Origin of the sequence: Citrobacter sp. wls710 (genome assembly GCF_005281115.1) — a bacterium.
Lineage (GTDB): Bacteria > Pseudomonadota > Gammaproteobacteria > Enterobacterales > Enterobacteriaceae > Citrobacter > Citrobacter werkmanii.
On sequence record NZ_SZXD01000035.1, the window covers coordinates 115,344 to 230,686 of the forward strand.

At 50.5% G+C, this 115,343-nt stretch carries 117 protein-coding genes, 2 tRNA genes, 2 pseudogenes, 1 riboswitch and 1 other annotated feature (2 of these 123 cut by a window edge); of the genes and pseudogenes, 78 read left to right on the plus strand and 43 right to left on the minus strand.

Annotated elements, in window-relative coordinates; genetic code table 11:
* On the minus strand, positions 1–5 hold the start of the coding sequence (locus tag FDX14_RS17140; protein WP_137349929.1) for a diguanylate cyclase. It extends 3,325 nt beyond the left edge of the window; the window shows 5 of its 3,330 coding nt (coding positions 1–5); its start codon is at positions 3–5; the stop codon falls past the left edge of the window.
* A gap of 316 nt (positions 6–321) precedes the next feature.
* Here FDX14_RS17140 and udk point away from each other — a divergent pair, with 316 nt between their 5' ends.
* The 3 genes from udk to asmA all read left to right on the plus strand — a co-directional run bounded on the left by udk (position 322) and on the right by asmA (position 3,515).
* Positions 322–963, plus strand: coding sequence for a uridine kinase (gene udk, locus FDX14_RS17145; RefSeq protein WP_003036776.1), 642 nt, complete (start codon positions 322–324; stop codon positions 961–963).
* A 91-nt stretch (positions 964–1,054) separates the two neighbouring features.
* Positions 1,055–1,636: a dCTP deaminase gene (dcd, locus tag FDX14_RS17150; RefSeq protein WP_003834269.1), complete on the plus strand. Its 582-nt coding sequence runs from the start codon at positions 1,055–1,057 to the stop codon at positions 1,634–1,636.
* Between the two features lie 25 nt (positions 1,637–1,661).
* On the plus strand, positions 1,662–3,515 hold the full coding sequence (gene asmA / locus FDX14_RS17155; protein ID WP_137349930.1) for an outer membrane assembly protein AsmA: 1,854 nt from the start codon (positions 1,662–1,664) through the stop codon (positions 3,513–3,515).
* Between the two features lie 44 nt (positions 3,516–3,559).
* Here asmA and FDX14_RS17160 read toward each other — a convergent pair whose 3' ends face one another.
* Positions 3,560–5,143: a TerC family protein gene (locus FDX14_RS17160; RefSeq protein WP_137349931.1), complete on the minus strand. Its 1,584-nt coding sequence runs from the start codon at positions 5,141–5,143 to the stop codon at positions 3,560–3,562.
* A gap of 655 nt (positions 5,144–5,798) precedes the next feature.
* On the opposite strand from FDX14_RS17160, the gene FDX14_RS17165 reads away from it, so the two are divergent.
* From FDX14_RS17165 to ugd, 32 genes are all read left to right on the plus strand, one after another.
* Positions 5,799–6,938 (plus strand): polysaccharide export protein, encoded by a 1,140-nt coding sequence (locus FDX14_RS17165; protein ID WP_042307444.1) that lies wholly within the window; start codon positions 5,799–5,801, stop codon positions 6,936–6,938.
* 5 nt (positions 6,939–6,943) lie between these two features.
* A complete protein-coding gene (wzb, locus tag FDX14_RS17170) occupies positions 6,944–7,393 on the plus strand; it encodes a low molecular weight protein-tyrosine-phosphatase Wzb (RefSeq protein ID WP_038641798.1) in 450 nt (149 codons plus the stop codon).
* Positions 7,390–9,552 carry a tyrosine-protein kinase Wzc gene (gene wzc, locus FDX14_RS17175; protein ID WP_137349932.1) on the plus strand — a complete coding sequence of 721 codons (2,163 nt, stop codon included), beginning with the start codon at positions 7,390–7,392 and terminating at the stop codon, positions 9,550–9,552. The genes wzb and wzc overlap by 4 nt, the downstream gene beginning before the upstream one ends.
* Before the next feature lie 77 nt (positions 9,553–9,629).
* Positions 9,630–10,472, plus strand: a complete 843-nt coding sequence (gene wcaA / locus FDX14_RS17180; RefSeq protein WP_042307450.1) for a colanic acid biosynthesis glycosyltransferase WcaA — start codon at positions 9,630–9,632, stop codon at positions 10,470–10,472.
* Positions 10,473–10,474: 2 nt separating this feature from the next.
* Positions 10,475–10,963, plus strand: coding sequence for a colanic acid biosynthesis acetyltransferase WcaB (gene wcaB / locus FDX14_RS17185; RefSeq protein WP_137349933.1), 489 nt, complete (start codon positions 10,475–10,477; stop codon positions 10,961–10,963).
* Complete coding sequence (gene wcaC / locus FDX14_RS17190) at positions 10,960–12,177, plus strand: colanic acid biosynthesis glycosyltransferase WcaC (protein WP_042307454.1); 1,218 nt, start codon at positions 10,960–10,962, stop codon at positions 12,175–12,177. The genes wcaB and wcaC overlap by 4 nt, the downstream gene beginning before the upstream one ends.
* Complete coding sequence (gene wcaD / locus FDX14_RS17195; protein WP_042307457.1) at positions 12,152–13,369, plus strand: colanic acid polymerase WcaD; 1,218 nt, start codon at positions 12,152–12,154, stop codon at positions 13,367–13,369. The genes wcaC and wcaD overlap by 26 nt, the downstream gene beginning before the upstream one ends.
* 5 nt (positions 13,370–13,374) lie before the next feature.
* The gene (wcaE, locus tag FDX14_RS17200; protein WP_137349934.1) at positions 13,375–14,121 is read left to right on the plus strand and encodes a colanic acid biosynthesis glycosyltransferase WcaE; all 747 of its coding nucleotides are present in this window, start codon (positions 13,375–13,377) and stop codon (positions 14,119–14,121) included.
* Between the two features lie 9 nt (positions 14,122–14,130).
* Positions 14,131–14,685, plus strand: coding sequence for a colanic acid biosynthesis acetyltransferase WcaF (gene wcaF, locus FDX14_RS17205; RefSeq protein ID WP_042307461.1), 555 nt, complete (start codon positions 14,131–14,133; stop codon positions 14,683–14,685).
* A gap of 24 nt (positions 14,686–14,709) precedes the next feature.
* Positions 14,710–15,831: a GDP-mannose 4,6-dehydratase gene (gene gmd, locus FDX14_RS17210; RefSeq protein WP_038641779.1), complete on the plus strand. Its 1,122-nt coding sequence runs from the start codon at positions 14,710–14,712 to the stop codon at positions 15,829–15,831.
* Between the two features lie 2 nt (positions 15,832–15,833).
* Positions 15,834–16,799, plus strand: a complete 966-nt coding sequence (gene fcl / locus FDX14_RS17215) for a GDP-L-fucose synthase (RefSeq protein ID WP_137349935.1) — start codon at positions 15,834–15,836, stop codon at positions 16,797–16,799.
* A 2-nt stretch (positions 16,800–16,801) separates the two neighbouring features.
* Positions 16,802–17,281, plus strand: a complete 480-nt coding sequence (locus tag FDX14_RS17220; RefSeq protein WP_137349936.1) for a GDP-mannose mannosyl hydrolase — start codon at positions 16,802–16,804, stop codon at positions 17,279–17,281.
* Positions 17,278–18,504 carry a colanic acid biosynthesis fucosyltransferase WcaI gene (gene wcaI / locus FDX14_RS17225; RefSeq protein WP_137349937.1) on the plus strand — a complete coding sequence of 409 codons (1,227 nt, stop codon included), beginning with the start codon at positions 17,278–17,280 and terminating at the stop codon, positions 18,502–18,504. Before FDX14_RS17220 ends, wcaI begins: the two co-directional genes overlap by 4 nt.
* A complete protein-coding gene (cpsB, locus tag FDX14_RS17230) occupies positions 18,504–19,940 on the plus strand; it encodes a mannose-1-phosphate guanyltransferase (RefSeq protein ID WP_137349938.1) in 1,437 nt (478 codons plus the stop codon). Before wcaI ends, cpsB begins: the two co-directional genes overlap by 1 nt.
* A 98-nt stretch (positions 19,941–20,038) precedes the next feature.
* Positions 20,039–21,409: a colanic acid biosynthesis phosphomannomutase CpsG gene (gene cpsG / locus FDX14_RS17235; RefSeq protein ID WP_137349939.1), complete on the plus strand. Its 1,371-nt coding sequence runs from the start codon at positions 20,039–20,041 to the stop codon at positions 21,407–21,409.
* A gap of 54 nt (positions 21,410–21,463) precedes the next feature.
* On the plus strand, positions 21,464–22,858 hold the full coding sequence (gene wcaJ, locus FDX14_RS17240; RefSeq protein WP_137349940.1) for an undecaprenyl-phosphate glucose phosphotransferase: 1,395 nt from the start codon (positions 21,464–21,466) through the stop codon (positions 22,856–22,858).
* Between the two features lies 1 nt (position 22,859).
* Positions 22,860–24,338 carry an MOP flippase family protein gene (locus tag FDX14_RS17245; RefSeq protein ID WP_137349941.1) on the plus strand — a complete coding sequence of 493 codons (1,479 nt, stop codon included), beginning with the start codon at positions 22,860–22,862 and terminating at the stop codon, positions 24,336–24,338.
* Between the two features lie 23 nt (positions 24,339–24,361).
* Positions 24,362–25,642 carry a colanic acid biosynthesis pyruvyl transferase WcaK gene (gene wcaK, locus FDX14_RS17250; RefSeq protein ID WP_137349942.1) on the plus strand — a complete coding sequence of 427 codons (1,281 nt, stop codon included), beginning with the start codon at positions 24,362–24,364 and terminating at the stop codon, positions 25,640–25,642.
* Positions 25,639–26,859 (plus strand): colanic acid biosynthesis glycosyltransferase WcaL, encoded by a 1,221-nt coding sequence (gene wcaL, locus FDX14_RS17255; protein WP_137349943.1) that lies wholly within the window; start codon positions 25,639–25,641, stop codon positions 26,857–26,859. The genes wcaK and wcaL overlap by 4 nt, the downstream gene beginning before the upstream one ends.
* An 11-nt stretch (positions 26,860–26,870) precedes the next feature.
* Positions 26,871–28,265, plus strand: coding sequence for a colanic acid biosynthesis protein WcaM (gene wcaM / locus FDX14_RS17260; protein ID WP_137349944.1), 1,395 nt, complete (start codon positions 26,871–26,873; stop codon positions 28,263–28,265).
* Between the two features lie 148 nt (positions 28,266–28,413).
* Entirely contained in the window at positions 28,414–29,409 is a 996-nt protein-coding gene (locus tag FDX14_RS17265; RefSeq protein ID WP_137349945.1) for an SDR family oxidoreductase, read from the plus strand.
* Between the two features lie 238 nt (positions 29,410–29,647).
* Positions 29,648–30,541, plus strand: a complete 894-nt coding sequence (gene galF, locus FDX14_RS17270; protein WP_137349946.1) for a GalU regulator GalF — start codon at positions 29,648–29,650, stop codon at positions 30,539–30,541.
* Between the two features lie 489 nt (positions 30,542–31,030).
* Positions 31,031–31,426, plus strand: coding sequence for an FAD synthase family protein (locus tag FDX14_RS17275; protein ID WP_137349947.1), 396 nt, complete (start codon positions 31,031–31,033; stop codon positions 31,424–31,426).
* Positions 31,427–31,506: 80 nt separating this feature from the next.
* On the plus strand, positions 31,507–32,820 hold the full coding sequence (locus FDX14_RS17280; protein ID WP_137349948.1) for an MATE family efflux transporter: 1,314 nt from the start codon (positions 31,507–31,509) through the stop codon (positions 32,818–32,820).
* Positions 32,792–33,970 (plus strand): CDP-glycerol glycerophosphotransferase family protein, encoded by a 1,179-nt coding sequence (locus FDX14_RS17285; protein WP_137349949.1) that lies wholly within the window; start codon positions 32,792–32,794, stop codon positions 33,968–33,970. The genes FDX14_RS17280 and FDX14_RS17285 overlap by 29 nt, the downstream gene beginning before the upstream one ends.
* Positions 33,957–34,763: a glycosyltransferase gene (locus tag FDX14_RS17290; RefSeq protein WP_137349950.1), complete on the plus strand. Its 807-nt coding sequence runs from the start codon at positions 33,957–33,959 to the stop codon at positions 34,761–34,763. The genes FDX14_RS17285 and FDX14_RS17290 overlap by 14 nt, the downstream gene beginning before the upstream one ends.
* Positions 34,753–35,976, plus strand: coding sequence for an EpsG family protein (locus FDX14_RS25670; protein WP_137349951.1), 1,224 nt, complete (start codon positions 34,753–34,755; stop codon positions 35,974–35,976). Before FDX14_RS17290 ends, FDX14_RS25670 begins: the two co-directional genes overlap by 11 nt.
* Before the next feature lie 374 nt (positions 35,977–36,350).
* Positions 36,351–37,058, plus strand: coding sequence for a glycosyltransferase (locus FDX14_RS17300; RefSeq protein ID WP_137349952.1), 708 nt, complete (start codon positions 36,351–36,353; stop codon positions 37,056–37,058).
* Positions 37,059–37,362: 304 nt separating this feature from the next.
* On the plus strand, positions 37,363–38,403 hold the full coding sequence (locus tag FDX14_RS17305) for a glycosyltransferase family 4 protein (protein WP_137349953.1): 1,041 nt from the start codon (positions 37,363–37,365) through the stop codon (positions 38,401–38,403).
* 20 nt (positions 38,404–38,423) lie between these two features.
* The gene (locus tag FDX14_RS17310) at positions 38,424–39,140 is read left to right on the plus strand and encodes a glycosyltransferase family 2 protein (RefSeq protein ID WP_137350001.1); all 717 of its coding nucleotides are present in this window, start codon (positions 38,424–38,426) and stop codon (positions 39,138–39,140) included.
* A 482-nt stretch (positions 39,141–39,622) separates the two neighbouring features.
* Entirely contained in the window at positions 39,623–41,029 is a 1,407-nt protein-coding gene (gene gnd, locus FDX14_RS17315) for an NADP-dependent phosphogluconate dehydrogenase (RefSeq protein WP_137349954.1), read from the plus strand.
* Positions 41,030–41,226: 197 nt separating this feature from the next.
* Positions 41,227–42,393: a UDP-glucose 6-dehydrogenase gene (gene ugd, locus FDX14_RS17320; protein WP_137349955.1), complete on the plus strand. Its 1,167-nt coding sequence runs from the start codon at positions 41,227–41,229 to the stop codon at positions 42,391–42,393.
* A 59-nt stretch (positions 42,394–42,452) separates the two neighbouring features.
* Here the strand turns inward: ugd and FDX14_RS17325 are convergent, their stop codons facing one another.
* Entirely contained in the window at positions 42,453–43,457 is a 1,005-nt protein-coding gene (locus FDX14_RS17325; protein ID WP_137349956.1) for an NAD-dependent epimerase, read from the minus strand.
* A 395-nt stretch (positions 43,458–43,852) separates the two neighbouring features.
* On the opposite strand from FDX14_RS17325, the gene wzzB reads away from it, so the two are divergent.
* Positions 43,853–44,836 carry an LPS O-antigen chain length determinant protein WzzB gene (gene wzzB / locus FDX14_RS17330; RefSeq protein ID WP_137349957.1) on the plus strand — a complete coding sequence of 328 codons (984 nt, stop codon included), beginning with the start codon at positions 43,853–43,855 and terminating at the stop codon, positions 44,834–44,836.
* A gap of 54 nt (positions 44,837–44,890) precedes the next feature.
* Here wzzB and hisIE read toward each other — a convergent pair whose 3' ends face one another.
* The 9 genes from hisIE to hisL form a co-directional block, all read right to left on the minus strand.
* A complete protein-coding gene (hisIE, locus tag FDX14_RS17335; protein WP_137349958.1) occupies positions 44,891–45,502 on the minus strand; it encodes a bifunctional phosphoribosyl-AMP cyclohydrolase/phosphoribosyl-ATP diphosphatase HisIE in 612 nt (203 codons plus the stop codon).
* Positions 45,496–46,272, minus strand: a complete 777-nt coding sequence (gene hisF / locus FDX14_RS17340; RefSeq protein WP_079223590.1) for an imidazole glycerol phosphate synthase subunit HisF — start codon at positions 46,270–46,272, stop codon at positions 45,496–45,498. The genes hisIE and hisF overlap by 7 nt, the downstream gene beginning before the upstream one ends.
* Complete coding sequence (gene hisA / locus FDX14_RS17345; RefSeq protein ID WP_137349959.1) at positions 46,254–46,991, minus strand: 1-(5-phosphoribosyl)-5-[(5-phosphoribosylamino)methylideneamino]imidazole-4-carboxamide isomerase; 738 nt, start codon at positions 46,989–46,991, stop codon at positions 46,254–46,256. The genes hisF and hisA overlap by 19 nt, the downstream gene beginning before the upstream one ends.
* Entirely contained in the window at positions 46,991–47,581 is a 591-nt protein-coding gene (gene hisH / locus FDX14_RS17350) for an imidazole glycerol phosphate synthase subunit HisH (protein WP_137349960.1), read from the minus strand. The genes hisA and hisH overlap by 1 nt, the downstream gene beginning before the upstream one ends.
* A complete protein-coding gene (gene hisB / locus FDX14_RS17355) occupies positions 47,581–48,648 on the minus strand; it encodes a bifunctional histidinol-phosphatase/imidazoleglycerol-phosphate dehydratase HisB (protein ID WP_042307531.1) in 1,068 nt (355 codons plus the stop codon). The genes hisH and hisB overlap by 1 nt, the downstream gene beginning before the upstream one ends.
* The gene (gene hisC / locus FDX14_RS17360; protein ID WP_137349961.1) at positions 48,645–49,724 is read right to left on the minus strand and encodes a histidinol-phosphate transaminase; all 1,080 of its coding nucleotides are present in this window, start codon (positions 49,722–49,724) and stop codon (positions 48,645–48,647) included. The genes hisB and hisC overlap by 4 nt, the downstream gene beginning before the upstream one ends.
* Positions 49,721–51,025 carry a histidinol dehydrogenase gene (gene hisD / locus FDX14_RS17365; RefSeq protein ID WP_137349962.1) on the minus strand — a complete coding sequence of 435 codons (1,305 nt, stop codon included), beginning with the start codon at positions 51,023–51,025 and terminating at the stop codon, positions 49,721–49,723. Before hisD ends, hisC begins: the two co-directional genes overlap by 4 nt.
* 5 nt (positions 51,026–51,030) lie before the next feature.
* Complete coding sequence (hisG, locus tag FDX14_RS17370) at positions 51,031–51,930, minus strand: ATP phosphoribosyltransferase (RefSeq protein WP_042307534.1); 900 nt, start codon at positions 51,928–51,930, stop codon at positions 51,031–51,033.
* Between the two features lie 44 nt (positions 51,931–51,974).
* Positions 51,975–52,097: a sequence feature (His leader region), on the minus strand.
* Positions 52,073–52,120, minus strand: a complete 48-nt coding sequence (hisL, locus tag FDX14_RS17375) for a his operon leader peptide (protein WP_100250077.1) — start codon at positions 52,118–52,120, stop codon at positions 52,073–52,075. (Overlaps the previous feature by 25 nt.)
* A 173-nt stretch (positions 52,121–52,293) precedes the next feature.
* Here hisL and FDX14_RS17380 point away from each other — a divergent pair, with 173 nt between their 5' ends.
* The 4 genes and pseudogenes from FDX14_RS17380 (at position 52,294) to plaP (ending at position 55,726) form a co-directional block, all read left to right on the plus strand.
* A complete protein-coding gene (locus FDX14_RS17380; RefSeq protein WP_137349963.1) occupies positions 52,294–53,124 on the plus strand; it encodes an SDR family oxidoreductase in 831 nt (276 codons plus the stop codon).
* A gap of 41 nt (positions 53,125–53,165) precedes the next feature.
* Positions 53,166–54,150, plus strand: a pseudogene (locus FDX14_RS17385) (LysR substrate-binding domain-containing protein).
* Positions 54,151–54,312: 162 nt separating this feature from the next.
* Positions 54,313–54,375: a membrane protein YoeI gene (gene yoeI / locus FDX14_RS25675; protein WP_099045591.1), complete on the plus strand. Its 63-nt coding sequence runs from the start codon at positions 54,313–54,315 to the stop codon at positions 54,373–54,375.
* A complete protein-coding gene (plaP, locus tag FDX14_RS17395) occupies positions 54,365–55,726 on the plus strand; it encodes a putrescine/proton symporter PlaP (protein ID WP_003030167.1) in 1,362 nt (453 codons plus the stop codon). The genes yoeI and plaP overlap by 11 nt, the downstream gene beginning before the upstream one ends.
* A 59-nt stretch (positions 55,727–55,785) precedes the next feature.
* On the opposite strand, the gene sbcB is transcribed toward plaP, so the two are convergent.
* Entirely contained in the window at positions 55,786–57,210 is a 1,425-nt protein-coding gene (sbcB, locus tag FDX14_RS17400; protein WP_042307540.1) for an exodeoxyribonuclease I, read from the minus strand.
* 398 nt (positions 57,211–57,608) lie between these two features.
* On the opposite strand from sbcB, the gene phsA reads away from it, so the two are divergent.
* From phsA to FDX14_RS17435, 7 genes are all read left to right on the plus strand, one after another.
* Positions 57,609–59,882 (plus strand): thiosulfate reductase PhsA, encoded by a 2,274-nt coding sequence (phsA, locus tag FDX14_RS17405; protein ID WP_061381989.1) that lies wholly within the window; start codon positions 57,609–57,611, stop codon positions 59,880–59,882.
* A 14-nt stretch (positions 59,883–59,896) separates the two neighbouring features.
* A complete protein-coding gene (phsB, locus tag FDX14_RS17410) occupies positions 59,897–60,475 on the plus strand; it encodes a thiosulfate reductase electron transport protein PhsB (protein ID WP_042307544.1) in 579 nt (192 codons plus the stop codon).
* Positions 60,472–61,239, plus strand: a complete 768-nt coding sequence (gene phsC / locus FDX14_RS17415; RefSeq protein ID WP_042307546.1) for a thiosulfate reductase cytochrome B subunit — start codon at positions 60,472–60,474, stop codon at positions 61,237–61,239. The genes phsB and phsC overlap by 4 nt, the downstream gene beginning before the upstream one ends.
* A gap of 139 nt (positions 61,240–61,378) precedes the next feature.
* A complete protein-coding gene (gene dacD, locus FDX14_RS17420) occupies positions 61,379–62,551 on the plus strand; it encodes a serine-type D-Ala-D-Ala carboxypeptidase DacD (protein WP_137349965.1) in 1,173 nt (390 codons plus the stop codon).
* A gap of 124 nt (positions 62,552–62,675) precedes the next feature.
* The gene (gene sbmC / locus FDX14_RS17425) at positions 62,676–63,143 is read left to right on the plus strand and encodes a DNA gyrase inhibitor SbmC (RefSeq protein ID WP_042307550.1); all 468 of its coding nucleotides are present in this window, start codon (positions 62,676–62,678) and stop codon (positions 63,141–63,143) included.
* Between the two features lie 86 nt (positions 63,144–63,229).
* Entirely contained in the window at positions 63,230–64,288 is a 1,059-nt protein-coding gene (locus tag FDX14_RS17430; RefSeq protein ID WP_061381986.1) for an FUSC family protein, read from the plus strand.
* Between the two features lie 238 nt (positions 64,289–64,526).
* On the plus strand, positions 64,527–64,862 hold the full coding sequence (locus FDX14_RS17435; protein ID WP_032939582.1) for a DUF496 family protein: 336 nt from the start codon (positions 64,527–64,529) through the stop codon (positions 64,860–64,862).
* Positions 64,863–64,901: 39 nt separating this feature from the next.
* On the opposite strand, the gene FDX14_RS17440 is transcribed toward FDX14_RS17435, so the two are convergent.
* From FDX14_RS17440 to pduA, 21 genes are all read right to left on the minus strand, one after another.
* Positions 64,902–65,768 carry a GHMP family kinase ATP-binding protein gene (locus tag FDX14_RS17440; RefSeq protein WP_061381985.1) on the minus strand — a complete coding sequence of 289 codons (867 nt, stop codon included), beginning with the start codon at positions 65,766–65,768 and terminating at the stop codon, positions 64,902–64,904.
* 92 nt (positions 65,769–65,860) lie between these two features.
* Entirely contained in the window at positions 65,861–67,075 is a 1,215-nt protein-coding gene (locus FDX14_RS17445; protein ID WP_079223603.1) for an acetate/propionate family kinase, read from the minus strand.
* Complete coding sequence (gene pduV / locus FDX14_RS17450) at positions 67,060–67,512, minus strand: EutP/PduV family microcompartment system protein (RefSeq protein ID WP_042307555.1); 453 nt, start codon at positions 67,510–67,512, stop codon at positions 67,060–67,062. Before pduV ends, FDX14_RS17445 begins: the two co-directional genes overlap by 16 nt.
* A gap of 4 nt (positions 67,513–67,516) precedes the next feature.
* Positions 67,517–67,867 carry a propanediol utilization microcompartment protein PduU gene (gene pduU / locus FDX14_RS17455; protein WP_032939586.1) on the minus strand — a complete coding sequence of 117 codons (351 nt, stop codon included), beginning with the start codon at positions 67,865–67,867 and terminating at the stop codon, positions 67,517–67,519.
* A complete protein-coding gene (pduT, locus tag FDX14_RS17460) occupies positions 67,867–68,421 on the minus strand; it encodes a propanediol utilization microcompartment protein PduT (RefSeq protein WP_137349966.1) in 555 nt (184 codons plus the stop codon). Before pduT ends, pduU begins: the two co-directional genes overlap by 1 nt.
* Before the next feature lie 2 nt (positions 68,422–68,423).
* Positions 68,424–69,779 (minus strand): cobalamin reductase PduS, encoded by a 1,356-nt coding sequence (gene pduS, locus FDX14_RS17465; RefSeq protein ID WP_137349967.1) that lies wholly within the window; start codon positions 69,777–69,779, stop codon positions 68,424–68,426.
* Positions 69,776–70,888 carry a 1-propanol dehydrogenase PduQ gene (locus FDX14_RS17470; RefSeq protein ID WP_137349968.1) on the minus strand — a complete coding sequence of 371 codons (1,113 nt, stop codon included), beginning with the start codon at positions 70,886–70,888 and terminating at the stop codon, positions 69,776–69,778. Before FDX14_RS17470 ends, pduS begins: the two co-directional genes overlap by 4 nt.
* 10 nt (positions 70,889–70,898) lie before the next feature.
* Positions 70,899–72,284 carry a CoA-acylating propionaldehyde dehydrogenase PduP gene (gene pduP, locus FDX14_RS17475; RefSeq protein ID WP_137349969.1) on the minus strand — a complete coding sequence of 462 codons (1,386 nt, stop codon included), beginning with the start codon at positions 72,282–72,284 and terminating at the stop codon, positions 70,899–70,901.
* Entirely contained in the window at positions 72,281–73,288 is a 1,008-nt protein-coding gene (gene pduO / locus FDX14_RS17480) for a two-domain cob(I)yrinic acid a,c-diamide adenosyltransferase PduO (RefSeq protein WP_137349970.1), read from the minus strand. Before pduO ends, pduP begins: the two co-directional genes overlap by 4 nt.
* An 8-nt stretch (positions 73,289–73,296) precedes the next feature.
* Entirely contained in the window at positions 73,297–73,572 is a 276-nt protein-coding gene (locus FDX14_RS17485; protein ID WP_042307565.1) for a EutN/CcmL family microcompartment protein, read from the minus strand.
* Between the two features lie 3 nt (positions 73,573–73,575).
* A complete protein-coding gene (gene pduM / locus FDX14_RS17490) occupies positions 73,576–74,067 on the minus strand; it encodes a microcompartment protein PduM (protein WP_137349971.1) in 492 nt (163 codons plus the stop codon).
* Positions 74,064–74,696, minus strand: a complete 633-nt coding sequence (locus tag FDX14_RS17495; RefSeq protein ID WP_042307570.1) for a phosphate propanoyltransferase — start codon at positions 74,694–74,696, stop codon at positions 74,064–74,066. Before FDX14_RS17495 ends, pduM begins: the two co-directional genes overlap by 4 nt.
* Positions 74,696–75,160 (minus strand): BMC domain-containing protein, encoded by a 465-nt coding sequence (locus FDX14_RS17500; protein ID WP_137349972.1) that lies wholly within the window; start codon positions 75,158–75,160, stop codon positions 74,696–74,698. The genes FDX14_RS17495 and FDX14_RS17500 overlap by 1 nt, the downstream gene beginning before the upstream one ends.
* Before the next feature lie 24 nt (positions 75,161–75,184).
* Positions 75,185–75,460: a propanediol utilization microcompartment protein PduJ gene (gene pduJ, locus FDX14_RS17505; RefSeq protein ID WP_001057752.1), complete on the minus strand. Its 276-nt coding sequence runs from the start codon at positions 75,458–75,460 to the stop codon at positions 75,185–75,187.
* Positions 75,461–75,479: 19 nt separating this feature from the next.
* Positions 75,480–75,830 (minus strand): glycerol dehydratase reactivase beta/small subunit family protein, encoded by a 351-nt coding sequence (locus FDX14_RS17510; RefSeq protein WP_137349973.1) that lies wholly within the window; start codon positions 75,828–75,830, stop codon positions 75,480–75,482.
* Positions 75,820–77,652, minus strand: coding sequence for a diol dehydratase reactivase subunit alpha (locus FDX14_RS17515; RefSeq protein WP_137349974.1), 1,833 nt, complete (start codon positions 77,650–77,652; stop codon positions 75,820–75,822). Before FDX14_RS17515 ends, FDX14_RS17510 begins: the two co-directional genes overlap by 11 nt.
* 15 nt (positions 77,653–77,667) lie before the next feature.
* Complete coding sequence (gene pduE, locus FDX14_RS17520) at positions 77,668–78,186, minus strand: propanediol dehydratase small subunit PduE (protein WP_042307577.1); 519 nt, start codon at positions 78,184–78,186, stop codon at positions 77,668–77,670.
* Between the two features lie 14 nt (positions 78,187–78,200).
* A complete protein-coding gene (pduD, locus tag FDX14_RS17525; protein ID WP_042307579.1) occupies positions 78,201–78,875 on the minus strand; it encodes a propanediol dehydratase medium subunit PduD in 675 nt (224 codons plus the stop codon).
* 10 nt (positions 78,876–78,885) lie between these two features.
* Positions 78,886–80,550, minus strand: coding sequence for a propanediol dehydratase large subunit PduC (gene pduC, locus FDX14_RS17530; RefSeq protein ID WP_042307581.1), 1,665 nt, complete (start codon positions 80,548–80,550; stop codon positions 78,886–78,888).
* 18 nt (positions 80,551–80,568) lie between these two features.
* Complete coding sequence (pduB, locus tag FDX14_RS17535) at positions 80,569–81,381, minus strand: propanediol utilization microcompartment protein PduB (RefSeq protein WP_042307583.1); 813 nt, start codon at positions 81,379–81,381, stop codon at positions 80,569–80,571.
* Positions 81,381–81,662: a propanediol utilization microcompartment protein PduA gene (gene pduA / locus FDX14_RS17540; RefSeq protein ID WP_003030255.1), complete on the minus strand. Its 282-nt coding sequence runs from the start codon at positions 81,660–81,662 to the stop codon at positions 81,381–81,383. The genes pduB and pduA overlap by 1 nt, the downstream gene beginning before the upstream one ends.
* A 524-nt stretch (positions 81,663–82,186) precedes the next feature.
* Between pduA and pduF the strand changes: the two genes are divergently transcribed.
* From pduF to ldtA, 23 genes are all read left to right on the plus strand, one after another.
* A complete protein-coding gene (gene pduF / locus FDX14_RS17545) occupies positions 82,187–82,996 on the plus strand; it encodes a propanediol diffusion facilitator PduF (RefSeq protein WP_061381975.1) in 810 nt (269 codons plus the stop codon).
* Between the two features lie 203 nt (positions 82,997–83,199).
* Positions 83,200–84,111, plus strand: a complete 912-nt coding sequence (pocR, locus tag FDX14_RS17550) for a transcriptional regulator PocR (RefSeq protein WP_006683984.1) — start codon at positions 83,200–83,202, stop codon at positions 84,109–84,111.
* A gap of 330 nt (positions 84,112–84,441) precedes the next feature.
* Positions 84,442–84,616: riboswitch (cobalamin riboswitch) on the plus strand.
* A gap of 88 nt (positions 84,617–84,704) precedes the next feature.
* Positions 84,705–86,084: a cobyrinic acid a,c-diamide synthase CobB gene (locus tag FDX14_RS17555; RefSeq protein ID WP_079223619.1), complete on the plus strand. Its 1,380-nt coding sequence runs from the start codon at positions 84,705–84,707 to the stop codon at positions 86,082–86,084.
* Positions 86,081–87,040 carry an adenosylcobinamide-phosphate synthase CbiB gene (cbiB, locus tag FDX14_RS17560; protein WP_137349975.1) on the plus strand — a complete coding sequence of 320 codons (960 nt, stop codon included), beginning with the start codon at positions 86,081–86,083 and terminating at the stop codon, positions 87,038–87,040. Before FDX14_RS17555 ends, cbiB begins: the two co-directional genes overlap by 4 nt.
* A gap of 10 nt (positions 87,041–87,050) precedes the next feature.
* Complete coding sequence (locus FDX14_RS17565; protein ID WP_137349976.1) at positions 87,051–87,683, plus strand: cobalt-precorrin-8 methylmutase; 633 nt, start codon at positions 87,051–87,053, stop codon at positions 87,681–87,683.
* Entirely contained in the window at positions 87,680–88,816 is a 1,137-nt protein-coding gene (gene cbiD, locus FDX14_RS17570; protein WP_038641657.1) for a cobalt-precorrin-5B (C(1))-methyltransferase CbiD, read from the plus strand. The genes FDX14_RS17565 and cbiD overlap by 4 nt, the downstream gene beginning before the upstream one ends.
* On the plus strand, positions 88,810–89,415 hold the full coding sequence (locus FDX14_RS17575) for a cobalt-precorrin-7 (C(5))-methyltransferase (RefSeq protein ID WP_042307592.1): 606 nt from the start codon (positions 88,810–88,812) through the stop codon (positions 89,413–89,415). Before cbiD ends, FDX14_RS17575 begins: the two co-directional genes overlap by 7 nt.
* A complete protein-coding gene (locus FDX14_RS17580) occupies positions 89,405–89,974 on the plus strand; it encodes a decarboxylating cobalt-precorrin-6B (C(15))-methyltransferase (protein WP_042307594.1) in 570 nt (189 codons plus the stop codon). Before FDX14_RS17575 ends, FDX14_RS17580 begins: the two co-directional genes overlap by 11 nt.
* Entirely contained in the window at positions 89,967–90,740 is a 774-nt protein-coding gene (locus FDX14_RS17585) for a cobalt-precorrin-4 methyltransferase (protein WP_042307599.1), read from the plus strand. Before FDX14_RS17580 ends, FDX14_RS17585 begins: the two co-directional genes overlap by 8 nt.
* Positions 90,721–91,776: a cobalt-precorrin 5A hydrolase gene (gene cbiG, locus FDX14_RS17590; RefSeq protein WP_042307600.1), complete on the plus strand. Its 1,056-nt coding sequence runs from the start codon at positions 90,721–90,723 to the stop codon at positions 91,774–91,776. The genes FDX14_RS17585 and cbiG overlap by 20 nt, the downstream gene beginning before the upstream one ends.
* Positions 91,776–92,501 (plus strand): precorrin-3B C(17)-methyltransferase, encoded by a 726-nt coding sequence (locus FDX14_RS17595; protein ID WP_003030278.1) that lies wholly within the window; start codon positions 91,776–91,778, stop codon positions 92,499–92,501. Before cbiG ends, FDX14_RS17595 begins: the two co-directional genes overlap by 1 nt.
* Positions 92,498–93,283: a cobalt-precorrin-6A reductase gene (locus FDX14_RS17600; RefSeq protein WP_042307605.1), complete on the plus strand. Its 786-nt coding sequence runs from the start codon at positions 92,498–92,500 to the stop codon at positions 93,281–93,283. Before FDX14_RS17595 ends, FDX14_RS17600 begins: the two co-directional genes overlap by 4 nt.
* A 10-nt stretch (positions 93,284–93,293) precedes the next feature.
* Complete coding sequence (gene cbiK, locus FDX14_RS17605; protein ID WP_042307607.1) at positions 93,294–94,088, plus strand: sirohydrochlorin cobaltochelatase; 795 nt, start codon at positions 93,294–93,296, stop codon at positions 94,086–94,088.
* The gene (locus FDX14_RS17610; protein WP_137349977.1) at positions 94,085–94,798 is read left to right on the plus strand and encodes a cobalt-factor II C(20)-methyltransferase; all 714 of its coding nucleotides are present in this window, start codon (positions 94,085–94,087) and stop codon (positions 94,796–94,798) included. The genes cbiK and FDX14_RS17610 overlap by 4 nt, the downstream gene beginning before the upstream one ends.
* The gene (gene cbiM / locus FDX14_RS17615; RefSeq protein ID WP_061381969.1) at positions 94,795–95,532 is read left to right on the plus strand and encodes a cobalt ECF transporter S component CbiM; all 738 of its coding nucleotides are present in this window, start codon (positions 94,795–94,797) and stop codon (positions 95,530–95,532) included. The genes FDX14_RS17610 and cbiM overlap by 4 nt, the downstream gene beginning before the upstream one ends.
* A 2-nt stretch (positions 95,533–95,534) precedes the next feature.
* On the plus strand, positions 95,535–95,816 hold the full coding sequence (locus tag FDX14_RS17620; RefSeq protein WP_006683999.1) for an energy-coupling factor ABC transporter substrate-binding protein: 282 nt from the start codon (positions 95,535–95,537) through the stop codon (positions 95,814–95,816).
* Positions 95,803–96,480, plus strand: coding sequence for an energy-coupling factor ABC transporter transmembrane protein (locus tag FDX14_RS17625; RefSeq protein ID WP_061381967.1), 678 nt, complete (start codon positions 95,803–95,805; stop codon positions 96,478–96,480). Before FDX14_RS17620 ends, FDX14_RS17625 begins: the two co-directional genes overlap by 14 nt.
* A gap of 8 nt (positions 96,481–96,488) precedes the next feature.
* A complete protein-coding gene (locus tag FDX14_RS17630) occupies positions 96,489–97,304 on the plus strand; it encodes an energy-coupling factor ABC transporter ATP-binding protein (protein WP_137349978.1) in 816 nt (271 codons plus the stop codon).
* A complete protein-coding gene (locus tag FDX14_RS17635) occupies positions 97,301–98,821 on the plus strand; it encodes a cobyric acid synthase (RefSeq protein ID WP_137349979.1) in 1,521 nt (506 codons plus the stop codon). Before FDX14_RS17630 ends, FDX14_RS17635 begins: the two co-directional genes overlap by 4 nt.
* Positions 98,818–99,363: a bifunctional adenosylcobinamide kinase/adenosylcobinamide-phosphate guanylyltransferase gene (gene cobU / locus FDX14_RS17640; RefSeq protein ID WP_042307622.1), complete on the plus strand. Its 546-nt coding sequence runs from the start codon at positions 98,818–98,820 to the stop codon at positions 99,361–99,363. Before FDX14_RS17635 ends, cobU begins: the two co-directional genes overlap by 4 nt.
* On the plus strand, positions 99,360–100,103 hold the full coding sequence (gene cobS, locus FDX14_RS17645) for an adenosylcobinamide-GDP ribazoletransferase (RefSeq protein WP_137349980.1): 744 nt from the start codon (positions 99,360–99,362) through the stop codon (positions 100,101–100,103). The genes cobU and cobS overlap by 4 nt, the downstream gene beginning before the upstream one ends.
* Positions 100,104–100,127: 24 nt before the next feature.
* Positions 100,128–101,192, plus strand: coding sequence for a nicotinate-nucleotide--dimethylbenzimidazole phosphoribosyltransferase (gene cobT, locus FDX14_RS17650; RefSeq protein WP_137349981.1), 1,065 nt, complete (start codon positions 100,128–100,130; stop codon positions 101,190–101,192).
* A gap of 125 nt (positions 101,193–101,317) precedes the next feature.
* Positions 101,318–102,247 (plus strand): L,D-transpeptidase, encoded by a 930-nt coding sequence (gene ldtA, locus FDX14_RS17655; RefSeq protein ID WP_042307628.1) that lies wholly within the window; start codon positions 101,318–101,320, stop codon positions 102,245–102,247.
* A 24-nt stretch (positions 102,248–102,271) separates the two neighbouring features.
* Here the strand turns inward: ldtA and FDX14_RS17660 are convergent, their stop codons facing one another.
* The 5 genes from FDX14_RS17660 to mtfA all read right to left on the minus strand — a co-directional run bounded on the left by FDX14_RS17660 (position 102,272) and on the right by mtfA (position 106,910).
* The gene (locus FDX14_RS17660) at positions 102,272–102,955 is read right to left on the minus strand and encodes an ABC transporter ATP-binding protein (RefSeq protein ID WP_137349982.1); all 684 of its coding nucleotides are present in this window, start codon (positions 102,953–102,955) and stop codon (positions 102,272–102,274) included.
* A gap of 10 nt (positions 102,956–102,965) precedes the next feature.
* Complete coding sequence (locus FDX14_RS17665) at positions 102,966–104,654, minus strand: ABC transporter permease (RefSeq protein WP_042307632.1); 1,689 nt, start codon at positions 104,652–104,654, stop codon at positions 102,966–102,968.
* Positions 104,638–105,675 carry an extracellular solute-binding protein gene (locus FDX14_RS17670; protein WP_137349983.1) on the minus strand — a complete coding sequence of 346 codons (1,038 nt, stop codon included), beginning with the start codon at positions 105,673–105,675 and terminating at the stop codon, positions 104,638–104,640. Before FDX14_RS17670 ends, FDX14_RS17665 begins: the two co-directional genes overlap by 17 nt.
* Before the next feature lie 262 nt (positions 105,676–105,937).
* Positions 105,938–106,013 (minus strand) — tRNA-Asn (locus FDX14_RS17675).
* Positions 106,014–106,112: 99 nt separating this feature from the next.
* Positions 106,113–106,910 carry a DgsA anti-repressor MtfA gene (gene mtfA / locus FDX14_RS17680; RefSeq protein WP_137349984.1) on the minus strand — a complete coding sequence of 266 codons (798 nt, stop codon included), beginning with the start codon at positions 106,908–106,910 and terminating at the stop codon, positions 106,113–106,115.
* A gap of 93 nt (positions 106,911–107,003) precedes the next feature.
* On the opposite strand from mtfA, the gene FDX14_RS17685 reads away from it, so the two are divergent.
* Positions 107,004–107,093, plus strand: a tRNA-Ser gene (locus FDX14_RS17685).
* 27 nt (positions 107,094–107,120) lie between these two features.
* Here FDX14_RS17685 and FDX14_RS17690 read toward each other — a convergent pair.
* Both FDX14_RS17690 and FDX14_RS17695 read right to left on the minus strand, forming a co-directional pair.
* Positions 107,121–107,353: pseudogene (locus FDX14_RS17690) on the minus strand (hypothetical protein); the annotation flags it as partial.
* A gap of 18 nt (positions 107,354–107,371) precedes the next feature.
* Positions 107,372–107,758 carry a VOC family protein gene (locus FDX14_RS17695; RefSeq protein ID WP_137349985.1) on the minus strand — a complete coding sequence of 129 codons (387 nt, stop codon included), beginning with the start codon at positions 107,756–107,758 and terminating at the stop codon, positions 107,372–107,374.
* Between the two features lie 282 nt (positions 107,759–108,040).
* On the opposite strand from FDX14_RS17695, the gene FDX14_RS17700 reads away from it, so the two are divergent.
* Positions 108,041–108,400 (plus strand): hypothetical protein, encoded by a 360-nt coding sequence (locus FDX14_RS17700; protein ID WP_042307650.1) that lies wholly within the window; start codon positions 108,041–108,043, stop codon positions 108,398–108,400.
* A 79-nt stretch (positions 108,401–108,479) separates the two neighbouring features.
* Positions 108,480–108,812, plus strand: a complete 333-nt coding sequence (locus FDX14_RS17705) for an EmrE family multidrug efflux SMR transporter (protein WP_064507035.1) — start codon at positions 108,480–108,482, stop codon at positions 108,810–108,812.
* Positions 108,813–108,918: 106 nt separating this feature from the next.
* Here the strand turns inward: FDX14_RS17705 and ompC are convergent, their stop codons facing one another.
* Positions 108,919–110,100 (minus strand): porin OmpC, encoded by a 1,182-nt coding sequence (gene ompC, locus FDX14_RS17710; protein WP_137349986.1) that lies wholly within the window; start codon positions 110,098–110,100, stop codon positions 108,919–108,921.
* 440 nt (positions 110,101–110,540) lie between these two features.
* Between ompC and FDX14_RS17715 the strand changes: the two genes are divergently transcribed.
* The 3 genes from FDX14_RS17715 (at position 110,541) to FDX14_RS17725 (ending at position 113,188) form a co-directional block, all read left to right on the plus strand.
* Positions 110,541–111,233 (plus strand): phosphohydrolase, encoded by a 693-nt coding sequence (locus FDX14_RS17715; protein WP_137349987.1) that lies wholly within the window; start codon positions 110,541–110,543, stop codon positions 111,231–111,233.
* 76 nt (positions 111,234–111,309) lie between these two features.
* Positions 111,310–112,740, plus strand: a complete 1,431-nt coding sequence (locus FDX14_RS17720) for a DNA cytosine methyltransferase (protein ID WP_137349988.1) — start codon at positions 111,310–111,312, stop codon at positions 112,738–112,740.
* On the plus strand, positions 112,721–113,188 hold the full coding sequence (locus FDX14_RS17725) for a very short patch repair endonuclease (protein WP_061382611.1): 468 nt from the start codon (positions 112,721–112,723) through the stop codon (positions 113,186–113,188). Before FDX14_RS17720 ends, FDX14_RS17725 begins: the two co-directional genes overlap by 20 nt.
* Here the strand turns inward: FDX14_RS17725 and yedA are convergent.
* Positions 113,180–114,100: a drug/metabolite exporter YedA gene (yedA, locus tag FDX14_RS17730; RefSeq protein ID WP_137349989.1), complete on the minus strand. Its 921-nt coding sequence runs from the start codon at positions 114,098–114,100 to the stop codon at positions 113,180–113,182. The genes FDX14_RS17725 and yedA overlap by 9 nt on opposite strands.
* A gap of 175 nt (positions 114,101–114,275) precedes the next feature.
* On the opposite strand from yedA, the gene FDX14_RS17735 reads away from it, so the two are divergent.
* Together FDX14_RS17735 and FDX14_RS17740 are read left to right on the plus strand one after the other, a co-directional pair.
* The gene (locus FDX14_RS17735; protein ID WP_170972928.1) at positions 114,276–115,190 is read left to right on the plus strand and encodes a DUF808 domain-containing protein; all 915 of its coding nucleotides are present in this window, start codon (positions 114,276–114,278) and stop codon (positions 115,188–115,190) included.
* Positions 115,191–115,267: 77 nt separating this feature from the next.
* Positions 115,268–115,343, plus strand: the start of a protein-coding gene (locus FDX14_RS17740) for a YodC family protein (protein WP_042307663.1). It continues 107 nt past the right edge of the window; only the first 76 of its 183 coding nucleotides appear in the window; the start codon lies at positions 115,268–115,270; its stop codon lies beyond the right edge, outside the window.

Genomic DNA, 115,343 nt, shown 5'->3' on the forward strand with positions numbered 1-115,343 from the left:
CTCATTACCACTCTACCCAAATAGCCGATGTCGTCCGGGAGATATGCCGGATACATCATGTTTAATCTGCGATTATGCTAGTACAAACAATTTACAATTTATACGCCAGCTGCTCATAAATTAACACTCTCAAGCTATTAATTCCTAAGGCTGATAGATAAATTTAGCACCTGCTTTAAAACTGATCATTTTAATTTGCGACAAGGAAAGCATTGGTGCAGGCTGGACTGGCATCGCGCCGCTGAAATCCCTATAATTGGCCGCGTTTGGCGTTTCGACGCCGCCCTTCCTTACATCCAGGTTAATCAGGTCGCTAAATTTATGACTGATCAGTCCCATCAGTGCGTCATTATCGGCATCGCCGGCGCATCGGCTTCCGGCAAGAGTCTTATTGCCAGCACGCTTTATCGCGAATTACGTGAACAAGTCGGTGACGAACATATTGGCGTTATTCCCGAAGACAGCTATTACAAAGATCAAAGCCATCTGTCGATGGAAGAACGTGTAAAAACCAACTACGACCATCCGAACGCGATGGATCACAGTCTGCTGTTTCAACATCTACAAACGCTTAAACGCGGTAGCGCCATTGAACTCCCCGTTTACAGCTATGTTGAGCATACGCGCACGCAAGACACTATTCATATCGAACCCAAGAAAGTGATCATCCTGGAAGGCATTCTGCTGCTGACAGACGCGCGTTTGCGTGACGAGATGAACTTCTCAATTTTTGTTGATACGCCGCTGGATATTTGCCTGATGCGCCGTATTAAACGGGATGTGAACGAGCGTGGTCGTTCTATGGATTCGGTGATGGCGCAATACCAAAAAACCGTACGTCCAATGTTCCTGCAATTTATTGAGCCTTCAAAACAATACGCCGACATCATCGTGCCGCGCGGGGGTAAAAACCGCATCGCCATCGATATTCTGAAGGCTAAAATCAGCCAGTTCTTTGAATAAGTTCAGCGAATTGTGTACCGTTCAGTGATAACCTGGTTCACCCTTAACGCACCTGGCATTAAGGGGTTGAAGCACGAAAGGAGAAAGTGCCATGCGTTTATGTGACCGAGATATTGAAGCCTGGTTGGATGAAGGTCGCCTGTCGATCACTCCACGCCCTCCTGTCGAGCGAATCAATGGCGCCACGGTAGATGTGCGTCTTGGTAACAAATTCCGTACGTTCCGCGGTCATACGGCGGCGTATATCGATTTGAGTGGACCGAAAGATGAAGTCAGCGCCGCGCTGGATCGCGTAATGAGCGATGAAATCGTCCTCAAGGACGGCGAGGCATTTTTCCTGCATCCGGGGGAACTTGCGCTGGCGGTGACGTTCGAATCCGTGACGTTGCCTTCCGATCTCGTTGGTTGGTTAGATGGACGTTCTTCATTAGCGCGTCTGGGACTGATGGTACACGTTACCGCACACCGTATCGATCCGGGCTGGTCAGGGTGCATCGTACTGGAATTTTACAACTCCGGAAAATTACCGCTGGCCCTGCGCCCGGGCATGCCGATTGGCGCGTTGAGTTTCGAACCGCTTTCCGGTCCGGCTGCGCGACCTTACAACCGTCGTCAGGATGCAAAGTATCGCGATCAGCAGGGCGCTGTTGCCAGCCGGATCGATAAAGACTGAATGTTTTCAGTCCATTGGGGATAGCATGAGACGATTTCTGACAACGCTGATGATCCTTCTGGTCGTGCTGGTGGCCGGTTTTTCTGCGTTAGTACTGTTGGTGAATCCGAATGATTTCCGTGCGTATATGGTCAAGCAGGTTGCTGTGCGTAGCGGATATCAGCTGCAGTTGGATGGTCCTCTGCGTTGGCACGTATGGCCTCAGCTGAGCATCCTCTCGGGACGCATGGTGTTAACCGCTGAAGGTGCCAGTGAACCCCTGATTCGTGCCGACAATATGCGTCTCGACGTCGCGTTGTGGCCGTTGTTGAGCCACCAGCTCAGTGTGAAGCAGGTGATGCTCAAGGGGGCTGTGATTCAACTGACCCCACAAACTGAGGCGGTGCGTGGACAAGATGCGCCCGTTGCTCCCAAAGACAATACGTTGCCCGATCTGGCGGAAGACAAAGGATGGTCGTTTGATATCGCCAGTCTGCGCGTGGCCGACAGCGTTCTGGTATTCCAGCATGAAGACGACGAGCAGGTTACGGTTCGCGATATTCGTCTGGAGATGGAACAGGATAGCCAACACCGTGGTACGTTTGATTTCTCCGGGCGCGTGAACCGCGATCAGCGTGACCTTGCGTTATCCTTAAACGGCACCGTCGATGCCTCCGACTACCCGCATAATTTGTCCGCTAATATTGAGCAGTTAAGCTGGCAACTGCAGGGAGCCGATTTGCCGTCGCAGGGAATTAAAGGTGAGGGACAGCTTCAGGCGCAGTGGCTGGAAGAGAAAAAACAGCTCGCGTTTAGCCAGATTCATTTGACCGCTAATGACAGCTCTCTCGCCGGGCAAGCCCAGGTGTCGTTGTTAGATAAACCCGAATGGCTCGTCGACCTGAAATTTGGTCAGCTCAATCTGGACAATCTGATTGTGCAACGCGATGCCGTGGCAGCGACAAACGGTGAGGTGCAGCAAGGCCAGGGTCAGGCGACGCTGGCGCGTCCCGTCATTGCTTCGCAGGTTGATGCTGTCTCTTACCAGGGACTCAAGGGATTCTCGGCAGACATCACGTTACAGGCTGACAAGGTATTGTGGCGTAAAATGGCGTTTGAGAATGTCTCGGCAAAAATAGATAACCAGTTCGGCTTACTGAAGGTCGTGCAACTGGAAGGGAAAAATGACGGTGGACATGTTTCGCTTCCCGGTACGTTGGACGCCAGAAAAGATGAGCCGCGAGCAGTCTTTCATCCGCGACTGGAAGGTGTAGAAATTGGCACAATCCTGAAAGCCTTCAACTACCCCATCGCGCTGACCGGCAAGCTGTCACTGGCGGGAGATTTTTCCGGTTCAGATATTGACGCCCAGGCGTTTCGTCATAGCTGGCAAGGCCAGGCCCATGTCGAAATGAGCGATACGCGAATGGAAGGGATGAACTTCCAGCAGATGATACAACAAGCCGTAGAACGCAGCGGCGGTGATGTTAAATCACAGCAAAACCTGGATAACGTCACCCGACTGGATCGCTTTGTAACCGATCTGACGCTGGATAACGGCGAGGTTACGCTGGATAATATGGCCGGTGAGTCTGCGATGCTTGCGCTGACGGGCAAGGGGACGTTGGATCTGGTGAAGCAGAATTGCGACACGCAGTTTAACATTCGCGTGCTGGGCGGCTGGGATGGCGAAAGCAAGCTGATTAAGTTCCTGAAAGCCACGCCGGTTCCTCTCAGGGTTTATGGCCAGTGGCAGGCGCTGAACTATAACTTGCAGGTTGATCAGCTGTTGCGTAAGCATCTGCAGGATGAAGCGAAACGTCGTCTGAACGATTGGGCCGATCGCAATAAAGACTCCCGCAACGGTAAAGATGTTAAGAAGTTGCTGGATAAACTCTGATTCAAATTGCCGGATGGCGACTGATGCGCCATCCGGCGGGTGATTTACACCTCGTAATCCATCTCTTCTTCAGCGTGTAGCGGTATCAACTGGACTTTTTGCACGCGATGGTTTTCCACCTGCAAGGTTTTTAGTCGGTAGTCGCCAACCTGAACTTCCTCTCCGGTTTTCGGAATACGCTGTAAATATTCCATCAAAAGCCCGGCAATGGTGTGATATTCACGTTTTTCATCTAACGGAATAGGGACGTACTGCACCAGATCTTCCAGCGGCATGTGACCGTTAGCCGTCCACGAACCATCGGCATTTTTCTGGATATCATGGCGGGCATCAATCTCTTCTACTTCATTTGGCAGATTACCGGCGATGGTTTCCATCACGTCACTGAGCGTCACGATCCCTTCTACAGAACCAAATTCATCAGCAATAAAAGCGAAGTGCGTGCGGGCATTACGGAACTGCTCCAGCGCCGGAAGCAGCGGCAGCGTTTCCGGGAACACCAGCGGCTGACGAATCAGAACGCGTAAGTCGAGCGGCTCACCGCGCAGAGACTGCTGCAGCAGATCGATGACATGCACTACGCCCAGCAGTTCTTCCTGCTCGTCTTCCCCGGTAACGACCAGACGCGTATGCTGGATTTTTTCCAGTAAAGCGCGAATTTCTGCTTCGGGTGCGTTGAGATCGACGTGTTCAATGTCGTGGCGTGAGGTCATTATGCTGCTGACGGTACGCTGATTAAGATTCAGTACGCGCTCAATCATCCGCCGTTCCTGAGGCGCAAAAATCTGCCCTTCCTGATGATCCGCCAGCATAGCAGCGGTTTCGGCATCCAGTTCGGCATCTTCTTTTTGACCGCTCAGCAACCTCATCACCGCCTCGGCGGTGCGCTGGCGCAAGGTATGATTAGCTGACAGGAAGCGACGACGGTTAAAGATTGCCAGCTGGTTCAAGGCTTCGATCATCACCGAGAAGCCGATAGCGGCGTACAGATAACCTTTCGGGATGTGGAAACCGAACCCTTCGGCGACCAGGCTGAAACCAATCATCAGCAGGAAGCTCAGGCACAGAATAACGATGGTTGGGTGGCTGTTGACAAAGCGAGTCAACGACTTGCTGGCGAGCACCATCAGGCTGATGGCAATAATCACCGCCGCCATCATCACCGCCAGGTGATCGACCATCCCGACGGCTGTAATGACTGAATCCAGAGAGAATATGGCGTCCAGCACCACTATTTGCGCGACCACCCCCCAGAACTTAGCGCCTTTACGCTGGGTGGGATTGTCGCTGTCTTTTCCTTCCAGCCGTTCGTTTAGCTCCATTGTGGCTTTAAACAACAGGAAGAAACCGCCGAACAGCATGATCAGATCACGCGCGCTGAAACTGAGGCCGCGAATGCTGAACAGTGGCGTAGTCAGCGTCACCAGCCAGGATATTGATGCCAGCAGCAGCAGTCGCATGACCATTGCCAGCAGGAGCCCGGTAATACGCGCCTTATCCCGCTGGGCAGGAGGGAGTTTCTCCGCGAGGATGGCAATAAAAACAAGATTATCAATGCCAAGAACAAGTTCGATCACGATTAGCGTGACGAGTCCGGCCCAGATTGACGGATCGGCAATCCATTCCATAGTAAGTGCTATACCCATAGTTGTATGACAATTGTCACAATTCGATCATGGGTAAAACTGGCGGAAAATGCAATGCCGGAAAGGGATTTCTCTGGTGGTTATATCAGGATGCCAGCGGGAAATAGCCGTAATGTAACTACAGGAAATAATTTTCTTTAGCTAATTATATTTAGGAAATATCGCAGGTGGTGTATTTATTTAGCAATGCTGTCAATATCGATAAAATCCTAAAAATATATAAATTATAGCCTTAATATTATTCTTAAAAGCAAGTGAGCGGAGGCTTGTTATCTTGCCTGCTATTCACTTAGCTGCAACAATTCTTCCGGTAATAATCAAAAGATAAATATTTCCTCATCAACCAGTGACGTTATTCCCGATGCGTTGCTGTTCTGAATGTGATGAAAATAAAGGAGAAGATAAAAATTTAAATTAATCAGTGCATTGGTAGCTAATGAAGCCAGGGGCGGTAGCGTGTCTGGCCACCTGAAAACAAGCCTGAATTATTCTGTCAAGAGACCGCAGATGAATCCATTATTTTTAGGATTGATGCCAGTTAAATTCCTTTTCAATTAACGGCAAGGTAAATGTGTACAGGCGAAGCCGCTATTTAGAACGCACGTGATAATTACTCTGCCAAAGTGATAAATAATCAATGATGAACTCCAAACTTAAATTGATACCAGTCCTGGTATCGGTAATCTTGATAAACGGTTGTACCGTGCTTCCGGGCAGCAATATGTCTACGATGGGCAAAGATGTGATTAAACAGCAGGACGCTGATTTTGATATCAACCGGATGGTGAATGTTTATCCACTGACCCCGCGACTGGTCGAGCAATTACGTCCTCGTCCTAATGTTGCGCAGCCTAACATGTCGCTGGAGCAGGAGATTGCAGGATATCAGTATCGGGTCGGTCCGGGCGATGTCCTGAATGTGACCGTCTGGGATCATCCTGAACTTACAACCCCGGCCGGGCAGTATCGTAGCTCAAGCGATACCGGCAACTGGGTGCAGCCGGATGGCACCATGTTTTACCCCTATATTGGCAAAGTCAGCGTGGTGGGAAAAACGTTAGCCGAAATTCGTAGTGATATTACCGGGCGCTTAGCGAAGTACATCGCTGACCCGCAGGTGGACGTTAATATCGCCGCTTTCCGCTCGCAGAAGGCTTATGTCTCCGGGCAGGTGAACAAATCTGGCCAGCAGGCCATCACCAACGTACCGCTTACCATTCTTGATGCCATTAACGCCGCAGGCGGTCTCACCGAGGCGGCTGACTGGCGCAATGTTGTACTGACTCACAAAGGGCAGGAGCAACGTATTTCACTGCAAGCGCTGATGCAAAATGGCGATCTGAGCCAGAACCGTCTGCTCTATCCTGGCGACATTCTGTTTGTTCCGCGTAATGACGATTTGAAAGTCTTCGTGATGGGGGAAGTGAAAAAGCAGAGCACCCTCAAAATGGACTTCAGCGGTATGACGCTCACTGAAGCGCTTGGCAATGCGGAAGGTATCGATCTGACTACCTCCAACGCCAGCGGCATTTTCGTTATTCGTCCGTTGAAAGGCGAAAGCGGGAACAACGGCAAGATCGCGAATATCTATCAGCTTGATATGTCCGATGCGACTTCGCTGGTGATGGCGACGTCATTCCGACTCCAGCCTTACGATGTGGTGTATGTCACGACCGCACCGGTTGCCCGCTGGAACCGTTTGATCAATCAGTTGCTGCCGACCATTAGCGGTGTTCGCTATATGACGGACACGGCCAGCGACCTTCACAACTGGTAATCGTCATGTTTAACAAAATATTAGTTGTCTGTGTGGGGAACATTTGCCGTTCCCCAACGGCGGAACGCTTGTTAAGGAAGTTTCATCCGGCATTGACGGTCTCTTCTGCGGGTCTCGGGGCGCTGGTGGGTAAAGGTGCGGATCCCTGTGCTATCAGCGTCGCGCAGGCGCACAACCTGTCACTGGAAAATCATTGTGCCCGGCAGATCTCGGGACGCATGTGCCGGGAGTATGACCTGATCCTGACCATGGAAAAACGCCATATCTCAGCCCTGTGTGAAATGGTGCCGGAGATGCGCGGCAAAGTGATGCTCTTTGGTCACTGGGACAGCGAACGCGAAATTCCCGACCCGTACCGTAAAAGTCGAGATGCGTTTGACGCGGTGTACGCATTACTTGAACGGTCTGCCCGCCAATGGGCTCAGGCATTGAACGCGGAGCAGGGAAAACAATGACAGAAAAAGTAAAACAGTCTGCCGCGCCGGTTACGGGCAATGATGAAATCGATATTGGTCGTCTGGTAGGGACAGTGGTGGAAGCTCGCTGGTGGGTACTTGGGATTACCGCAGCTTTTGCCGTGTGTGCGGCGGTTTACACGCTGTTTGCCACGCCGATCTACAGTGCGGATGCGCTGGTGCAAATTGAGCAAAATACCGGGAATTCCCTGGTGCAGGATATTGGCTCGGCGTTGTCGAATAAACCGCCGGCCTCGGAAGCGGAAATTCAGCTCATTCAGTCACGGCTGGTACTGGGAAAAACGGTAGACGATCTCAATCTGGATATCGCGGTGACGAAAGATACGTTTCCGATTTTTGGCGCCGGCTGGGATCGGTTGATGGGTCGTCAGAATGAAACCGTTAATGTCACCACCTTCACGTTGCCAAAGGCGATGAAGGAACAGACCTTTACTCTAAGCGTGCTGAACGACAAAAGTTATCAATTAGTCAGTGATGGGGGATTTAGCGCCCGCGGTCAGGTTGGGCAATTATTGAATCGCGATGGCGTGACGATGCTGGTTGAGGCGATTCATGCCAGCCCTGAGAGCCAATTTACCGTCAGCAAATTTTCCACATTGGGCATGATTAACACCCTGCAAAATAACCTGATGGTGACAGAAACCGGCAAAGATACTGGCGTATTGAGCCTGACTTTTACCGGCGAAGACCGCGAACAAATCCGCCAGATCCTCGACGGTATTACCCGCAACTATCTGCAACAAAACGTAGAGCGTAAGTCAGAAGAGGCCGCTAAAAGTCTGGCGTTTCTGGCAAAACAGTTGCCTGAGGTGCGTAACCGTCTGGACGTTGCTGAAAACAAGCTGAATGCCTTCCGTCAGGATAAAGACTCCGTGGATTTGCCGCTGGAAGCTAAAGCGGTGCTGGATTCCATGGTAAATATCGATGCGCAGCTCAACGAACTGACCTTTAAAGAAGCGGAAATCTCCAAGTTATTCACCAAAGCGCACCCGGCGTACCGCACATTGCTGGAAAAACGCCAGGCGCTGGAAGATGAAAAAAGTAAGCTGAACGGGCGTGTTACGGCAATGCCGAAAACGCAGCAGGAAATTGTCCGGCTGACCCGCGATGTGGAGTCCGGTCAGCAGGTCTATATGCAGCTGTTAAATAAGCAACAGGAACTGAAGATCACCGAGGCGAGTACGGTCGGAGATGTACGCATCGTCGATCCCGCGATTGCCCAGCCAGGCGTGCTGAAGCCGAAAAAGGCGTTGATTATTCTCGGTAGTATTATTCTTGGTTTGATGCTGTCGGTAGTGGGCGTATTGCTACGTTCCCTGTTTAATCGCGGCATTGAAAGCCCGCAGGCGCTGGAAGAGCATGGCATCAGCGTGTATGCCAGCATCCCGCTTTCAGAATGGCAAAAAGCGCGTGATAACGTTCAGACCATTAAAGGTGTGAAGCGCTACAAACAAAGCCAGTTACTGGCGGTGGGGAATCCAACGGATCTCGCCATAGAAGCGGTCCGCAGCCTGCGTACCAGTTTGCACTTCGCCATGATGCAGGCGCGCAACAACGTGTTGATGCTGACCGGCGTCAGCCCGTCGATAGGTAAAACATTTGTCTGCGCTAACCTGGCGGCGGTCATTAGCCAGACTCATAAACGCGTGCTGTTGATCGACTGCGACATGCGCAAAGGCTATACCCACGAACTGCTGGGGACCAATAACGTCAACGGTCTGTCCGAGCTCCTCGTCGGTAAGGGAGATATTACCTCCTGCGCGAAACCGACCTCCATTGCGAATTTTGATCTGATCCCTCGCGGACAAATCCCTCCTAACCCTTCAGAGCTTCTGATGAGTGAACGCTTTGGCGAACTGATTACGTGGGCCAGCGAGCACTATGACCTGGTGCTGATAGATACCCCGCCAATACTGGCGGTGACCGATGCGGCGATTGTTGGCCGCCATGTCGGCACCACGCTGATGGTGGCGCGTTATGCGGTCAATACGCTGAAAGAGGTGGAAACCAGCCTGAGTCGGTTTGAGCAAAATGGCATTCAGGTGAAGGGGGTGATCCTGAACTCTATCTTCCGCCGTGCCAGTGGGTATCAGGATTACGGTTACTACGAATACGAGTACACGTCGGATTCGAAATAGATAACGAACAGCAACGCATATCGAATGTAGGCCTGATAAGCGTAGCGCCATCAGGCAACTTTATTTGGGAAACGAAAATGACGACAGAAAACCCACTAATTTCAATTTACATGCCAACCTGGAATCGCCAACAGCTGGCCATTCGGGCGATTAAATCGGTGTTGCGTCAGGACTATCCTCACTGGGAGATGATCATTGTTGATGACTGTTCTTCCTCGTATGAGCAATTGCAGCAGTTCGTTGAGGAACTCAACGACCCACGCGTGTGCTATACGCATAACGCGACGAACTCCGGGGCCTGTGCGGTGCGCAATCAGGCCATCATGCAGGCCAGTGGGCAATATATTACGGGTATTGATGATGATGATGAATGGACGCCGAATCGCCTGAGCGTGTTTCTGCAACATCGTCATCAACTGGTCACGCACGCGTTTCTGTACGCCAATGATTATGTTTGCGAAGGCGAAGTGTATTCGCAACCAACCAGTCTGCCGCTCTATCCGAAGTCAGTTTACTCCAGACGCAAGTTTTATAAGCGCAATATTATTGGTAATCAGGTGTTTACATGGGCATGGCGTTTTAAAGCATGCCTGTTCGATACCACACTGAAAGCCGCGCAGGATTACGACATTTTCCTCAGGATGGTGGTGGCGTACGGTAAACCGTGGAAGGTCAAAGAGGCGACGCAGATCCTGCATGTGAACCACGGTGAGATGCGCATTACCTCATCACCGCATAAATTCTCCGGCTACTTTCAGTTCTATCGCAAGCACAAAGGTAAATTTGACCGGGCGAGTAAGAAATATCAGCTGTTTACGCTCTACCAGATCCGCAATAAACGAATGAACTGGCGCACGCTGCTGACGTTGCTTTCGATTCGCAACAGTAAGCGTCTGGCCGACGGACTGCGAGGACGCTAAGTATGCTGGAAGATTTACGCGCGAACGGCTGGAGTCTGCGCCCCTGCTGCATGGTAGTGGCCTATCGGATTGCCCATTTTTGCTCCGTCTGGCGTAAAAAAAATATCGTGAACAACCTGTGGGCTGCGCCGGTGCTGGTGCTGTATCGCCTGATCACTGAATGCCTGTTTGGTTATGAAATTCAGGCCGCTGCATCTATCGGTCGTCGTTTGACCATCCATCATGGTTATGGCGTGGTGATCAATAAACACGTGGTGGCAGGGGACGATTTAACCCTGCGCCACGGTGTCACCATTGGCAATCCTGGCGGCAAAGATCTGTCCTGTCCGGTCATCGGTAACGGTGTCGAACTGGGGGCCAACGTCACTGTGCTCGGCGATATCGCTATTGGCGATAACGTGACCATTGGCGCCGGGAGCGTGGTGGTGGATAGCATCCCTGATAACACGCTGGTGGTAGGCGAGAAAGCACGAGTGAAGGTAACAAAATGAATATCTTGCAATTTAATGTGCGACTCGCAGAGGGTGGAGCGGCAGGCGTAGCCTTAGATCTGCATCTTCGTGCGCTGGAGAAAGGACTGTCGTCGCGCTTTGTGTACGGCTATGGCAAAGGTGGCAAGAAAAGCGCCAGCCACAGGGATTATCCGCATGTTATCAAACATACGCCGCGTCTGACATCGGTGGCGAATATTGCGCTATTTCGTTTCGCTAACCGCGATCTGTTCGGCAATCTCAACAATTTATACCGTACGGTGACCCGCACTTCCGGCCCGCTGGTGCTGCATTTTCATGTGCTGCACAGCTACTGGTTGAATCTGGAAGAGGTGGTGGCCTTTTGCCAAAAGGTGAAGGCGCATAAACCGGACATCACCTTTGTCTGGACGTTGCATGATCACTGGAGCGTGACCGGACGCTGTGCTTTCACCGATGGTTGTGAAAGCTGGAAAACGGGCTGTCAGAAATGCCCGACGCTGAGTAACTATCCGCCGGTAAAAATTGACAAAGCCCATCAGCAATTGCCCGGAAAACGGCAGATGTTTCGCGACATGTTAGCGCTTGGCTGCCAGTTTATCTCTCCCAGCCAGCATGTGGCCGACGCGTTCAACAGCCTGTATGGCGTGGGGCGCTGCCGCATTATTAACAACGGTATTGATGTGGCAACCGAAGCCATTCTTGCCGACCTGCCCGCCAAATATGAGCCACACGGCAGACCGAAAATCGCTGTAGTGGCTCATGACCTGCGCTATGACGGTAAAACCAATCAGCAGCTGGTGCAGGAGTTGATGGCGTTGGGAGAAAAAATTGAGCTGCATACCTTCGGCAAATTTTCGCCCTTTGTTGGCGATAACGTTATCAATCATGGCTTCGAAAGCGATAAGCGAACGTTGATGAATGCGCTTAACGAGATGGATGGACTGGTGTTCAGCTCCCGCGTTGATAATTACCCGCTGATTCTGTGCGAAGCGCTTTCCATCGGCGTACCGGTGATTGCTACGCACAGCGAGGCTGCACGGGAGGTGCTGGCGAAAGCGGGCGGTAAAACGTTCAGTGAAGCGGATGTACTGCGGCTGGTACAACTGAAAAAATCAGACATCGCGCAGGCGGTATTCGACACGTCGCTTGCCGAGTTCAGCCAGCGCAGCCGGGTGGCATACAGTGGGCAACAGATGCTGGAGGAATATGTCTCGTTCTATCAGAATCTGTAGCTATCTGCTGCTACCGCTGCTTTATCTGCTGGTTAACGTCAAACTTGCCCAGCTTGGCGAGAGCTTCCCGATAACGATTGTCACATTCTTGCCCGTTCTGCTGTTGCTGTTTGTCGAGCGCATCAATATTAAAAAATTAATGATAGCGCTGGGCGTGGGGGGAGGATTGACGGCGTTTAACTACCTGTTCGGTCAATCGCTGGATGCCAGTAAGTACGTCACGTCCGCGATGCTGTTTGTCTATACCGTGGTGATTATTGGCATGGTGTGGAGCATTCGCTTCAAAACCATTTCGCCGCATAACTACATTAAGATCCTGCGCTTTTTCTGGCTGGTCGTTGGGCTGGTAGTGGGGTTAGCGGCAGTTGAAATGGCACAGATCATTCTCAGCGGCGGTAGCAGTTTAATGGAAGTTATTTCGAAATATCTTATTTACAGTAACAGCTATGTTCTGAACTTTATTAAGTTTGGCGGAAAACGCACCACCGCACTTTATTTCGAACCGGCATTCTTCGCTCTGGCGTTAATCTCAATTTGGCTCAGTATCAAACAGTTTGGTATCAAAACACCTAAGTCCGATGCTATGATTCTGGCAGGGATAATATTATCAGGATCGTTTTCAGGGGTAATGACGTTTATTTTGTTTTATCTCCTGGAGTGGGCGTTCCAGTACCTGAATAAGGATGCGATAAAAAAGAAGTTGCCGCTGGCGATAATCTCATTAAGCGTGTTTTTAGTCGGTGTGATATTCGCGTTTCCGTACATCGCAACGCGCCTTGGAGATTTAGGAACCGAGGGTTCATCATCGTATTATCGAATCGTAGGTCCGTTAGTAATGGTCGGTTATTCGCTAATGCATGTTGATGGTGTAGTAAGATTCGGTTCGCTTTATGAATATGTCGCGTCATTCGGAATTTTTAACGGTGCGGATGTGGGTAAAACGATAGACAATGGTTTGTATCTGCTGATTATTTATTTTTCATGGTTCGCCGTGATATTAACCCTGTGGTACATGGGGAAAGTTATCAAGATGATGATCACTGCTTTTGGTGATAATCAGAATTTTCGGGTGCAGCTTTATCTTTTTACGCCGCTGTCGCTGTTTTTTACAGGGTCAGTATTTAGTCCGGAATACGCTTTTTTAATTGTATGTCCGTTTATTTTGCGCAAGGCGCTGAATATCGCGAGGTAAATCACATGCTGCTCAGTATTATTACCGTCGCCTTTCGCAATCTGGAAGGGATCGTCAAAACTCACGCCTCGCTGGCACAGCTGGCGCAGGCAGGCGATATCAGTTTTGAGTGGATTGTTGTTGATGGCGGCTCCTCTGACGGTACGTCGGCGTTTCTTGAAGGACTCGGTGGAGAGCACCGGTTACGGTTTGTCAGTGAGCCGGATAACGGCATTTATGATGCGATGAACAAAGGCATTGCGATGGCGCGCGGGCGGTTTGCACTGTTCCTCAATTCCGGCGATATTCTACATGCCGACGCGGCCCAGTTTATCCGCCAGCTAAAAACGCAGAGCGATAAAGCCATGGTGATCGGCGACGCGTTGCTGGATTTTGGCAATGGCAACAAAATTAAGCGCCGGGCAAAGCCGGGTTGGTATATTTATCACAGCCTGCCCGCCAGTCATCAGGCCATCTTTTTTCCGCTCTCTGGGCTGAATGTCTGGCGCTATGATTTGCAATATAAAATATCGTCCGATTACGCGCTGGCCGCCCAATTATACAAGTCTGGTTACGCTTTCAAAAAACTGGACGGGCTGGTGTCCGAGTTTTCGATGGGTGGGGTGTCAACGACGAATAATCTGGAATTATGCCGCGATGCAAAAAAAGTGCAGCGGCAGATATTACATATGCCAGGTTTTTTTACTGGGGTTTCTGAATATTTACGGTTGCGTACAACCGGTAAAACCAAAACCTTATATGGCAAAACGTAAGGGCACATTATGCAAGACTTAAGCGGCTTTAACGTGCCGAAAGGTTTTCGCGGTGGCGGCGTCATTAAAGTGCAATTATGGTGGGCGGTACAGGCAACACTATTTCGCTGGTCACCCCAGGTAATGTATCGCTGGCGTGCGTTTTTATTACGAATGTTCGGCGCGAAAATAGGAAAAAACGTAGTTATTCGACCTTCAGTAAAAATTACTTATCCGTGGAAATTAACCCTGGGAGATTATGCCTGGGTGGGCGATGACGCGGTCTTATACACGTTAGGTAATATTACGATTGGCGCCCATGCGGTTATTTCGCAGAAAAGTTATTTATGCACCGGAAGTCATGATTACGCCAGCCAATATTTTGATATTAACGCCACACCGATTGTGGTTGGCGATAAATGCTGGCTGGCGACAGATGTCTTTGTCGCGCCAGGCGTGACGATTGGCGATGGCACCGTCGTTGGAGCACGAAGCAGCGTATTTAAATCGCTGCCAGCAAATGTCGTTTGTCGGGGAAACCCCGCAGTAGTCACGCGCGAACGCGTTGAGAAAGTTACTCCCTGAGGGGATCATTGAAGAGGTAATAACATGTCAAAAGTCGCTCTCATCACTGGCGTAACCGGGCAGGATGGTTCTTACCTGGCAGAATTCCTGCTGGAAAAAGGGTATGAAGTACACGGCATTAAGCGTCGCGCTTCATCATTCAACACCGAACGTGTGGACCATATCTACCAGGATCCACATTCAAGCAACCCCAAATTCCATCTGCACTATGGTGATTTGACGGATTCATCCAACCTGACCCGTATTTTAAAAGAGGTCCAACCGGACGAGGTCTATAACCTGGGCGCCATGAGTCACGTCGCGGTGTCGTTTGACTCACCGGAATACACCGCGGACGTCGATGCAATTGGTACGTTGCGTTTGCTGGAGGCTATCCGCTTCCTCGGTCTGGAAAAGAAGACCCGTTTCTATCAGGCCTCCACCTCAGAACTGTACGGCCTGGTGCAGGAAATTCCGCAGAAAGAGACCACGCCGTTTTACCCGCGTTCGCCCTATGCGGTGGCTAAGCTCTACGCCTACTGGATTACCGTTAACTACCGCGAATCCTACGGTATGTATGCCTGTAACGGCATCCTGTTTAACCACGAATCTCCACGCCGTGGTGAAACTTTCGTCACCCGTAAAATCACCCGCGCCATTGCCAACATCGCTCAGGGCCTGGAGTCGTGCCTGTACCTGGGCAACATGGATTCGCTGCGTGACTGGGGGCATGCCAAAGATTACGTCAGGATGCAGTGGATGATGCTGCAGCAGGATCAGCCGGAAGATTTCGTCATTGCCACCGGCGTGCAGTATTCCGTGCGTCAGTTTGTAGAAATGGCGGCGGCGCAACTGGGTATCAAACTGCGTTTTGAAGGTGAGGGCGTGAATGAAAAAGGCATTGTGGTTTCCGTGACCGGACACGATGCGCCAGGCGTGAAACCTGGGGACGTGATAATCGCCGTCGATCCGCGCTATTTCCGTCCGGCAGAAGTAGAAACGCTGCTGGGCGACCCGGCCAGAGCGCATGAAAAACTCGGCTGGAAACCGGAGATTACGCTGCGCCAGATGATCTCTGAAATGGTCGCTAACGACCTTGAAGCAGCGAAGAAACATTCCCTGCTGAAGTCGCACGGTTACGAGGTTGCCATCGCGCTGGAGTACTGAGGATGAAGAAACAACGTATTTTTGTGGCGGGCCATCGCGGGATGGTGGGGTCCGCCATCGTAAGACAGCTGGCCCAACGAGATAATGTTGAACTGGTGCTGCGTACCCGCGATGAGCTTAACCTACTGGACGGCGAAGCAGTGCGTCAGTTCTTCGCCGCTGAACGTATTGACCAGGTGTACCTGGCGGCGGCAAAAGTGGGGGGAATTGTAGCCAATAACACTTATCCCGCTGATTTTATTTACGAAAATATGATGATTGAGAGCAACATTATTCATGCGGCGCATCTGCATAACGTGAATAAACTGCTGTTTCTCGGATCATCGTGTATTTATCCCAAACATGCTACCCAGCCAATAGCCGAAAGCGAACTCTTGCAGGGGCAACTGGAGCCGACCAATGAACCGTATGCGATTGCCAAAATAGCCGGCATCAAGCTGTGTGAATCGTATAACCGTCAGTATGGCCGTGATTATCGCTCGGTGATGCCGACGAATTTGTACGGGCCGCATGACAACTTTCATCCAAGCAATTCGCATGTGATCCCGGCGCTGCTGCGCCGCTTTCACGAAGCCTGCGAGCAAAATGCGCCGGATGTGGTGGTGTGGGGAAGCGGTACGCCGATGCGCGAGTTTCTGCATGTGGATGATATGGCGGCGGCCAGTATCCACGTAATGGAGCTGGCTCATGAAGTCTGGCAGGAATATACCCAGCCGATGCTGTCGCACATCAATGTGGGTACCGGCGTGGACTGCACCATCCGTGAGCTGGCCCAGACCATCGCCAAGGTCGTCGGTTATAAGGGACGCGTGGTGTTTGACGCCAGTAAACCGGACGGGACGCCGCGTAAATTGCTCGACGTTACGCGTTTGCATCAGTTGGGCTGGTATCACGAGATATCACTTGAGGCAGGGCTTGCCAGCACCTGGCAGTGGTTCCTTGAAAACCAGCAGCGTTATCGGGGGTAAGCATGTTTTTACGTCATGAGGATTTTGCCACCGTTGTACGTTCAACCCCGCTGATTTCTATCGATTTGATCGTGGAAAATGCCGAGGGAGAGTTTCTGCTCGGTAAGCGTCTCAATCGTCCGGCGCAGGGCTACTGGTTCGTTCCCGGCGGTCGTGTGCAAAAAGATGAATCGCTCCACGCGGCTTTTGAACGGCTGACTGAAGCTGAGTTGGGGGTGCGTCTACCGCTGTCCGCCGCTGAGTTTTATGGTGTCTGGCAGCACTTCTATGACGACAACTTTTCCGGGGATGATTTCTCAACGCATTACATCGTGCTGGGATTTCGTCTGCGTGTATCAGCAAACGACCTGCAACTGCCTGATGCCCAACATGATGCCTACCGCTGGCTGGCGGCGACAGAGATTCAGGCCAGTGACAGCGTACACGCCAACAGCCGGGCTTACTTCTGCCAGGCAAGCCAGAGCGGAGTACCTGGGCTATGAGGATCCTGGTGTATGGCATTAACTACTCGCCGGAGCTGACCGGTATCGGCAAATACACCGGTGAAATGGTGGAGTGGATGGCGCAACAAGGTCATGACGTTCGGGTGATCACCGCGCCGCCTTATTATCCGCAATGGAAAGTTAATGGTCGCTATTCATCCTGGCGCTATCGTCGCGAGGAGGGGGATGCCAATGTCTGGCGTTGTCCGCTGTATGTGCCTGAGCAACCCTCAACGCTCAAGCGCCTGCTGCATTTGGGCAGTTTCGCCCTGAGCAGTTTCTTCCCGCTGCTGGCGCAACGTCGCTGGAAGCCGGATCGCATCATCGGCGTGGTGCCGACGCTGTTTTGTACGCCGGGTATGCGCTTGCTGGCAAAACTCAGCGGCGCACGCACGCTGCTCCACATTCAGGATTATGAAGTCGATGCCATGTTGGGACTTGGTATGGCGGGCAAAGGTAAGCGCGGTATGGTGGCGAAACTGGCCAGCGCCTTTGAACGCAGTGGTTTACACAACATGGACAATATTTCGACGATTTCCCGTTCCATGATGCACAAAGCCATGGAAAAAGGCGTTGCGCCACACAAGGTTATTTTCTTTCCGAACTGGTCGGAAGTGGCGCGCTTTCGTGACGTGACCGATCCCGATGCTTTGGCGTTGCGCCAGAAACTGGGATTGCCCGCAGATCAAAAAATCATTCTCTACTCGGGCAATATCGGTGAAAAGCAGGGGCTGGAGAGCGTTATCGAGGCGGCGACCCAGTTGAGTGAGCAACCCTGGCTGTTTGCGATTGTCGGGCAGGGCGGGGGCAAAGCGCGGCTGGAGACCATGGTCAGCGAACGCGACCTGCGTAACGTGATGTTCTTCCCGCTGCAATCTTATGAAGCGCTGCCTGCGCTGCTCAAGCTCGCGGACTGTCATCTGGTCGTACAAAAGCGCGGCGCGGCGGATGCGGTACTGCCGTCCAAACTGACTAATATTCTCGCCGTTGGCGGTAACGCGGTGATTACCGCCGAACCTGAGACCGAGTTGGGTCAGTTGTGTGACGCTCACCCAGGCATCGCGGTGTGTGTCGAGCCTGAATCAGTGAATGCGCTGGTTGGCGGGATACAACAGGTGCTAACCATGCCAAAAGTTAACACGGTGGCACGTGAGTATGCCGAACGCACGTTGGATAAAGAAAACGTGCTGAGTCAATTTATTGCTGATATTCGGGGTACATGATGAGTCAAAACAAACTCTTTCCGGTAGTGATGGCCGGTGGCTCGGGGAGCCGTTTATGGCCGCTGTCTCGCGTACTGTATCCAAAGCAGTTCCTGTGTCTGAAAGGCGATCTCACCATGTTGCAGACGACGATTTGCCGTCTGAACGGTGTGGAGTGCGAAAGCCCGGTGGTTATCTGCAATGAACAACACCGTTTTATCGTTGCGGAACAGTTACGGCAACTGCACAAACTGACCGAGAACATTATTCTCGAACCTGCCGGACGCAACACGGCGCCGGCGATAGCGCTGGCTGCGCTGGCGGCAAAACGTCAGTGTCCGGGGGACGATCCGCTGCTGCTGGTACTGGCGGCCGATCACATGATTGCCGACGAAGAGGCATTTCGCGAAGCGGTTCGCAATGCGATGCCGTATGCCAGCGCGGGTAAGCTGGTGACGTTTGGTATCGTTCCTGACCAGCCGGAGACCGGTTACGGCTATATCCGTCGAGGCGAGGTTTCTCCAGCGAATACTGACGCCGTGGCTTTTGAGGTGGCGCAGTTTGTTGAAAAACCGAATCTGGAAACCGCACAGGCGTATGTGGCAAGCGGCGACTATTACTGGAACAGCGGTATGTTCCTGTTCCGGGCCGGTCGTTACCTGGAGGAACTGAAAAAGTATCGTCCCGACATCCTTGAGTCCTGCGAGAATGCCATGAGTACCGTCGATCCCGATCTCGATTTTATTCGCGTTGATGAACAGGCGTTTCTCGCCTGCCCGGAAGAGTCTGTGGACTATGCGGTAATGGAACGTACGGCCGATGCGGTGGTGATGCCCATGAACGCAGGCTGGAGCGATGTCGGCTCCTGGTCATCGCTGTGGGAAATCAGCGCCCATACTGCTGAAGGTAATGTGCATCACGGCGATGTCATTAGCCACAAAACGGAAAACAGCTACGTCTATGCCGAATCCGGGCTGGTGACGACCGTTGGGGTGAAAGATCTGGTGGTGGTGCAGACCAAAGATGCGGTACTGATTGCCGATCGCAACGCAGTACAGGATGTCAAAAAAGTGGTGGAGCAAATTAAAGCTGATGGACGCCATGAGCACCACATTCACCGCGAAGTTTATCATCCATGGGGTAAATATGACTCCATTGATGCCGGAGACCGTTACCAGGTCAAGCGAATTACCGTCAAGCCTGGCGAGGGATTGTCCGTGCAGATGCATCATCATCGGGCTGAGCACTGGGTTGTCGTTGCTGGCACCGCGAAAGTGACAATTAATGATGATATCAAACTGCTCGCTGAAAACGAGTCTGTCTATATTCCGCTGGGAGCGACCCACTGTCTGGAGAACCCCGGGAAAATTCCGCTCGATCTGATTGAAGTACGCTCCGGATCTTACCTCGATGAGGATGATGTGGTGCGGTTTGCGGACAGATACGGGCGCGCCTGATTCCTGATGCGCCGATGCGCACCGGGCAATGCATTTAACACTCATTAAAAAGGCTCATTAAGAGTCAGGGCCTCCTGTTGCCTGAAAAAGGGTAAATCATGACAAAACTGACCTGTTTTAAAGCGTATGACATCCGCGGCCGACTGGGCGAAGAGTTAAATGAAGAGATTGCGTGGCGCATTGGCCGCGCTTACGGCGAGTTCCTGAAGCCGAAAACCATCGTCCTCGGCGGCGATGTCCGCCTGACCAGCGAGACGCTAAAGCTGGCGCTGGCGAAAGGACTGCAGGATGCAGGGGTGGATGTGCTGGATATTGGCATGTCGGGCACCGAAGAGATTTATTTCGCCACTTTCCATCTTGGCGTTGATGGCGGTATCGAAGTGACCGCCAGCCATAATCCGCTGGATTACAACGGCATGAAGCTGGTGCGGGAAGGGGCGCGGCCCATCAGTGGTGATACCGGTCTGCGCGACGTACAGCGTCTGGCGGAAGCGAATGACTTTCCGGCGGTTGATGAGAGCAAACGTGGCCGCTACCAGCGGATTAATCCTCGCGATGCTTACATCGATCATCTGCTGGGTTACATCAATCCTGGCAACCTGAAACCGATGAGGCTGGTGCTCAATTCCGGCAACGGTGCGGCAGGTCCGGTGGTGGATGCCATTGAAGCCCGTTTTAAGGCGCTGGGCGTGCCGGTCGAGTTCATCAAAATTCACAACACGCCGGACGGCAATTTCCCCAACGGTATTCCCAACCCTCTGCTGCCAGAATGCCGGGCTGACACGCGCAATGCGGTGATTGAACACGGCGCGGATATGGGAATTGCTTTCGACGGGGATTTTGACCGCTGCTTCCTGTTCGATGAAAAAGGCCATTTCATTGAGGGGTACTACATTGTCGGCCTGCTGGCGGAAGCATTTCTGGAGAAGAATCCGGGGGCGAAAATCATCCATGACCCGCGCCTGTCCTGGAATACTGTGGATGTGGTGACGGCGGCCGGCGGTAAACCGGTGATGTCAAAAACCGGACACGCGTTTATCAAAGAGCGTATGCGCCATGAAGATGCCATTTACGGCGGTGAGATGAGCGCGCATCACTATTTTCGCGACTTTGCTTACTGCGACAGCGGGATGATCCCGTGGCTGCTGGTGGCGGAACTGCTGTGCCTGAAAGGACAGTCACTGGGCGAACTGGTCCGTGACCGGATGGCGGCGTACCCGGCGAGTGGAGAAATAAACAGCACGCTGGCGGAGCCGACGGCAGCGATAGCGCGGGTGGAGCAGCACTTTTGCCGTGAGGCGCTGACGGTGGACAGAACGGATGGCATCAGCATGTCGTTTGTCGACTGGCGCTTCAATTTACGCTCTTCCAATACCGAACCGGTGGTGCGCCTGAACGTGGAATCGCGCGGAGATATTCCGTTGATGGAAGCGCGAACGCGCACTCTTCTGGCGTTGCTGAATCAGTAATGCCGGTGCTTCCTTTGCCCGATGATGGGCCAAAGGCGACTAACAGGAACCACGATGACACATCTAAAGAAGCGCGAACGCGCCAAAACCAATGCGTCGTTAATTTCGATGGTGCAACGCTTTTCGGATATCACCATCATGTTTGGCGGGCTATGGGTAATCTGCGAATTAAGCGGTTTGCCTTTCCTGTACATGCACCTGCTGGTGGCGTTGATCACGCTGGTGGTTTTTCAGATGCTCGGCGGGATAACGGATTTTTATCGCTCCTGGCGCGGCGTCAAAATATCCACTGAGCTGGTGCTGTTGCTGCAAAACTGGACGCTGAGCCTGATTTTTAGCGCAGGCTTAATTGCCTTTAATAATGATTTCGATAACCGTCTTGCGGTCTGGCTGGCATGGTATCTGCTGTCAAGCGTAGGGTTGGTGTTGAGTCGTTCGTTTATTCGCTACGGCGCTGGATGGCTGCGTAATCGCGGTTACAACACCCGCCGGGTCGCGGTGGCTGGTGACCTGCCTGCCGGACAAATGCTGCTGGACAGCTTTCGCCATGAACCGTGGCTGGGGTTTGAAGTGGCCGGCGTCTATCACGATCCTATCCCCGGCAAAAACTCCCACGACTGGGCCGGGAACCTGCAACAGCTGGTGGATGACGCTAAAGCCTCACGCATTCATAACGTCTATATCGCCATGTCGATGAGCGATGGCGCCAGCGTAAAAAAACTGGTACGTGATCTGGCAGATACGACCTGCTCAGTGATCCTCATCCCCGATGTCTTTACCTTCAACATCCTCCATTCACGGATTGAAGAGATGAACGGTGTTCCGGTGGTGCCGCTGTATGACACGCCGCTCTCGGGAATTAATCGTCTGTTGAAGCGTGCGGAAGATATCGTGCTGGCCTCGCTGATCCTGCTGCTGATTTCCCCGGTGCTGTGCGGTATTGCGCTACTGGTGAAACTGACCTCAAAAGGACCGGTAATTTTTCGCCAGACCCGTTACGGCATGGATGGGAAGCCGATCAAAGTCTGGAAGTTTCGCTCAATGAAAGTGATGGAAAACGACGCGGTGGTGACGCAGGCGACGCAAAACGATCCACGCGTGACGCCGGTGGGGAATTTTCTGCGTCGGACGTCACTGGATGAGTTACCACAGTTTATTAACGTGCTGACGGGAGGGATGTCTATCGTCGGCCCGCGTCCGCATGCGGTGGCGCATAACGAACAGTACCGCCAACTGATTGAAGGGTACATGTTACGTCATAAAGTGAAGCCGGGCATTACCGGTTGGGCGCAAATCAACGGCTGGCGGGGGGAAACCGATACGCTGGAAAAAATGGAAAAACGTGTGGAATTTGACCTCGAATATATTCGCGAGTGGAGCTTATGGTTCGATATCAAAATTGTTTTTCTGACGATATTTAAAGGCTTTGTGAACAAAGCGGCGTATTAACATGAGCTTACGAGAAAAAACACTGAATGGCGCGAAGTGGTCGGCGATTGCCACGGTGATCATTATAGGTCTGGGGCTTATCCAGATGACCGTCCTGGCGCGGATTATTGATAATCATCAGTTCGGGTTGTTAACCGTGGCGCTGGTGATCATTGCGCTGGCCGACACGTTGTCTGACTTTGGCATTGCCAATTCCATTATTCAGCGTAAAGAGATTGGCTACCTTGAGCTGACCACCCTGTACTGGCTCAATGTTGGACTCGGTATTGTGGTATGCGTGACGATGTTTCTGCTTAGCGAGACGATTGCCAGCGTACTCAATAATCCTGAACTGGCGCCGCTCATCAAAGCGTTATCACTGGCGTTTGTGGTAATACCGCACGGACAGCAGTTTCGCGCGCTGATGCAAAAAGAACTGGCCTTTAACAAAATCGGCATGATTGAGACCAGTTCGGTGCTGGCCGGTTTTACCTTTACCGTGGTCAGTGCCCATTTCTGGCCGCTCGCGCTGACGGCCATTCTGGGGTATCTGGTGAACAGTACGCTACGTACGCTGCTGTTCGGCTATTTTGGTCGCCAGATTTACCGTCCGGGGCTGCATTTCTCGCTGGCTTCCGTTTCGTCAAACCTGCGTTTCGGCGCATGGCTGACGGCGGATAGCATCATTAATTACATCAATACCAACCTTTCTACGCTGCTTTTAGCCAGAACGTTGGGGGCAGGCGTCGCGGGGGGATTCAATCTTGCCTGGAACGTGGCGGTTGTACCGCCAATCAAACTGAACCCGATCATTACCCGCGTTCTGTTTCCGGCGTTTGCCAAAATTCAGGACGACAGCGAAAAACTGCGGGTGAATTTTTACAAACTACTGTCGGTGGTCGGGATCATCAATTTTCCGGCGCTGCTGGGATTAATGGTGGTATCGAACAATCTGGTGCCGCTGGTATTTGGCGAGAAGTGGAACGGTATTGTCCCCGTCCTGCAATTGTTGTGCATTGTCGGGCTACTGCGCTCTGTCGGGAATCCGATCGGTTCACTGCTGATGGCGAAGGCGCGGGTTGATATCAGCTTCAAATTCAATGTGTTCAAAACCTTTCTGTTTATTCCGGCCATTTTCATCGGTGGACATCTGGCGGGGGCGACAGGCGTGACGTTGGGCTTTTTGCTGGTTCAGGTGATTAACACCATCCTCAGCTATTTCGTGATGATCAAACCTGTCCTGGGCTCCAGCTACCGTCAGTACATGCTCAGTCTGTGGCTACCGCTGTATCTCTCCTTGCCAACCGTTGTTGTGAGTTATGCGCTGGGTTTTACCCTGCACAATCAACTGCCGTTAAGCGTGGTGCTGGGGTTGCAAATCGCGGCGGGAGCGCTGGCGTTTGCGGTGATGATTGCGCTGTCGCGCCATCCGCTGGTGGTGGAAATAAAAAGCCAGCTCTGTCGCAGTGAAAAAATGAAAACCTTGCTCCGTGCAGGATAAGAACAACGCTTTAAGAGGTCATAATGAAACTATTAATTTTGGGCAACCATACCTGCGGGAACCGAGGGGATAGCGCTATTCTGCGCGGTTTGCTGGATGCCATTAACGCGCAGCGTCCCGAGACTGAAGTCGATGTTATGAGCCGCTACCCGGTAAGCTCCTCATGGTTACTCAACCGTCCGGTGATGGGCGATCCGTTATATTCGCAGATGAAGCAACACAACAACGCCGCGGGCGTCATGGGACGGGTGAAAAAGGTCTTGCGCCGTCGCTATCAGCACCAGGTGTTGCTTTCGCGCGTTACTGACTCCGGCAATCTGCGCAACATCGCTATCGCCCAGGGATTTACCGATTTTGTCCGTTTACTGTCGCGTTACGACGCCATTATCCAGGTCGGCGGATCGTTTTTTGTCGATTTGTATGGTGTGCCGCAGTTCGAACATGCCCTGTGTTCATTTATGGCAAAAAAACCGCTGTACATGATTGGGCACAGCGTGGGGCCATTCCAGGATGAGCAGTTTAATCAACTGGCTAACTACGTTTTTGGTCACTGTAACGCGCTGATTTTGCGCGAATCCGTCAGTCTGGATCTAATGAAACGCAGCGCAATAACCACGGAAAAAGTGGAAGCAGGCGTGGATACCGCCTGGCTGGTCGACAATCATCATCAGGATTTTGAGCCGGGCTACGCCGTACAGCACTGGTTGCAAATGGTGGCAAAGCAGAAGACTGTGGCCATTACTTTGCGTGAACTGGCGCCCTTTGATAAGCGTCTGGGAACCACGCAACAGGCCTATGAACAAGGCTTTGCCGGGGTAGTGAACCGCATTCTCGCTGAAGGTTACCAGGTAATAGCGCTGTCAACCTGTACCGGTATTGATAGTTACAACAAAGATGACCGTATGGTGGCGTTGAACCTGCGTCAGTATGTTAACGATCCGGCCCGTTATCACGTGGTCATGGATGAACTCAACGACCTTGAGATGGGTAAAATTCTCGGGGCATGCGACCTGACGGTGGGCACTCGCCTGCACTCTGCCATCATTTCGATGAATTTTATGACGCCCGCCATCGCCATTAACTACGAGCACAAGTCGGCAGGGATCATGCAGCAACTGGGATTACCGGAAATGGCCGTCGATATTCGCCATCTTTTAGATGGCAGTCTGGAGGGTAAGGTCGCCGATATTCTCGGACAGCTTCCCGAACTGAACATACGGGTAGGGGATGCGGTTATGCGTGAACGCGAACGTGGGGTGCGCATGGTGGAGTCGGTATTAACGCGCATTGAGGGGGAAAAATGAAGATTGGTTTTTTCCTGCTTAAATTTCCACTCTCCTCAGAGACCTTTGTGTTAAATCAGATCACTGCGTTTATCGATATGGGCTATGAGGTGGAGATTGTCGCTATGTATAAGGGCGATCTTGAAAATACGCATGCCTCATTTAATGCCTACCAATTGGGCGACAAAACGCGCTGGCTGCTGAATGAACCGGACGGCAAACTGGCAAAGCTGAAATGCAGGGCGGCGGCTGCATTTCAGGGCATCACCCGCGCGGCCACCTGGAAAGCGCTGAATGTCTCTCGCTATGGCGACGAGGCGCGCAATCTGATTTTGGCGGCTATCTGCGGCGGGAATCCGCAGGCGTTTCAGGCAGATGTCTTTATTGCGCACTTTGGCCCGGCAGGCGTGACGGCTGCCAAACTGCGTGAGCTTGGGATGATCCGCGGGAAAATCGCCACGGTATTTCATGGAGTTGATGTTTCGCATCGGGACGTTTTGGCCCGCTATACCCCCGAATATCAGCAGTTGTTTCAGCGCGGTGACTTGATGCTGCCCATCAGCAATCTCTGGGCCGGACGGTTAAAAAACATGGGATGTCCGCCGCAGAAAATTGCCGTCTCGCGTATGGGAATCGATATGACGCGCTTTACCCCCCGCCAACTGAAATCGCCAGCCGCGCCGTTGGAGATTATCTCTGTCGCGCGCTTAACCGAGAAAAAAGGGCTGCACGTCGCCATCGAAGCCTGTCGGCAGTTGAAAGAGCAGGGAGTCTTATTTCGCTATCGCATTCTTGGCATTGGCCCCTGGGAGCGTCGTCTGCGGACGCTGATTGAACAATATCAACTCGATGATGTGATTGAGATGCCCGGCTTTAAACCCAGCCATCAGGTGAAGGAGCAGCTTGAGCAGGCAGATGTATTTCTGCTGCCTTCCATCACCGGCAGGGATGGTGATATGGAAGGGATCCCGGTAGCGCTGATGGAGGCGATGGCGGTGGGGATCCCAGTTATTTCGACGGTTCACAGCGGGATCCCTGAGCTGGTGGAATCGGGTAAATCTGGCTGGCTGGCGCCGGAAAACGATGCTCAGGCGCTGGCTGAACGGTTGGCGGCATTCAGCCAGCTCGACAGTGAGCAGGTGCAGCCGATTGTGCAATGCGCGCGAGAAAAAATTGAAAATGAATTTAATCAGTTAGCGATTAATAAACAGTTAGCCAGCCTGCTGCAAACGATGTAAATCGAGGTTGTATGTCAGAGAAAAAACTCTCACGTCGTGCTTTTCTGACGGCAGGCTCTGCGCTTGTCGTGTTGCACTCTCCCGTAGGTCGGGCGCTTGAATCATCTGGCAGCGTCAATATTCAGGATTACAACCCAAAGGATTGGGTCGCATCTTTCAGGCAGGCATTCACGGAAGGGCAAACGGTAGTCGTACCCGAAGGGCTGGAATGTAAGAATATCAATACCTCGATTGTTATTCCGCCAGGCAAAACGCTATCCGTTCAAGGCCGCATAAGCGGCAGTGGGCGTGGGCGCTTTGTTCTGCAGGATGGATGCAAGGTGATGGGCGGGCAGGGCGGGAGCCTGAGGAATGTTACCCTCGATGTGCGGGGTTCGGACTGCGTAATAAAAGGGATTGCCATGAGTGGTTTTGCTCCGGTAACGCAAATCTATATTGGCGGCAAAAACTCAAGGCTGATGCGTAATCTGACGATCGATGATATTACCGTTACGCGTGCTAACTATGGGATCCTGCGTCAGGGCTTTCATAACCGCATGGACGGCGTAAAGATCACTAACAGCCGTTTTAGCGATTTACAAGGGGACGCTATCGAGTGGAATGTAGCGATAAACGACAGCAATATCCTCATTTCTGACCATGTCATCGAACGTATCAACTGTACCAATGGCAATGTGAACTGGGGCATCGGTATCGGGCTGGCGGGGAGTACTTATGATAATAGTTATCCCGAGGAACTGGCGGTAAAAAACTTTGTGGTGGCGAACATCACCGGTTCCGACTGTCGACAGTTAGTCCATGTGGAGAACGGCAAACACTTTATCATTCGTAATATTACCGCGCGAAATATCACTCCGGATTATAGTAAGAAAGCGGGCATTGATAATGCGACGGTCGCGATTTATGGATGTGATAATTTCGTTATTGATAATATCAATATGGAGAATAGCGCAGGTATGCTCATTGGCTATGGCGTCATCAAAGGGCGATATTTATCCATTCCGCAAAATTTTAAGTTAAATAATATTCATCTGGATAACTCGAAACGGGAATACAAATTACGTGGCATCCAGATCTCCTCCGGTAATGCCACGTCTTTTGTGGCTATCACGAATGTAGAGATGAAGCGCGCCACGCTGGAGTTGCACAACCAACCGCAGCACCTTTTCTTACGCAACATCAAGGTCATGCAACAATCCACGACGGGACCCGCGCTCAAGATGCACTTCGATCTGCGCCAGGATGTACGCGGTAAATTTATGGCCAAACAGGATACCTTGCTATCACTGGCGAATATCCATGCGGTAAACGAAACCGGGCAAAGTTCAGTTGACATTGACCGTGTAAACCATCAGGTAGTGAATGTAGAAGCGGTGAATTTCCGACTGCCGGGGCAGGGGAGGTAACCCCACCATAATCTTACTGGATATCATTGGCTAAAAGATTATAATCACTCAATTACTGTTAAAGCTGGGGCTGGGCAGCGTTGACTACTCAGGGAAGATGCTCATCTTTATCATATGATTCTTGTATTTTGAACAGACAAAGTGATTTATGAACGATAAAGTTTTGCTCATCGGTGCCTCGGGATTCGTGGGGACCAGACTCCTGGAAACGGCTATTGGAGATTTTGATATCCACAATCTGGATAAACAGCAAAGTCACTTCTATCCGCAAATCACGCAAATTGGCGATGTTCGCGATCAACAAGCTCTGGTTCAGGCGCTTTCAGGCTATGATACAGTTGTTTTGTTAGCGGCTGAACATCGTGATGATGTCAGTCCTACGTCACTCTACTATGATGTGAATGTTCAAGGGACGCGCAATGTATTGGCTGCTATGGAGAAAAATGATGTTAAGAACATCATTTTTACCAGTTCAGTCGCCGTTTATGGTCTGAACAAAACCAATCCTGATGAAAATCATCCACACGATCCTTTCAACCACTACGGTAAAAGCAAGTGGCAAGCGGAAGAGGTTCTCCGTGAATGGCATGCTAAAGCGCCTGACGATCGTTCGCTGACTATCATTCGTCCAACCGTTATCTTTGGTGAGCGCAACCGTGGTAACGTTTATAACCTGCTTAAGCAGATTGCTGGCGGTAAGTTTATGATGGTTGGGGCTGGTACGAATTATAAATCAATGGCTTATGTGGGTAATATTGTAGAGTTCATCAAGTATAAACTGAAGAATGTGACAGCTGGTTACGAGGTTTATAATTACGTTGATAAACCCGATCTCAATATGAATCAACTAGTTACCGAAGTTGAACAGAGCTTAAGTAAAAAAATCCCCTCAGCACACTTACCTTACGCCTTAGGCATGTTAGGCGGTTATTGCTTTGATATTTTGGGCAAACTGACCGGTAAAAAATATGCAGTCAGCTCTGTGCGCGTGAAGAAGTTCTGTGCCACCACACAGTTTGATGCAACGAAAGTCCACTCATCAGGTTTTGTGGCACCGTACACATTGTCGCAGGGATTGGATCGCACTTTAAAATACGAATTTTTGCATGATAAGAAAGATGACATTACGTTCGTCTCTGAGTGATCATTGTTGCAATTAACATCCGGGACGTAGTTAGCAACGATTTTCGGAAACGGTATAATAAATGCTGATTTCAGCACGTTTCCGAAGAATCTGAGTTCACCTCTGTGCTGGTGAAGTGTAGTGTTTGCGTTCGGTTTACCTTAACCAGTCTGTTTGGTGTTAAGGATGGAGCCAGCGGTACTGGCTAACATACGGCTAAAGTCTATACTTTATCAGCCGTTAAGAGGTAGGAGATAGAATGACTAACTTGAAAGCAGTTATCCCGGTAGCGGGCCTGGGGATGCACATGTTGCCGGCTACGAAGGCAATTCCAAAAGAGATGCTGCCAATCGTAGACAAGCCGATGATTCAATACATTGTCGACGAAATTGTAGCTGCTGGCATTAAAGAAATCGTTCTGGTGACTCATGCATCAAAGAATGCGGTAGAAAACCACTTCGATACGTCTTATGAACTCGAGTCTTTGCTTGAGCAGCGCGTCAAGCGCCAGTTGCTGGCCGAAGTGCAGTCTATCTGTCCTCCAGGCGTAACTATCATGAACGTTCGTCAGGCTCAGTTGCTGGGGCTGGGTCATTCAATTCTCTGTGCTCGCCCAATTGTTGGGGACAACCCGTTTGTTGTGGTGCTCCCTGATGTCGTTCTTGATACCGCGAGTGCGGACCCTCTGCGCTACAACCTGGCCGCCATGGTTGCTCGTTTTAATGAAACGGGGCGCAGTCAGGTTCTGGCTAAACGCATGGAAGGCGATCTGTCCGAGTACTCGGTTATTCAGACTAAAGAGCCTTTGGACAACGAAGGTAAAGTCAGCCGCATCATTGAATTCATTGAGAAACCCGATCAGCCGCAAACGCTGGATTCCGATCTAATGGCCGTAGGGCGCTATGTGCTGTCTGCTGACATTTGGGCGGAATTAGAGCATACACAACCTGGTGCCTGGGGCCGTATCCAATTAACGGATGCTATTGCAGAATTGGCGAAAAAACAATCTGTCGATGCGATGTTGATGACGGGCGACAGCTACGACTGCGGTAAAAAAATGGGCTATATGCAGGCGTTCGTGAAGTATGGGCTGCGGAATTTGAAGGAAGGGGCGAAGTTTCGTAAGAATGTTGAGAAATTACTTGGCGAGTAATGAGTTCTGATCGCTTTACAGGGTTGCTCTAAAATTTGGCAGTGGTTTTTTTTTCGACGAAAATAAAGTTTATGTCACTGCCACTTCAAGCTTTTTCATAAATAATAATTGATTAAGGCAGCAAATAGTTATCATACTTTAATTAGGCGTAATTTGTTAAGAGGGAATGTTTAGTCGTTGTTACCCTCGATGTCTTTAATGTTGAATCTAATATGGGATGCTTAGTGCACTGGTAGCTTTTGAGCCTGGGGCGGTAGCGTGTGTGATCAGTTTAATGGCATTTTTTGAATGTAATTTCAGCTGGTATCATAATGACTGATTAATATATCAATGTAGAATATCGGCTGTGTAAATGATTTTTATATAATTCCTTTTCTTGCGTGACCATATCACTTCTCCATTTAAGTTTATAGCAAATTATGCTAATAACATTTTTATAATTACCTCAATCGATTGTATTTCTAATAACTATTTCAGAGTGAATGTTAAATGAAACGAGTAATAACTTTTGGCACTTTTGATGTTTTCCATATTGGTCATGTTAATATACTCAAAAGAGCTCGTAGTCTTGGTACAGAGTTAATTGTAGGTGTATCATCTGATGCTTTGAATTATTCTAAAAAAGAAAGATATCCGATCTATTGTCAAGAGGATCGTGTCGAAATAATATCATCTCTTAAGTTTGTAGATCATGTTTTCATCGAAGAATCATTAGAACTGAAACTGGATTATATTAAAAAATACAATGCTGATTTACTCGTGATGGGAAATGATTGGGAAGGACGGTTTGATTGGGTTAAAAATGAGTGTGAGGTTTTGTATTTACCTAGAACGCCTTCTATATCAACAACTGAAATTATAGAAATTGTACGTAGAGCAAAATAAAATATTTTTTCCAGTTTTATTAATTTAAATAATGCAATTTTATTGAGCAGAAGAAAGCGAAATCTGTATGGTAACCGAATATGGCAACAAGTGAAAAGGAAAAGAAATATAAAACAATATCATTATTGTCTATATGCTTCTCTTCTATTCGTGTATTTGTCGGCCCTGTAACTTTATTGGTGTTGGCTAAAAAACTATCCAGTGAAGAACTGGGTTTTTATTATGCTTTTTTTTCACTCACTGCTATGACACAATTATTAGAAGTGGGCATGACGGGAGTGCTTAAACAGTACTATAGTCATTCATATAATTCCACAGATAATAAAGGCAATAGTGATAAAATATCAAATTATTTCATGTTTTCCCTATATTGGTATTTTTCTTTAGCTATAGTTTTTTTCATTATGGGGGGGATCGTATCATACGTGATGTTTAAGGATTATCATGGTATTATTCAATGGGGAAAACCATGGTATTTCTTACTATTAATATCGTGTATAAGTTTGATGCTATTACCTCTAAATGCTATGTTAGATGGTACACAAAAACAAAATATGTTAATCAGGGCTAACATTGTTAGCCAGTTAATGGTTGCTGGCTCATTGTGGATAGCAATCTATTCTGATTTTGGCTTATATTCTATGGGGATATCTCAATTATCAGGAGCAATATCATTTTTAATATCAATTTATTGTTTTAATAAATATAGTTGGTTTTTCATAGATTTTAAAAAAAAAGGATTTGTATTTAAAAATGTTTTTTTTGAATTGTGGCCTTTATTAAAAAAAACAAGCGTGGTTTGGTTTTTAGGTTATTTCTACTGGAATGGATTTAATATAATATCATTTAAATATTTAGGTCCGGAAATTGCCGGTTATATTGGTATTTCCATATCAATAATGCGTGCAGGTCAGAACATAGCTATGTCAATATTAAATTCACAAATGACTCTATATGCTAATAATATAGCAAATGGTTTCATCAAAGAAGCTAAGAAAATATTTGATAAGTATTTTTTCCTTTCACTGACATTACTTTTGATAGGGTATGCGTTTTTTTATATTCTATATTTTATTAAGCCAAATTTTTTCTTATTTGAAAAAGTATTACCAATGAATCAGATGGTATATATTTCGGTCTTTTTTATTTTTACATTCATAATATCAGGTATTGAGGTTTTTACTCGTTGTTTCAAAGTTGAAAAATTTATCATAACTCAAGTTATTAATTCAATTCTCACACCATCTCTTTTTTTATTGGGTATTCAATTACAGATAAAATATTTTATATTACCAATAGCCTCGGTTTTAATAGTTTCAATATTAACTATATTAATTAGTAAGCGATTTTATTCAGGTTTCACATATGAGAAAAATAATCAAGTACATAAGTAAAGTATTATTATGGGTTATCTATCCTATGGGTTTCTTATTTAAACGTGATGAGAACACTTGGGTTTTTGGTGGATATGGTGGTTTTACTGATAATACTCGTTATCTGTTTGAAACAACCAATAAATATGAGGGTATCAGATGTATATGGATTTCTGATAAAAGACAAATAGTCGATTTTATTAGAGGGAAAGGATATGAGGCATATACTAAAAATAGTATAAAAGGGCTATATTATTGCTTTAAGGCTAAAGTATATGTTTATTCAAATTATGTTTCTACTATAAATTTTTATACGTCAGCGGGTGCTGTATTGGTAAATTTATGGCATGGGACCCCACTAAAAAAAATAGAGTATGATATTAAAAAATTACCATTGTATTCTTATTTTAAGGGTGCTAACTGGTTTATAAAAATATTGATGCCAGAAAAACATATTAAGTGCACTCTAATCCTTTCACCAAGTGATTTTGTGTATAATTATTCATTCAAATCGGCATTTAGAGTATTTGATCCTAAATGCGTTATTATAGCAGATCCGCCCCGTATCTCTAATTTAATAGAAAGATCAAATAATAAAACATCTGCTAATGATAGTTCAGTGGAAAAAAAACCAAAGATATTTCTGTATGCTCCTACGTGGCGGGACGATCGTTCAGACTTCATTAAATTATCCGGGATGGATTTTAATGAGTTAAATACATTTCTATCAAGTAATAATGCCCTTCTATATTTAAGATTGCATCCGAATACTGAGCTAGATATTAATATAACGGAGTTTAAGAATATAGCAGTTATTGATAGTAACCAGCCAGTTGAGGACAATATGCTGGATTCCGATTATTTAATAACAGACTATTCATCAATTTATTTTGACTATTTATACCTTGATAGACCTATTATATTTTATCCATTTGATTTGCACGAGTATACGACAGCACGAGATCTGTATTTAAAGTATGAGGATGTTACTCCAGGAGCTAAAGTATTTACTCAAAAAGAACTTATGTCGGAAATGAAGAAGTTGTTAGACGGCGAAGATGATTGGGTTGAATTTCGTTCTTGTATTTCGGAGAAATTTTGTTCCTTGGAACGAAATGGTGATATGTACATCATAAAGAGGATTCAAAGTTTTATATATGATAATCAGTAAATTATTCAATAATATTGAGTCTAAAATTGTTAATATAAGACTTAACTTCAATGAGTTGTCAGGTTTTTTAACTCGCGATAGCAGAGATAGCTTAACTGTCAAATATTTATCGAAAGCTGTATCCGATAGGAATAAACATCCATCAATTACAGCTGTCTATCGAGTGAAGAATGGTGCAACTTTTATTGAGTTATCAATATTATCTGTCGCAGCACTTTGCCGGGAAATAATAATTGTAGATAATGGCTCAACGGACTCAACTTTATTAATAGTCGAAAAGCTTAAAAGTGAGCTTAAAGATATATGCGAAATTAAGATATTTCACTATACAGAGCAAGTGGCATTGGCTGGCAATAAATATTATGATGAGATCACGAAGTATCCAGAGCGCTCATTAGCAACATATTATAATTACGCTTTTTCTTTAGCTACATCAGATTTTGTAATGAAATGTGATGCACACTATATATATACTCCAGCAGGAATAAATAAAATACAGTCTAAGTTAATTTCATTATATAATTATACCGATGTTATTTCTTTTCGTGGGGTTGAGGTTTTTGGTGCAATATTAGCTTGTGAGCCATACTTAATTAGGAAGGATAGTTTTGAATACTATGACTCTACATTTTTTGAGGTGTTGAAGTTAAAAAATAAGAGGAAATTTTTACAGAAAATAATGAGCAGAATTAGTATGCCATGTTTTATCCATGTTAAAAGATTATCTTATATCAAAACAATTCATATATCTAAGTTAAGTCCTGTCGAGTATCTATACAAAAATGATTCTTAAAAATCACGATGTGGAAGCTGATGCTTTCTTTAACAAAAAAAATAAGACGATACATACTTTTTTAGTATATAATATAACAATATTTTTTGTTATTATATTATATTTTATTTACCCTCTAATCACGTTACCCCTTATTGGTTTGCTCAGTCCATTTGTTAACAATAGACTCAGAGCTTTTTTCTCACTACTTTCAATTGTATTTTTTATCTTATTCTATTCATCAATAACTCCATTTTCTGATATTGCTGAATATGTTTTGATTTATAGAAATATAATGGAAACCAATATATTTAGTTTCGGGAGATTTGGTGGGGGGATTGAAATATTTATATTGCTCATTATGCGGGGCGTCTATTTCGTTTTTAATGGAAATGAATATGCTTTTTTACTTTCAAGCTTCACTATAATTCAGTTCTTTTTATTTTTATTTTGTCTTCGAATTAATCCTCGACTTTCTTGCCTATATTTCCTGGTTTTCAACCTGTCTTATGCTTTTTATGCTTTTAATGCATATTTTCTGCGTAGTATGCTATCAGCAGTTTTTTTACTAAATGCTTTTTTATTGTTTAATAGGAAAAAATACTTTTATTATTTGTTAGCTATAACATCTCATTTGTCATCAGTGTTATATATAGGCATGTGGGAGTTTATAAAAGCAAGAAATAGAAAAATAAAATTTATTGTCTTAATTGTCGCGATTTTTCTTATGGTTGTGTGCTTTATATCATTACGCGAACGTATTGAATATTATTTGTTTCATAGTCATGGCAATTCGATGGGGTACGTTCAGGCTTTGACTATAGTTATTAATTATCTACTTTGCTTTTTAATATTATTTTATTCGAATGCCAGAGCAGAGTTAATTACTAGAAGAATGTTTTTATTTCTAATTTTCTTCTTACTGTTGGGGATAATGAGTTATAATATACCGCAAAATTTTGGTATTCGGATTGCTTTGTTTATCTATGCTCTTTCGCCATTTTTTATATATCCAATGCTAATATCATCGAAAGTTTATACAGCAAGTAAAATTATTGCTTTGTATTTTCTTCTTTTGATAAATTGTTCTTTCCTGTTTATTGTTTTATATAAAGGTGATGATGTGTCTTTTTATATGTTTGAACACCCATTTGATGTTAGTTTTTGGGAAGTTTTAAGTAAGAATATCAATTCTTATTTATTAGAGTACTATTCAGTCATTTATACAAGATAGTAAATATTACTTGAAGCATTTAGCTCAGCTATTAAACCCTTGTTTTTTTATCTAATATTCGTTGAAAGACAAAAATGGGAGTAAGTAGAGCAAAAAATTGCAACAGCATAATATATGCAATTATAGCTTTATAGGCAATAAGGATAGTATTATTATTTTTTGGCATTTTATTATTTTATGGTCGGCATAACATTGTTAAAGCTATTTTATAAAATATCAATAAGAACTATATCTCGGTAGTTACCGCTAATTTAACGCTAAGGTTTGAATAATTAATAGTGTCCCTATCGCTACCCACATATTATTGTAGCTAATATAGACCCATGTATGCTTCTATAGTGAAATCAACCATATCTAGAAAACAGGAAACTCAATTGGATATTGAAATTGGTTTATCGGCTTTAAATTCAGGAATTTATAAAATAAGATTTCGCAGTGATTGTCGGTATCTTTTGATCCATCAAGTTACTAATGGTCAAGATTATTCTGATTTTGTAAGAACCTTACCATCTAATGTTAGATATATAGAATCTAATGAAGTTGGGTTGTCAAAAAGCAGAAATCTGGCAATTGAAAATGCAAAATCAGATTATCTTTGGATCATGGATGATGATGTGGATATATACGATGAAGCATTGCCTTACATATATCATTTTACCACTAAATATAATGAAAGTCCTTTATTGATTGTTTCTCATACATTAAATAAAGATGCAATAGAAACAAATGAAAAAATAAAAAGAGTTAACATTGTTTCTGCTGCTAGAATTTGCTCTATTGATATGATTATTAAAATATCTGCACTAAAAAACGTCCGGTTTAACACTGGATTTGGCCTTGGTACTAAATACCCTTCGGGTGAAGAGTACATCTTTGCATGTGAGTTGATTCGCTCTGGTGGTAGGATTTATAAATCAAATAAGGTCTGTTCGTTTCATCCGGAAATAGCACCAAGTACTAAGTTATACCCTAATAAAGACAAGTTAAAGACAAAAATGAAAATGTTTATAGCTGCAAATGGTTTTACTGTTGGCTTCATATTATATATGGCTTTTTGCATCAAAAAATTATTATCCAGATAATAATAAATTCCTTGTGTTAATTACCTCTTTTACATACATAAGGATTATTGTTTTTATCTTGGTTTTATGATTAATATTATATGTAAAAGCAGAGGGGACATGAGGTGCCCTTTATTTTATAAGGGTTTTAAGTTAATTTAATAATAATCACTTCTTTTAAAGAAAGAGTACTATTTCCCTCATGTTTGTCTGTTGATGCGAGATTTTGTTTATCTAGTGAAAGTGATTTTGTTATTCGATATAGGACGTTAGCTTAGTGTCTGGCCTGCATAGTATCTTTTTGTTCTCTCTATTCTAGGTGAAAATGAAAAAAATATTTATTTTGATTGATGATATCTCTCGCTCTGGCGGTACGGAGCGTGTCGCATCATTTTTGGCTAATCAGATGTCTCTGACAGGTCATTCAGTATTCCTGGTTTCGTTATCTGCGGAAAATGGAATACCTTATTATCCTTTGGATAAACGGGTTGAATTAAGAGTGCTTAAAAAGCAAACACTCTATGAGTTAGCCATGTTTTTGAGGAAAAACTTTTGCGATGTAATGATCACCATTTCTATGGGACGTCTGTCATTCAAGGTTGCATGCATACATAAATTACTGAACTTGGATTGTCGATTAATACTTAGTGAACATGTCGCTTTTGAGACGTCATCAAGGTTAGTCCGCATGTTCAAATGGCTCAGTTATCAATTTGCTGATGATCTTGTATTATTGACACAGCATGATTATAAATTACTTAATAATATAGTTCGCTCACGTGTTAGCATTATTCCTAACGCAAGTAATTTTGAGTTACTGCATGAATCTACTTTAGTGCATAAGAATAAGGTAGTACTAGCTGTAGGTCGTCTTACTTATCAAAAAGCATTTGATAGGTTATTACGGATTTGGGCTTCTTTAGATGATCACGATGGATGGGTGTTGCACATTGTAGGCGATGGTGAGAAGCGTAATGAATTGCAAAATCTTATATTTGAGTTAGGTATAACAGAAAGTGTCTCATTGATTTCAGCTACACCCTTTATCGCTGATGAATATAAAAATGCAAGTATACTTGCTATGACATCTCGTTACGAAGGATTGCCATTAGTGCTGATTGAGGCTAAATCATATGGATTGCCAGCAATAGCATTTGATTGTAAAACTGGACCACGTGAAATTATCAATGATAATGAAGATGGAATACTTGTAGCTGATGGTGATGAAACTGCATTTTCATTGCTATTAGCAACATTAATTAGAGATAATTCTTTAAGAAAACGTATGCAGTATGAAGCGCTTAAAAATGCAGAACACTACACAGTCGAAAAAGTTAGTCAGCAATGGCAGGAGTTAATATCGTGAGGGAATCTGTATCAATTATTATGCCTGCTTTTAATGCTGCAGCTTATATTTATGAAAGTATTAGTTCCGTACTACTGCAAAGTTATCAAGATTGGCATTTGTATGTAATCGATGATGCTTCAACTGATAATACTGCTCAAGTTGTTTCTAGCTTCAATGACTCTCGCATCACGCTAATTAGTTTAAAAGTTAACAGCGGAGTGGCTAGAGCTCGGAATATTGGTATTGAAAGTTGTAAAGGCCAGTATATTGCTTTTTTAGATAGTGATGATCTCTGGGAGTCAAATAAATTATCTTTGCAAGTTCCGTTGCTTAAAAAAGGATATGATGTGGTTTGCTCTAACTATGTAATTTTCACTGATGATCCAAAAAATATTGTCGGAACCCGATACTGCCCATCAGAATTTGGTTACTCGCGAATGCTTCGTGGTAACTGTATTGGCAATCTTACTGGTATATATAATCAGAAAAACCTAGGGAAATGTCTACAGCAAGAGTGTGGTCATGAAGATTATTTAATGTGGTTAGAGTTATTGAGTCGTTCTAGTAGTGCTGCATGTGTACAACAAGTCTTGGCCCGATATCGCGTTGCTGATAATTCATTATCTGGTAACAAAATAAAAGCTGCTTGTTGGCAGTGGAATATATATAGGAAGAAACTTAAAATGTCTTTTTTGAAAAGTTCCTATTATTGGTGTTATTATGCTGTCAGCGCGTTGTTGCGATCTTTAAAATAAATCCGTGCGTTTTCAATATTCTATGCAGTTGGATAGATAAATAACCTTAGGTAATTGAAATTCAATTGGCAAATTTTTATGTTGGTAAATTATGCGATAGCTAGTGGCGGATTTCTACTTTTTTTAGTAAGTTATAGATATCTTGTAACTGTAAGCATTAGTTCTAAATAAGTAATGCGTTTCACGTCTAATGGTTACTTTATTTAGAGATATGAAAGCTAAGAATAATTTATAGTGAATTTGATAATTATTATTCACTTAAAGAAAAATGGTTTAAATATCAAAAACACTATGAGTGTTGACAATATTATATGTTTAAGAATCTGATGTTTTTGCTCCAAAGCGATAACGATTCATCATATTAAATCAATACAACTTATATCAGCAAATGCTATTCATATCACCTATATCTGAGTTAACATCTAAACCACATTCAAGCCGCGCATAAGTAGCGCGGTGACCACACCTGACAGGAGTATGTAATGTCTAAGCAACAGATCGGCGTAGTCGGTATGGCAGTGATGGGGCGCAACCTGGCGCTCAACATCGAAAGCCGTGGTTATACCGTCTCCATCTTCAACCGTTCCCGCGAAAAAACTGAAGAAGTTGTTGCCGAGAACCCGGGTAAGAAACTGGTTCCTTATTACACGGTGAAAGAGTTCGTCGAGTCTCTTGAAACCCCGCGTCGTATCCTGTTAATGGTGAAAGCGGGCGCTGGCACCGATGCTGCCATCGATTCCCTGAAGCCGTACCTGGATAAAGGCGATATCATCATTGATGGTGGTAACACCTTCTTCCAGGACACTATTCGTCGTAATCGTGAACTCTCCGCAGAAGGCTTTAACTTCATCGGTACCGGCGTATCCGGCGGTGAAGAGGGGGCGCTGAAAGGCCCGTCCATCATGCCTGGTGGCCAGAAAGAAGCTTACGAACTGGTTGCTCCGATTCTGACTAAAATTGCCGCAGTGGCGGAAGATGGCGAACCGTGCGTGACCTATATTGGCGCTGACGGTGCGGGCCATTACGTGAAGATGGTCCACAACGGTATCGAATACGGCGATATGCAGCTGATTGCTGAAGCCTATTCTCTGCTGAAAGGCGGTCTGAACCTGTCTAACGAAGAGCTGGCCACCACCTTCACCGAGTGGAACGAAGGCGAGCTGAGCAGCTACCTGATTGACATCACCAAAGACATCTTCACCAAAAAAGATGAAGACGGTAGATACCTGGTTGACGTGATTTTGGATGAAGCTGCGAACAAAGGCACCGGTAAATGGACCAGCCAGAGCTCTCTGGATCTGGGCGAACCACTGTCGCTGATCACCGAGTCTGTATTCGCGCGCTACATCTCTTCTCTGAAAGACCAGCGCGTTGCGGCATCTAAAGTGCTGTCCGGCCCGCAGGCTAAACTGGCTGGCGATAAAGCGGAGTTTGTTGAGAAAGTACGTCGCGCGCTGTATCTGGGCAAAATCGTCTCCTACGCGCAGGGCTTCTCTCAACTGCGTGCTGCGTCTGATGAGTACAACTGGGATCTGAACTACGGCGAAATCGCGAAGATCTTCCGCGCAGGATGCATCATTCGCGCACAGTTCCTGCAGAAAATCACTGACGCGTATGCTGAAAACAAAGGCATCGCCAACCTGCTGCTGGCTCCGTACTTTAAAAACATCGCCGACGAGTACCAGCAGGCGTTGCGTGATGTCGTGGCTTACGCGGTGCAGAACGGTATTCCGGTACCGACATTCTCCGCTGCTGTAGCCTACTACGACAGCTACCGTTCTGCGGTACTGCCGGCGAACCTGATTCAGGCTCAGCGTGACTACTTCGGTGCGCACACCTATAAACGTACTGATAAAGAAGGTGTGTTCCATACCGAATGGCTGGATTAATCTGATTTAGCCTAACTGTAAAGCCAGGCCCGGAGCGCTCCTCCGGGCTTTTTTATTGTCAAAAAATGGGATTCGGTCAGGTCTGATAGTCGGTGCAATAGCAAATCACGATATACTCATTCAATGCAAAGCCGATACGCCACAATGCTGGCGGTGTGCTCAACCTCAATGTTTAACTGGAAGAAGTTACAGAGCGAATGAAGATAACTATCTCAGGAACAGGTTATGTAGGTCTGTCGAACGGTATTCTGATTGCCCAGCACCATGAAGTGGTGGCTCTGGATATCGTCACGGCGAAGGTCGAGATGTTGAACCAGAAAAAATCCCCGATTGTTGACAAAGAGATCGAAGAGTACCTGGCGACGAAACAGCTTAATTTTCGTGCAACGACTGATAAGTACGATGCATATCGTGATGCGGATTACGTAATTATCGCGACACCGACTGATTACGATCCGAAGACTAACTACTTCAACACCTCCAGCGTCGAGTCCGTTATCCGCGATGTGCTTGCCATTAACCCCAATGCGGTAATGGTCATCAAATCCACCATTCCGGTCGGTTTTACTAACTCGATTAAAGAGAAGTTTGGCATCGATAATATTTTCTTCTCGCCGGAGTTCCTGCGTGAAGGTCGCGCGCTGTACGACAACCTGCATCCGTCGCGTATCGTGATTGGCGAGCGTTCTGAGCGCGCTGAGCGCTTTGCCGCGCTGTTGCAGGAAGGGGCTCTGAAGCAAGACATTCCGACGCTGTTTACTGACTCCACCGAAGCCGAGGCGATCAAGCTGTTTGCCAACACCTATCTGGCGCTGCGCGTGGCCTACTTTAACGAGCTGGATAGTTATGCAGAAAGCCTTGGTTTGAACTCCCGGCAAATTATTGAGGGTGTATGTCTGGATCCGCGTATTGGTAATCATTACAACAATCCATCCTTTGGCTACGGTGGCTACTGCTTACCGAAAGATACCAAGCAACTGCTGGCCAACTACGAATCGGTGCCGAATAACATCATCGGTGCAATCGTTGATGCTAATCGTACGCGTAAAGACTTTATTGCTGACTCTATCCTCGCGCGGAAGCCGAAGGTGGTGGGCGTATACCGCCTGATCATGAAGTCTGGCTCGGATAACTTCCGCGCCTCCTCTATTCAGGGGATCATGAAGCGTATTAAGGCCAAGGGCGTACCCGTTATTATTTATGAGCCGGTCATGGAGGAGGATGAATTTTTCCACTCTCGGGTAATCCGCGATCTTAACGCGTTCAAAAATGAAGCGGATGTTATTATTTCTAATCGTATGACGTCAGAATTGGCTGATGTTGCAGAAAAAGTGTATACCCGCGATTTGTTCGGCAGTGATTAATTATCATCTTCTCTAAAAAGGCCTTATTAAAGGCCTTTTTACTTTAAACAGGTCAGTAATTAAACGTTGTAGAAGTTACGATACCAGTCAACAAACTTCTTCACCCCATCTTTAACCGTTGTTTCAGGTTTAAATCCAATAACATCATACAGTGCTTTAGTGTCCGCGCTGGTTTCCAATACATCACCGGGCTGTAGCGGTAGCATATTTTTCGTAGCTTCTATACCCAGCGCATCTTCCAGCGCCTTGATATAATCCATCAGTTCTACCGGTGCACTATTGCCGATGTTGTAGACGCACCAGGGGGCAATGCTGGCTGCAGGTGTACCGGTTTCAACGGTCCACTGAGCGTCTGCTTGCGGAATAACATCCTGCAGGCGAATGATTGCTTCTGCGATATCATCAATATAGGTAAAGTCACGCTTCATTTTGCCGTAGTTATAGACGTCAATACTTTTCCCTTCCAGCATCGCTTTGGTGAACTTGAACAACGCCATATCCGGGCGGCCCCAAGGACCGTACACGGTAAAGAAACGCAGGCCTGTGGTGGGTAATCCGTACAGATGGGAATAGGTATGGGCCATCAGCTCATTGGCTTTTTTGGTTGCCGCATACAGGGATACGGGGTGATCGACGGAATCATCCGTTGAAAAGGGCATTTTGCGATTCAGACCATATACCGAGCTGGAAGAAGCATAGAGTAAATGCTGAATTTTATTATGCCGACAACCTTCCAGTATGTTCAGAAAACCTGTGAGATTGGAGTCTGCGTAAGCGTGCGGATTTTCAAGTGAATAACGTACGCCAGCCTGTGCAGCGAGATGAATCACACGATCAAAATGCCCGGATGCGAAAAGAGTTGACATACCTTCGCGGTCGGCTAAATCGATCTTATGAAAATGGAAGCCGGGGTGTACCAGCAGCTCCAGACGGGCCTGCTTAAGACTCACGTCGTAGTAATCGTTTAGATTATCGATACCGACGACTTGATGGCCAGCCTCAAGGAGGCGTTTGCTAACATGGAAGCCGATGAAACCAGCGGCCCCCGTAACCAGGTATTTCATGTTCGTTCCTCTTTTCGGCTAAAAAGCAGCCAGGCACTATCTGGTGCAACGAAAACTGGAATAATACCGTCAGATGTCAAAAAAGCTAATGGTTATCCTTTTTACTCATACCATTTTTACGGGTAAGTCAATAAATATTCATGCCATGAATTTATTGACAAAAGTGTTGAGCATAAACCATTCTGACATTTAACCCGCTGATCGATGCTTTTCCTGTAAAGAGTATCTTTTGTATATTGACACTTCTTTTAAATTCCTTCCCTTTTTCATCAGTGACTAAAATACCAATCAAAATCTCTCAAACAATTTGATTTTTTTATCATTAATCCTATGGAATTGCTTCAAATTATAGCTAAACTAATTCAAGTTTAAGCCTTTCCTTAATTAGGGTATTTATGTCTGTAAGTGATAACAACATGTCCGGGCGCGTTAACGATCCGGAACAGATTGATTTGATTGATTTGCTGCTGCAATTATGGCGTGGGAAAGTCACTATCGTTGTCGCGATTGTTGTTGCCATTGCACTGGCCGTGGGCTATCTGGCGGTTGCTAAAGAGAAATGGACCTCTACTGCAATTATTACTCAACCTGATGTCGGACAGATTGCCACCTATAACAACGCGCTTAACGTGATGTATGGCGCCAGTGCACCTAAGGTAACTGAACTGCAGACAAACGTTATTGGTCGTTTCAGTACCTCTTTCTCTGCATTGGCAGAAACGCTTGATAATCAGGAAAAACCAGAGAAATTGTCAATTGAGCAGTCTGTTAAAGGCCAACAGTTGCCGTTAGCAGTTTCTTATGTTGGCGGATCACCAGAAGAAGCTCAGCGTCAGTTGGCTGAATACATTCAACAAACTGATGAAAAAGTTGCCAAAGAGCTGGAGCTTGACCTGACTGATAACATCAAGCTGCAAACCAGTACTCTTGAAGACTCTCTGAAGACCCAGGAAGTCGTCGCTCAGGAACAAAAAGATTTGCGCATCAAGCAAATCCAGGAAGCGTTGCGTTATGCAGAACAGGCAGGTGTCACTAAGCCGCAAATTCAGCAAACTCAGGATGTTACGCAGGATAGTATGCTGCTGCTTGGCAGCGATGCTTTGAGATCAATGATTGAGCACGAAGCAACGCGTCCATTGATTTTCTCTGGTAATTACTATCAGACCAAGCAAAACCTGCTGGATATTGAAGCATTAAAAATCGAGAAGGCAAAACTGCACACTTATCGCTACGTGATGAAACCAACGTTACCGATTCGTCGCGACAGTCCGAAAAAAGCAATTACCCTGGTACTGGCAGTATTGCTGGGTGGGATGATTGGTGCAGGTATCGTGCTGGGGCGAAATGCACTGCGTGGTTACAAAGCCAGAGCGCAGTAAGCCTAATCTAATAACAAAAAAACCGGGCAAGCCCGGTTTTTTTACGTCTGTAGATTACTGATGACGCTTACGTAAGTTCTCAATCACGGTGGTCAGGTCAAGCTCCTGATCCTGTAGCAGCACTAACAGGTGGTACATCAGGTCAGAGGCTTCATTCGTCAGCTCGAAACGATCGTTCACGGTGGCGGCCAGCGCGGTTTCCACGCCTTCTTCACCCACTTTTTGCGCAATGCGTTTGGTGCCGCTGGCATACAGCTTCGCGGTGTAAGAGCTTGCCGGGTCGGCGGTTTTACGCTCAGCCAGTAGTTGTTCTAACTGATACAGGAACAGCCACTGATGGCTGGCGTCAGCAAAGCAGCTTGAGGTGCCTTTGTGGCAGGTTGGCCCGATTGGGTTAACCAGTGCTAACAGGGTGTCGTTATCGCAATCGGGTGTGATGCTGACCACATTAAGAAAGTTGCCCGAGGTTTCACCTTTGGTCCACAGGCGTTGTTTGGTCCGCGAGAAAAAGGTTACCTTACCGCTTTCAAGCGTTTTATCCAGCGCCTCCGGGTTCATATAACCCAGCATCAATACTTCGCCGGAGACCGCATGCTGCACGACAACTGGCATCAGTCCGTCAGTTTTTTCCCAGTCCAGCTCGCGGCATTGTTGCTTCGTTAACATATCCTGATCTCCACGCCCTGTGTTGCCAGGTACGCTTTTAATTCGCCAATATTGATAATTTGCTTGTGGAAGACGGAGGCGGCAAGCGCGCCGTCAACGTCAGCATCCCGGAAGGCTTCGAGGAAGTGTTCCATGGTGCCCGCGCCACCGGAGGCAATCAGCGGTACATGGCAAACGTCGCGCACTTTTCTCAGCTGTTCCAGATCGTAGCCGTTACGCACACCGTCCTGATTCATCATGTTCAGCACGATTTCGCCCGCGCCACGTTTCTGCACTTCCTGCACCCAATCCAGCGTTTCCCACTGCGTGATGCGGGTACGACTCTCATCCCCGGTGTACTGGTTAACGTGATATTTACCGGTTGCAGCGTCATACCAGGTATCGATACCCACCACAATGCACTGTACGCCAAAGCGGTCCGCCAGACGCGTGATAAGCTCCGGGTCAGCCAGCGCCGGGGAGTTGATGGAGATTTTATCCGCCCCGAAGGAGAGAATACGCGCCGCATCATCGATGGACTTAATCCCACCGGCAACGCAGAACGGAATGTCGATCACTTCCGCCACGCGCGATACCCAGCTTTTATCGACTACACGGCCATCGCTGGAAGCGGTGATATCGTAGAACACCAGTTCATCTGCGCCTTCATCGGCATAGCGTTTTGCCAGCGGAACGATGTCGCCAATAATCTCGTGATTGCGAAACTGGACGCCTTTTACCACCTGTCCATCGCGAACGTCCAGACAAGGAATTATGCGTTTTGCCAGCATTGGATGGCCTCCTCAACGGTGAACTTACCTTCCAGCAGGGCGCGTCCGACAATCACGCCGCGTACTCCGGTCCCGCGCAGGGCCGCTACATCCTCGATTCCGCCAATGCCACCAGATGACTGAAACGCCACCTGCGGATATTTGGCGCACACTTCTTCATAAAGCGCGACGTTTGAACCCGCTAGCGTACCGTCGCGGGAAATATCGGTGCACAGCACATGCTTCAGACCCACGGGCAAATAGGTTTCCACCAGTTCTTCCAGCGAAACCCCGGAATCTTCCTGCCAGCCGCTGACCGCAACCTGTTTATTACCTTGCTCATCAATACGCACGTCCAGCGCCAGCACCAGCGCGTCGGCGCCAAAACGTTCGAACCAGCTCTTAACTTCCTCAGGGGATTTAACCGCCGTCGAACCGACCACCACACGCGCCACACCGGCGTCAAGCAGTGCCGCAACGTCCGCTTCAGTACGCACACCGCCGCCCACCTGCACCGGAACATTGACGCCCGCGACCAACGTTTTAATCAGTGGTATTTGTCGTTTCTGCGGATCTTTTGCCCCGGTCAGATCCACCAGATGTAGGACCTGCGCGCCTTGTGCCGCATAATCCTGCAAGCGGGGCAGAGGATCGTTGCCGTAATCACGTTGCTGTGCGTAATCGCCCTGATGAAGACGCACCACCGTGCCGTCGATTAAATCTAATGCCGGAATAATCATTACATCTCCAGAAAGTTTTTCAGCAACTGCGCCCCAGCCGCACCCGAACGTTCCGGGTGGAACTGCACGCCAAAGAAATTGTCCTTTTGCACTGCCGCGGTAAACGGTTCGCCGTAATGACATTGGCCGATGGTCCATGGATTCACTGGCATCGCGTAGCTGTGGACAAAGTAGAAATACGCCCCATCTTCAATACCCTGGAACAGACGATTTCCCGCCTGCGGATAAACGCGATTCCAGCCCATATGCGGCAGCGGCAGACCGAAATCGGTCATTTTAGGGACGTCCTGATCAATAATGCCCAACAGGGAGACACCGTTACTCTCTTCACTGCGCCGCCCAAGCAGTTGCATGCCTAAGCAGATCCCCAGCACCGGCTGCGTACAGGCCTTAATCAGCTCAATAAGTTCACGCTCGTGCAACTGGTCCATAGCCGCCTGCGCGGTACCAACGCCGGGTAGAAACAGCTTATCGGCACGGAGCACCACATCCGCATCGCGGCTGACAACCGGGTCGTATCCATGGCGCGCAACGGCGGATTTCACCGAGTTCAGATTGGCGCAGCCGGTATCGAGGATCACTACGTTCATTACAACACTCCTTTTGAGGAGGGCAGCGTGTCGCCTTCTACGCGAATTGCCTGACGCAGCGTGCGGCCAAAGGCTTTAAACAGGCTTTCCACGCGGTGGTGGTCATTTTTCCCTTTGGTTTTCAGGTGCAGGGTGACGCCCATGGTGTAAGAGAGTGAGCGGAAGAAGTGTTCAATCATCTCCGTGCTCAGATCGCCCACGCGCTGGTAGGTAAACTCAGCGCGGTATTCCAGGTGCGGACGCCCGGAGATATCCAGCGCGCAACGTGCCAGACACTCGTCCATCGGCAGGACAAAACCAAAACGGTTGATGCCACGTTTATCGCCTAATGCCAGCTTTAAGGCCTCACCCAGCGCCAGACCGGTATCTTCTACGGTGTGGTGATCGTCAATATACAGATCGCCCTTAACGGCTATCTCCATGCGAAAACCACCGTGAGTGGCGATTTGATCCAGCATGTGGTCAAAGAAGCCAACGCCGGTATTGATTTTGCTTTGACCTTCGCGGTCCAACCAGACTTTGACGTCAATCTGCGTTTCTTTGGTATTGCGCTCAACGTGCGCGTAGCGGTCACGCTTGGTCAACTGTTCGCCGATCATCGCCCAGTTCAGGGTGTCACGGTGATAACGCAATCCGCGAATTCCCATGTTTTCAGCCAGCTGAATATCTGTGGCACGATCACCAATGACGTAGCTGTTTGCTATGTCCATGGCCTGTTCAACCAGGTACTGCTCAACCAGCTTCACTTTTGGCTTCCGGCAAGCGCATTCGTCCGTCGGCAGGTGCGGGCAAATCAGCACTTCATCAAATGCCACGCCCTGAGAGGTGAAAATTTGCATCATCAGGTTATGCGGACCGTCAAAATCGGCCTGCGGGAAACTCTGCGTTCCCAGTCCATCTTGGTTGGTAATCATCACCAGCTTATAGCCTGCTTTTTGCAGTTTCAGCAAAACAGGAACGACTTCCGGCTCAAAAGCCAGTTTGTCAAAGCGATCAACCTGAAAGTCACTTGGCGGTTCGGAAATCAGGGTTCCATCGCGGTCGATAAAAAGATACTTCTGGCTCATACTTGCTCCGCACGTAAGGCGTCAATGACGCGCTGGCTCTCTTCACGGGTTCCGACAGTAATTCGCAGGCAGCCGCTTAACGAGGGTTGTTTGTTCTGGTCTCGTAAGATAATGCCCTGATCCCACAAAGATTTAAATACGCTGCTGGATGCGGTGAAGCGCGCCAGAACATAGTTGGTTTCAGAAGTGAAGACCTGTTCTACACAGCGAATTGTTTTCAGGTTCTCTACCAGATACTGACGCTCTTGCAGGATCTGCTCTACACGTTGGCGCATGGCGGCAACCCCTTGCGGCGTCAGCGCCTGGGCGGCGATATCTGCCACCGGCGTAGAGAGCGGGTAAGGGGCGATCACCTTTAACAGCAGAGTGATAATTTCTTCATTGGCCAGCGTAAACCCGCAGCGTAAACCGGCGAGAGCAAACGCTTTGGACAGCGTGCGTAAAATCACCAGGTGCGGATATTCAGACAGCCAGCCTGCCAGCGTGGCCTGCGGGCAAAACTCGATATACGCTTCATCGGCAACCACGATAGCTTTACCCTGCGTCATGTCGAGCAGCGAACGCAGATCCTGTGGCTTAATCAACTGGCCCGTTGGGTTATTAGGGCTGCATACATAAACCACCTTCACGCCATCAAGCTTGTCCGCGATACCTTGTAAATCCAGTTGCCAGTCGTCAAGTGTCGGGACGGTACGGCATTCGACGCCAATTGTTTCAGCGCTGACGCTGTACATGCCGTAAGTCGGCGGGCAGTACAGAATCGCATCTTTACCGGGTTCGCAAAAAGCGCGCACCAGCAGTTCGATCCCTTCATCTGCGCCGCGGCTGACCAGCACCTGCTCCGGCTTGACGCCTGCATACTGCGCGTAATTCTCAATCACGGCTTTCGACTGGCACTCCGGGTAGCGGTTCAGCGTTTGCTGGCTTAGCTGAAACTCAACGGCGGTGGGGTATTCATTCGCGTTGAGCCAGACGTCGCCATTACCGCCAAGACGGCGGGCAGACTGATAAGGCGTTAACTCGCGTACATTCTTACGGGCTAAATCAGTGACGCTGAGAAAGTTGTCAGTGCTCATGCTTGCTCCTTCAGGGCGTTAACGCGCAGGGTGACGGCATTTTTGTGGGCGGTCAGCAGCTCAGCCGCGGCCAGGGTTTCAATGGTGGCGGCCAGCGCAGAGAAACCTTGTGGTGTTAATTCCTGTACGGTCATCCGTTTCTGGAAATCAGCCAGCCCCAGGCTGGAACAGGTTGCGGTATAACCGTAGGTTGGCAGCACGTGGTTGGTGCCGGAAGCGTAGTCGCCTGCGGATTCCGGCGACCAGTCGCCAAGGAACACCGAACCGGCGCTGGTAATGTCGTCAACCAACTCACGTGCGTTGCGGGTCTGAATGATCAGGTGCTCCGGCCCGTAGGCGTTGGAGATTTCAACGCACTGCGCCAGATCTTTCGCTACGATTAAGCGGCTGGCAGAGAGCGCCTGACGCGCGGTGTCGGCTCGGGACAGCTCGGCGAGCTGACGTTCAACAGCTTTGGCAACTCCCTCGGCAAGCTTAGCGTCCGGCGTCAGCAGGATCACCTGCGAGTCCGGACCGTGCTCGGCCTGAGAGAGCAGGTCGGAGGCGATAAAATCTGGCGTTGCGCCGCTGTCGGCGATAACCAATACTTCGGACGGTCCGGCAGGCATGTCGATGGCTGCGCCGTCAAGACGCTGGCTGACCTGGCGTTTGGCTTCGGTCACATACGCATTGCCCGGCCCGAAGATTTTATCGACCTTCGGAATAGACTCCGTGCCCAGCGCCAGCGCGGCAATGGCCTGTGCGCCACCCACGTTAAACACTTCTTTCACGCCACACAGCTGCGCAGCGTAGAGGATTTCATCGGCAATTGGCGGTGGCGAGCACAGCACCACTTTTTTGCAGCCGGCGATACGCGCCGGGGTCGCCAGCATTAATACGGTAGAGAACAGCGGTGCCGACCCGCCAGGAATATACAGGCCCACGGAAGCGATAGGGCGGGTAACCTGCTGGCAGCGTACGCCCGGCTGGGTTTCGATATCCACCGGCGGCAGAACTTGCGCACTGTGGAAAGTATCAATATTACGTACCGCCGTCTGCATGGCTTGTTTCAGCTTGTCGCTCAGGCGACTGCTGGCCTGCTGAATTTCTTGCTCAGTGACGCGTAGCGCGCCGACCTCGGTTTTATCAAACTTCGCGCTGTATTCGCGCAGTGCCTGGTCGCCGTTGTTTTTGACGTTTTCAAGGATCTCGGCCACTGTGCGGCTAATGCTTTCAGAGGCGGAAATCGCCGGGCGCATTAGCAGTTCGCGCTGCTGCTCAGGGCTACAGCTATTCCAGTCAATCAGGGTATTGAAGCTCATGGCCGTTACTCCATCATCTTCTCAATCGGCAGCACCAGAATTGAGCTGGCACCGAGCGCTTTCAGTTTTTCCATTGTTTCCCAGAACAGGGTTTCGCTGCTGACCATGTGCATAGCCACACGCTGCTGGTCACCCGCAAGTGGCAGAATGGTAGGGCGCTCAGCGCCAGGCAGCAGGGCGATGACTTCGTCCAGACGCTCGCTCGGCGCGTGCATCATGATGTATTTGGATTCACGAGCCTGAATAACCCCCTGGATGCGGGTCAGGAGTTTGTCGATCAACTGCTGTTTGGCTGCGGCCATTTCACCATCGCGCTGAATCAGACACGCTTTAGAGCGGTAAATCACTTCCACTTCACGCAAACCATTGGCTTCAAGTGTTGCACCGGTTGAGACCAGATCGCAGATCGCATCGGCAAGGCCCGCGCGGGGTGCGACTTCGACAGAACCGTTTAACAGACAGGATTTAAATGACACCCCTTTTTGATCGAGATAACGCTTGAGCAGGTGCGGGTAAGAGGTGGCGATACGCTTCCCGTTCAGCGCGGTCGGGCCATCCCAGGCTTCATCAACCGGGGTTGCCAGCGAAAGACGGCAGCCGCCGAAGTCCAGACGACGCAGGGTAAAATAGCGAGGATCTTCACCCTGTGCCCGACGGTTGAGCAGCTCTTCTTCCAGAACGTTTTCCCCAATGATGCCAAGATCAACGACGCCGTCCATCACCAGACCCGGGATATCGTCATCACGCACGCGCAGAATATCAATCGGCATATTCTCTGCCATCGCAATTAAGCGTTGGGTGTGAAGATTAATTTTAATGCCGCAACGGGCCAGTAATTCGCGTGAATCGTCGCTTAAACGGCCTGATTTCTGCATAGCTATGCGTAAACGGGTGTTGTCTAACATTATTTGTTCCTCGTTATCCTGTCTGAATCAGTTTGGGTCACGCACAAAAAAAGCCCCCGGAAGAAATCTTCCGGGGGCTTTCTCATACGCTCATGCACCGCTGGAAGATTTAAATGTCTCCCAGCACACATCGCCTGAAAGACTAGTCAGGATGATGGTGATGATGGTGTTTAAATTGAGCGCGTGTCATAAATTTCTCGATGAATGTTTATTCATTTGATGTCTTTTAACCTAAACCACTTTAGCTACGGAAAGCAAGGGCTTTTTTTGATCATTAATTCATTTCATATTGATACTATGAATTGTCAGCCACCGTGGGCTGGCGTAGCCTTGCGTTATAGGCCAAAAGTCAGGAGAGAAGGCATGAAAAAGGTCGCAATTGTCGGGTTAGGTTGGTTAGGCATGCCGTTAGCCATGTCGCTGGCGGCGAGAGGCTGGCAGGTGACCGGCAGCAAAACCACATTAGATGGAGTGGAAGCGGCCCGCATGAGCGGTATCGAGAGTTACTCGCTGCGCCTGGAGCCTGAACTGGTCTGTGAGGCCGACGATCTCGACGCACTCATGGACGCTGATGCTCTGGTTATTACGCTACCTGCGCGCCGTAGCGGGCCGGGGGAGGCATTTTACCTGCAGGCCATGCAGGAGCTGGTGGACAGTGCATTGGCGTACCGGATCCCGCGGATTATTTTTACCAGCTCGACGTCGGTCTATGGTGATGTCCAGGGCATCGTGAAAGAGGGAACACCGCGTAACCCGGTCACCGCCAGCGGGCGTGTCCTGAAAGAACTTGAAGACTGGCTGCACAACTTGCCTGGCACCTCGGTTGATATTCTGCGCCTGGCCGGGCTGGTTGGTCCGGGAAGACATCCTGGCCGATTTTTCGCGGGTAAGACGGCGCCAGATGGACACCATGGCGTCAATCTGGTGCATCTTGATGATGTCGTTTCTGCCATCACGTTGCTGCTGCAAGCGCCCAAAGGGGGACACATCTATAATATATGTGCGCCTTTGCATCCGGCGCGTAATGTGTTCTATCCACAGATGGCCCGCCAGTTGGGGATGGAACCGCCGGAATTTCGCGGCGGTGCGGATAACGGTAACGGTAAAGGTAAAGTCATTGATGGCAGCCGTATTTGTAATGAGCTTGGATTTGAGTACCAGTATCCCGATCCGCTGGTGATGCCGATGGAGTGACAGGCCAGCAGAGTGTCGCTGTATACCGCCAGGGGGCGAGTATGAAACCACTGCTGGACGTTCTTATCATCCTCGATGCGTTAGAAAAAGAGGGCAGTTTCGCGGCGGCGTCGGCAAAATTGTATAAGACGCCGTCTGCGCTTAGCTACACCGTCCATAAACTGGAAAGCGATCTTAATATTCAGTTATTAGATCGCAGTGGGCACCGGGCTAAGTTTACCCGCACCGGTCAAATGCTGCTGGAAAAGGGGCGAGAGGTATTGCATTCCGTCCGCGAACTCGAAAAGCAAGCCATTAAGCTCCATGAAGGCTGGGAGAATGAACTGGTTATCGGCGTCGATGATACGTTTCCCTTTTCCCTGCTGGCTCCCCTTATCGAATCTTTCTATCAACGTCATAGTGTGACGCGTCTGAAATTTATTAACGGCGTTCTGGGCGGCTCCTGGGATGCACTGACTCAGGGGCGGGCGGATATTATTGTCGGTGCTATGCATGAACCGCCAGCGGGGAGTGAATTTGGCTTTGCGCGGCTGGGCGCTTTGGAACAGGTGTTTGTCGTTGCGCCGCATCACCCCCTGGCGCAGGAACAGGAACCATTACATCGGCGTACTATTCGACGTTTTCGCGCCATCGTGGTGGGAGATAATGCGCATCAAGCGAACATCTCCGGCGTTCAGGTGTTGGACGATCAGGAAGCGATTACCGTTTTTGACTTCAAAACCAAGCTGGAGCTGCAAATTAGTGGTTTGGGATGCGGATATATTCCACGTTACCTGGCGCAGCGATTTTTGGACAGCGGCGCTCTGATTGAAAAGAAAGTGGTCGGACAAATTCTGTTTGAACCCGTGTGGATAGGGTGGAATGAACAGACCGCCGGGCTTGCCAGCGCCTGGTGGCGGGATGAGATTTTAGCAAATAGTGCTATTGCCGGGGTGTATGTTAAAACGGATGCTGATAAATCAATCAGTTGAGAAAAAATATTTTTTTACAGTTGCTTCAATCTCTTGTTATTTCTCCCCAAATTAGTGCAAAATACGCCGCTTGCAAAAAATGACATTAACCGACGTTTTAATACGCGTCGGTTATTTTTTTGCATCAAACCAATCATTCATAAAAGAGGCCGGGCTTCGTACCGGATAGATACTTACTTAAAAATCGACAGTTGTTGTCGCTGAGGATTAACAAAAAATGGGGCAATTTTTTGCTTACGCGACGGTTTTCGCCGTAATGGGGGATAACCATGTCGCATAACGCTACTCCAAACACCTCTCGCGTGGAATTACGTAAAACGCTTACGCTGGTTCCGGTTGTCATGATGGGCCTTGCCTATATGCAGCCGATGACGCTGTTCGATACATTCGGTATCGTCTCAGGAATGACCGATGGTCACGTCCCGACAGCTTACGCCTTTGCACTGATCGCCATCCTCTTTACCGCACTAAGCTACGGTAAACTGGTTCGTCGCTATCCGTCCGCAGGCTCTGCCTACACTTACGCCCAGAAATCCATTAGCCCGACCGTTGGCTTTATGGTTGGCTGGTCATCGCTGCTGGACTACCTGTTCGCGCCGATGATCAACATTCTGTTGGCGAAAATATATTTTGAAGCGCTGGTGCCCTCGATTCCATCGTGGATGTTCGTGGTGGCGCTGGTGGCCTTTATGACCGCCTTCAACCTGCGTAGCCTCAAATCCGTCGCCAATTTCAACACTGTGATCGTGTTGTTGCAGGTGGTGCTGATTGCGGTGATCCTCGGCATGGTCGTTTATGGCGTGTTCGAAGGGGAAGGGGCCGGTACGCTGGCAAGCAGCCGTCCGTTCTGGTCTGGTGATGCGCACGTGATCCCGATGATCACCGGTGCGACCATCCTGTGCTTCTCGTTCACCGGTTTTGACGGTATCAGCAACCTGTCAGAAGAAACCAAAGACGCTGAGCGCGTGATCCCGCGTGCGATTTTCCTGACCGCTCTGATTGGTGGCCTGATCTTTATCGTCTCCACCTATCTGTTGCAGCTGTACTTCCCGGATATCTCGCGCTTTAAGGATCCAGATGCTTCGCAGCCAGAAATCATGCTGTATGTTGCGGGTAAGTTCTTCCAGGTAGGCGCGCTGATTTTCTCTACCATTACCGTACTGGCGTCCGGTATGGCGGCGCATGCAGGCGTTGCGCGTCTGATGTACGTGATGGGCCGTGATGGCGTATTCCCGAAAAGCTTCTTCGGTTATGTACACCCGAAATGGCGTACTCCGTCCATGAACATCATTCTGGTTGGTGCGATTGCTTTGCTGGCAATCAACTTCGACCTGGTGATGGCGACGGCGCTGATTAACTTTGGTGCGCTGGTGGCGTTTACCTTCGTTAACCTGTCGGTAATCTCCCAGTTCTGGATCCGTGAGAAGCGTAACAAGACGCTGAAAGATCACTTCCAGTACCTGTTCCTGCCAATGTGCGGTGCGCTGACCGTTGGCGCGCTGTGGGTGAACCTGGAAGAAAGCTCAATGGTTCTGGGCCTGATCTGGGCGGGTATCGGTCTGATCTACCTGGCTTGCGTGACCAAAAGCTTCCGCAACCCGGTCCCGCAGTACGACGAAGATATCGCGTAATAATTGCATTTAGCTGAAAAAAAACGGAGACATGTTCTCCGTTTTTTTATACGTGGGATTTATACAATCTCTTGCGCATATTGCCAGAGCGCTTTCAGCAGCGTCAGCTTCTCTTTGTTATCCGCATATTGCTGACTCAGCATCTGTAATTCATTGGCGTAATTTTGCAAAAACTCCGGCGTGAATACCTGACGACGATGGTCCAGCCAGCGCTGTTGTTCGGCTTCATCCAGCGTGCCGGGGAAGTTACGCGCACGGTAGTTAAACAGCAGCTTTTCAATGCGTTTATCGACAAAGGTGATATCCAGCGCCGGTAAATTGCGCGGTTCGGTTTCCAGAACTATTTTCATTGCGGCACGGTCGGCATCGCTGAAAAAGCCGTTGTACAGCTGGGCGTCTACGTTATCAGATGGCGCAAAGGGTTCCGCTTCGGCGAAGATTGCCACGACTTTGTCGCGTACCTGTGGGTTTTCGCGCAGAGTTTTGAGGTTATCCAGACAACGCTGGCGGTTAATACCAAGACGATCTGCATCTTCCGGGCGCAGGGTGTTCGCCTGTGCCAGTACCGGACATTTGTTGATGTGCACCAGTTTAACCGGAACCGCTGGGTTATCTCCCAAATCTGCCTTAGCGGTGTAGAGCCGCTCACGCAGCGCGTCACTGTCCATTTCGAGCAGTGGTGAAATATCACCGGCTAAGTCGACCATGATAACCGCGTTGCGATTCTCCGGATGCCAGGCCAATGGCGCCACCCAACTGGTGTTACCGCGCCAGGCGCCGAACATGCCCGAGACATGGACCAGCGGTTTCATCTGCGGCACATCAATTAGCGCCGCCAGTTTGTGCTTATTACGATGGCTATAGAGATACTCAAACAAACGTGGTTGGCGTGACTTGACTAATTGCGCCATTGCAATCGTGGCATACACATCGGCCATTGCATCGTGGGCATTGGCATGCTCAATCCCATTCGCTTTGGTCAAATGTTCCAGGCGAAAGCTGGGCAAGCCATCGTCGTTTTCCGGCCAGTTAATACCTTCAGGACGCAGGGCATAGCAGGCTCGCATTACATCCAGCAGATCCCAACGCGAATTATCGTGCTGCCAGCTCCAGGCATAGGGATCGTAGAAATTGCGATACAGGATGTTTCGCGTCACTTCATCATCGAAGCGCACGTTGTTATAGCCAAGAATGCAGGTTTTCGGCACGGTAAACAGGGCGTGAATACGCGCAGCAAAAGCAGCTTCATTTTCTCCCTTTTCACGTGCTTCCTGCGGTGTGATACCGGTAATCAGCACCGCCTCTGGCTGTGGCAGATAGTCGTCTGCGGGTTTGCAATAAAAGACTTCAGGTTCACCGATAATGTTGAAATCGTTATCTGTGCGGATGGCCGCAAATTGTGCGGGTCTGTCCAGCGCCGGATGGGTACCAAAGGTCTCGTAATCGTGGAAGAGAAAACCAGGTTGCTGCTTGCCGTCATTCATTGTTCAGTTATGTCCGGGATCAATTTAGCGCTTATCTAAGAATACCAAAAAATAGCGAGGGAATCAGCAAGAGGATTATCGATGCGGAATGACCTCCGCAAGAAAATTGCGCTGAACGAAGCTTTGAACGAATGGTTAATTATTTTCTCCTCATTAAAGGAAATTACTGGAATAAATTTTCTTAAAATCAGAACTTGGGAAATAAGTTAATTGATAACCATTATTGTTATTTCCATTTCGTTTTCTGTGTTCTGGAAACTTTAAAAGTCTTTTATAAACAACGGTTTCATATTTCAATTAATACGCTTGTATCCATTGTAATAAAATGTGAGTGAGGTTAAGAATTAATAATCCAAACTCCATATAATAATTGGATATATCTAATAACAGGAGGTTATATGAGCATTAGTCGGCGTAATTTTCTACGAGGGGTGGGGATAGGCTGCTCAGCCTGTGCGATAGGAAGTTTTCCACCTGGCGCACTGGCGCGAAATTCTTCCGAGCACATAAAAGGGAAAACATCCCTGACGCCAAGTTTGTGCGAAATGTGTTCTTTTCGCTGCCCAATTCAGGCTCAGGTAATTAATAATAAGACGGTTTTTATTCAAGGAAACCCTAATGCGCCTCAGCAGGGCACGCGTGTCTGTGCGCGCGGAGGGAGCGGTGTTAGCCTGGTCAACGACCCGCATCGTATTGTTAAACCGATGAAACGCACAGGACCTCGCGGGAGCGGTGAATGGCAGGTGATTAGCTGGCAGCAGGCATATAAAGAAATTGCCGAGAAAATGACGGCAATAAAAGCGCAGCATGGTCCCGAGGGGGTCGTATTCTCTTCCAAGTCCGGTTCGCTTTCTGGCCATTTATTTCATCTCGCGACGGCTTTTGGATCGCCGAACACGTTTACTCACGCGTCGACATGTCCCGCCGGAAAAGCGATTGCCGCTAAAGTTATGATGGGCGGCGATTTAGCCATGGATATCGTCAATACCCGTTATATGGTCTCTTTTGGCCATAACCTCTATGAAGGCATTGAAGTTGCCGACACGCATGAACTGATGACCGCGCAGGAAAAGGGCGCGAAGATGGTCAGCTTTGATCCCCGTTTGTCCGTCTTCTCCAGCAAAGCGGATGAATGGCATGCGCTTAAGCCTGGCGGTGACTTACCGGTGCTGATGGCGATGTGTCACGTCATGATCAAAGAAAATCTGTATGACGCAGACTTTGTGGCACGCTACACCACAGGGTTTGACCAACTGGCTGAGGCGGTACAAGAGACCACGCCGGAATGGGCGCAAAAGCTCGCTGATGTGCCTGCTGATGTGATTATCCGGGTCACCCGCGAAATGGCCGCCTGCGCGCCTCACGCCATCGTCAGTCCGGGTCATCGTGCGACGTTTTCGCAAGAAGAAATTGATATGCGGCGCATGATTTTCACCCTCAATGTGTTACTTGGAAATATTGAGCGTGAGGGCGGGTTGTATCAGAAAAAAGCGGCGGCAACGTACAATAAGTTGGCCGGAGAGAAAGTTGCTCCCGTGCTGGCAAAACCCGATGCCAAGTTACCCAAACCAACGGCGCAGCGTATCGATCTGGTTGCCCCGCAGTTCAAGTACATCGCGGCCGGCGGCGGCGTTGTGCAGAGCATTATTGATGCCGTCTTAAATCAAACGCCGTATCCGGTGAAGGGATGGATTATGTCCCGACACAACCCTTTCCAGACCGTGACCTGTCGACCAGATCTGGTTAAGACTGTTGAACAGCTCGACCTGGTGGTCAGCTGCGATGTCTATTTAAGCGAAAGCGCGGCGTATGCCGATTATCTTTTACCTGAATGTACTTACCTTGAGCGCGATGAAGAAGTTTCTGATATGTCAGGGCTGAATCCAGCCTATGCCCTGCGTCAGCAGGTTGTAGAGCCTATCGGTGATGCGCGTCCGAGCTGGCAAATCTGGAAAGAACTGGCTGTTCAGTTAGGCCTTGGGCAATTCTACCCATGGCAGGATATGCAAACGCGTCAGCTGTACCAGCTTAATGGCGATCATGCGTTATCTGCTGAGCTACGTCAGAAAGGGTATCGGGAGTGGGGTGTTCCGCTATTGCTGCGCGAACCCGAAGCGGTGCGTCAGTTTGTGGCGCGCTATCCGGGCGCGGTTGCGGTTGATAGCGACGGCACCTATGGTGAACAACTGCGCTTTAAATCCCCGTCAGGAAAAATCGAACTCTACTCTGCGGAGCTGGAAACACTCCTGCCTGGCTACGGTGTTCCTCGCGCCCGCAATTTCGCGCTCAAAGGCGACAATGAACTCTACTTTATTCAAGGGAAAGTGGCGGTTCATACCAATGGCGCAACGCAATATGTGCCACTGCTGAGTGAGTTGATGTGGGACAACGCTGTGTGGATCCACCCGCAAACGGCCCGTGAAAAAGGCATCAAAAGCGGCGATGACATCTGGCTGGAAAATGCAACCGGTAAGGAAAAAGGCAAAGCGCTGGTCACCGCCGGTATTCGACCCGATACGCTATTCGTCTATATGGGATTTGGCGCCAAGGCAGGAGCCAAAACAGCCGCGACGACGCACGGTATTCACTGCGGTAATTTGCTTCCGCATGTCACCAGTCCGGTGTCAGGTACGGTGGTCCACACCTCTGGCGTTACGCTTCGTCGGGCATGAGAAAGGAGTACATCATGAATCAATCAACAAACCCTTATGTCATGCTGCATGACGAAAAACGCTGCATTGGTTGTCAGGCGTGTACGGTTGCCTGCAAGGTACTGAATGACGTGCCTGAAGGTTTTAGCCGCTTACAGGTGCAGATCCGTTCACCGGAACAGGAACCCGAGGCACTGTCCCACTTCCAGTTTGTTCGTGTTTCCTGCCAGCATTGTGAAGATGCGCCGTGCGTCAGCGTTTGTCCAACCGGTGCTTCATTCCGTGATGAAAACGGCATTGTGCAGGTGGATAAATCTCGCTGTATTGGCTGTGACTACTGCGTTGCTGCTTGTCCGTTCCATGTCCGTTATCTCAATCCACAAACGGGAATCGCAGACAAATGTAATTTCTGCGCGGATACCCGCCTGGAGGTCGGACAGTCACCCGCCTGCGTTTCCGTTTGTCCTACGGATGCGTTGAAGTTTGGTCGTCGCGATGATCCGGAAATACAGCACTGGATCAATCAAAAAGAGGTTTATCGCCAGCAGGATACGCGTAGTGGCCCGGTGAGTGTTTATCGGCGTAAAGAGATCCATCAGGAGGGTAAAGTATGAATTCTATCTGGGGAGCGGAGCTTAACTATGCGCCGGACTACTGGCCGCTGTGGCTCATTTATGCGGGCGTTATTGTTGTGCTGATGATTGCAGGGCTGATCACGCACGCGCTGTTACGTCGGATGCTGGCGCCGAAAACGGCAACCGGAGAGGAGCACCGGGAATACCTCTATTCGCTGGCTGTTCGCCGTTGGCACTGGGGAAATGCGCTACTCTTTATTCTGCTTTTGCTGAGCGGCCTGTTTGGCCACTTCTCTGTCGGACCGGTAGCGTTGATGGTACAGGTGCATACCTGGTGCGGCTTCGCATTGCTGGCCTTCTGGATAGGCTTTGTGTTAATAAACGCAACCAGCGGCAACGGCTGCCATTATCGCGTGAAGCTAAACGGGTTGATATCACGCTGCCTGCTGCAAACGCGCTTTTATCTGTATGGCATCATGAAAGGCGAGCCGCATCCGTTTGCCGCAACGGCAAAGGATAAATTTAACCCACTGCAACAACTGGCCTACCTGGCCATTATGTACGCGCTGGTTCCGCTGTTGATCATCACCGGGTTGTTATGCCTCTACCCGCAGGTGGTAGCGGCAGGGCCTGTAATGCTGGTGCTGCATATGGCGTTAGCGATTGTGGGTTTACTGTTCATCTGCGCACATATTTACCTGTGCACGCTGGGCGACACGCCAGGGCAAATTTTCCGCAGTATGATCGACGGCTATCATCGCCATCGCAGTCATCACGCAGAGACTGCGCCACGCAAAGGATAATTTCGCGCGCGGTTTGTCTCTGACAGCCTTGTATAACAGCAAGAAAATGTGCCTTGTGTCACATTTTCTTGCAATTTATTCAAGTTTGTTCGACAGAACTTCCGTAAAAAGAACGGCTATTTCTCCCTTTTCTGAGGACATGCTGTTGAAACGCCGTTTGTTTATTGCCGCTTCACTATTCACGATGAGTTTTACGTCCGCCTGGGCGACCGATGCCGCCAGCTTCGCCCCTCAGCCGCCTGCGATAAATGCCGGGGCGTGGGTATTAATGGATTACACCACGGGCCAAATTCTGACAGCCGGTAATGAACACCAGCAACGTAACCCCGCCAGTCTGACCAAGCTGATGACCGGCTATGTTGTTGATCGCGCAATCGACAGTAAGCGCATTAGTCCAACCGATATTGTCACCGTTGGGCGCGATGCCTGGGCGAAAGACAATCCGGTATTCGTCGGTTCATCCCTGATGTTCCTGAAACAAGGCGATCGTGTTTCGGTGCGCGACCTCAGCCGCGGGCTAATTGTTGATTCAGGTAATGATGCCTGCGTGGCGCTGGCGGATTACATCGCCGGGGGACAACCGCAGTTTGTCGCGATGATGAACAGCTATGCGCAAAAGCTGAACCTGCAGGACACCCATTTTGAAACGGTCCATGGTCTGGATGCGCCAGGTCAGCATAGCTCTGCTTACGATCTGGCCGTATTGTCGAGGGCTATCATCCATGGTGAACCGGATTTCTACCATATGTACAGTGAGAAAAGCCTTACCTGGAACGGAATCACGCAGCAAAACCGTAATGGCCTGTTGTGGGATAAAACCATGAACGTGGATGGTCTGAAGACAGGGCATACGTCCGGGGCCGGGTTCAACCTGATCGCTTCCGCCGTTGATGGACAACGTCGACTGATTGCGGTTGTGATGGGGGCTGAGAGTGCGAAAGGGCGCGAAGACCAGGCGCGTAAGCTGCTGCAATGGGGGCAACAAAACTTCGATACGGTGCAGGTTTTGCGTAGCGGTAAGCAGGTCGGCACTGAACGGATCTGGTATGGCGACAAAGAAAAAATCAGCCTGGGCACCGAGCAGGATTTCTGGATGGCCCTGCCTAAAGCGGAAGTCGCTAACATTAAAGCAAAATATGTCCTTGATAAGAAAGAACTGGTCGCGCCAATCGCGGCACATCAGCGTGTGGGTGAAATTGAACTCTACGATCGGGACAAGCTGGTGGCGCACTGGCCTCTGGTTACGCTGGAGTCCGTCAGCGAAGGCGGCGTTTTCTCGCGTCTGAGCGATTATTTCCACCATAAGGCGTAGTTATTTCCTGGAAAGCCTGACTGGCAAGAGTGCGAATCTGCTCACATAATAATCACTATTTGCTTGTGGCCGTAATACCTAAAAATTACACTGTATATAAATACAGTGTAATCGCGGAGGTTATATGGAGTACGAGATTAAGCAGGTCGATAAACGCAGGATTGCCGGTTTTCACATGGTTGGTCCGTGGGAACAAACGGTAAAGCAAGGTTTTGAGCAGTTAATGAAGTGGGTCGACGGGAAGCAAATTGTTCCGCTGGAATGGATAGCCGTTTATTACGACAATCCTGACGTTGTCCCGGCGGAGAAACTGCGTTGCGATACCGTGGTATCCGTGCCTGAAGATTTTGCGATCCCGGAAAATAGCGAAGGGGTGATCCTGACCGAAGTGGCGGGTGGCGACTATGCTATTGCCGTTGCGCGCGTTGAAAATCATGATTTTGCCACGCCCTGGTATCAGTTCTTTGACCGCCTGATGCAGGATACGACTTACGAAATAGCCGCTAAACCCTGCTTTGAAGTGTACATGAACAATGGCATGGAGGATGGCTACTGGGACATTGAAATGTACATACCGGTGCAGTCGAAGTAACTGTTTTTGATGCAAAACAGGATGATATTTTCAGGCAAAAAACGAGTACAATTTTGTTCTTTGCTATTCGCTGACGGAGTGCATGAGTGCGTGCCAATAAGTCACTGAGTCCTTTTGAAATTCGTTTGTATCGTCATTATCGTGTAGTGCACGGTATTCGCATTGCGCTTGCGTTTATTCTCACTTTTCTGTTGGTACGCCTGTTAAACATTCCTGAAGGTACATGGCCTCTGATCACGCTGGTGGTGATCATGGGGCCTATTTCTTTTTGGGGTAACGTTGTTCCCCGAGCTTTTGAACGGATTGGCGGCACGATCCTGGGATCGGTGCTTGGGCTGGTGGCCCTGCGTCTGGAGCTCTTTTCGCTTCCGCTAATGCTGATATGGTGCGCGGTGGCGATGTTTCTCTGCGGTTGGCTGGCATTGGGCAAAAAACCGTATCAGGCGCTGCTGATTGGTATTACGCTTGCTGTCGTTGTGGGCGCGCCCGCTGGGGATATGAATACGGCGTTATGGCGCGGTGGCGATGTTATTCTCGGTTCGTTACTGGCGATGCTGTTTACCGGCATCTGGCCACAGCGGGCATTTATACACTGGCGTATTCAGCTGGCGCATTGCGTGACGGGATACAATCGGGTGTATCAGGCGGCGCTTTCCCCCAATCTGCTCGAACAACCGCGCCTGGAGAAGCATTTACAACAGCTGCTGAGCGAAGTTGTCAAAATGCGCGGACTCATCGTCCCCGCCAGTAAAGAAACACACATTCAAAAATCCATTTTTGAGGCTATTCAGACGGTTAATCGTAACCTCGTCTGCATGCTGGAGCTGCAAATTAATGCGCTCTGGGCCAGCCGTACCAGCCATTTTGTTATGCTGAACGCGCATACGCTGCGTGAAACCCAGCTCAGGACGCAGCAGGCGCTACTGACAATAACGCATGCATTATATGAAGGTAACCCGCAGCCAGTGCTGGCCAATACGGAAAAGCTCAACGATACCGTGGTGGAGCTACGTCAGCTTATCGCTGAGCATAAAGGTGATAATGTCGCGGAAACGCCTATTCACGGCTACGTTTGGTTGAATATGGAGATGGCGCGACAGCTGGAGTTACTTTCGCATTTAATCTGTCGCGCGTTGCGCAAATAAAGAGCAGATGAGGGGATTGGTTCTACTGCTGCTTCGATTCAGCAAAGATTAGAGGTATGATACTGAAAAAGGCTAAAACCATTGGTAACTGCAATGGCTTTACCCTCGATAATTCAGGTTTCAACCATGCATTGTCGATGCAGATGCAACTTGAAGTATGGCGGGCATGAAAGTAATGTTGACCCACTTTAGCCGTTGTTTTAACGAATCCGAATCTCACATTATCAGGGGTGTAAAAATGGAAACTACCAAGCCTTCTTTCCAGGACGTGCTAGAATTTGTTCGTCTGTTCCGTCGTAAAAACAAACTGCAACGTGAAATCCAGGACGTTGAGAAAAAGATCCGTGACAACCAGAAACGTGTCCTGCTGTTGGACAACCTGAGCGACTACATCAAGCCTGGGATGAGCGTCGAAGCGATCCAGGGCATTATTGCCAGCATGAAAAGCGATTACGAAGATCGCGTAGATGATTACATCATCAAAAATGCTGAGATCTCAAAAGAGCGCCGCGATATTTCTAAGAAGCTGAAAGCCATGGGCGAACTGAAAAACGGCGAAGCGAAAGCTGAGTAACGATTTATGCTTGTCCGGGTCGCTGCTGCGCGGCGACCCTTATTGCAGTTCAACTCCGCCTGCGACCATCCGTAATAAATGCTGTTCCGGCCAGTGGGCCGTCAGTTTTTTCTGCGCCAGCATCCATTTAATGTAATCCACATCATGACGTGTTCTGTCCAGCATCAGGCCGACAACGCTGCCGCTGTGCGCGACGTTAACGCCGTATAAATCACATTCCTCTACCAGCGCTAAGAGCAAATCAAAATCTGGCTTCGGTAACAGCAACTGGCTGGCGACTGCGCTAAGCGTAGCGGCTTCGCCTAACCGGTAAGGGTTTTGGCTGATACAGGCATCCTGTACTTTTTCCCATGCCTGTTTGAGGGCCGGAGCGCCTGCCTGTAACCCGGCATGACGGGGAATACGGTGATAATCCGCAGTACGCAAGGTCTCCGGGCTTTCGAGAACCAACAGATCGAGTTGAGGCTGGGCTTCGCAGGCAATTTGCGTGGAGGCGTCGTTATGATCGAAAAGGGTAAGCTTACGAAAAACGGTGCTGTCGGTAGGCTCCAGCGAAACGCAAAGGTGCGCCAGCGTAGGCTCATCCAGGTGATGGCCCAGATGATGTGCTGTGGCGACAGCGGTGGCGGCAATATCTGCAGTGCTGCTGGCCATTCCTTTAGCGATGGGAATAGTTGACTGGACATCAATTCGGATATCCTGACTCATCTGCGCCGGGTATTGCCAGTGCTGCAATAGCCGATTAACCATCGCCCGTGAAAGTGGACGTTCCTCTGCCAGCGGCGAGCCTGAAGTGACCTCAACGGTGCTATACCATTCGACCGGGCAGGAGACTAATTTCTCACTGCCCAGAATCCAGCCCTGGATAAGTTCTCCGCACGATGCGGGACATTGCGCAACAGCCACGTCTTCACCTTTGTGATCAGCAATCTTCGGCGCATAGTGTCATGGCGATCATGCTATTACCATGATTTGCCGCAATTTGCGGTGCGGCAGCGCTAAGCGGGAATGCCCAATGTCACAGTTTCTGATATAGCTAAACGCATAACGTCCTGCGCTATCATCAGCTCTTCATTGGTATTAATCACCGCCACTTTAACCAGCGCATTTTCTGTCTGAATAAACGTGGCGTTTCGCTGATTTTTTTCTTCATCGACGGCCAGTCCCAGGAAATTCAGATTGCGACAAATTGCCGCTCGCGCTCGCGCTGAGTTCTCGCCGATCCCACCGGTAAACACCAGCGCGTCCAGACCGCCCATCTGCATAATATAGCTGCCAATGGTGGCGCGAATTCGCTCGGCAAAAAGCGTCAACGCCAGCGCCGCCTGATGATTGCCTGCATCTGCGGCATGTTCAACATCGCGATAGTCAGGTGAGATGCCAGAGACACCGAGTAGTCCGGATTCATTGTTGAGCAATTGGTTGAGCTGCTGCGGTGTTTTGCCTTCGCGCAGGGCAATCCATGGCAAAATCGATGGGTCAATATCGCCGCTTCGCGTACCCATCATCACGCCTGACTGCGGCGTAAATCCCATTGAGGTATTAACCGATTGCCCACCCTTAATGGCGCAGATGCTGCTGCCGTTGCCGAGATGGCAACAAACGACGCGCAGGGCGCTGAGGGGCACTCCCAGCTTTTCAGCAAGCTGGGCACTGACATATTTGTGGCTGGTGCCATGAAAACCGTAACGACGAATACCCAGTTCTGAATAGTAACGCCAGGGCAGGGGATAAATAAAAGAAGGCTCGTCAAGAGTCTGATGAAAAGCCGTGTCAAAAACCGCAACGGCTGGCGTTTCGGGTAATAGCTGGCGAAATACCGCGATCCCCAGGGCATTTACCGGGTTATGTAGCGGCGCCAGTTCGGCAAGGCGATCGATTTCCGCCAACGTTTCATCAGTCACCAACGCGGAGTCTTTAAAAGATTCCCCACCGTGCGCAACGCGATGCCCTACGCCGTCAATCTCTTCCAGACTGCTGATAATATTGTGACTGAGCAGTTTTTCCAGTAACAGCGTCACTGCTTCACGGTGATCGGCTACGGGCAATGTTTCCTGCCATTTCTGCGCTGGCGTCTTAAGGGTGACCTGCGCATCAGACATACCGATACGTTCGATCAACCCCTGACAGATCATTTCACCTTGCGGCATCGCCAGCAACTGAAACTTAAGCGAGGAACTCCCCGCGTTAATGGCCATTATTTTGTGAGACATGAAAGTTCCTTTGCATTCAGAAAAATGAACATCTCATCGACCCCAGTATTCTCCAGCGCGCTGGTGACAAACACTTTTTGCGCGCCAGCCTCGATTAACCAGCTCTCAACGAGGGAAATGCGCTGCGGGTTGGCTAAATCGGCTTTAGTGACGAGGCCAATAACGGGTCGGTTCATTGGGCCGGTGAAACCGGGAGAAAATGGTGACCACGGCGCGTCAGCATTGAGGACCAGCGCGATGATGTCTGCTTCACAGGAGCTGGCCAGCAGCGCACTATACAGACAGCGGTTTTCAAGGTATTCGCCCGGTGTATCTATCGCTGTGGGCGACCAGACTATGGCCTGGGTCTTCTGATAGTGAAGCGCTTCTCCCCGCATGCATTGTGTGAGCGACGTTTTTCCGCACTGGCTGGGTCCGATTAGCATGATGCGTTTCATGAGATTACGTCCGGGTGATGGGGCAAGCGGTAAAACGCATCATTTCGCCCAGCGTTCGGGTTACCTGTTTCAGCGCGTACTCAACGGCGGAGACATCGCCCGTCAGTACCACTGCGCCGGTAAATCGGTCGAGAAAACCAATCTCTACCGCCCCGGATTTCGTGGCGATATCGCAGGCGATAATTGAGGCTTCGCTGGGGGTAATCGTCAAAATCCCGATTGCGGATACTGAATCCTGTAATCCCAGCTTCTTGAACAAATCTTTTCCGGGATTGGCGATAAGATGCGCCAGCGTGACCTGCTTGCCAGGAACATATTCCTGGATCATACGATCCGTGGTGGGCTGTCTTTCCATTATCCCTCCACCATCTGCCGCCACATGCTTTCATGCGGGCGAGGTATGACAGAACGATAAACCAACAGGCCTTTTTCACCCGCGCTTTCACTGGCAACCGTTACTGCGTTATTCACATCGGATACATCGCCAGCGACAACCATGTAGCACTTGCCGCCAATACCAAATGCCATGTGCACACGAACCAATGTGACATTGGAAGCTTTAACTGCGCGATCCGCGGCACAGATACAGGCCGCCACGCTCCATGTTTCAACAATCCCGACGGCCTGACGCTTATCCACGCTATTTAACCCGCTGATCGCCGGGAGTACGCTGGCATGGATATTAGGCAGTACCAGACTGTCAACGAGCATATCGCCAGCAAGAGATGTACCAGTGGCTATTGCCTGCTGTACTGCGCCTACGTCACCACCAAGCATAAGCAGGAATTTTCCCGGGCAGATGGTCTTGCTGACCAGTAAATTCACATTCGCGTTTTTTAACATGGCATCGCCAGCTTCCATTCCTTTGGCAATGCTGGTGAGTTCTAAGATCCCTATAGCCTGAGACATGATTAACCTCTTATTACCGTGATGGATTGCTCAGTGATTTCGCTGACAATACCGTCAATACTGGCGTGGACTGGCGCACCTAATGCGCCTGCCGGCACATCGGCAACGCATTGACCGCGAACAACGCGATCGCCTTGCTGTACACATGGGATGGCGCTGGCGCCAATATGCTGGCGTAGCAACAGCGTCGTTTCATCGGTGGAATAATCAGTCTCAGCCAATGGCGCATCGTGATACCAGTCGCTAAGACCCAGTTTGGTAATAAGGCGCTTAACCGGGATCAACCGGTACTTCGCCATTTCATCCTCAGGATTTAGCGGCCCTTCATAACGATGGTTGAGCGCCCGTAGTTCGCGTTTAAGCATGCGGTTGATTCGCATCGGCGATATTCCAACCGGACAGGCTACGCTTTCACAGACATTGCATTCTGAGCAGGTCAGGGCCGTGAGCAGCAGCTGTGGTGTGGCCGCCTGCTGATAATTAACCGCGCGAACCAGCAGGTGTGGTGATAATTCATGGCCAATTAAGTGCCTTGGGCACAAATCCGTACACAAACGGCACTGCTCGCATACGGTTTTTGCGACGGAAAGCACGGTGCGTTCATCCTGCATTCGCCGCTGAATCAGCGCATGAGATTTTGGTAAAACCAGCAACCCACCAGTGGTCTTGCTGACGGGGGTATCCAGGGAGGTAATCAGACCGCCCATCATCGGGCCGCCATTAATAAATCCTGGATCGTCAACGGTTGCGCCTCCCGCCAGCGCCAGCACCTCGCGAAGTGACATCCCGATAGGGACAGTGAGTGTGATTGGTTTGGCGACTGCGCCGTTGACGGTCAGCGTGCGACGGGTCACGGGATATTGCTGTTCAACCGCTCTGGCGATGTTGAGCACGGTCTGGACGTTATTGACCACCACGCCGACGCTGACCGGCAGTGCGGCAGGTGGGACCCTCCGGCCTGTTGCCATCCAGATGGTCAGCACCTCGTCACCGGCCGGGTAGACATCTGGTAAAATGTGTAACCGGATATCGGCAGGCAGCAGGGGGGCTAACGCATTGATAGCCTTCTGGTATTTTTCTTTGAGCGCAATAATACCGGCACTGGCTCCGGTAGCCGTCATGGCATATTTAACGCCGCGAATAAGTCGATCTGCCTGGACGCTCATCAATTGCTGGTCAACTTTCAACATCGGTTCACATTCGGCGGCATTCACCAGAAATGTATCGACCTGCGCCTGTAATTTTACGTGTGCAGGAAAGCCCGCACCGCCTGCCCCGACAACGCCAGCAGCCCGAATGCGCTCGCGTATCGTCTGCGCATCATAAAGCGTGGACTCTGCCGTCATGGCTGTATTCATAATAATTCCTCAAGCAGTTCCTGCATGGCACTGGCGTCGGCAACACGAGGATTGGTTTGCAGCGTGACATCAGCCAGCGCGGCCTGAACCATCGACGGTATACGCTGTGACCAGTTTTGCTTTCCGTCTTTGAGCGCGTCAACGAAAGAAGGTAACGCACACTGTTTTTTGAGAAGCTCAATGTGATGAATGAGCGCATTTAGCGCAGCCGTATCGTTCGCGTTATCCGGGCATAAATGGCAGGCTTTAGCGAAACGGGCATAGCGCTTCGCGGCCCTGGGGTCGCGGGCATTAAAATGAATGACAGGGGTCAGCAGCAGCGCATTGGCAAGTCCGTGGGGCAGATGAAACTGGCCGCCTAACTGATGGGCAATCGCATGGTTTATCCCCAACCCCGCCTGACTAAATGCCATTCCCGCGAGTGTTGACGCGTTGTGCATTTTCCCCCTGGTTGCCAGACACTCGCCTTTGCTGACGGCGACGGGAAGGTACTGGAAGACGATTTGTGCCGCTTTTTCCGCCAGCGCGTCGGTGAAATCGCTGGCCTTCGTGGATACGTAAGCCTCCAGCGCATGCGTCAGGACGTCCATGCCGGTATTCGCGGTGATGGCTGGAGGTACGCTGACAACCAGTGTTGGATCGAGGATGGCCATATCCGGGTAAAGCGCATTATTAAATAAGGGATATTTAATGCCTTTATCCGGGTCGCTAATCACGCAGGCGCTGGTCACTTCCGAGCCTGTGCCGCTGGTGGTTGGAATAGCAACACAGGTTTCGATTTCAATACCGAACTGTCGGCTGAACCAGACGATGGCTTTCGCGGCATCCAGCGCTGAGCCTCCGCCAAAACCAATGACAACATCCGGTCGCAGGGACTGCATTTGCGCAATCCCTTGCACCACCGTGCTAATGGTTGGGTCGGGGGTAATATCGCTGAAAATGCTGATGCGATTATCCGCAGGAAGCGTGTTGCGCAGCTTTTCAATCACAGGAGAACGCGCAAGAAAACCATCGCAGATAATCCAGATATGCTTATTCGTAAAACGCTTGAGCACATCCAGGCTTCCCTGACCGCTGAATAATCGAGTTTGCAGTGAAAAGCTTTTCATAACGGCCCCATTAGCGAATAGAAAAACCGTTTGTCAGCACGCAACGACGAGAACGTGCGAAAGTACGTGCCGATGTTGTTCCTTCGCCGGTCGGCGTCGCAATCGTGAAAGTGGTAAAGCCTTCACCACCCACGCCAATCCCGGCGTAAGAGGGGCCATTTTTCACAAAAATGGAGGTCTGAAGCGTGCGTGCGGCAAGATTCAAACGCGACACATTTTGTGAATGCATAATGGCGGTGTGATGCAATCCCTCTTCAACTTTCAGAGCCAACGTTAACGCACTGTCAAAATCGCTCACCGTGACGACGGGGAGCATTGGCATCAACTGCTCGCTGGTAACCCACGGGTCGTCAGCCTTGACGATACCTATCAGTAATCGAGGCGCTTTTGCCGGAACAGGTATTCCTGCGGCTTCCAGTAAGGTGGCCGGGCTTTTTCCTACCAGCTTTTTATTAGCCATGCCTTCGGGCAAACAGACTGCCCGCAGTTTGTCTACCTCTTCGCTAGTGAGAAGCAGCGCGCCAAAAGACTGCATCTGTTGAACCAGGCGTTCGGCAACGGCACTAACAACAATTAGGCTCTTCTCAGCAATGCAGGGGAGGTTGTAATCAAAAGATGCGCCGTTGATGATATCTTCCGCCGCCTTAACCAGGTCGGCTGTTTCATCGACAATACAGGGAGGGTTGCCTGCACCTGCGCCAATGACTTTTTTCCCGCTTTTCATACCCATAGCAACAATGCCAGGGCCACCGGTAATCGCCAGAACTGCGATTTTAGGGTGTGCCATCATCTGCTGGGTAGCCTCAAAGGTGGGTTCTGTGACCGTGACGACAAGATTCCGGATCCCGCAGCAGCGGAAAGCAATATCTTCAATCATGGTAATCAGTTTGAGTGAGACCGCTTTCGCGCCCGGATGCGGGCTAAAATAAACGCTGTTCCCCGCAGCCAGCATACTGATGCTGTTGTTAATTATGGTTTCCGTCGGGTTGGTACTGGGGGCGACGGAGCCAATCACGCCAAACGGTGAATACTCGAATAACACCATGCCGCCATCACCGGTCAGTGCCGTGGTGGTGAGATCTTCGATCCCTGGAGTATTGTCCAGCGCAGCTTTATTCTTGAGGAATTTATCCTCTTTGTTGCCCATTCCTGTTTCAGCTGCGCTCTCAGCGGCCAGGGAAGCAAGATGAGGGGTCAGTTCTTCTCGCAGGGCGTGAATGATGGCACTGCGGGTTTTTAATGGCGATTGCTGGTAACGTAAAAAAGCCTGATGCGCGGCTTCGATAGCTTCACCCACGGACGGAAAAATTCCGTTTCCTTTGGTTTCTGTTTTTGCCGGGGCGAGTTGTTCACTCAAAATGTTACGGATGAGGGTTTCAAGTTCTGAAGTATTCATTGATGTGTTCTCACGTTAATCGCCGCAATGGCCGTTTCTGCAATGTCCATATCCTGGTCAACGCTTCCCCCGCTGATGCCAAGACCCCCAAGGAGTAGACCCTCTCGCCATAATGCGTATCCGCCACCAAAAGTGACGACTTTTCCCTGCATATGGCTTTCCAGACCGTAAAGCGCCGCGCCTGGTTGCACCGCTGACGTTAATTCATGCGTGGCGGTTTTCATCGCCACGGCGGTCCAGGCTTTTTTGGGTGCCAGTTCGCTACTGACGAGCAATGCGTCAGGCATACGCCAGGTCACCGTTTGGGTCCCGTTCGCATCAACAATGCTGATGACGACCGGAACCTGAAGTTCTTCTGCTCTCGTCACCGCAGCGCGAGTCAGTTGGTGGAGCTCCTGAAAAGACAGAGACATAGTCGGCTCCTTTATGGCTGATGTACGGATGGCGGCGAGATAACGCTCAGCCACTTTCTGAATAATGTCGTTTTGATGGGCGTCATGATCTTCTGCCCGTGCGAGCGCATATAAGCAGTCGGACAGACGATTGATGTAACGCATCAGCACATGTCTGACGGCGATATCGGCAGAAAGCTCGACCAGTCGCCTCTCTGCGCGGCGAGCCAGCGTACGGGCAAAATGCAGACGGCTGGCCGCTTCGCTGCGGCCCGGTAAAATAAAGCTGCGCAGCGGCGGTACTCTCCCCATCGCGGTATCGATGGCGGTTTCCAGCGCTGCAATTTCTTCTGAACTGATGTAGCGCTGCTCTGGGTTTGGTTGTTCGCTCTCGCTGGCGAGTTCGGCGCTGAACCAAAAAAGCTGCAGTTGAATGTTTTCAAGTAACTGGCGGTGCTGCGGGCTTTTCGCCGCACAAATACACAGGCTAAGTGCCGCATTGAGTTCGTCCAGCGTCCCGTAAGCTTCGACGCGTGGATGCGTTTTGCTTACGCGTTGCCCGGTAAAGAGGGCCGTTGTGCCGGCATCGCCAGTGCGGGTATAAATCGCCATAGTTCCTCCTAACGAGAAAGCGTGTCGACAATGCCGACAATAGCCAGATCGATGGCCTCATTTGGGCCGGAGAAAACGTGCCGGGCACTGGAGCCGCTGCTGAGTAAAACCAGTTCGCCGGTTCCCGCGCCGACAGAATCAACGGCGACTTCGTCCCCGGTCGTCGGGGAGGCTGGCAGCTCTCCGTCAGCACTCACCCGACGTACCAGTAACAGCTTCTTCCCGACCAGGGAGGGGGACTTTTGCGTGGAGACAACAACGCCTGTAACCCGTGCCAGATGCATAGCTCACTCCTGCTTAATTAATTGGACATTTCGCGTACTGACAGTTTCCTGAGCCAGCGCAGTGACGACACATCGACGGCGTAGCACTAAAACCGCATCGTGCAATTGGGCGACGTCGGCGTAACTGAGAAGTTTTTCAGGATGCAGAACGATGGCTCGCCCCTGTTCGTCACCAAATTCCAGCGGCAGACGCGCGAGTTTTTTCACGGGTACTGCGGGTAACAAGTGGTGATGTAGAGAAATTTTCACGCGGACTCCACATGCCAGCGCTTCGTGGATCGTGACCACCGACACATTGGCAGAGCTGCTTTCGGCAATTTGTTCCAGCAGGAGCAGATCAGCCTGTAAAATGTGCAGCGACGAGTACTGGCAGCATAGTATCCGTGGGTCTATTTCCCGTAACTGCGCGACGCTAAGGGAGATCGTGCTTGCCGCGCGTTTTTTTAATCGGGAAACAACCTCCTCGATAATGCGTTGCAGCAGTTCGTTGTTCATCGTGAAGTCACCAATGTGGCGAATGCCTGAGGATTATCCGCCCCCGCAGCATTGGCTTCGTCGGTATCAATATGCATCTCAAGGCGCATATCCGGCGAAACGCGTACGGCGACGTTATCGAAAATCAGCCGGCGTTCATCGCCATTAATGGCGACCGAGACTTTATCGCCATGGGAAACCCGCAGGATCAGAGCATCGAGCGGCGACATATGGATATGCCGTTGAGCAACGATGACGCCGCATGTTAAGTCCAGTTCAGCAAATGGACTGACAAGGCGAATACCCGGCGTGCCCTGGATATTGCCCGACATCCGCAGCGGGGCAGCAATACCTAGCGTACGGGCATCGGTACGTGAAATTTCAACCTGACTGGTGCTACGTAGCGGGCCGAGTAAACGCACATTTTTTAACTGTCCTTTAGGTCCGACCAGCGTGACGGTCTGCTCTGCAGCGTATTGGCCTGGCTGCAACAGCCCTTTTTTCTCGCTGATAGGCTGATTGGGAAACAAACGGACGTAATCTTCAGCGCAAAGATGAATATGACGATTAGAGATCCCCAGCGGAATAGGGCGCTCGCGCATTTCATCCAGAACTTTGGTGACCGTTGACTTGAGTTGCTGTTTATCCATCACGCTTTACCTCGTTTTCCAGAGTGCAGACAAAGAGAGCGGGGCTCACCTTTCTGGCGGGTACAGGCTGGGTCAAGGCACAGATTGCAGCTAATCAACTCCGCATTTTGCGGTGCTTCGGACGCTGTACTGTCCACCAATATCTCTTCTTGCGGCTCGACCTGGATGGGGGCGGGTGTTGGCTCTGCTTCCGGGGCAACGCTACGTGACAGGATTCCGTCCCCTGGTCTCGATATGACTTTGTGAGCCACCAGCCCATCGCGTTGGTCAGCGAAACTGACACCGGTGGAAATGGCCGCCTGAACGGAGGCCACATCCCCGATTATCTTGATCACCGTCCAGCCTGAACCGTTGGTTTTTTCGAGGCCCACCAGCGTGATGGAGGCGGCTTTCGCCATGACGTCCGCGCAACTGATGGCTAATGCCAGACCACTAACTTCGAGTAATCCCAGTGATTGCTTCACGCTGTGCTCCTTGGTTGCAACGACTTATGCGGATTTAGGTAAAATGGCTTCAACGTCGCTGTGCGGACGCGGGATAACGTGGCAGGATTTCACCTCGCCAACGGCGCTTGCTGCTGCGCTTCCTGCATCTACTGCGGCTTTCACCGCGCCGACATCACCACGGACCATAACGGTGATCAGGCCTGAGCCGATTTTTTCGTAACCAACCAACTGCACGTTTGCGGATTTCACCATGGCATCAGCGGCTTCAATAGCGCCGACAAGCCCTTTTGTTTCAACCAGTCCCAGTGCGTTATTCATACTGCTTGTCTCCTGTGGGTTATGAGTGGCATTCCCGGAATGGAATGCCTTTAACCAGCCGCGCAGCGTTATTACCGATGCTGCGACGAGCGTGGTTATCTTGTTGATACATCAGCGTAAAAAGCGGCGCTGACGCGGGTAGGTTTTTGTAGTGCACGACCAGTTTTTCGCGACTGCAGCCAATGCCAACCAGCAGTGGCGACTGACATGCCGCGAGCCATGCGTTGTGGATAACGTCGGGTGAATAGCCCCCCTGAATCACAAAGGGGATCCCTTCTTCTTCAATACCCAGCAGCACGTCGCTCCAGGCGTTGGCGCAGTCACCGGTGGTGAAGATAACGATAGCGGGTGTGTTAAGATTACTTTCCATGAGCGAACGCCTTGTGCCAGGAGAGAATCAGCCCGGTCGCGACCGCATTGCGCGGACCCTCGGTGCCACGAATGTTGCCGCGCCCGGCAACCAGGCGATAATGCGCCAGTGCATCGGTGACCAGTTGCGGTACTTCGAAGTCCAGGGATGAACCGCCAACCAACACCACAAAGGGAATATCCCGAATGTTTCCGGTCGGACTCACCTGACGTAACGCTCTGAGCGCGTTGGTGACAAAAACGCGCTCCTTGGCGCTGCGGCGAATGGCCCGTACTTTCTCCAGCGCCAGTTCGCCTGGCAGGGGCACCAGCTCATCAGGTTTTACTACGCACACGCGGGCAAAAACCGTTGGCGGAAGAGGCTCAGGGAAGAACTGAACGCTGCCATCTTCGTGGCGAAGATGGAACAAGCTCTCAACTTTCGCCAGCGGGTACTTTTTGATCTCTTCGGCGAGATAACGGTCATCCAGCCCCAGTTCACGGGCAATAATCATCGTGACCATATCGCCCGCGCCCGCCAGGTGTGTGGCAATAATTTCGCCTTTCGGGTTGATGATGGAGGCGTCGGTCGATCCCGCACCGAGATCCAGAATAGCCAGTGGTCGCGTCGTGCCCGGAGTGGTTAAAGCCCCGAGTATGGCAGCTTCGGCTTCAGCCCCGCCAACCTGGACATCAATATTGAGCTTTTGCGTGATTTCCTTAGCAATCATCGCCATTTGCAGGCGATCTGATTTCACCATTGAGGCAATACCGACAGCCTGTTCCAGCGAAAATTCACCGGCAAGTCCACCGGTCACGCTGACGGGAACCGAGGTATCCACCGCCAGTAGATCCTGAATAAAGATTTCCTGACTGGGTTTGTTGGTTAATTCAGCCATTGTCTGGCGTACATGCTCCAGCATGCCGCCAATATTGGTCCCCGCCTCGCCGGTGACGTTATCCAGTTTCGGGCACTCACCAACGGCTTTCATAATCGCGTCAGCGCCAGCTGCTACGTCGACGCGTACGGTGCGGCCTTGTGACTGTAGCTCCAGATTCCCGGCAGGAATGGCTCGTGCTTTCACATCGCCTGACGGCGTTTTCACCACCACGGCAGAGCGGTTGCCGATCAGCGCCCGCGCCATCGGGACAATGTTTTTAGTCTCGTCGGCATTGAGACCAAAAACGGTCGCAATCCCGTAGGGGTTAGAAAGCGTTTCAATGACCTTTCCTGGAACCGCGACTTCAATAGCAGCTAACATACCCAATGGGATACGGTCGATATGAAGCACTTCATCCACGATGGGCAGGGGGTGAGTCAGACGATTGCTGACCAACACGCCATCGTCTTGCTGCAAAATTACGCCAGTTAACTGGTATCCGGCGCGTACCGAGGCATTAATCATCGTGGCGACATCAGCGAAATCGAATGCTGATGACACCACCAAAATATAAGGTGTATCCGCCGGACGGCTGAGCAGGTCTTCCGGCGTAATAGTAATGCCAACACCCAGCCCGACACCGCCCGGCGTTTTAGGGTTATGGCCGATCATGGTGGATTCAGTGATGATGGTTTCGGTAATCGTTTCCATCGCCACGTCGCCAATGACCGGAGTGGCTTCATTAATACGGATGAGCGAAATATCGCTGACATTGATGCCGGCGTTTTTTGCTGCCAGCGTAAGTGCCTCCTGAATGCCAAACACATTACGCAATGTGCCTTTAATCCCGGTGGTTTCTGCCAGGGCGCTGTTGGTAATACTCAACGCTCCAGACTCATCCTGGGTAGCCAGAGCGACTTCCGTTGATGAGTTACCTATGTCAATGCCAGCTATATATCGCATGATCCTGTCCCTGAGTTAGTCGTCGCCTTTGAGTTTTTTACGCTCAACGTACAGCGCTGCCGCTTCACGAACGAAAGCCGCACAGATCTTTGCCTGATAACGATTTTCGAGATCGTCAGCGATAGCCATCAGCTCATCTTTAGTAGAGCGATACGGGCGTAGCGCGTTGTAGATCTCCAGGATGCGATCATCAGGTACAGCGGTTAGCTCTGCGGCGCGCTCAAAGTTCATCGCCAGCCTGTCACGCCCGGCATCTTTGGCGATTTCCGCCTGCAGGCGCAGCGTTTCAGGTGTGATGCGCATGTCCTGTGCCGTCACCTTGTTGCTCAGAACATTTTCGAGCGTGAAGTCATCCAGAGTTTTATTGGTCGCGGTTTTTACCCACTCAGGATGTTTATTCGCGAGAGGGTAATCCGTGACTTTCGCGGTATGTGCTGATGAACTTGCCGCAACCGGAGTAGCGGACTCGCTTTGCAGGCTGTTCATCCGGCTTAGCACATCCCGAACCATCGATTCAATTGCGTCGGTATTCATGGAGTTATCCTTTATCAAAGCGCCACGCGCAGTTCCTGCGGGTTTTTGCCCGTCACGACGTATTTGGTCTCTTTAATATGCAAAATGGCCGATTTCGCCTGGTACTTGGGGCGAGCCATCTGGTCATTCAGCGTAGGGACCGGTTGCGGAGATTCACGCTTGGCATAACGCGCGGCGTTTTTACCGATCTGACGATAGGTTTCCAGCGTCAGAAGCGGCGCCTGAGGGAACAGTTCCAGGTTAGAAAGCGGCGGTAACCCCTGCTGGTGGATAACCGTGGTGCCTTTTGACTGGATGCCGATAGAGATCCCGGAACCGCTCAGACGGTTGCCTTCCACGGCGACAAACGCGACATCAGAGGATTTAAAGCAGCGGATAACGCGTGCTTTAATGCCTTCCTCTTCAATCCCGGCAATCACTTCGCGCAAGATATTCTTATGCGGGATCCCGACGATATTGACAGTTTGTGAGAGCCCGAACGCCGGACCTACGGCAATAATCACTTCGTCCTGCTGCTGACCTTGTTTAGCTTCGCCAATCTCGGTCAGAAAACTGTCGGCCTGTACCGCTGTGGTCTGTGGCGCGCTTGCCGCTGACGATGTGCGGAATGAGACGGGTTTGTCGCTGGTCTGCATTTCAGACAGTACGTCTTCAATTATCTGGCGCAGCAGCTTTTCATTGATTTCCATTTTTCACCCCTTAGCCAAGTTCGTTGGGATCAAGTGCGCCAGGGATGTTTTTGATCTCTTCCCAGCGTTCGCCTTGCAGGCGATAACCTGTTGCCGGACCGGCATAGTCATTGACGTCATTTACTGCGGATAGCACCTGTCCGTCGCCAACGATAATGGCGGAGGTATGCAGATAATCCCCGGTTAACTTGGCTTTCTGGATGTTGAGCATGTCCTGAGCGACATCGGTAAACCCGCCCTGAGCAAGGGCTTTCACCACTTCCAGACCGTTACGGTTTTTATTGATGATCTCTTGCGCAAACTTGATGTCTTCAACGATGTTTCGTTCAGGCATATCTTTCGAACCGTGGGCGTAGGTCGCAGCTTCCACTTCTTCATCAGTGATTGGCGGTAATCCCATTCCGGCAAAGACGGCCTGTAGTGCGCGCGCCGCTTTATTACGAATGGCGATAACGTCTTCTTCACGAACCGGACGCAGACCCCCATCTACCTTGAGGTCGCGCTGGATAACGTTGTAGTCGTCAAAGTCTTCCGCATCTTCGTTGGAACCGGCGAACATGTTGTCGTAGTTCGGTACCGCGGAATAACCGGAAGAGATGAAGTCAGTACCTGGCAGGAACTGCATCAGCAGACGCGCGGTACGACGCATATCCGAGTGGGTAAAGGTCTGGTCGTTGCTGGAGGCGCATTCCAGATCCAGAGAAGAACAGATCAGGTTTTCGGCCAGAACCGCACGAATACCGGACGGTACGGCGGAAGGCACGCCGATGCAGCTTACTGAGCCGTTCTGCAAACCCTGCACGCCAGCGGCTTTGGTGATGTAAATGCAGCGTGCTTCCAGATAAAGCATTGATTTACCTTCGGCGTAACCCATCTGAACTTCTGAGCCAGAGCCGGAGGTAAAGCGCATTTTCAGGCCGCGAGAGGCGTAGGAAGAGGCGAGGAAGCCTTTCGACCATGGCGTGTCGTCGCCGTCGGTAAAGACGGGTTCTGTACCATAGACGGAGATAGTTTCCGCGTAGCATGTGTGGCCCAGCATGCCGAGCTTAAGTTCGGTCGCTTCTTCCAGCGAGCACTGAGTTAACACGCCAGGGCGTCCAACCTGTGAACCGACTAACAAGGCAATGGCGTTAAATGGCGCGTAGCGTGCGACGGCAACGGTCGTTTCCTGCTCGTCAAATCCGCGCCATGCGCCTTCTGCGGCGTCTGCGGCAATCTGTACCGGGTTATCTTTAACGTTAGTGACGTGCGCCTGTTGAGACGGAGTACGACGAGCACGCATTTTCTGCATGGCCATCATCATCTCGACGACGTTCATATGGGACACCACTTCGACAATTTTAGCTGGTGTCATTGCGGTGGTCAGCGGCACGATATCTTTGCGCTTCACGTTAGGGTCGCAAAGCATATTGGCTAGTTTGACCGAGTCCATTGCCATGACTTCTTCAGCGCGCGCCAGGTTAATGCCGTAGCGGGCAATGAAATGGTCAATTAAGTCAAATTCACTGGCGGATTTGCCATCCAGTTCAGTCACTGTTCCGTTGACGATTTTAATCGATGGTTTAGGGTCGTTCGGGCTTTCCATCGCAATGAAGCCTTCTTCGATCCACTCCTTAACGAAACCATCCTGATTCACAGGGCGTTTCGCCAGTGCTTCAAATCTTTTCGATCTCATGAATCAGCCTCACTGATATCAGATATAGGACGGACGATCGTTTTTCGGCTCTGAGCCGAGGGTCCCGAGTACGGTTTTACCGATTTCACGGGCGGAGATAACGGCCTGACGAACTGCGCCGGAATCACCTGATATGACCAGAATGGCTTCGTTGCTGAAGCTGGTGCCATGGGCCGGGGAGCTGTAGGCTACAACTTCCACATTGGCGGATTTCAGCGCAGTATCAGCCATCAGGACACCTACGGAGGCTGGTGCACCGACAATCACACCACAGGCACGGCCAATCGGTGCGCCAAAGGCTTTTTCCAGCGCGTAGCTGGCGCGGGCGGTGTATTGCATCTCGATGTGACCGGCTTCGTTCGCATAAACATCGCCAAAGGTGCGATCCAGCTCTTTCAGCGCAACCTCAATTCCGCGTTTCACGTCGGAAACATCGTTGCCGCCGAGGATAATCAGCGAGCCGTGGCCCGCGCCGCCTTTGGTATCTCGTGGTAATTCAATACTGACGACTTCCGTATTTGTTGCTTTTACCGCTTCATCGGCGGCCATAATGTGCGGACCCGCGCCAGTACGGGCACCAAGGATGCCAATGGAGCGATAACGTTTTTCAAGTTTCATCGCGTCCAGTAGGGCGCTGTCTACGTTGGCGATTACCAGACCGACGGTGTCGCCAATCGCAGTACCGACAAACTCCGTTAAACTGCAGTTTTTCTCTGCCATAGCCGTTTCTCGTGTTGGGTGATTATTTTCAGGGATAGCCTGCTGTTCTGGGGTTGCCACGCGAGCAATCACCTGCGCCATGATCTGTTCAACCAGCTCATTGCTGCTCATTAGCTAATTCCCTTCGGTAAGATTTTTTCTACATCGGTATGAGGGCGTGGGATAACGTGTACGGCTTTCACTTCTCCCACATTACGGGCTGCGGCGGCACCGGCATCTGTTGCTGCTTTGACTGCGCCGACATCGCCGCGGACAATAACTGTTACCAGCCCCGAACCAATTTTTTCGTAGCCGACCAGCATTACATTGGCTGACTTCACCATTGCATCTGCGGCCTCTATGGCTGCAGTTAAGCCTTTGGTTTCTACCATTCCTAACGCTTCTTGTTGCATAAAGACCTCGCCTGGGTTGTCCCGATTTTCATGACTATAAAAAGAAGCGAGGAAAAAGAATGGCTGAGTTGAAAGTATGAATGAAAAAATAGTGAGGATATGGTGATATAAAATTGCTGAGATTTATTGTATCTATCTGTTTTTGTTGGTTGTTTATTATTTTTCCAATGTGAATATTTGGCTATGTTAATTCCATATTTACACTTTTGTTAGTGACATTAAAAATAGCATTTGCTATGCGAAAAAATGAAATTGTGATGGTTGTCTGAAATCATAATTCTGCCCATGACAATATTTTATTATTTTACAAATGTAACATTAATAGTGGATTTCCCCGTTTTTCGGCATGTTTTAATAAAGGAGACAGCAAGAATTTGCTATCTCAACACGATTTTGAGGGACCAGTCGCCTTCATATTGCCAACAATTTGCCGACACGGCTTTTTATAGTAAGCCTCGAAGTATTCTACGTGCCAGCAAGGAGTCCGCTGGTAAAGACACGAACTCTGCTTAGAAGGTGTCACAATGAACGATTCACTAAAAGCGCAATGTATTGCTGAGTTTTTGGGTACCGGGCTGTTTTTGTTTTTTGGCATCGGATGCCTGAGCGCACTTAAAGTCGCGGGTGCCAGTTTGGGGTTATGGGAGATCTGCATCATATGGGGGTTGGGGATCTCGCTTGCCGTTTACCTGACGGCGGGGATTTCTGGCGCGCATCTCAATCCTGCTATCACCATCGCACTGTGGTTATTTGCCTGTTTTCCGGGGCGCAAAGTATTGCCATACACCGTTGCGCAGGTTGCGGGTGCCTTTGGCGGCGCGTTGCTAGCCTATCTGCTGTACGGAAGTTTATTTACCGAGTATGAGTCGGCCCATCAAATGGTGCGCGGCAGCCTTGAAAGCCTGCAACTGGCCAGTATTTTTAGTACTTATCCAGCGGCGGCGCTCAGCGTCTGGCAGGCTGCGCTGGTCGAAGTGGTGATCACTTCCATTCTGATGGGCATGATCATGGCGCTTACTGATGACGGTAATGGCGTCCCCAGAGGGCCATTGGCGCCTTTATTAATTGGCATTCTGGTGGCTGTTCTCGGTGCATCTACCGGGCCGCTCACCGGATTTGCGATGAACCCGGCACGTGATTTTGGTCCAAAATTGTTTGCATGGATGGCCGGTTGGGGAGATGTGGCGATGACCGGCGGGCGTGATATCCCTTATTTCATCGTACCGATTGTGGCCCCTGTCATCGGTGCTTGCGCGGGCGCAGCAATTTATCGTTATTTTATTGGCAAAAATTTACCGTGTAATACGTGTAAGCTGGAGGAAAATGAGAGCTAGCTTCACGGAAAATGTTTATTTTTGAAGCGTAAAAACTGTTTTCGTGATCCGGTTTCCTGAACCGCTGAAAAAGTCTCCCCACAATGGGAGACTTTTGTTATGTTCGATGATGACTTTCATCAGCGCCCAGGAAAGCGAGATGAAAATGAATGTGTAAATAGTATGTTTTATTTATAACAATAAATTAACTGAGAGGTTTTATCATGATTTCTGCGAGTGCCCTGAACTCAGAACTCATTAATAAAATCGCACAGGATTTTGCGCAGGCCACCAGTCTGGCTGTTGTGGTTGTCAATATTCACGGTGATGAAATTTCTGAGCTTTTTAATTTCACCCCTTTTTGTCAGTTGATGCGCCAGCATCCTCAGCACAGTACCCGTTGTCGTATGAGCGATCGCTGTGGAGGGCTGGAAGCTTCAAAATCCGATCAACCCTGCATCTATCGCTGCCACGCGGGGCTTACCGACTTCTCAATTCCGCTGGTAATTGCGGGTCACCTGGTTGGGTTTGTATTGTGTGGTCAGGTGCGTTTAAGTAACGATGTTGGCCTGGTTGATATCCTGAACGTCGATGACCGCTGGCAAGCCGATCCCGAGCTGCTAAGTGAATTTCGTAATGTGCCGGAGATGGACTATTCGCGAGTCATCGCCTCGGCGGACCTGCTAAAGCTCATCGTAGAAAATTGTCTTAAGAAACAACTTAATTTTGTGGTTATCAAGGATAACCCACAGCAAGCAGAGCCGGTACGCGCTAACCGAACACCGAATCCTCACGACAGCAAAATGAAAAAAGCTCTGCGCTATATTGATGCGCATTTGTCAGATGAGTTACGCCTGGAGGATGTTGCGTCTCATGTTTACCTTAGCCCTTACTATTTCAGTAAATTGTTCAAAAAATATCAGGGTATCGGGTTTAACGCCTGGGTAAATCAACAGCGAATGGCGAGTGCCAAAGAGTTGCTCTGTCATAGTGACTGGAGCATAGCCAGCATTGCGCGTAATTTAGGCTTTTCACAAACCAGTTATTTCTGCAAAGTATTCCGTCAGACGTATCAGGTTACGCCACAGGCATTTCGCCAGCAAATAAATGTCATTTCACGCGGTGAGTCCGCTTAAATAGCAATATTTTGCTATTGCCGATTTTTGATATAGGGCGCTATGTCAGTCACTATAAAATGAAAAGTAACAACAGCAGTCAATAAATTGTCATAGCGCAACAAAATAATAGTATTAGAGGGATAAACTGCACCAGTTTTTATTTTTGTGATGAGATACAGTGTCTGTGTGCATGACTTTCTTTATTCTTTGCAGATACTTTCATTCAAAATGTGAACATTATGAATAAGTGGGTTTATGCCAGATAATTGGCTGAATGAACCCAGTAAGATATTAAATTGAATTATTGTCATGAGGTCGTGAATTTACCTCATAACAGGGAGCTTAATTACGGCTCCTGAACTGACAGGTTTGCCACATTTGTGGTAGGGAAGGGGGTGAGAATCCCCCGCAGCCCCCGCTGCTGTGATGCTGACGACCCCGTATGGACCACTGATCGCAAGATTGGGAAGGACGGGTGAGGATGACGCTAAGCCAGAAGACCTGCCTGTCAGTGACTACCAACAACTTCGGTGGGAAGTGGGTGGTTCAGATGCATACAGTCGAGAGACTGGGTATCTCTACACCCCTACCACCCTGAACAGGATCAGGGTATGGCGGCCAATTTTCACGCATTTGTTCTTGCAGGTACCGGAAGCGGCTGTGGTAAAACCACGGTGACGCTGGGCTTGTTGAGCTTGTTGAAAAAACGCGGTTTACGCGTCCAGCCTTGCAAAGTGGGGCCTGATTACCTTGATACCGGCTGGCATACAGCGGTATGCGGTACCGCTTCCCGCAATCTTGATAGCTTCATGCTTCCCGCTTCCACTCTCAATGCGTTATTCCGCGAGCAGATGCAACATGCCGATATCGCGGTGATTGAAGGCGTAATGGGGCTGTATGACGGTTATGGTACCGACCCGAACTACTGCAGTACCGCCGCGATGGCCAAACAGTTAGGTTGCCCGGTCATCTTACTGGTTGATGGTAAAGCCGTTTCCACCTCGATAGCCGCAACGGTAATGGGTTTTCAGCATTTTGATCCCACGCTGAACATCGCCGGGGTGATCGTTAATCGGGTTAACAGCGAAACGCATTATCAGCTGCTGAAGGTGGCGATTGAGCGTTACTGTTCCGTTCCTGTATTAGGCTACGTTCCGCGGATGGAAGGCGTTGCGCTTCCAGAGCGTCATCTGGGACTGGTTACTGCACGTGAGTCTGTTATCAATCAGCAGCCGTGGCAGGCCTTTGCCGCGACGCTGGAGCAGACGCTGGATATTGATGCTCTACTGAAATTAAGCCAGCTAAACACCCTTCCTGCGGGTGAATGGCCTGCGCTTCCCGCTACTGACGCCGGAGAAGGGTTAACGCTTGCTATCGCTGATGATGAAGCGTTCAACTTTTATTACCCGGACAATATCACTTTGCTTGAACGCACTGGGCTGAAGATTGTCCGTTTTAGTCCGTTGCACGACACCTGTTTACCCGATTGTCAGATGATCTGGCTGGGGGGCGGATACCCTGAGTTACATGCTGCGGCGCTGGCCCGCAATGTCTCGATGCTGAAGCAATTGCGAGCCGCCCATCAGCGCGGCGTCGCGATTTATGCCGAGTGTGGCGGGCTGATGTATCTCGGCAGTTCGCTGGAGGACAGCCACGGTGATCGCTGGCTGATGGCGGATATCATTCCCGGTCATAGCAAAATGGGGAAACGTCTGACCCGATTTGGTTACTGTGAAGCGCAGGCCGCACAGCAAACCTTATTAGCCGCAAAAGACGAAGTGCTGCGTGGACATGAATTCCACTATTCCGATTTCACTCCTGAGACACCTGCGGTGATGCACTGTCGCAAAATGCGCGATGGCAAAACGCTGCAGGCCTGGTCCGGTGGCTGGCAGGTCGGAAACACCTTCGCCAGCTACCTGCACGTTCATTTTGCCCAACGTCCGCAGATGCTTAACCATTGGTTGGCAGCCGCGAGGAATGCGCTATGACAATCCTTGCGTGGTGTGTTGCCTGGCTGCTTGATTTTATTATCGGCGATCCGCAGAACTGGCCGCATCCGGTGCGCTGGATTGGCAATCTGATTTCTGCGGTGCAGCGAATTATCCGGCGTTATTGCCATAGCGATCGTGCGTTGCGTATTGGTGGCGCGGCGATGTGGGTAGTGGTGGTTGGCCTGACCTGGACTGTCTCCTGGGGCGTACTGGTGCTGGCGCAATCTATTCATCCCTGGCTTGGTTGGGTGGTAGAGGTTTGGATGATCTTTACCGTGCTGGCGGGGCGCTGTCTGGCGAACGCCGCGCAGGATGTCGAACGTCCGTTGCGTGCCGGTAACCTTGCCGCAAGTCGGGAAAAGTTATCTTGGATCGTAGGTCGCGATACCTCGCAATTACAACCTCAGCAGATCAATCGTGCCGTGGTGGAAACCGTGGCCGAAAACACCGTTGATGGCATCATCGCGCCGCTGTTTTTCCTTCTTCTCGGCGGCGCGCCTTTGGCGATGGCCTACAAAGCGGTAAATACCCTTGACTCCATGGTGGGTTACAAACATGAAAAATACCGCGCTATCGGTATGGTCAGCGCGCGTCTGGATGATGTCGCAAATTATATTCCTGCGAGACTGAGCTGGCTGTTGCTGGGCGCGGCTGCATTTTTATGCCGTCAGGACGGTTCGCGTGCTTTGCAGATCGGCTGGCGCGATCGCTACAACCACAGCAGCCCAAACTGTGCGTGGTCGGAGGCCTCCGTTGCCGGGGCATTAGGTATTCGTCTGGGTGGCCCTAATGACTACTTTGGCGAGCGCGTTGAGAAACCGTGGATCGGTGATGCACAACGCGACATTTCGGTAGACGACATTTCCCATACGATTCGATTGATGTGGGTGGCATCGACGCTGGCACTGGCGCTGTTTATCGCGCTGCGGTGGCTGCTGGTCGGTGTAGCCTGAGGACAACACTATGCAATATATCCAGCAACCCCAGGCTATTGAGGCCAAAAGTTTCGACATTATTGGCGAGATTATCCGTGAAACCCGCCCGGACTATCAGTTTGCCAGTCCGTTGCATGAAGCCATTATCAAGCGGGTCATTCACACCACCGCGGATTTCGACTGGCTGGACATTCTGTGGTTTTCCAGTGATGTGCTGGAGCAGTTCTGCGCGGCGCTTAGACGTTCGAGCGTAATTTATACCGATACCACGATGGCCCTTTCCGGGATCAATAAAACGCTGCTGGCAAAATTTGGCGGTGAGTGCCGCTGCTATATCAGCGATCCACGGGTCGTACGAACGGCAAAAGAGCAGGGGATCACCCGTTCAATGGCGGCTGTCGATATTGCGGTGAAAGAAGAGGGGGAAAAGCTGTTTGTCTTTGGCAATGCGCCGACAGCGCTGTTCCGTCTGCTTGAGCATGATGTTGCCGTCAGCGGTGTGGTTGGTGTACCGGTCGGGTTCGTGGGTGCTGAGGAGTCGAAAGATGCGCTGACCCAAAGCAACCTCCCGGCCATTGCTGCGTTAGGACGTAAAGGGGGAAGTAACGTCGCCGCTGCTATCGTCAACGCCATGCTTTATCACATGCAGGGGGCGCGATGAGCGAGGCCTTCGATACACCGGTGTGGCACAACGGTAAAGCGCTGCGTAAAGGATATACCACGGGATCGTGCGCGACGGCGGCTGCAAAAGTGGCGGCGCTGATGGTATTGCGCCAGCACCTGATCCATCAGGTTTCCATCGTGACGCCTTCCGGGGTGACGCTGTGCCTGAACGTCGAATCGCCGCATATCGAAGGGCAGCAGGCGATAGCCGCGATCCGTAAAGACGGTGGCGATGATGTCGATGCCACGCATGGGATGCTGATTTTTGCCCGCGTGACGTTAGATGATAGTGGCGTGATCGCCTTACAGGGCGGTGAAGGGGTCGGTACGGTTACCCGCAAAGGGATCGGTCTACCGGTGGGGAGTTCGGCGATTAACCGCACACCTCGCCAGACCATTGAGTCGGCGGTACGTGAAGCGATTGGTCCAAATCGTGGGGCGCAGATTGAAATCTTCGCGCCGGAAGGCGAAGAGCGGGCGCAAAAAACTTACAACTCGCGCCTTGGCATTCTGGGTGGTATTTCGATTATTGGCACCACGGGTATCGTCACGCCAATGTCGGAAGAAAGCTGGAAGCGTTCTCTGTCGCTGGAGCTGGAAATTAAACGCGCGGCGGGTCTGGATCGCGTGGTTCTGGTGCCTGGAAACCACGGTGAACGTTTTGTTCGCGAACAGATGGGCATCGACACCCAGGTTGTGGTCACCATGAGCAACTTTGTCGGCTACATGATTGAAGAAGCCGTCCGTCTGGGATTTCGGCAAATCGTGCTGGTGGGACATCCCGGGAAACTTATCAAAATCGCGGCGGGGATCTTCCATACCCACAGCCATATTGCCGATGCGCGCATGGAAACGCTGGTGGCCCATCTCGCGTTGCTTGGCGCGCCGCTGGAACTGCTGAGGCTGGTCAGCGACTGCGATACTACCGAAGCGGCGATGGAACACATCGACGCGTACGGCTTTCAGCATATTTATAACCATCTGGCGGAGCGTATCTGCATGCGCGTTCTGCAAACGTTGCGCTTTACCAAAAATCCCCCGACCTGCGACGCCATCATGTTCTCGTTTGACAATCAGGTGCTTGGCAGTAATCGCCCGATCGCTGAAATTGCTGAGGAGATGCAATGTTAACCGTTGTGGGAATGGGACCCGCGGGTTTGCATTTGATGACGCCTGCGGCGCGTGAAGCGGTCGCAACGGCTGATGTGCTGGTCGGCGGAAAGCGGCATTTGCAGCAATTCCCGGATTTTACCGGTGAACGGTTTGCTCTTGGCGCCAATATTGCGGAGCTCCTGAACTGGGTAACTGCGCACCAGGATAAGCATGTCGTCGTGCTGGCGTCTGGCGATCCGCTGTTTTACGGCATTGGGACGCGCATGGTGGCGCATTTTGGCATCGGGCAGGTACGCATAATTCCCGGTATTAGCGCGGTGCAGTATCTGTGCGCGCAGTCCGGTATCGATATGAACGATATGTGGCTGACCAGTAGCCACGGGCGCAGCGTCTGTTTCGATGAGCTGGCCCGACATAACAAGGTGGGGATGGTAACAGATGCGTTGTGCGGCCCACGTGAAATCGCACAGGAGCTAATCACTCGAGGCAAGGGACATCGCTGGATGGTCATTGGCGAAAACCTGGCGATGGAAAACGAGCGGATCCATGTCCTGCCTGTGAGTGAAATTAACGCCGACTATGACATGAATGCAGTGGTGATCCTTGATGAAAGATGAGCTGTTTCTGCGTGGAGAAAAGGTGCCGATGACCAAAGAAGCGGTACGCGCACTTGCCCTCTCAAAACTTGAATTACACCGTGCCAGTCACCTGATTGATATTGGGGCGGGAACCGGCAGCGTGTCGATAGAAGCGGCGCTGCAATATCCCGGATTGCGCGTGACGGCAATCGAACGTAACCCGGCGGCGCTCAGGTTGCTGGATGAAAATCGCCAGCATTTTGCTTGCGCAAATATCGACATTTTTCCCGGCGTTGCGCCGATGACCATCGCCGAAAAAGCCGATGCCATTTTTATGGGTGGCAGCGGTGGGCATCTGACCGATCTCATTGACTGGTCGATGCGTCAACTGCATCCCGCCGGGCGGCTGGTCATGACGTTTATCCTCCAGGAAAACCTCAACACCGCGCTGGTTCATCTGGACCATCTGGGCGTACAGGGAGTGGATTGCCTGCAGCTACAGGTTTCCTCGCTTACCACGCTTGGCAGTGGTCATTATTTCAAACCGAATAACCCCGTATTTGTTATCGCCTGTCAGAAGGAAGGAAACCATGTCTGAGATTTTTGATCCCCGTAGCGTGTGGTTCGTTGGCGCAGGTCCTGGCGATCGCGAGCTGATTACCCTCAAAGGTTACCGTTTGCTACAACAGGCGCAGGTGGTTATCTACGCTGGATCGCTGATTAACACCGAACTGCTGGAATATTGTCCCGCCGATGCTGAATGTCACGACAGCGCTGAACTGCATCTGGAGCAGATCCTCGATCTGATGGAAGCTGGCGTGAAGGCTGGCAAGACCGTGGTGCGTCTGCAAACTGGCGATGTCTCACTGTACGGTTCCGTCCGCGAGCAGGGCGAGGAACTGACCAAACGCGGGATCGACTGGCAGGTGGTGCCCGGTGTCAGCGCCTTCCTCGGTGCGGCGGCAGAACTCGGCGTGGAGTACACCGTGCCTGAAGTCTCACAAAGCCTGATCATTACCCGTCTGGAAGGGCGCACGCCGGTCCCCGAGCGCGAACAGCTGGAGTCGTTTGCCAGTCACCAGACATCTATGGCGATTTATCTGTCCGTTCAGCGTATTCATCGGGTGGCCGAGCGTTTAATTGAAGGTGGTTATCCGGCGACCACGCCAGTGGCGGTGATCTACAAAGCGACCTGGCCGGAAAGCCAGACCGTGCGCGGTACCCTTGCGGATATTGGCGACAAGGTGCGCGATGCGGGCATCCGCAAAACGGCCCTGATTCTGGTCGGTAATTTCCTGGGCTCGGAGTATCACTACTCCAAACTCTATGCGGCGGACTTTAGCCATGAATACCGTAAAGCCTGAGTCAATTGCGCTTTTTTGCCTGACGCCAGGCGGCGTTGTGCTGGCGAAACGTCTGGCGGCTATGCTGCCGGTCACCTGTTTTACCAGTGAAAAGCTGCTGGAGGAGGGGTTTATTCCCTTTGAAAACGGCTTTGCCAATACCGCCCGTGATGCGTTTATGAACTACTCGGCGCTGATTTTTATCGGGGCGACCGGCATTGCGGTTCGCGTGCTGGCTCCGCTGGTCAACGATAAATTTTGCGATCCGGCGGTGGTGGTCATTGATGAACGTGCCCAGCATGTCATCAGTCTGCTTTCCGGTCACGCGGGGGGCGCGAATGCGCTGGCGCGTTATCTGGCAGGCATGTTGGGGGCCGACCCGGTAATCACCACGGCGACGGATGTCAATGATATGGCGGCCCTGGATACACTGGCATTCCAGTTGAATGCGCGGATGAGTGATTTCCGTTCGGCGGTGAAGATCGTTAATCAGATGTTGGTCAGCAACAAACGGGTTGGCCTGTGGTGGGATGACGAACTGACGCAGGATGTCAGCCATTGTGATCGCCGTGGTTTTATCACGGTAACCGATCTCAATCAGCTTCCCGAACTGGATGCGCTGGTGTGTATCACCTTACGCACCAATTTACCCGATCTGCCTGTTCCGCACTGGAAGCTGGTGCCGCAGCGGGTTGTGGCTGGGATTGGTTGTCGCCGCGACACACCGTTCCCGCTGCTGGCTGCGCTGCTTGCCCGCCAACTTGAAGCCCAGCAGCTCGATCCGTTGGCACTAAAAGCCATTGGCAGTATCACGCTGAAAAAAGATGAGCAGGGCCTCATCCAGTTGGCCTCGTGCTGCCGCGTGCCTTTCGAAACCTTTACCGCTGACGCGCTGCGTGAGCATGAGCACCGTTTTCCGGCCTCATCGTTTGTTCGCAAAACGGTGGGGACAGGAAGCGTTTCTGGTCCTGCAGCCTGGCTGCTGAGCCACGGACAACTGTTAGGCGAGACCCTGCGAGAACAGGGCGTCACTATCACTTTGGGAGTTTCACACTGATGTTAAGCGTAATTGGAATTGGCCCTGGCTCGCAGGCAATGATGACCATGGAAGCCGTTGAAGCTTTGCAGGCAGCGGAAATTATCGTTGGCTATAAAACCTACACCCATCTGGTAAAGGCTTTCACAGGCGATAAGCAGGTGATCAAAACCGGAATGTGCAAAGAGATTGAACGCTGTCAGGCGGCGATCGAACTGGCGCAGGCGGGTCACAATGTGGCACTCATCAGCAGCGGTGATGCGGGGATTTACGGTATGGCCGGGCTGGTGCTGGAGCTGGTCAGTAAGCAAAAGCTGGATGTTGAGGTCAGACTGATCCCAGGCATGACTGCCAGCATTGCCGCCGCCTCTTTGCTGGGCGCGCCGTTGATGCACGACTTCTGCCACATCAGCTTAAGCGATCTGCTAACGCCATGGCCGGTTATCGAAAAACGCATTGTTGCCGCTGGTGAAGCCGACTTTGTTATCTGTTTCTACAACCCACGCAGTCGGGGTCGCGAAGGACATCTGGCGCGCGCATTTGAGCTGCTTTCCGCCAGCAAGAGCGCGCAAACGCCGGTCGGTATTGTGAAGTCAGCCGGACGTAAAAAGCAGGAAAAATGGCTGACCACCTTGGGTGAAATGGACTTTGAACCGGTTGATATGACCAGTCTGGTGATCGTTGGCAACAAAACAACCTATGTGCAGGACGGCCTGATGATTACGCCACGAGGTTATGTGCTGTGAATTACGGTGATGTGTTGGTCATGGGCGGTACCAGCGATGCGCGCATGCTGTGCCAGCAACTGGATGCGGCAAACGTGGCCTACACCCTGTCAGTTGCGACCCCGACGGGGAAACAGCTGGCGGGAGACATCAAAGGTCAGGTGCGCTGCGGGCGTCTGGAACGCGAGCAAATGATAGCCTGGCTGCAGGAAAATCGGACGCGCTGGGTGATCGACGCCTCGCATCCGTATGCCGAGGTGGTGAGCCGCAACATCATGAGCGCTTGTGAAGCCGCGGGCGTACTGCTGAGCCGCTATCAGCGTCCTGAACAGTTGAGTGGTTTAACCCACCCGCATCTGCATACCGTGCAGAGTATTCAGCAAGCCTGCGAGGTGGCGCGACGCTTCGGTAAACGCGTGTTGCTCACCACCGGCAGTAAAGATCTGGCCATCTGGCGCGAAGGGTTGCCTGAAAAAACGCTGCTGGCGCGCGTTCTGCCTGTACCTGAGGTCATTCAGCAATGCGCTGATCTGGGCTTTGGCGTCGGTGAGATCTTCGCCTTGTGCGGACCGTTTAGCACCGAGTTCAACGCCGCGTTTTATCGTCAGTGTCAGGCTGATGTGGTGATCACCAAAGCATCCGGTGCGGAAGGTGGTTATCAGGAAAAAGTTCAACCCTGTCTGGATGCCGGTATCCCCTGCATCGTGATTACACGTCCGGCACCGTTGGTGACGGGAGAAGAGTTACTGGAAAGTCAGGCCGCATTTGGGGCGCGTTTAACGCGCTGGCTGGCCGCTGCTTAAGGAGTTAGAGATGAAAAAGGCGCTTCTGGTGGTCAGCTTTGGCACCAGCTATCACGACACTTGTGAGAAAAATATTGTGGCCTGTGAGCGCGATCTCGCGGCCAGTTGCCCGGATCGTGACCTGTTTCGGGCGTTTACCTCTGGGATGATTATCCGCAAGCTCAAGCAGCGTGATGGCATTGATATCGACACGCCGCTGCAGGCGCTGCAAAAGCTGGCGGAGCAGGGGTATCAGGATGTGGCTATTCAGTCACTGCACATCATCAACGGCGATGAATACGAAAAAATTGTCCGCGAAGTGCAAAGTATGCGTCCGCTGTTTTCTCGCCTGACGCTCGGCGTACCGCTGCTGAGCAGCCATGAAGATTACGCCCAGCTGATGCTGGCGCTGCAACAGCAGATGCCGCCGCTTGGCGAAAAGGAAAAAGTGGTGTTTATGGGGCACGGCGCCAGCCATCATGCCTTTGCCGCTTATGCCTGTCTCGACCATATGATGACGGCGCAGCGCTACCCGGCGCGGGTCGGGGCGGTGGAAAGCTACCCGGAAGTAGATGTGTTAATTGAGAGTTTGTCTCAGGAAGGGGTGACGGCGGTGCATCTGATGCCGCTGATGTTAGTTGCTGGCGACCATGCCATCAATGATATGGCCTCCGACGAAGACGATTCGTGGAAGACATTGTTTAATGCGGCCGGGATACGGGCTACGCCGTGGCTCAGTGGGTTGGGTGAGAATCCGGCGGTGCGCGCCATGTTTGTGGCGCATTTACAGCAGGCGCTGAATGTGGCGCTGGAGGAAGCGGCATGAGCGGAAAACTGTACGCATTAAGCACCGGGCCAGGCGCTTCCGATCTCATTACCGTGCGCGCCGCACGCACGCTGGGTCAGCTCGATATTCTCTATGCGCCTGCCGGGCGGAAAGGCGGCGATAGCCTGGCGCTGTCAATCGTGCGGGAGTATATCGGCGAGCAGACCGAAGTCCGCTGCTGCCATTTTCCTATGAGTGCCGACAGTGCTGAAAAAGAGGCAGTTTGGGATGAGGTTGCTGCCGCGCTGGTTCAGGAAGTGGAGGCCGGTAAACAGGTTGGTTTTATTACCCTTGGTGATGCCATGCTGTTCAGTACCTGGGTCTTTTTACTCCAGCGTATTGGCTGTCCTGACTGGTTGGAAATCGTTCCGGGCGTGACCTCTTTCGCCGCGATTGCCGCGCGTTCAAAAACGCCACTCGCCATGGAGCAACAGTCGCTGGCGGTGGTCTCCTGTACCGCGCCGGAAGCGGAAATCCAGCAGGCGTTAAAGCGGCATGACAGCCTGGTGCTGATGAAGGTGTACGGACGTTTTGCGCGCATCAAAGCATTACTGCAACAAGAGGGCTTGTTGAATTGCGCATTGATGATGTCTGAAGCCACGCTGCCAGGTGAGCAGTGCTGGCGTCATCTCAACGAAGTCAGCGACGATCGGCCGCTGCCTTATTTCTCGACCATTCTGGTTAATAAACAGTGGGAGTATGCACAATGAAGCTTGAACAACAGCTAAAACAGCTGTCTTTCAGCGGGTTGGCTGCGGCGCTATTACTGATGATTGTCCCTGAGCAAGCGTTCGCCATGCACATTATGGAAGGCTTCTTGCCGCCAATGTGGGCGCTGGCCTGGTGGCTGCTGTTTTTACCTTGCCTGTGGTACGGATTAGTGCGCTTGCGTCAAATAGTCCAGGAAGACAGCCACCAAAAAGTGTTACTGGCCCTGTGCGGCGCGTTTATTTTTGTGCTGTCGGCGCTGAAAATTCCTTCCGTTACCGGAAGCTGCTCGCATCCGACCGGTGTCGGCCTGGCGGTTATCCTGTTCGGACCGGGTGTGGTCGCTATTCTCGGTGCGATAGTCCTGCTGTTCCAGGCCTTGCTGCTGGCGCACGGCGGTTTAACGACGCTCGGGGCCAACGGCATGTCGATGGCGGTGATTGGCCCGGTAGTGGGTTACATGGTGTGGAAAATGGCCTGCCGCGCGGGGCTGCGCCGGGATGTCTGCGTCTTCCTGTGTGCCATGTTGGCGGATCTCGTCACCTATTTTGTTACTTCTGTTCAGTTGGGCGTTGCGTTCCCGGATCCGTCCGCTGGCGCAGTGGGGTCGATTGTGAAATTCATGGGCATTTTCTGCCTGACGCAGATCCCAATCGCGATTGCGGAAGGTCTGCTCACCGTAATGATTTATGACCAGCTAACCAAACGACAGTTGATAACCGCACAAGGACATTAACGATGAAAAAGACGCTGATTTTGTTAGGCATGGTGGTGGCGCTGGTGATCCTGCCGTTCTTTATCAACCACGGTGGAGAGTACGGTGGTTCAGACGGTGAGGCGGAAAGCCAGATTCAGGCTATCGCCCCGCATTATGAGCCGTGGTTCCAGCCGTTGTACGAACCGGCAAGTGGCGAAATTGAAAGCCTGCTGTTTACGCTCCAGGGGTCGCTGGGCGCAGCCGTAATTTTCTACATTCTGGGTTACACCAAGGGCAGACAACGCCGTGATGACCGGGCTTGACAGGCTTAGCTATCAAAGCCGCTGGTTTCATGTCTCGCCGGTGCGGAAATTTCTGCTCTGGCTGATGATGATGATTCTGGCGTTCACTCTGCCCCCGCTGGGGCAGGGTATCGAGCTGTTGCTGATTGCCGCACTGAGCTGCTGGCTGCTGCGCATTTCCTTCTGGCGCTGGTGCCGCTGGATGGCGTTGCCGTTTGGTTTCCTGACGGTCGGCGTCGTAACTATCCTGTTTAGTTTTAGTCGCGATCCGCAAACCCTGCTGGCCAGTATCCCCGTGGGAAGCTATTGGTTCGGCGTGAGCGCGCCAGGACTGGTCACTGCCAATGAAACCTTCTGGCGCAGCCTTGCGGCGCTGGCGGCAACCTTCTGGTTAGTGCTGAATCTGCCGTTTCCGCAGTTGATTATTTTACTCAAACGTGCACACGTTCCTCGCCTTCTGACTGAACAGATCCTGTTGACCTGGCGGTTTATTTTTATCCTGTTAGACGAGGCGCTGGCTATTCATCGCGCGCAAACGCTGCGTTTTGGTTATCGTAGCTTGCCGTTGGGCTACCGCTCGCTGGCGATGCTGGTGGGACTGTTATTTACCCGTGTGTTGATCCGCTACCAGCAAATGACCACCACCCTGGATATCAAACTGTATCAAGGTGATTTTCACCTGTAAGGAAAAGTATGCTTGCCACTTCAGCGCTTTGGTTTCGCTATCAGGATGATCCGATCCTCAAAGGGTTAACGCTGGACTTTTCTACGCATGCCGTCACCGGGCTGGTTGGGGCCAATGGCTGCGGGAAATCCACGCTGTTTATGAATCTGAGCGGGTTATTGCGACCGCAGCAAGGCGCGGTGATGTGGCAGGGTAAACCGCTGGATTACAGCAAGCGCGGCCTGCTGGCGCTGCGTCAGCAGGTGGCAACCGTATTTCAGGATCCCGATCAGCAAATCTTTTATACCGATATCGACAGCGATATTGCGTTCAGCCTGCGCAACCTTGGGGTGGATGAAGCTGAGATCTCACGCCGGGTGGAGGATGCGCTCACGCTGGTTGATGCCCAGCATTTTCGCCATCAGCCGATTCAGTGTTTAAGCCACGGGCAAAAAAAACGCGTGGCGATTGCTGGTGCGCTGGTGTTGCAGGCGCAATATCTGCTACTGGATGAACCTACTGCGGGCCTTGACCCGTCAGGCCGCACGCAGATGATTGAGATAATCAAACGCATTGTTGCGCAAGGAAACCACGTCGTAATTTCCAGCCATGATATCGATCTTATCTATGAAGTCAGCGATGCGGTGTACGTTTTACGCCGGGGCGAAGTACTCACGCACGGCACGCCAGGCGACGTATTCGCCCGTACGGATCTTATTGAACAAGCGGGATTAACTCAGCCCTGGCTGGTGAAGCTGCATACAGAGTTGGGCTTCCCGCTGTGTAAAACAGAGGCTGAATTTTTTAGTTGTATGCGAGAGAACGCACTGAAGGAGGCGTCATGACGCAGGCAATAATGTTGCAGGGAACGGCATCTGATGTGGGTAAAAGCGTGTTGGTCGCCGGGCTGTGTCGAATTTTTTACCAGGACGGACTGCGTACCGCGCCGTTCAAATCGCAGAATATGGCGCTGAACTCGGGCATTACGCCAGAGGGTAAAGAGATGGGCCGGGCGCAAATTTTTCAGGCGGAAGCCGCCGGTATTACGCCGGATGTGCGTATGAATCCGGTGCTGCTTAAGCCAACCAGCGATCGTAAAGCGCAGGTTGTGCTGATGGGTAAAGTAGCGACCGATATGGATGCGGTGAGTTACCACGAGTATAAGCCACGCCTGCGGGAGCAGATCCTGTCAGTGTATAACAGCCTGGCGCAGGAGTTCGATGTGCTGGTGCTGGAAGGCGCGGGAAGCCCCGCTGAGATTAATCTGCGCGATCGCGATATCGTCAATATGGGCATGGCTGAGATGGCGCAATGCCCGGTTGTTCTGGTGGCAGATATCGATCGTGGCGGCGTGTTTGCCTCTATTTACGGCACGCTGGCGCTACTGCATGACCATGAACGCGCCAGGGTAAAAGGGGTTATCATCAATAAATTTCGCGGTGATGTGGCGCTGCTGTACTCCGGTATCGAGCAAATTGAAGCGCTGACCGGTGTTCCGGTGCTGGGCGTCATGCCATGGCTGGATGTTGATCTGGAAGATGAAGATGGCGTGGCGCTGCAAAAGGGCAAGTATCTGCGTACTGATAAACGCGACATCGATATCGCCGTTGTTCAACTTCCGCACATTTCAAACTTCACTGATTTCAATGCGCTTGCGGCACAGCCGGACGTGCGCGTGCGCTATGTTCGCCAGCCTGAAGAACTGGCGGGGGCCGATCTGGTGATTCTGCCAGGCAGCAAAAACACGCTGGGCGATCTGGTCTGGCTGCGTGAAAGTGGAATGGCGCATGGCGTCGTGCAATTACATCGTAATAACGTTCCGGTGGTGGGGATTTGCGGCGGCTATCAAATGCTCGGCGACACCATCATTGATGAAGTAGAGTCGGGCCTCGGTACGCTGCCGGGTCTGGGCTTACTCAATACAGTCACCCATTTTGCCCAGCACAAAACTACGACCCTGGTTGAGGGACAAATGTCTTCATCGCTGCCTGACTGGCTGGCGGGCACGGCGGGGTTATCCGTTCGCGGTTATGAAATTCATATGGGCGAAACGGTCTTAACCGAAGCATGCCAGTCGGTAATGACACTGCGCAAAGAGGATGGCAATGTCGCTGACGGCGCGGTAACGCCGGATGGCCTGGCGTTCGGTACCTATCTTCACGGACTGTTCGACAGCGATGCATTTACCCGTGCGTTGGTGAATGGCCTGCGTGTACGCAAAGGGTTAGCACCGCTGGATTCCACCTTCCATTACGCGCAATATAAATCGCAGCAGTTTGATCTGCTGGCGGATGCGATGCGACAACACATCGATATTGAGAAAATTTATACCATCATGCAGCAACATCAGGAGCCCGTATGATGATTCTGGTTACGGGCGGCGCACGAAGCGGCAAGAGTCGGCATGCGGAAGCGCTGATCGCTGATTCCCCAAACGTTCTGTATATCGCGACTTCGCAGATTTTTGATGAGGAGATGGCGGCGCGAATTCAGCACCATCGCGATGGGCGTCCCGCACACTGGCGTACTGCCGAGCGCTGGCAACATCTCGATGAACTGATAACGGCAGCAAACGATCCTCAGGAAGCCATTTTGCTGGAGTGTATCACCACCATGGTAACCAATCTGCTGTTTGCGCTGGGTGGTGACAGCGACCCGGACAGCTGGGATTACGCGGCGATGGAGCAGTCCATCGAGGATGAGATCCGTTCGCTAATTGCTGCCTGTCAGCGCTGTCCGGCAACGGTCGTACTGGTGACTAACGAAGTCGGAATGGGGATTGTTCCGGAAAACCGTCTGGCCCGTCATTTTCGCGATATTGCAGGACGCGTGAACCAGCGACTGGCGACGGCAGCTGATGAGGTGTGGCTGGTGGTATCAGGAATTGGAGTCAAAATTAAATGAGTAAGTTGTTCTGGGCAATGCTGTCTTTCATCAGCCGCTTGCCCGTTCCTGCTCGCTGGTCGCAAGGACTGGATTTCGAGCACTATTCGCGCGGTATCGTGATGTTCCCCCTGATAGGCGTGGTGCTGGGCGGGCTAACGGGGTTGGTCTTTATGGCGCTGCAGCCTTGGTGTGGTATTCCACTGGCAGCCTTGTTTACCGTATTGACGCTGGCGTTGTTGACCGGAGGTTTTCATCTGGACGGCCTGGCGGATACCTGTGACGGTATTTTTTCTGCCCGTCGACGCGAACGGATGCTGGAAATCATGCGCGACAGCCGTCTGGGAACCCATGGCGGGCTGGCGTTAATTTTCGTTTTGCTGGCCAAAGTGCTGGTGGTGAGCGAACTGGCTTTACGTGGCACGCCAATGCTGGCGGCGCTGGCTGCGGCATGTGTCGCCGGGCGGGGTACCGCTGTTTTGCTAATGTATCGACATCGCTACGCCCGCGAAGAAGGGCTGGGTAATGTCTTCATCGGCAAAATTACCGGGCGTCAAACTGCCGTCACGCTGGGGTTGGCGGCGATCCTGGCCGCCGTGCTGTTTCCGGGTATGCGGGGCGTGGCGGCGCTGGTTGTCACGATGGTGGCGATTTTCATTCTTGGGCAGTTATTAAAACGTACGTTGGGTGGGCAAACCGGCGATACGCTGGGCGCAGCCATTGAACTTGGCGAGTTAATATTCTTGCTGGCTCTGCTTTGAGTCAGCCAACATACTGGAACCCTTATGCAGACTTTAACCTCTTTACTCCACGCGATTCCTTCACCTGACAGTGCCGCGATGTTGCGTGCTCAGCAGCATATTGATGGCTTACTAAAGCCGCCGGGCAGTCTGGGTCGCCTCGAATCGCTCGCCGTGCAACTGGCTGGTATGCCTGGCCTGAAAGGCGCACCGCATGTGAACGGCAAAGCGATGTTGGTGATGTGCGCCGATCACGGCGTCTGGGATGAAGGGGTTGCCGTTTCGCCTAAAGTGGTTACGGCTATTCAGGCCGCCAATATGACGCGTGGCACGACCGGCGTTTGCGTTCTGGCCGCTCAGGCTGGAGCAAAGGTGCATGTCATTGACGTCGGGATTGATGCGGAGCTTATCCCCGGCGTGGTGAATATGCGCGTCGCGCGCGGCTGCGGCAATATTGCCCAGGGCCCGGCAATGAGCCGTTCGCAGGCCGAGGAACTGCTGCTGGAAGTTATCCGCTATACCCATGAACTGGCGAAAGAGGGCGTAACGCTGTTTGGCGTGGGTGAACTCGGTATGGCAAATACCACGCCTGCGGCGGCTATCGTCAGCGTGCTGACCGGCAGCGATGCCGAGGATGTGGTAGGCATTGGCGCTAACCTGCCGCTTTCAAGAGTAGGCAATAAAGTTGATGTTGTGCGGCGAGCCATTGCCGTCAATCAACCGGATCGTAATGACGGTATCGATGTACTGGCTAAAGTGGGCGGGTTTGATCTGGTGGGCATGGCGGGGGTGATGCTTGGCGCGGCCTCCTGTGGGCTGCCGGTCGTGCTGGATGGTTTTCTTTCATACTCTGCTGCGCTGGCGGCCTGCCAGATCGCACCGCAGATTAAACCCTATCTGATTCCGTCACATTTCTCTGCTGAGAAGGGGGCTCGCACTGCGTTGGCGCATCTGGAGCTGGATCCGTATCTGAATATGGGGATGCGTTTAGGTGAAGGCAGCGGGGCCGCGCTGGCGATGCCGATTATTGAGGCAGCCTGCGCGATGTACCACAACATGGGGCAGTTAGCCGCCAGCAACATTGTGCTACCGGATGGTAAAGAAGCATAGTTACGTGAGCCATGAACCTCGCCGCTTGGCGAGGTTTTTTATGCGCATTGAAGTTGTAACCCACTAAAAGTGATAATAAAAGCTATAATTACTGGATATCGGCTGCGGCAACGGAAAGGTAAAAGATGCGTCGTGTAAAACTGCTTTGTTCACTCATCATGCTGCTTGCAAGTCAAGTAGCACACGCGGTGAGTTATCCGCTGCCGCCAGAAGGTAGTCGTCTGGTAGGTACCCCGCTGACGATAACGGTCCCGCCCGGAAACACCCAGCCGCTGGAGGCATTTGCCGCGCAGTACGGGCAGGGATTGAGCAATATGCTCGAGGCCAATCCCGGCGTAGATGTTTTTTTGCCTAAGTCTGGCACAACGCTGGTGGTGCCGCAGCAACTGATATTGCCGGATACCGTGCGTGAAGGCATTGTTATCAATGTCGCCGAAATGCGTCTTTACTATTATCCCGCGGGCAGCAATACGGTAGAGGTTTTACCCATTGGTATTGGTCAGGCAGGGAGAGAAACCCCGCGTAACTGGGTGACTGCGGTTGAGCGTAAGCAGGAAGCGCCGAGCTGGACGCCGACGCCGAATACCCGCCGTGAATACGCCGCACGTGGGGAAACCTTACCGGCGTTTGTCCCTGCCGGACCAGATAATCCGATGGGTCTGTATGCAATTTATATCGGCAGACTTTATGCCATTCACGGCACTAATGCTAACTTTGGCATTGGTCTGCGGGTGAGCCAGGGCTGCATCCGTTTGCGTAATGACGATATTAAGTACCTGTTTGACACGGTGCCGGTAGGAACGCGTGTGCAACTGATTGACCGACCGGTAAAATACAGCCTGGAGCCAGACGGCAGTCGCTGGGTAGAAGTGCATGAGCCACTGTCACGAAATCGTTCGGAGTACGAGTCTGACAGAAAGGTTCCCTTGCCGATCACTCCCGCTTTGCGCACATTTATCAGCGGGAGTGGCGTGGACGTGAGCCGCGGGAATCAGGCGCTGGAAAGACGCTCCGGCATGCCAGTAAACATCAGCCAGGTTCAGCAGCATTTTTAATATCAAAGCGGCCCAGGTTTATCGTCAGGTAGGATGGTGCGCTTTTTTAATTTGATACTGGCCCATTTTTACCACGCCGATATGGTCTGCCATTAGCTGCGCTTCATGCTCGCTGTGGGTAACCAGCAGTGCCGTTTGCCCGGCAGCGCGCAAAATATCCCGTACCTCGTTGCCAAGGCGCTCACGTGTGCGCTTATCAAGGCTGGAAAAGGGTTCATCCAGTAACAGGATTTCCGGATGTGGTGCCAGCGCACGCGCAAGGGCAATGCGCTGCTGTTGACCGCCGGAAAGTTCATGGGGATAGCGGCTGGCATGGCTATGTAACTCCACCATTTTTAACAGTTCCGCCACCCTTGTCTGCTGCTCTTCACGCGGCATGCGGCGTAATCCAAAGGCGACATTTTGGTGCGCGGTCAGATGTGGAAATAGCGCATATTCCTGAAAAACCATGCCGACATGGCGTTTTTCAGGCGGGAGATGAAGACCGGGAGCGGCAACACGATGCTGGGACACATAGATCTCTCCGCTTCGCAGTCGTTCAAACCCCGCAACGGCGCGTAGAACCGTGGTTTTCCCGCAGCCTGAAGCACCCAACAGACAGGCGATTTCCCCTTTGCGTACCGACATTGAAAATCCATTCAGTACTGATTGCTGGCTGTTGCCATAGGCAACGTGCACATCCTGGAGGCGTAATGCAATTTCTGACATTGTTACTCTCTTAACCCCGGCGAGTCATTTGGTGACGCACCAATAAAATAACCGGTAGCGTGCCAGCTAAAACAATCATTAGCGCGGCGATTGCACCTTCTTCATAAGTTCCACGAGCGGCTTCCGCATACAGCAATGTTGCCAGCGTTTCGAAGTTAACCGGACGCAAAAGTAATGTTGTGGGTAGCTCTTTCATCGCGTCGGCAAAAACCAGCAGAGCGCTGCTCACCAGGGCTGGGCGCAGTAAAGGGAAATGAACCCGTGCAAACGTGCCCGCACCATTCTCGCCCAACAGCCGGGAAGCCTGCTCCAGCGAAGGTGGAATGCGTCCCAGACCGGAATCCAGCGCGCCGATGGCAATCGCCTGGAAACGCATAGCACAGCAAATAACCAGCAGGATCCCGGCTGACATCAGCGGCAGGCCACGCACATCCAGCAAGTCAGCCAGCCAACGGTCAACCGCCATGGCGGGCGTTAAAAAACCAATCGCCAGGATTGTGCCGGGAACCGCGTAGCCTAAAGAGGCCAGACGCATCACGCCACGGCGAAATCCCGGCATCGCGTTGTCTGCAGCGCTATGGCGAGCGCTCCAGGCCACCAACAGACTGACACAAACCACCACCAGCGTGGTTCCCGCCGCGAGCAAGAGCGTATTTTGTAATGCTGACAGTAACGAGGGGGAAAGGAGGTTGTCATCGCCAATACGTTTGGCGCTTTCCCACATTAAAAACAGCACCGGGGCCAGAAAACCCAGCACAACCGGCAGCGAAATAACGGTACCAAGCAGCCAGCCGCGCCACCCCTGCACGCGCGTGGGTTGAATTTCCCGCAGACTGCGGCTGCTGAACCCCTGTTTTCTGCGGCCATAAAATTCCAGCGTCAGAATAAAGAAGATAAACATCAGCATCATGCTGGCGATTTGCGCAGCTGAAGATAAATCGGAGCGCGAGATCCATGTGGTGTACACGGTAACTGTTAACGTCTGTACCCCAAGGAATTCCGATGCGCCGATGTCGTTAAGCGTTTCCAGCAATGCCAGACTGATGCCAACGGCGAGGGCCGGACGTGCCATGGGGAGGGCAACACGAAAAAAAGTTCCGGTCGCGCTGCATCCCAGCGTACGTGCGGCTTCCAGTAAATGAGCCGGCTGGCTGATAAACATGGCGCGTGTGGTCAGGTACACGTAAGGATAAAGTACTAAGCCGAGCAGAATTATTGCACCAGAAAGAGAGCGTAAATCTGGCAGGCGGAACTGTCGTGGGCTGTCAAAGCCCAGTAAGAAACGAATAAAGGTTTGCAGGGGACCAATCGGATGCAGCAGATCGAGCCAGGCAAAGGCGACGATGTAGGTCGGCATCGCCAGCGGCAATAGTAGCGCCCAACTGAGAATTTTGCGGCCAGGAAAATCCCATGCCGTCACCGCCCATGCGCTACCTACACCAATGACGCCGACCATCACGGCGACCCCCGCTAACAACAGTACGGTGTTTTTTAACGCGGCAGGCAACACCCACGTCAGGAGATTATCCCAGTGAGATAAATCGGCCTGGGTAGCCTGCCAGATCAGCGCAATGATGGGTGTCAGGACGCCAAGCGCCACGCACAGCGCGCCAAGATGCAACGGCGTTAATAATGACTGCGGCCCGGAAACCAGGCCGCGTAACGCTGGAAACTGCAAAGGTTTATTGATCGAATCCAACTTTATCTACCAGCAGGCTAGCTTGTTTACGATACTTCACGATTTCGGTTAACGGTGTCTTATCGACATCAATTTCACCGATGGTGGCGCTGATAACCGGATCAAGCGTTACGCCTTTCAGTACCGGATATTCGAAGTTCGCTTTCGCATACTGCTGCTGGGCAGGTGCGGAAACCAGATACTCCATCAGCTTAACGGCATCGGCTTTATTTGGCGCATAGCGGGCAACGGCAGCGCCGCTGATATTGACGTGTGTACCACCATTCTCAAAGGTTGGTTTTACGACTTTGATGGCATCGCCCCATTGACGAGCATCGCTGCCTTCTTTGGCATTTTTCATATGGCCGACGTAATAGGAGTTAGCCAGACCGATATCACAAATTCCACCAAGGATATCGCGGGCAACATCGCGGTCACCGCCGGTAGCTTTACGGGCAAGGTTAGCTTTCACGCCGCGCAACCAGTCTTCGGTTTTAGCTTCGCCGTGATGGGCAATCATCGCGGCAATCAGCGCCGTGTTATACGGATGTTGTCCAGAGCGGATACAGACTTTTCCTTTATACTCCGGGCTGGCGAGTTGTTCGTAATGCCAGTTATCGATTGGCAGTGACTTCTCGGCATACAGCACGCGGGCGCGCATAGAAAGCGCAAACCACTGATTATCCGCACCGCGAAGGTTAGCAGGAATGGCGGCTTTCAGCGCTTCTGACTCTACCGGTTGGGTCACACCCGCTTCAACTAAATCGAGGAGATTGCCTGCATCTACGGTCATCAGCAGGTCGGCAGGTGAATTTTTCCCTTCTGCTTTGACACGCTCAAGCATGCCATCCTTGATATAGACCGTACTTACTTTGATACCGCTGGTTTTTGTCCAGCTATCAAGTAAAGGCTGGATTAGGCCGGGTTCGCGGGTAGTGTAAAGCGTTAATGTTTCCTGGGCGAAAGCCGGCAGGCTAACAGCGAAGACCAGGGCAGAGGCAAGCGTGATACGGCGCAGTCCGGTGCGAGGCAGAGCATTCATCGTTTATATCCCAGAGTAATTGGAACGTACAGTGAATCGAGCAGGGCTCGTTCTTTTGGCTCGCGTACAATAAATGATAATCACTAGCAGTTACAATAATTGCAAAGTTTAAACGATTTACATTTACATAACTTTAATCAATGGTGTGATGAGACATGGAATAGGGGCGGTACAATAGACAGAATGCTTAGGCAGGATGCTTTTATGAAAGCCTGAAAAGCAAAAAGCCCGCTCAAGTTTCCTTAAGCAGGCTTCTTAAATTTGGCTCCTCTGACTGGACTCGAACCAGTGACATACGGATTAACAGTCCGCCGTTCTACCGACTGAACTACAGAGGAATCGTGTGAACGAGGCGCATATTACTGACCTCACCCTGAGGTGTCAACAGTAAAATTAGCGCGTCATTTCAATTGGTTAATTAATCTTCAAATTCAGTGTTAATGCACGTTTGATGAGCGATAATGGCCATCTTCGGGGTTATCTCGTAACCGTTGCATTGGATTTTGGCGATAAAACAGGATGAAACGCTGCCATAAAGCCGGGAAACGTGGAGCAAATAATTCAGGAGCACTGAAAAAATACTCGGATAATACGGCAAAGCATTCGGCCGGATCGGTTGCAGCGTAAGCATCTATACTGCATGCGGTTTCCCCTACCAGATCGATTTCATCCTGAATGTTGTTCATTGCAGCATGCAGGTCGTGCTCCCAGCCGGCAATATCTCGCAGAGGAATCGCCGGAATACCGCTGGCGCGATCGCCATTACGCATATCCAGCTTGTGCGCGACTTCATGAATGATCAGATTAAAGCCTGAGGCATCAAAGGAATCCTGAATATCAAGCCAGTTGAGGATTATCGGGCCTTGCTGCCAGCTCTGCCCGGACTGAACGACACGTTGATTGTGCACCAGACCAATTTCGTCTTCCCATTCGTCGTCTACAACAAATGGGGCAGGGTAGATGAGAACTTCATGAAACCCATCCAGCCACTCGATCCCTAATTCCAGAACAGGTAAACAGAAGAGCAGAGCAATGCGCGCACTTTTCAGCGGGTCCAGTTCAAACCCCTGAAGTGCTACCAATCTTTTTTGCTGTAAAAAGCGCTCGGCCAGGGCGATAAGTCTGGCTTGTTCTTGCTCGGTGAGATTCACCAGAAGCGGAATAGCCAGGGCGTTATCCCACGGCCAGTCGTCATTTCGGGCTGTTTCTTGCTCTTTCCAGGGCCACTTAATCATCGTTTTGCTCGCAAACTCGTCACTTGAACGAAATTGACGGAACTGGGTCTGTTAAAATGCCAAATTACCTGGCATCATGGCAACCGCCAAAACGGAGAGATGCCAGAGCGGCTGAATGGACCGGTCTCGAAAACCGGAGTAGGGGCAACTCTACCGGGGGTTCAAATCCCCCTCTCTCCGCCACTATTCAAACACTTAGCTCAATCCCTTTCAACGACTCATGTCACACTTGGTATAGTGTCGGTATATTCGCTTAGTATAAAGCTCGCCATCATCATCTTCTGATTTGTTCAATACCGGAAGATCCAGTGTGGGGAAAATTTTCACTTTTCTGTCATAAACCACAACTTGTATTCAGTTTTGTGACCTGAGAATGGTTGTTTGTCCTTTCTCGAGCCTTGGTAATCTGATATCCCCCTGGCTTTGAGTTCATGAAAGATACATGGCAATATTTATTGAGGTTATGCCCACGACTTGTTTTGGATAACCACCCTATATCCGTCGAGGTCAACAAATGTCCTTCCGTTCACGTCCCAGTAGGGATTGAATGACGCTGTCATTCTGAAACCAGCATCGTTCATTCTTTCGCGGACATGCGACCATTCATTTGCATCAGGGTAATAAAGAACGAGTAAATCTTCTTCAGTGTGCAAAGGTTGAACGGGATGGTTTTGGCAAAGGGTGAATTCTATGTGCCAGTCTAAGTCTTCCCGCCCTAACATTATTCCATTGAACCCCTCATGATCGTTAAATTCAGCAATTTTATGTAGCCCCAATCCCTGGCTGTACATCAGAAAAGATCTTTCGAGATTCGTGACTGGTTTGGCAATACGCATATGAGTAAACATCCGGGGTCTCCAGGGGAAATACCGTTTAACATTGCAATCGCGCTGAGTTTACATGTGATTATCTTTTGCATTTGTCCATAAGAGCCTCCGAAATATCATGCTTCACCTTGCTAACGGTCTGCTGCCGACACTGAGTGGACTGTCAGATTCGGTTTGGCTTTGTGCCCTGACAGTGCCAGTTCTGCTCCTTCAGTATTGCCACACCCTGTTTAGCTGTAAAATAAACCGTGGAAATGATAATGATTTCTATTTATCATTATTTCTTTGAGAGGGGGTAACATTATGAATAACAAGATTTTTGGTGTGGTTTTTATTGCTACTTTGTCTGCTGGTTTAGCTTTTAGTACTCATGCAAGTGAAACAATCAGCAAAACCGAGGTAAGAACGTTGGTGGATGAAAACAATAAATTCAAAGTTGTATATGATATTGATGATAAAGGAAAAGTTATAAATATCAGATTTCCTGATGGAGTCGTTGATGCTGATACTAAGCAAAAAATTACCAGGGAAATGGAAAGCTGGGCATTCGAAGCAGGCAATCCACAGACCGATGTCAGCTCTATGGTGACGTTAAAATTAACCACAACGTCCGCGCATAGTAGACCTCGCGACGCTTCAGACGGCCTTTTTGTACTAAGCTAAAGTAGTTTTGGCTGTGTTCAAACTCACCTAACTCTTTGTGATACGATGATTGTCTTAGATTGTCACATGGGGCCAGATTTTGAATTCATACATTTTCCTTGCCGGGGCCATTATAGCTGAAGTAATAGGTACAACCCTGATGAAGTTCTCTGACGGATTTACACGCCTATGGCCATCTGTAGCAACCATTGTGTGTTACTGCACTGCTTTTTATCTTCTCTCTCAGACGCTGTCGACCATTCCAACGGGCATTGCGTATGCAATTTGGTCAGGTGCTGGAATCGTATTAATCAGCCTTTTGGGCTGGTTAGTAAGTGGGCAAAAGCTGGATTTCCCGGCGATCGCAGGCATGTTCCTGATTTGCGCTGGGGTTCTGGTTATTAATATTTTTTCAAAATCTTCCCCACATTAATTCTATTGAAAGAGTGTCGGATATCTGGCGCTGTTAGCAGATCTTATCCCCGTGCGCTAAAAAAGCCCGCTTCATTTGAAGCGGGCTTGCGTATTTTTGTGGGTAATTAGAACTGGTAGACTAAACCAACGGCAACGATGTCGTCAGTCGCGATACCATTGCTTTCATAGAAGCTATCGTCTTCATCCAGCAGGTTGATTTTGTAATCAACGTAGGTAGACATGTTTTTGTTGAAGTAGTAAGTCATACCTACATCAACATATTTGACCAGATCTTTGTCGACATAACGCCAGTTACCACGACTTACTTCCTGGCCACCTAAATCCTTGCCTTTAGACTGCAGATAAGCGATGGAAGGGCGCAGGCCGAAGTCGAACTGATACTGTGCAACAACTTCAAAGTTCTGGGTTTTGTTGGCAATACCGCCATTACCTTCGCCATTGCCACCGCCGTAGTAGGTCATGTTGCGGGTTTCTGCATACATAGCAGCCAGGTAAACGTTATTGGCATCATATTTTGCGCCCACGGTCCAGGCTTCAGCGGTTTCACCGCCTGCATAGTTGTTACGATGATTCATTCCGTCCTGGTAGCCACGAGCAACTTGATCGTCGGTACGGTCAGATGCGGAGTACGCTGCACCCAAACTTAAACCGAAGTCAAAGTCATAGGAGGTAGACATACCGAAGCCGTCGCCGTTTTCTTTCGCCAGTTTACGGTTAGTGCTGTTACCAGAACCTTCCTGACCTAAGCTGCTACCTTCGTTATTACCCTGATACTGCAGGGCGAAGTTCAGGCCATCAACCTGACCAAAGAAGCCTTTATTGCGATAGGTGGCCACGCCGTTGGTACGACCTAGCATATACACATCGGTCTGGGTGTAAGTATCGCCGCCAAATTCTGGCAGCATATCGGTCCAGGCTTCTACGTCGTAGACGACGCCATAGTTACGACCATAGTCAAAGGTACCGTTCTGGCCAAAACCTAAACCAGCGAAAGCCAGACGAGTCCATGAATCGCCTTTGTCACCTTCAGTACCGTTGGCCTGAATGTTATATTCCCACTGACCATAACCAGTCAGCATATCGTTGATCTGGGTTTCGCCTTTAAAGCCCACACGAGCATAGGTCTGATCGCCATCACTGCCAGCATCGTCAGAGAAATAACGCAGACCATCAACTTTACCGTACAGATCCAGTTTATTGCCGTTCTTATTATAAATTTCAGCCGCATTTGCTGCGCCTGCAGCTAATAAAGCAGGGAGGAGAAGTGCCAGTACTTTTCTTTTCATTATGTATTCCCTTATGATAATAATTAATATGAATATGTAGTACTATCCGAAAGACTACATTTTGATACTATCTATGAAGTTCATTTTATTTAAAATATAACGTGTAACAAATATATTTAAAATATTTCAAATTGTTTCTTGTTTGTCTTTTTATAACTATATGTGTATGTTTTCGATAACGCTATTCATTGCATAAATTAATGTTTATCAATAAATTATGGTTTTTTATTTTTTATTTGCATTGTTTATTTTATTGCTGTCGATTATTTGTTATTCGATAACGAGTAATGACCGAGAGATATTCATTCCACGAGATAATTAATTCTTTGGGGTTATGTAAATGTAAAAATAATAATATATAGATATAAATCGCAGCGCTGGCAGTAGTCTGAAATGGAAATTGTTGTTAAGGTGGTTTTCTTTCTGCAAAGAGAGACCCTATGGAACTACAGGACTGGCAGTCAAAATTTGAAGCCTGGCTACGTGATAACCACTCCGGGCAGGATGCTGCCCATGATATTTCTCATTTTCGTCGCGTGTGGAAGACCTCGCAAAAGCTAAGTCAAGATGCGAGCGTAGACTGGCTGGTGGTGCTGACGGCGTGCTACTTCCATGATCTTGTTAGCTTACCGAAAAACCATCCGGATCGTCATCGCTCGTCAGTATTGGCGGCGCAGGAAACACGTCGCATGTTGAGGCGCGACTTCCCAGATTTTCCGCAACACAGTATACCGGCCGTGTGCCATGCCATTGAGGCGCACAGTTTCAGCGCGAAGATCGCACCGGAAACCATTGAAGCTAAAATCGTGCAGGATGCTGACAGGCTTGAGGCGTTGGGTGCCATTGGGTTAGCGCGCGTGTTTGCCGTGTCTGGTGCGTTAGGCGTGGCGCTATTTGATGCGGAAGATCCGTTTGCCCGTCAGCGTGGTCTTGACGATAAACAGTACGCGCTCGATCACTTCCAGACCAAGTTATTGAGGTTGCCATCGACGATGCAAACTGAACAAGGCCGCCATTTAGCGCAGCATAATGCTGACTTCTTACTGACGTACATGGCGAAGCTGAGTGCGGAGTTAAAAGGAGAGTATGAAAAGCTGGATCTTGACGCGATTCAACCCCTTAAAGCAGGTTAGCCGCCAGTACAGCCGCGACGTCAACCGCGCTGTTTTATGTTAATCTGTCGGTTATCCATTTCGGCCGGTTAAATGTATGCAGGATAATTTTTCAGTAGCAGGCTCCATGAACCCTATGACAGATGATAACAAGGCCGCCGCGCAGGTGATTTTGGCTAAGTTGCTTGAAATATATGACGTGAAAACCCTGGTTGCTCATCTGAATGGTGTTGGCGAGAACCGCTGGAGTCCGGCCATTTTTAAGCGAGTGATGGCGAACGAAACATGGCATCGCCTCAGCGACAATGAGCTTACTCATCTGCATTCCTTACTGCCGACGCCACCTGCGCATCATCCGCATTATGCCTTTCGATTTATCGATCTGTTTGCCGGCATTGGCGGGATTCGTCGCGGCTTTGAAGCGATTGGCGGGCAGTGCGTGTTTACCAGCGAATGGAACAAGCATGCGGTGCGTACCTACAAAGCGAACAATTATTGCGATCCACTCCAGCATCACTTTAATGAAGATATTCGCGATGTCACGCTGAGTCATCATGATGGGGTGAGCGACCAGCAGGCTGCGGAACATATTCGCCAACATATTCCTGAGCATGACGTACTGCTGGCAGGATTTCCTTGTCAGCCTTTCTCCCTGGCTGGGGTATCAAAGAAAAATGCGTTAGGGCGGGCCCACGGCTTTGCCTGTGATACACAAGGCACCCTCTTTTTTGACGTGGTGCGTATTATCGACGCGCGTCGACCAGCCATATTTGTGCTCGAAAACGTCAAAAACCTGAAAAGTCACGACCAGGGTAAAACGTTTCGCATCATCATGCAGACGCTGGATGAGCTGGGTTATGACGTCGCGGATGCGGCGGATAATGGACCTGACGATCCGAAAATTATCGATGGACAACATTTTTTGCCGCAGCATCGCGAACGTATTGTGCTCGTCGGATTTCGACGCGATCTGCAATTGAAATCAGACTTCACGCTGCGAAATATTGTCACTCGCTATCCGCAGCGGCGTACGACGCTGGCGGAGTTGCTTGAGCTGACCGTCGATGCGAAATATGTGCTGACGCCGGTGTTGTGGAAATATCTCTATCGCTATGCGAAAAAGCACCAGGCGCGGGGCAATGGGTTTGGCTATGGCATGGTATACCCCGATAATCCCGATAGCGTAACCCGCACATTATCGGCACGCTATTATAAAGATGGTGCCGAGATCCTTATCGACCGCGGCTGGGATATGGCGCTGGGTGAAAAGGATTTTGACGATCCGTTGAACCAGCAGCACCGTCCGCGCCGGCTTACACCACGGGAGTGTGCGCGCCTGATGGGATTTGAATCACCGCAGGGCTATCAATTCAGGATCCCGGTGTCAGATACTCAGGCTTATCGCCAGTTTGGTAATTCGGTGGTCGTTCCGGCATTCGCGGCGGTAGCCAGACTGCTGGAGCCGAAAATCAAACAGGCGGTTGCTATTCGCGAGAAAGAGAACCTGCATGGCAGACGTTCACGATAAAGCAACGCGTAGTAAAAATATGCGGGCGATAGCAACCCGCGATACTGCCATTGAAAAACGCCTTGCCAGCGTACTGACAGAGCAGGGCGTAACGTTTCGCGTGCAGGATGCGACGTTACCCGGTCGCCCCGATTTCGTGGTCGATGATTACCGTTGTGTGATCTTTACCCATGGCTGTTTCTGGCATCATCACAACTGCTACTTGTTTAAAGTCCCCGCAACACGGACGGAATTCTGGCTGGAAAAAATTGGCAAAAATGTCCAGCGTGACGTGCGGGACTGTGAAATGTTGCAGGCGCTGGGCTGGCGTATACTGATTGTCTGGGAATGCGCCCTGCGTGGGCGCGAAAAACTCGGCGATGACGCGTTATCTGAACGTGTCATCGAGTGGATCTGCGGCGGCGGTGCCAGCGCGCAGATCGACACTCTCGGTATTCATTTACTGTAACGTCTTTTCCGACGGGGTCGCAACGGCATCCGCTTTCATGGGGAATAAGTATTTACCCAAGGTGACCAATACCACCGCAAATACGATAACGCAGAGCGCCAGCCATTCGATGAGCGCCAGACTTTCTCCTCCCAGACCGGTACCTAGCAGCACGGCGACAACTGGATTAACGTAGGCATAGCTGGTGGCGAGCGCCGGACTGACGTTGCGGATTAGGTACATATACGCGTTAATGGCAATAATAGAGCCAAACAGGGCCAGGTACGCCACCGCCATAAATCCTGAAAATGTCGGCATAGTGGTCAGTTTTTCCCCGGAGACCAGTGAAGCGCACATCAGCACAACTCCGGCGGCTAACATTTCAATGGCTCCGGCCATCATGCCAACGGGTAACGTTATGCGTGAGCCGTACACCGAGCCAAACGCCCAACTCATCGAACCTATCAGGATTAAAACAGCACCCCAAGGATTACCGCTTAAATTACCGCCGCTGTTCAGCATGATGATACCTGCCAACCCAATGGCTATTCCCATCCACTCCAGCTTACGCGTTTTAATACCAAAAAAGTGGCTAAAGCACAGCGTAAACAGCGGAACGGTAGCAACCACCACGGCGGCGATACCGGAAGGCACATTTTGATACTCTGCGACGGTGACCAGCCCATTACCCACAGCCAGCAGCAGGATACCAATTAACGCGGCGTTCAGGAGCTGGCGCAGAGGCGGCAGTTTATGCCCGCGAATTAGTAAGAATGCGGTTAACAAAATGCCCGCGGAGAGAAAACGCACGCCAGCCATCATCAACGGCGGCCAGCTTTCAACGCCAATGCGAATAACGAAGTAGGTGGAACCCCAAATGATGTACAGCGCGAAAAGCGCACTGAAAAGCGGTAGCAATTGCCTGAAACGCATAATCCCTCACGGTGGAAATAAAAAGGTGCAACATAGTAAACGTCAAAACTATCGTGCTGGCGAGATTTATAATTGCATGCCATTGTTAAATATTTGTTGACCAGAAAGGCCAGTTTCCGCATGGCGTGTTTTACTTCATACTTAATACTGCAAAAAAATAATATTGAGGGTTAACATTTTGGCAGGAAGTAGCTTACTGACCTTACTCGATGATATCGCAACCTTATTGGACGATATCTCGGTCATGGGAAAACTGGCCGCGAAAAAAACCGCGGGTGTCTTGGGAGATGACTTATCGCTTAACGCGCAACAGGTGTCGGGCGTGCGGGCAAATCGCGAACTCCCGGTGGTCTGGAGCGTGGCTAAAGGGTCGTTTGTTAACAAAGTTATTCTTGTGCCGTTGGCACTATTGATTAGCGCCTTCATTCCCTGGGCGATCACCCCCTTATTAATGGTAGGCGGGGCGTTTCTCTGTTTTGAAGGGGTGGAAAAAGTTCTTCACACCCTGGAAGCGCGTAAACACAAAGAGACCCCGGAAGAACGCCAGCAGCGTCTGGCATCTCTGGCGGCGCAGGATCCACTGACCTTTGAGAAAGATAAAATCAAAGGAGCGATACGTACCGACTTCATTTTATCTGCTGAGATTGTCGCCATCACCCTCGGCATTGTGGCGGATGCGCCGTTGTTGAATCAGGTGCTGGTGTTATCAGGCATCGCGTTAGTGGTGACCGTGGGCGTGTATGGCCTGGTGGGGATTATCGTTAAGCTTGATGATATCGGCTACTGGCTGGCAGAAAAGCGCAGCATGCTTGCTCAAACTCTGGGTAAAGGACTGCTGGTTGTTGCTCCCTGGCTGATGAAAACACTTTCGGTGGTTGGCACGCTGGCGATGTTTTTAGTGGGGGGCGGGATTGTTGTACATGGAATATCACCGCTGCATCATGCGATAGAACATTTTGCCCAGCAGCAAAGCTCATTGATTGCGCTAATGCTTCCAACCCTGCTTAATCTGGTGCTCGGCTTTATCATTGGTGGAATAGTCGTTCTGCTGGTAAAAACCGTTGCCAGACTGCGCGGAGTTTCGCACTAATTGTCGTCGGATTAATTACGCAAAAAGCCTCTTTGTCGTCTAAGGTGTAAAGGTTTCTCTTGATACAGGAGGCAGGTATGGTCTTTTCTGTCAGTGAGGAAGTCACCTCGAAAGAGGGTGGCCCACGCATGATCGTTACCGGGTATGCCAGCG

Coding starts and splice junctions, on each gene's coding strand:
- udk (WP_003036776.1), top strand. CDS start 322: ATGACTGATCAGTCCCATCAGTGCGTCATTATCGGCATCGCCGGCGCA.
- dcd (WP_003834269.1), top strand. CDS start 1,055: ATGCGTTTATGTGACCGAGATATTGAAGCCTGGTTGGATGAAGGTCGC.
- asmA (WP_137349930.1), top strand. CDS start 1,662: ATGAGACGATTTCTGACAACGCTGATGATCCTTCTGGTCGTGCTGGTG.
- FDX14_RS17160 (WP_137349931.1), bottom strand. CDS start 5,143: ATGGAATGGATTGCCGATCCGTCAATCTGGGCCGGACTCGTCACGCTA.
- FDX14_RS17165 (WP_042307444.1), top strand. CDS start 5,799: ATGATGAACTCCAAACTTAAATTGATACCAGTCCTGGTATCGGTAATC.
- wzb (WP_038641798.1), top strand. CDS start 6,944: ATGTTTAACAAAATATTAGTTGTCTGTGTGGGGAACATTTGCCGTTCC.
- wzc (WP_137349932.1), top strand. CDS start 7,390: ATGACAGAAAAAGTAAAACAGTCTGCCGCGCCGGTTACGGGCAATGAT.
- wcaA (WP_042307450.1), top strand. CDS start 9,630: ATGACGACAGAAAACCCACTAATTTCAATTTACATGCCAACCTGGAAT.
- wcaB (WP_137349933.1), top strand. CDS start 10,475: ATGCTGGAAGATTTACGCGCGAACGGCTGGAGTCTGCGCCCCTGCTGC.
- wcaC (WP_042307454.1), top strand. CDS start 10,960: ATGAATATCTTGCAATTTAATGTGCGACTCGCAGAGGGTGGAGCGGCA.
- wcaD (WP_042307457.1), top strand. CDS start 12,152: ATGTCTCGTTCTATCAGAATCTGTAGCTATCTGCTGCTACCGCTGCTT.
- wcaE (WP_137349934.1), top strand. CDS start 13,375: ATGCTGCTCAGTATTATTACCGTCGCCTTTCGCAATCTGGAAGGGATC.
- wcaF (WP_042307461.1), top strand. CDS start 14,131: ATGCAAGACTTAAGCGGCTTTAACGTGCCGAAAGGTTTTCGCGGTGGC.
- gmd (WP_038641779.1), top strand. CDS start 14,710: ATGTCAAAAGTCGCTCTCATCACTGGCGTAACCGGGCAGGATGGTTCT.
- fcl (WP_137349935.1), top strand. CDS start 15,834: ATGAAGAAACAACGTATTTTTGTGGCGGGCCATCGCGGGATGGTGGGG.
- FDX14_RS17220 (WP_137349936.1), top strand. CDS start 16,802: ATGTTTTTACGTCATGAGGATTTTGCCACCGTTGTACGTTCAACCCCG.
- wcaI (WP_137349937.1), top strand. CDS start 17,278: ATGAGGATCCTGGTGTATGGCATTAACTACTCGCCGGAGCTGACCGGT.
- cpsB (WP_137349938.1), top strand. CDS start 18,504: ATGAGTCAAAACAAACTCTTTCCGGTAGTGATGGCCGGTGGCTCGGGG.
- cpsG (WP_137349939.1), top strand. CDS start 20,039: ATGACAAAACTGACCTGTTTTAAAGCGTATGACATCCGCGGCCGACTG.
- wcaJ (WP_137349940.1), top strand. CDS start 21,464: ATGACACATCTAAAGAAGCGCGAACGCGCCAAAACCAATGCGTCGTTA.
- FDX14_RS17245 (WP_137349941.1), top strand. CDS start 22,860: ATGAGCTTACGAGAAAAAACACTGAATGGCGCGAAGTGGTCGGCGATT.
- wcaK (WP_137349942.1), top strand. CDS start 24,362: ATGAAACTATTAATTTTGGGCAACCATACCTGCGGGAACCGAGGGGAT.
- wcaL (WP_137349943.1), top strand. CDS start 25,639: ATGAAGATTGGTTTTTTCCTGCTTAAATTTCCACTCTCCTCAGAGACC.
- wcaM (WP_137349944.1), top strand. CDS start 26,871: ATGTCAGAGAAAAAACTCTCACGTCGTGCTTTTCTGACGGCAGGCTCT.
- FDX14_RS17265 (WP_137349945.1), top strand. CDS start 28,414: ATGAACGATAAAGTTTTGCTCATCGGTGCCTCGGGATTCGTGGGGACC.
- galF (WP_137349946.1), top strand. CDS start 29,648: ATGACTAACTTGAAAGCAGTTATCCCGGTAGCGGGCCTGGGGATGCAC.
- FDX14_RS17275 (WP_137349947.1), top strand. CDS start 31,031: ATGAAACGAGTAATAACTTTTGGCACTTTTGATGTTTTCCATATTGGT.
- FDX14_RS17280 (WP_137349948.1), top strand. CDS start 31,507: ATGGCAACAAGTGAAAAGGAAAAGAAATATAAAACAATATCATTATTG.
- FDX14_RS17285 (WP_137349949.1), top strand. CDS start 32,792: ATGAGAAAAATAATCAAGTACATAAGTAAAGTATTATTATGGGTTATC.
- FDX14_RS17290 (WP_137349950.1), top strand. CDS start 33,957: ATGATAATCAGTAAATTATTCAATAATATTGAGTCTAAAATTGTTAAT.
- FDX14_RS25670 (WP_137349951.1), top strand. CDS start 34,753: ATGATTCTTAAAAATCACGATGTGGAAGCTGATGCTTTCTTTAACAAA.
- FDX14_RS17305 (WP_137349953.1), top strand. CDS start 37,363: ATGAAAAAAATATTTATTTTGATTGATGATATCTCTCGCTCTGGCGGT.
- FDX14_RS17310 (WP_137350001.1), top strand. CDS start 38,424: ATGCCTGCTTTTAATGCTGCAGCTTATATTTATGAAAGTATTAGTTCC.
- gnd (WP_137349954.1), top strand. CDS start 39,623: ATGTCTAAGCAACAGATCGGCGTAGTCGGTATGGCAGTGATGGGGCGC.
- ugd (WP_137349955.1), top strand. CDS start 41,227: ATGAAGATAACTATCTCAGGAACAGGTTATGTAGGTCTGTCGAACGGT.
- FDX14_RS17325 (WP_137349956.1), bottom strand. CDS start 43,457: ATGAAATACCTGGTTACGGGGGCCGCTGGTTTCATCGGCTTCCATGTT.
- wzzB (WP_137349957.1), top strand. CDS start 43,853: ATGTCTGTAAGTGATAACAACATGTCCGGGCGCGTTAACGATCCGGAA.
- hisIE (WP_137349958.1), bottom strand. CDS start 45,502: ATGTTAACGAAGCAACAATGCCGCGAGCTGGACTGGGAAAAAACTGAC.
- hisF (WP_079223590.1), bottom strand. CDS start 46,272: ATGCTGGCAAAACGCATAATTCCTTGTCTGGACGTTCGCGATGGACAG.
- hisA (WP_137349959.1), bottom strand. CDS start 46,991: ATGATTATTCCGGCATTAGATTTAATCGACGGCACGGTGGTGCGTCTT.
- hisH (WP_137349960.1), bottom strand. CDS start 47,581: ATGAACGTAGTGATCCTCGATACCGGCTGCGCCAATCTGAACTCGGTG.
- hisB (WP_042307531.1), bottom strand. CDS start 48,648: ATGAGCCAGAAGTATCTTTTTATCGACCGCGATGGAACCCTGATTTCC.
- hisC (WP_137349961.1), bottom strand. CDS start 49,724: ATGAGCACTGACAACTTTCTCAGCGTCACTGATTTAGCCCGTAAGAAT.
- hisD (WP_137349962.1), bottom strand. CDS start 51,025: ATGAGCTTCAATACCCTGATTGACTGGAATAGCTGTAGCCCTGAGCAG.
- hisG (WP_042307534.1), bottom strand. CDS start 51,930: ATGTTAGACAACACCCGTTTACGCATAGCTATGCAGAAATCAGGCCGT.
- FDX14_RS17380 (WP_137349963.1), top strand. CDS start 52,294: ATGAAAAAGGTCGCAATTGTCGGGTTAGGTTGGTTAGGCATGCCGTTA.
- plaP (WP_003030167.1), top strand. CDS start 54,365: ATGTCGCATAACGCTACTCCAAACACCTCTCGCGTGGAATTACGTAAA.
- sbcB (WP_042307540.1), bottom strand. CDS start 57,210: ATGAATGACGGCAAGCAGCAACCTGGTTTTCTCTTCCACGATTACGAG.
- phsA (WP_061381989.1), top strand. CDS start 57,609: ATGAGCATTAGTCGGCGTAATTTTCTACGAGGGGTGGGGATAGGCTGC.
- phsB (WP_042307544.1), top strand. CDS start 59,897: ATGAATCAATCAACAAACCCTTATGTCATGCTGCATGACGAAAAACGC.
- phsC (WP_042307546.1), top strand. CDS start 60,472: ATGAATTCTATCTGGGGAGCGGAGCTTAACTATGCGCCGGACTACTGG.
- dacD (WP_137349965.1), top strand. CDS start 61,379: ATGCTGTTGAAACGCCGTTTGTTTATTGCCGCTTCACTATTCACGATG.
- sbmC (WP_042307550.1), top strand. CDS start 62,676: ATGGAGTACGAGATTAAGCAGGTCGATAAACGCAGGATTGCCGGTTTT.
- FDX14_RS17435 (WP_032939582.1), top strand. CDS start 64,527: ATGGAAACTACCAAGCCTTCTTTCCAGGACGTGCTAGAATTTGTTCGT.
- FDX14_RS17445 (WP_079223603.1), bottom strand. CDS start 67,075: ATGTCTCACAAAATAATGGCCATTAACGCGGGGAGTTCCTCGCTTAAG.
- pduV (WP_042307555.1), bottom strand. CDS start 67,512: ATGAAACGCATCATGCTAATCGGACCCAGCCAGTGCGGAAAAACGTCG.
- pduU (WP_032939586.1), bottom strand. CDS start 67,867: ATGGAAAGACAGCCCACCACGGATCGTATGATCCAGGAATATGTTCCT.
- pduT (WP_137349966.1), bottom strand. CDS start 68,421: ATGTCTCAGGCTATAGGGATCTTAGAACTCACCAGCATTGCCAAAGGA.
- pduS (WP_137349967.1), bottom strand. CDS start 69,779: ATGAATACAGCCATGACGGCAGAGTCCACGCTTTATGATGCGCAGACG.
- FDX14_RS17470 (WP_137349968.1), bottom strand. CDS start 70,888: ATGAAAAGCTTTTCACTGCAAACTCGATTATTCAGCGGTCAGGGAAGC.
- pduP (WP_137349969.1), bottom strand. CDS start 72,284: ATGAATACTTCAGAACTTGAAACCCTCATCCGTAACATTTTGAGTGAA.
- pduO (WP_137349970.1), bottom strand. CDS start 73,288: ATGGCGATTTATACCCGCACTGGCGATGCCGGCACAACGGCCCTCTTT.
- FDX14_RS17485 (WP_042307565.1), bottom strand. CDS start 73,572: ATGCATCTGGCACGGGTTACAGGCGTTGTTGTCTCCACGCAAAAGTCC.
- pduM (WP_137349971.1), bottom strand. CDS start 74,067: ATGAACAACGAACTGCTGCAACGCATTATCGAGGAGGTTGTTTCCCGA.
- FDX14_RS17495 (WP_042307570.1), bottom strand. CDS start 74,696: ATGGATAAACAGCAACTCAAGTCAACGGTCACCAAAGTTCTGGATGAA.
- pduJ (WP_001057752.1), bottom strand. CDS start 75,460: ATGAATAACGCACTGGGACTGGTTGAAACAAAAGGGCTTGTCGGCGCT.
- FDX14_RS17510 (WP_137349973.1), bottom strand. CDS start 75,830: ATGGAAAGTAATCTTAACACACCCGCTATCGTTATCTTCACCACCGGT.
- FDX14_RS17515 (WP_137349974.1), bottom strand. CDS start 77,652: ATGCGATATATAGCTGGCATTGACATAGGTAACTCATCAACGGAAGTC.
- pduE (WP_042307577.1), bottom strand. CDS start 78,186: ATGAATACCGACGCAATTGAATCGATGGTTCGGGATGTGCTAAGCCGG.
- pduD (WP_042307579.1), bottom strand. CDS start 78,875: ATGGAAATCAATGAAAAGCTGCTGCGCCAGATAATTGAAGACGTACTG.
- pduC (WP_042307581.1), bottom strand. CDS start 80,550: ATGAGATCGAAAAGATTTGAAGCACTGGCGAAACGCCCTGTGAATCAG.
- pduB (WP_042307583.1), bottom strand. CDS start 81,381: ATGAGCAGCAATGAGCTGGTTGAACAGATCATGGCGCAGGTGATTGCT.
- pduA (WP_003030255.1), bottom strand. CDS start 81,662: ATGCAACAAGAAGCGTTAGGAATGGTAGAAACCAAAGGCTTAACTGCA.
- pduF (WP_061381975.1), top strand. CDS start 82,187: ATGAACGATTCACTAAAAGCGCAATGTATTGCTGAGTTTTTGGGTACC.
- pocR (WP_006683984.1), top strand. CDS start 83,200: ATGATTTCTGCGAGTGCCCTGAACTCAGAACTCATTAATAAAATCGCA.
- FDX14_RS17555 (WP_079223619.1), top strand. CDS start 84,705: ATGGCGGCCAATTTTCACGCATTTGTTCTTGCAGGTACCGGAAGCGGC.
- cbiB (WP_137349975.1), top strand. CDS start 86,081: ATGACAATCCTTGCGTGGTGTGTTGCCTGGCTGCTTGATTTTATTATC.
- FDX14_RS17565 (WP_137349976.1), top strand. CDS start 87,051: ATGCAATATATCCAGCAACCCCAGGCTATTGAGGCCAAAAGTTTCGAC.
- cbiD (WP_038641657.1), top strand. CDS start 87,680: ATGAGCGAGGCCTTCGATACACCGGTGTGGCACAACGGTAAAGCGCTG.
- FDX14_RS17575 (WP_042307592.1), top strand. CDS start 88,810: ATGTTAACCGTTGTGGGAATGGGACCCGCGGGTTTGCATTTGATGACG.
- FDX14_RS17580 (WP_042307594.1), top strand. CDS start 89,405: ATGAAAGATGAGCTGTTTCTGCGTGGAGAAAAGGTGCCGATGACCAAA.
- FDX14_RS17585 (WP_042307599.1), top strand. CDS start 89,967: ATGTCTGAGATTTTTGATCCCCGTAGCGTGTGGTTCGTTGGCGCAGGT.
- cbiG (WP_042307600.1), top strand. CDS start 90,721: ATGAATACCGTAAAGCCTGAGTCAATTGCGCTTTTTTGCCTGACGCCA.
- FDX14_RS17595 (WP_003030278.1), top strand. CDS start 91,776: ATGTTAAGCGTAATTGGAATTGGCCCTGGCTCGCAGGCAATGATGACC.
- cbiK (WP_042307607.1), top strand. CDS start 93,294: ATGAAAAAGGCGCTTCTGGTGGTCAGCTTTGGCACCAGCTATCACGAC.
- FDX14_RS17610 (WP_137349977.1), top strand. CDS start 94,085: ATGAGCGGAAAACTGTACGCATTAAGCACCGGGCCAGGCGCTTCCGAT.
- cbiM (WP_061381969.1), top strand. CDS start 94,795: ATGAAGCTTGAACAACAGCTAAAACAGCTGTCTTTCAGCGGGTTGGCT.
- FDX14_RS17620 (WP_006683999.1), top strand. CDS start 95,535: ATGAAAAAGACGCTGATTTTGTTAGGCATGGTGGTGGCGCTGGTGATC.
- FDX14_RS17625 (WP_061381967.1), top strand. CDS start 95,803: ATGACCGGGCTTGACAGGCTTAGCTATCAAAGCCGCTGGTTTCATGTC.
- FDX14_RS17630 (WP_137349978.1), top strand. CDS start 96,489: ATGCTTGCCACTTCAGCGCTTTGGTTTCGCTATCAGGATGATCCGATC.
- FDX14_RS17635 (WP_137349979.1), top strand. CDS start 97,301: ATGACGCAGGCAATAATGTTGCAGGGAACGGCATCTGATGTGGGTAAA.
- cobU (WP_042307622.1), top strand. CDS start 98,818: ATGATGATTCTGGTTACGGGCGGCGCACGAAGCGGCAAGAGTCGGCAT.
- cobS (WP_137349980.1), top strand. CDS start 99,360: ATGAGTAAGTTGTTCTGGGCAATGCTGTCTTTCATCAGCCGCTTGCCC.
- cobT (WP_137349981.1), top strand. CDS start 100,128: ATGCAGACTTTAACCTCTTTACTCCACGCGATTCCTTCACCTGACAGT.
- ldtA (WP_042307628.1), top strand. CDS start 101,318: ATGCGTCGTGTAAAACTGCTTTGTTCACTCATCATGCTGCTTGCAAGT.
- FDX14_RS17660 (WP_137349982.1), bottom strand. CDS start 102,955: ATGTCAGAAATTGCATTACGCCTCCAGGATGTGCACGTTGCCTATGGC.
- FDX14_RS17670 (WP_137349983.1), bottom strand. CDS start 105,675: ATGAATGCTCTGCCTCGCACCGGACTGCGCCGTATCACGCTTGCCTCT.
- mtfA (WP_137349984.1), bottom strand. CDS start 106,910: ATGATTAAGTGGCCCTGGAAAGAGCAAGAAACAGCCCGAAATGACGAC.
- FDX14_RS17695 (WP_137349985.1), bottom strand. CDS start 107,758: ATGTTTACTCATATGCGTATTGCCAAACCAGTCACGAATCTCGAAAGA.
- FDX14_RS17700 (WP_042307650.1), top strand. CDS start 108,041: ATGAATAACAAGATTTTTGGTGTGGTTTTTATTGCTACTTTGTCTGCT.
- ompC (WP_137349986.1), bottom strand. CDS start 110,100: ATGAAAAGAAAAGTACTGGCACTTCTCCTCCCTGCTTTATTAGCTGCA.
- FDX14_RS17715 (WP_137349987.1), top strand. CDS start 110,541: ATGGAACTACAGGACTGGCAGTCAAAATTTGAAGCCTGGCTACGTGAT.
- FDX14_RS17720 (WP_137349988.1), top strand. CDS start 111,310: ATGCAGGATAATTTTTCAGTAGCAGGCTCCATGAACCCTATGACAGAT.
- FDX14_RS17725 (WP_061382611.1), top strand. CDS start 112,721: ATGGCAGACGTTCACGATAAAGCAACGCGTAGTAAAAATATGCGGGCG.
- yedA (WP_137349989.1), bottom strand. CDS start 114,100: ATGCGTTTCAGGCAATTGCTACCGCTTTTCAGTGCGCTTTTCGCGCTG.